The sequence below is a fragment of the Arenibacter sp. 6A1 genome (genome assembly GCF_012272855.1).
Taxonomy (GTDB): Bacteria; Bacteroidota; Bacteroidia; order Flavobacteriales; family Flavobacteriaceae; genus Arenibacter.
In genome coordinates, this window is sequence record NZ_JAAXCQ010000009.1 from 115,343 (window position 1) to 223,591 (window position 108,249).

A 108,249-nucleotide genomic window follows, 5' to 3' on the forward strand; every position below is an offset into this window, starting at 1 on the left:
TTTTATCATATGTTAGTTAATCAATGGTGTTCATTTTATAAAAATATTGTTTTCATCCCAATAGTAACCACGCAATATAAAAATAATTATTATTCTTTTCGGCAAAATTTTACAAACAAAAAGGTTAAATTCACAACTATCTCTTGAAATAATTAACGTTAAGATAATAAAAGGGCCTTTTGTTTTGTGCAGCGAATTTGTATGGCCAATCTTGGTTTTTAGAGGAGGAGGATAATATAAGGCTATATATGGTAGGAGGTGTTGTTTACCAAGTGATCTCTTTTGGTAAGCGGTAGAAGTCGAATTTAAAAAAGTACTGTCATGCTTAGCCGAACATGGGTTCTCATTTAGTCAAAGGAAGTTGTAGAAGTACTACAACTACCAAGGCCTTAGGGAGTGAAAGTATTCATTAATGGTCTGGTCTAATCGAGTCGATATTTTTATAAAATTTTCCGGACTTGGATTCAGATCCACATACTTCCCTATAATATTATTTCTTTTATAGATAAGAAAGGTGTTTTTTACCTCGGGATTAATATTGTTTAAAAAGATTTCCGAGGTTTTATCGGAAAAGGAGGGCACAAAGGTTAATGCCAACTGTTTCAGTGTTAGTTCATTGCCTAGTTTCTCCAAAAGTGCTATTCGTTGCTCATAGTTATAGTTGGTCTCGTTGCCATAAACGAAATATACTTTTAAATATTTCTTTCTTTTATGGCTTTCCATTTCCAAAAAGGTCAGCCATTTTTTTATCTCGGTCCAATTGGGATGGTTCCCCACAAAATAGAGAATGCCGTGGTACCAACCGTATTTACAGACTGGACAAGCTTTACTTCCTTTATCTGGGCCATAGGCATGAAAGGGGGTGAAGGACAATACTTCTTCCCCTATGTTTTTGCCCGAGTTTAGGCCAGAAAAAAGCGGTTTAGGGTAATTGGGGATGTTTAATCCTAAAATTATATTCCGTTCCCCGATTTGTAACCCTTTTTTTTCAATAAATCTGATCACGCCACTACCACCTCGGTTCTCCATTTTTTTTCTTCGATTGCCGGTTAGAAGCGGGTCCATGTCAAAGACAAAATTATCGATATAATAAGGCTGTTCTATTTTGGGGTCTTTTACATATATATGAATGTGGGCAGCTTCTGCTCGGCTGGGGTATGAACCTGGTTTTACCGTGTAAATGGCATATTTACCGTCCTGATCCGTTTTTATCCAGCCCCTTAAATAACCGTGAGTTTGGCCTGATTTATTAGGAGGCATATTGCGTGCTTCTGTAGTCTTGGTCGGGTATCGGCCTTCTGGATCGGTTTGGTAATAATACAAGATGGCATTTGATGCAGGCGTTTTACCGTCTAGTTGATAAATGGTGCCGGTAAGTAGTATTTTTTGACCTTTAAGGTTCCAACCAGGACAAGTGTCCCTAGAGGAAAGGTTTTGGGGCATTTTATAATAAATGGGGGGCGACTTGTCAAAATCAGCGCTGAGGTTTTCAATTTCTTCCCTTGTTTGTCCTTTGCAACTGCATACACAAAGCAGTAAAATTACTAAGAAACTGTTTTTAAGAAGTTGTATCATGTTGATGTCTTTTTAATAAAAGTACAGGCTGTGAATGATACTTAAAAGGCTTTGGGAAGCGGAATGGCTAAGTGGAGTTAAATTTTTGTTTACTGGAGTAGGTGTTCCCAATACTGTCTAAAATGCCTGCTAAACCGAATAGATTTTCCATCCTTGAGAATGGCATCGTAATCGCCGTTCTTTCTCGACTTTAATTCCGTGATATAGGTTTCGTTTACAATGGCAGAACGATGGACGCGCCGAAATATGGCAGGGTCTAGCTCTTTTTGAAACTCTTTTAGGGTTTTATCCACCAAATATTTTTGTTGTGTGGTATATACCTTAGAATATGGTCTATCTGTAGCAATCATCTGTATGGAAGAGGTTTCAACGGTTGTTATTTTAGAATGGTGCTTCACCATTATTTTTGAAGGGTATTTAGAGGTTTCAGTTTGGTTTAGTTGACTGGTAAATAAGGTAAAACGATGAAAATTGGGGACGATGATATAAAACAATAATACAATATAGAGCTGATTGGATAGTGCAGTTTTAAAAATAGTGATAAATCCATGAGGAGGCGTATAAATTAAATAGCTTATCAATACAAAGAAGGAAGTGAACAATAGTATGTGAAGGAGGCTTATAGCTGTCGCAATGCCCAAAGCCAAAAAGAACCTACTCCAATTTGTATGTAAGGGCAAGGGTTTTATGAGTCGATTTGCAAAAAAAGTAAAAGGTATAAAGAACATCCAAAAGGTATTGTACAATGCGGATTCGGAAATATAGAATCCGGTGTGCTGTAATTGGCTGTATATGTAATCTTGAAAAATAGCCAGAAAGAAAACAATTATAAAGATGATTGGGTATAAGGGCGTCTTACCTATAATGGGCAATTTAAATTGCTTTTTCGTAAAAATGAAATTCTCCAAAGTAACTGTCGTTATACGGCATGGCCAACGGTCATTTCGGGCCAATTAAGATTGTTTAACCCTTTTTTGCCTTGTGATTACTTAAAGATAAGAAAAAAACCGGCTAAGATATTTATAGGGTGAATAGGCACATGAGGATCTGGCCTTCCGTATTTCTTGCAGGTTTCTTAGGGAGTTAGCCCTTGAAGTAAGTAGTGTTTATGACTTTTGTATTGAGTCGTTTAAACTGTCGGAGGTAAAGTAATTTAGTGATGGTGCCGGGTAGGGGGCTAGAGGAATTCTAATTGTATTCTTATGTGTTTTTAAAAGTAGGGATCAGTGAACAGAGTCCCTAAGGTCTGTGGTTTTTGTTTTGCTAGTGGGGGAATTAGATTTAGTCAAAAAAAAAGGGGAGATGTTTGTTATCTCCCCTTTTTTACGGTTATAATTCGGTAGGCAATGAGCCCTTTTATGCGTAGGCCAGTTCTAAGACCAATTCTTTCTTATAGTCTTCTATAAAGACATCGATCTGACTTTTTTCAATACCGGGCACACAGATGATATGGGCAATTTTGTCCTGGGATGCCAATTGGTGTTTTTTACAAAGGGCTACCGAGGGCTTATCGAAAACTACGGTAATAGCCCCTTTGTTCCGCATTACATTAACCCCTATTTCCGTTAATTTTTCAGAGGTGTAGGCTGCTAATTCCTGGGCATTTTTAACTCTTTTGGCCAAGCCTTCCTTCCCATATTTTTGTATGAACGACCAAAGGAAAAGTGGTGTAAGCCCATTTCTAGAACCTGTTATAGTGGTGTCTAGGGTGCCCACATAGGAGACCGAGTTAACAATGCGGTTTCTGTGCTTTCTTTGGGTGAGTACTACCCCGCATGGAATTGGTCCGCCAATAAACTTATGTCCTGAAATAGAAATACTATCTACATTTTCCGAGAAATCGAATTTTGGTTTAGGATCGGTAAAGGGCGCTGTACAACCCAAAAAGGCAGCATCGCAGTGAATGTAATAATCCTTGATGGCATATTTTTGAATAATATCTTTAATCTTATCGAGGTCGTCTATAGCCTCGGTCATGGTAGTGCCTATATTTAGGAAAAAGATGGCAGGTTTGTTCCGGTTATAGGAAAGCAAGGTTTCTAAATCCGAATAGTCTATTTCACCATTGTCCTGGCTCCTTACCACAATATTGTCGATATTAAGCAAGTGTAGGTTTTTTTTAACGCTATAATGGGTGGCTTCGCTATAGTAGACAATACCATTTCTAAAACTTTCACGGGCCATGTACAATCCGTAAAGATTCCCTTCGGTACCACCGTTGGTTACATACCCCCATACATCTTCTATATTGGAAGATAGCATATCGGCAAAAAAGGAAACCACCTCCCTTTCGACATCCTTGGTGTCAATAGACAGGGTAGAGGCCGATTCTGGATCCCCGATATTGTTGATGCAAACATTAAGAAACGGGGCAAATTCGGAATAGTCAAAGTCTTTTGCCAAAGGGTACCCCAAAAAGGAAGTCGAATTTTTTTTGATGCGGTTGTATATTTCTTCAATACGCTGATTCATAATGCTTAATTGTTAAGTGAAAATTTCATAACAAAACTAGTATAAGCAGTAAAATAAATTGCAATAGAGGTAATATTTAAGAAATAATTCATTTTTTAGGGCGTTATAATAGTAAAAAGTGATGTTATTTGTTAGTTTTAATATTTAAAACAGAAAAATATACCATGCAGACTTTAGACCCTACCGATAAAATACTCATAGAAGAGCTACAGAAAGACAGCAAGCAGTCTATAAAACAGCTGGCGCAAAAGGTAAACCTATCGATTACCCCTACTCATGAACGGATAAAACGCTTGGAAGCCAACGGCATAATCGAAAAATATGTAGCCATCGTAAACCCCACTTTATTAGGGAAAACTTTGATGGTGTACTGCCATGTTACCTTGGTAAAGCACCAAGAAGCCTATTTTAAAGAGTTTGAAGCCTTTGTTGCCGGTATTGATGAAATTGTGGAGGTGATGTATTTGGCCGGACCCTATGATTATATTATAAAAGTAGTCTTAAAGGATATGGCCGATTTTGAGCATTTTATTGCCCGTAAAATTTCTAGACTCGAGATTATTTCGAATATCCAAAGTTCTTTCGTCATTACCCCGGTTAAGAGATTCACCAAAATAAGTACGGAGTAGTGTTCCAATACCCAAAGATTAGGATGGCCTGACAAAGGTATTCATGTTTTTATTTTTTTGAGCCATAATACCAAAGCTGAATTTTGTTTATCAATTTGCGTTAGGGACCGCAGCGGCATCCCCGCAGCAGAGCAAGGGATATAGCGTAGTGCCCGACCGACGTAGGAGGGAACGCCCAAATAACGTTGCTACTTCTCTAAACAAGAGGCTTGGTGTAAAAACCAAAGATCACTAATAAATAGAACCGGAATTGTTTTATAGTACACATTAATTATCCTCCTTGGCCGCATTGCGAGGTTGCCGGATAGAACCGCTTTTATGAACTATAAAAAGTAACAAATGGAGAAACCCTAAAACAACTAAGGGTGTATTCTCTAATATTTAGGATATTACACGCTTTCTTATAGGATAACACAATAAACACAAGTCGCCACTTACTTATAGAGAAGCAGTAGTGTTTGTTTTTGAATTATGGGCCATTGTAGCATTGGAGCTGCCAAATACCTCTTGTACGATCTGGTGCAGTTCCGGGATGACCGTTTGTGCAAGTCTAGAATGGCTGTTTAACAGTACACAGATCCCCAGATCGGCATCTGGATATAGGGCAATTTCATTTCTAAAGTTGTTGACACTGCCCCCGTGATGCCAGATGGTTTTCTCTTCTTTGGAATCCTCATCTAGATAGGTGTGTATCCTCCAGCCAAAGGCATAATACGACTTTAAATGACCAGGCCAACGGTGGTAATATTTGCTGCTGCCCTTAATTTCTATAAACGGATTAAAGGTTTCTTCCAAGGCGGTCTTGCTCATTATTTCGGGGTTATGTCCCAATAAAAACCGCATCCATTTGGCCATATCGCCAGCACTGGAATTAATACCACCGGCGGCAATAGCGTTGTAATAATTGTCGGTCAGTTTACTGGTCCTGTACCCATTACGGCTTTTTACATGGGGTTTGGCAACATTAGGGGCCTTGGCCAAGCTTTCATAATCTGTGAGGGTAGAGCACATGCCCAGGGGATTTAAAATCCTTTCGGCCAGGGCAGTTCCTATTTCTTGTCCGGTAACCTTGTACATCATTTCGCCACAAAGGGCAAACATGGCATTCTGGTAGCTATACATGGAACCCGGCAGCGCATTGGGCATCACATCGCTAAAGCGCTCCGCAATGGCAACCAATGGTAACCCGGCCTCTACAAGATTGGTATAACTGTGGTACGGGGTGCCAGAAGTGTGCGATAATATATTGGCAAGGGTAATTTTATGGGTATTGTTTTGGTCTCCCAACTGGAATTCCGGAATAAAATCGCTGACCTTGTCTTCCCAATTTAAAATGCCTTCGTCCTTTAAATTGGCCGCCAGTACTCCGGCAAACCCCTTGGAAAGAGATCCCAGCCTAAAGATGGTCTCGCCATTGACCCTGTCCATACGATTGATATTCTTTTTTCCGAAGCCACTCGAAATAAGGATCGAATCTCCTTGTACGATACTTACCCCGGCACCTACTATATCTCCAGAGGCAATGGCTTTATCAAAATAGGCTTTTATGGCTAGCTGTAAGGCTTGTTGCTGCATTTTATAGGCATGTACTTGCTGCTTGTCGACTACAGGTTTCTCTAGCTTAGCCGTAGTTAAGGTCGCTAGGGAGTCGGGGGCCGAATTTGGTGTAAAGATATTAGTGGTAAGACCAAGAAGAACAAGAAGTATTAGCGTAGCGCCAGCCAAAATTTTGAATCGCTGCATTGAGGGAATTTTGTTTAGTTTGGAATAAAAAAGGCTAAATATAGAATGATATACTGAAATAACGGATGAAATATGCGATTTCTTATAGGGATTTTTGCTTTTTACACTTAATTACGTAAAAGGAGTGTAGGTAAATCTTACGGGAAGGCTGGGATTAATGTGAAAATTAATATAATGTGAAGGTGAGGTAATGTACTAATTGTTTAATGTAGCAATGTACCAATTGGGTTTGTCTTAAATTAAGGGTCTTATGAGCTTTTAATGTAGCGATTTCATGATCTGGAAATTGGTTGAGGAGGAAATTTGAAGATTAGGTAATGTGCCAATTTGGTTTGTCTTTAATAAAGGGGCTTAGGAGCTTTTAATGTAGCGATTTCATAATCTGGAAATTGGTTGAGGTGGGAATTTGAAAATGAGGCAATGTACCAATTGGGTTTGTCTTTAATAAAGGGGCTTAAGAGCTTTTAATGTAGCGATTTCATAATCTTAAAATTGGTTGAGGAGGGAATTTGAAAATGAGGTAATGGGTCAATTTTTGAATGTAACAATGGATAGAGTGCCTTTTTTCGGGACGAGGATAGTCTGAGGAAGTTTGTGCTTTCTTTTAAGTACCATTCTACCATAGCTACAAAAACTTAGAAATTGTGCTTCCTCCGATTAAAGCTGCTTCACGAAACAGAAATCTGTATTTTTCAAATAAAAATGGGGATCCTGAAAAGAATCCCCATCCTATAAATTACTTTGTATCCTATTTATTTGACGGACACTTCATCTACGAATATCCAGGCACTTCCTTTTCTCAAATGCCATTCGGGTAGCTCGGCCCTGTTTTTGGCGAATATTTTAATAAAAGAAACCCCTTGTTTCTCAAAGCTTGTTTCTATTCGTTTTATAATAGGTTCTCTCTGTTCCATGGTGGCTATAGACTCGTCTAGCACTGTTACATAATTTTCGCCATCCTCAGATATGGCGATGGTCACCTGGGTAGGCAACATCACCGAAGTAGCTCCAATATCCTGGTAGAAATTTAACCCTACATAGGACAGCTCCGCGCTACTGCCCAAATCTATAAGTACCTCAAAATCTTTTTGAGGTATCCCTTGCCAATTGGGATCGTCGCCACGGGCCATTGCATATTTGTTATCAAAAAGGGCCTTATCCCCACCACCGCTATAGGCCTCGTCATAGGCATTGGTATAGGTAACCTTGCATTGGTCGCCAAAACCGGTCGAGAACATTCTTTTTAAAGGGTACCCAATAGGGGCTCCCTTTCTAAAACACTGAGCGTTTAATGTTATCGAACTAGTATAGACAATAGGATCCGTATATAAGGTAGACTCCATTGTTGGGGTAGACCCGTCTAGGGTATATCTAATTTCATAGCGGTCTAGTTCATTCTCCAGGGCAAGGCTAAATTCTTTTGTATCCTTATTATAGGTTACGGCATAGTCGGGCGATAAGGAACTGCCCGCAAAATTATAGCCCAATTCTTGGAAGCGGTCAAACTGAACATCCAATTTTTCTATAAAGTACTCTTTGTCCTTATTCTCGGCCTTTGTCCAAAGCGCTTCGGAAAGGGCACTAAGCCTTGGTAGCATCATATATTGTATATGGCTTAAAGATTTCACCTGTTCGGTCCACAGATTTGCTTGTCCACCCAAAATATGATGTCTTTTGTCCGTGGCTATCTCACTTGGGATAGGATCAAAGTCGTATACCTTCAACAAATTGTTATAACCGCCCCAAGATGGCGGTTCCAATTCGTTTTTACCCTGGCTGTGATCAAAATACAAAGGGTCTCCAGGAGACATCACCACATCGTGTCCTGCATTGGCCGCTTCAATGCCGCCTTCCACGCCTCTCCACGACATTACCGTGGCTCTTTCGGGCAATCCGCCCTCTAAAATTTCGTCCCAACCAATAAGTTTTCTGTTTTTGGAATGGATAAATTTTTCCATTCTTTTTACAAAATAACTCTGCAATTCTTCCCCGTTCTGCAAGTTTTCTTCTCGCATTCGTTTTTTACATTTATCACACTTTAGCCAGGAATCCTTGCCTACTTCATCGCCTCCTATGTGTAAATATTCATTTGGAAACAAGGCTACTACCTCGCTTATAATATTTTGTAGGAACTCAAAAGAACCGTCATTCCCGGCACAATACACACCGGTAATATCATTGCTGTCACAAGAGTATTCCGGATAGCATTGTAGGGCTGCTTCAGAATGCCCTGGCATTTCAATTTCGGGAATCACATCAATATAGCGCTCTTTGGCATAGGCAACAATTTCTCTAATATCGTCCTTGGTATAAAAGCCCCCGTACACTTCACCGTCGTCATCTTTATAGGTAGCCTCAAAATCTTCCCAAGGTTTTTTATTTTCCTTCACTTTTCTCCAAGCACCTTTTTTAGTAAGCTCTGGGTAGGCATCGATCTGGATTCTCCAACCAATCCCATCGACCAAATGCCAATGGAATTTGTTCATCTTATGCATGGCCAGGGCGTCTATCACCTTTTTTACGGAATCCTTAGGGACAAAATGGCGCGATACATCCAACATCATACCCCTCCATTTAAATTCGGGAGCATCCTTGATGGTTACAAAACTAAGCAACGGTGTCTGTACGGCCGACTGGGGCGAAAGCAGCTGTTTTAAAGATTGGATACCATAAAAAACACCTTGATCAGAATCACCCTTTATGAGCACACCTTTTTTTCCAATCGTTAAACTATAAGCACCTATGGCGTCACTTTCCTGAGAAGATATCAAACGAATGGCATTGTCGAGCTCGGAGGAGGTGGTAACCTTAAGTTTTAGGTTAAAATTATCCTTTAAAAACGCAGTTAATTCCTTGGTGTTCCATGCTTCCTCCACGGTATCATCTACTACAATAACTGTTTTTTCATCGATGGTGAACGTGCCCTGTTCCGTAGTAAATTCGTTAGGTTGCGGTATTATTCCCGTCATAGGCGGCACCGTCCTTTTACAAGCAGTAACAGCTATTAACATAAATAGAAGGGATAATTTAATAATCTTCATTTGTTTTTAATTTATACGATGTTAATTTTAAGTGCAAACCCCAATTTTCCTAAACTCAAATTCCATTTGCATTAAGCCTTGAAAACAAAGGCTCCTATCATTTTGTTATAGGTTATTTGGTCCCAAAAGCCAGTGACTTGCGGTATGTCTTCTATTCCTAAAAAAGGACCGCATAGTTATTAAAATATACCGCTAAATCCTAATATTAGTACAATTTCCTATAGGCAGGAAAACTACCATTATAATTCAATTCCTTCCTTGTCCAAGTATCCGGAGGAGCTCGTATTTCAGTACCACCATATGCTTGTGTTTTTGGGCGTTCCCTCCTTCGTCGGTCGGGCTCTCCGCTGTATCCCTTGCCTTGCTGCGGGGATGCCGCTGCGATCCCTAACGCGGAGTGCAGTGATCAGTCGGCCGTAATCTGTAATTTATATTACAACTGTAGGGGTAGGTGCATCAAACATAAAATAGTAGCCCACCATAAAAAACTATGCTGTTGGGCCAACTTCTATTAATTCTTTAAAGTGTAATCTACTTTCAATACCCCTTTATACCTTAACATACAATTTGCACCCAATATATGAGTTTCATTCATATAGTATTAACTTTAAGAAAAAAGAAAACAAGGAGTCAAATCATTAAAAAGAAAGAAAATATGCCATTTTATACCTCTTTACGGGAAAAACATCTTTGGATAGGCACTTTTTCAGTGGTTATGGCAATTTATGCCACCCTATTTGTTGGCCGGCCATTAGCCAATGTTTTGAGAGACCAAGACATTCAAGCCCTTATATTTCTCCTAGGGATGGTCTTGGTGGGAACAGCAATGGTATTACACGCCATAAAGACCGGCCCTAGCAAAACGGAGCTATCGTTATGGGTGGGTATAGTAGCAGTCTATGTCATGCTTTTTCTAAGGTTGGGAATCCCAGAGAGGAGCCATCTTATAGAGTACAGTGTATTGGCAATTTTAATACACAAGGCGCTTATCGAAAGAAAGAATAATGGTAAACATATTCCAGTTCCTTCCTTAGCTTCCTTTCTTATCGCCTTCCTTATTGGGGTATTGGACGAGTGCCTTCAACTATTTTTGCCCCATCGTGTGTTCGACCCCGTAGACATTGTATTCAACGGATTGGCGGTGGCCATGGCAATTGGTTCCAGTGTTATAGTTAGTTGGGCTCATAAAAAGATAAAAAAACCTTAAGTTTAAAATACATTGATGATACCATACCGTTTTAGGTGGTGGATCTATCCTAAAAATAAGATAACATAAACGAGATTTATATGGAAGCCTTATCTAAGGTCTGTAAAAAGATTGTTGCTGTCAATTGGCGCTGAGACTGTAGGCGGCTAGATTCTTTAAATTCTAGGGATTGATAAGGAAATTTCTATATAGGATTGTATAGTTTACTAGCGTTTTAACGTTTATATTTAAAAATAAATTTGAAATTTTGATGTATTGAAAATCTTTTTTTACATTTTTATATTCCTTTCTTTCGGAATCTGTGCTCAGGAATTACCACCTATTCAGAGTTTTAGCCCAATAGATTACAGTGCGGGCAATCAGAATTGGTCGCTATCCCAATCGGAAAACAATTATATATATGTTGCCAATAACGACGGGTTGTTAGAATATAATGGGGCCAATTGGCAATTATACCCTTCCCCCAATGGTACCCCATTAAGGTCGGTTAAGGTGGTGGAAGAACGTATATATACAGGATGTTATATGGAGTTCGGGTATTGGAAAAAGGACGAATTTGGACACCTTAAATACAAATCTATATCTAATGAACTGAAAGATTCCCTCATAGAGGATGAACAATTTTGGAATATTTCGGAGTTCAAGGACTGGGTAATTTTTCAATCCTTGGATCGCCTTTACATTTATAATACGAACAATGAATCTTTCGAAATATTGGATGCCAAAACCACTAGAGCTGCAATTCTGGAGGTTAACAATAACATTTACTTCCAAAGGATCAATGAGGGAATTTTCACCATTGAGAACGGAAAGTCGGTTTTGGTATCGGACGATGCCGTTCTAAAAAACGATATTGTAGTTGGTGCTTTTGAAATGGAGAATACTACCTTGATAGTTACCGAAAAAGGAGCATTTTACTTTTTGGACAAATACGGCCTCAATAGATGGGTTATCTCGGCAGACAAAGAGTTATCTGCTTCCCAGGTATATAGCAGTATGCGCTTAAAAGACGGATCCTTTATTTTGGGGACCATTTCCAAAGGAATTTTTCAATTGGACGAAAAGGGGAATATTATGCGCCATATAAATCAGGAAAATGGGCTGAACAATAATACCGTATTGTCTCTTTTTGAAGATGTAGACCACAACCTCTGGTTAGGTTTGGATAATGGGATAAGCGTATTGAACATCGACTCGCCCTTTAACGAATATATTGATGAGGTGGGAAGGGTAGGAGCTGTTTATACCGCTATATTGTTTAATGATATTAGGTATTTGGGAACAAATCAGGGACTGTTTTATAAAAGAGAAGAGGAGAAAGGAGACTATACCCTTATTGAGAATACCAAAGGACAGGTATGGAGGCTGAAACAAATTGATGGTACCCTATTTTGTGGGCACCATAGTGGGACTTTTGTAATAAATGGGGAAAATGCCCAGAAAATTTCGGACTTTCCAGGCACTTGGGATATACAAAAAATAGCTGCTAACAATAACCTCCTATTACAGGGAAATTATAAAGGGTTAAGTGTTCTTGAACGAATAGACGGTCAGTGGAAGTTTAGGAATAAAATTAGTGGTTTTGATAATTCCAGTAGATTCTTTGAATTTATAAATGAACGGCAAGTTCTCGTTAACCACGACTATAAGGGGGTCTTTGACTTGAAAATAGATCCAGGTTTTGATAAGGTGACTGAAACAAAAAAGGAGGAGTCCAAAGGAACCGGCTCTAGTTTGTTTAAATACAAGGACGACATTATTTATACGACCATCAATGGTGTTTTTAAATTTAGGACCGATCAGCACAATTTTATGTTGGATTCGGTCCTAACTAGTCATTTTTTTGGGGAGGACGATCATATTATAGGAATCCTTAACCCGGATAGCCAAGCCGAAAAATTGTGGGGGTTTTCAAAAAATAATATCATATATGTTACTCCAGGAAAGTTTAATAATGAACCACAGGCTACCAAAATTTCCATTCCCTCATCTTTAAGAAAAAACATGGGGGTGTTGGGTTTCGAATCTATAACACATCTAAAAGACCAGCTTTATTTAATAGGGATGTCACGTGGGTATATTACCCTAAATTTAGATAAATTGAAGCGCAAGGAATACCAGATATCCATAAACGCAATATTTCAGGAATATTATGATTCTCCCAATACAGAGGTGAACCTGAAAGGAGATAACATATTTAAATCTTCGGATAATAGTTTCCAATTCTTTTTTAGCGTGCCCAATTATGATAAATATACCGAGGTAAATTATCAGTACCAGCTCACTGGGATTTATGATGAATGGAGCAGTTGGACCAAAATACCGGATATTTCCTTTAAAAATTTATCCTTTGGGGACTATACCTTTAAAGTAAGGGCCAAGGTGGGCAATACGCTTACAAAAGATGTTGCTACTTATAGTTTTGTGATAGACAGGCCATGGTATCTTTCCAATACGGCAATCGCCCTTTATATTCTTGGGAGCATTTTAATAGTGGTGTTAATTCACAAATTGTACAAAGCATACTATAAGAAACAACAGGACTTACTTGTTTTGGAAAATAAAAAAAGGCTAAAGCGTAAAAAGCTGAAAGCGCAAAAGAAGATTATTCAGCTTAACAATGAAAAGTTACAAAGCGAAATAGAGAGTAAGAATAGGGAGCTTGCCGTGTCTACCATGAGCATTATAAAAAAGAACGAGTTCCTGAATACCATAAAGGAGGAATTGAAGAAAACCAAGATTGTAGATCCCCAGATTAAAGCTGTCATAAGGACCATAGATCGCAATATTGGCAATGAGGACGACTGGAAGTTTTTTGAGGAAGCTTTTAATAATGCCGATAAAGATTTTTTAAAGAAAGTAAAAACAATACATGAAGATTTTACCCCAAGCGATTTAAGGTTATGTGCCTATCTTAGATTGAATTTATCCTCTAAAGAAATTGCGCCTTTGCTAAATATTTCTGTCCGCAGTGTGGAGGTAAAAAGGTATCGTCTGCGTAAAAAAATGAACCTTTCCCACGAAATGAGCCTTACAGATTATATACTTAATCTATAGCGTACACTACATAGATGTTTTTCACCTATACATTACCTATACAACGGCTGTTTTCTTAATTAAAAGTTAATTTTTTTAACAATAAATAATCTCTCCTAGCCTATATAGTTAAAGGCCTGAAATGCGAATTCCGTATTTTTTCCGTGTTTTTTTAGTGTTGTATGTTTTTTGTAGTGGTAAGATTTGAGGATTCTTGATTTATGAAGGATACATTGAGACTTCAAAATATAAACAGATGAAGAACACTTTTTTATTTCTTACGCTTTTATGTTGCTTACCTAGTTTATGGGGTCAGGATCTGAAAATCTCTGGTACTGTAAAGGATGCAAGCTTTAACGAGCCGCTGCCCGGTGTAAACGTAATCATAAAGAATACGAGTAGGGGGACCACAACAGATTTTGACGGAAACTTTTCATTGGACAATGTTGCTGTTGGGGAAATTGTAGTTTTCTCCTATTTAGGCTTTGTTTCCAAACAGGTCACTATTCAAAATGCTACCCCCTTGACAATAATCTTAGAGGACGATGTAAGTGCACTGGAAGAGGTAGTGGTCGTAGGCTATGGTACCTCTACAAAGAAAGAACTTACCGGGGCTGTGGCTGTTATTGGTTCGGAGACCATAGCCGATCTTAACCCAACAAGGGTAGAACAAGCCCTACAGGGGCAGGTTGCCGGAGTACAGGTTACCTCAGAATCGGGCTCGCCGGGTAGTGGGTCTAGTATCCGTATTAGAGGTATCTCTACCAATGGGGATAACAGGCCCTTAATTTTGGTCGATGGCAACGTCATAGAAGATCTAAGTGTCATTAACCCAGGGGACATAGAGAGTATGAATATCCTGAAAGATGCCACCGCTGGTATTTATGGGGTGAGGGCAGCAAATGGGGTAATTTTGATTACTACCAAAACAGGGAAGAGAAATACCGATCTGAGTTTCAACTATGATGTCTATGGAGGAACTCAGGAAACTTCTAGAAAAATCCCAGTGCTGAATGCAACAGAATATGCATTATTGATCAACGAGGCTTTTGCAGCTGGTGGGAGTCCCTTGCCATACCCCAATATAGACAATTTAGGGAAGGGGACCAATTGGCAAAATGAGGTCTTTCAAAGAGCGCCTGTGGTTAACCATAACCTTTCTATTAATGGAGGTAGCGAAAAATCTACCTATTCCTTTGGTGCCTCATTATTGACTCAAGATGGTATTGTCGGCGGGGGGAAGGCCAATTTTAGAAGGTACACCACGCGAGCAAACTTTAATACCGATATTTTGGAAAATTTAAAGGTAACGGCCAACCTTTTATATACTGGAACCAATAGGAAAACATTATCCGAGAATGATTTGGGATCTGTTTTGTTCAACGCTTTGAACAACGCGCCTACTTTTCCTATTAGAGAGCCTAATGGCGATTATTCTTTGGCAGAGGGCCTGGGGAATGAGGTTATCAATCCACTTGCGCAGGTAGAAAATACCTTCAATAAAAATGATGTGAATAAAATAAGCGGTAAGCTGGGTGCCAACTATTCCTTTTGGAATGATTTTGTGGTAGAGACTAGTGTTCAATTCAATTATGCAGAGGTGGAAGGAAAAACTTTTACACCTACCGTATTTTATGGTTCTGGAAAGGTTTTTAATAATACGGGGCGGAATTCCGTTTCGGTGAACAAGGACATTTTTAAGGATTATACCTTTGATGCCTTTCTTAATTATGACAGAACATTTTGGGAAAACCACAATTTTAAAGGTACCCTTGGTATGTCCGTATTTGTAACTAAAGGTCAGTTTTCAGGAAGTTCTACAGGCTTCTTTGAAGACCCTACCAATATTTCGGATGCCAAAATAGAAAATGCCGTAGATGTTATCAATGGTTTAAAAGATAGTGGCTTAAGCGGAAAATTTGATGAACGGCTATTGTCTTACTTTACTCGACTTCAATATAATTATAAAGGCAGGTACTTGCTATCGGGACTTATTAGACGGGATGGTTCCACCCGTTTTGGTCCGGAAAATAGATTTGGATATTTCCCATCAGGATCAATAGGATGGATCGTGTCCGATGAAGCTTTCTTAGAGGAAAGTAAATGGATCAACTTTTTTAAGCTAAGGGGAAGCTATGGTATTGTAGGGAACGATCGAATAAAAACCAATGCTTTTAGATCTATTTTAGATGGGGAAGGTACTTATGTCTTTAATAATTCCCTTGTTTTTGGTAAAGCCGTAGGGATACTTTCTAACCCTGCAATACAATGGGAAGAACAAAAAACACTGGATGTTGGGTTAGACCTGAAGTTGTTTAACAACACGATTGACATCACAGCTGACTATTTTAAGAAAAGCACCGAAAGTCTATTATTGCAACCGCCGGTTTCCGGAATTTTGGGAGCCGCGGCACCTGGTTCCCAAGCGCCTGTAGTGAACGCTGGTACGGTAGACAACAAAGGATTTGAATTTGCCATAGGGTATAGTAGTGATCGCTCCAAGGAATTTAATTTTGGCGTTAATTACAATGTTACTTTTCTGAAAAATGAAGTAATATCGGTTAACAATGGGGTTGGCTTTGTGGCTGCCGGTTCCTTTGGTGTAGGTCAGGACCCCCCATCCCGTATGGAAAACGGAAAACCATTGGGTTATTTCTACGGGTTAAAGACCGATGGGATTTTTCAGAACCAAGAAGAAGTAAACACCCATGCCACACAGGTAAATGCAGCCCCTGGGGATTTGCGATTTGTAGATTTGAATGGCGACGGTAAGATAGATTCGGGAGATAGAACAGATATAGGTAGTCCCATCCCAGAAGCTACCATGGGGTTGAATTTTTCCTTCAATTATAGGAATTGGGATTTTAGCAGTTATGCCTTTGCCAATGTCGGCAATGATATTGTTAGAAATTACGAACGTAACCAACAATTGGTGAACAAATCGGTTTACGCATTAAACCGCTGGACGGGAGAGGGATCAACCAATACCTATCCTAGGGTAACTACGGGAGCTACCTCTAATACGTTATTTTCTGACTTCTATGTAGAAGATGGCTCTTTTATAAGATTGCAAAACGTACAATTGGGATATACGCTGCCAGAGCAGGCAATAGAACGTTTGGGCGTAAGGAAACTTAGAGTATATGCATCGGCCAGCAATGTTTTTTCCCTTACCGAATACCGGGGGTATGATCCGAGTGCATCTTCCGGTGATCCCATTGGGGCAGGGATAGACCCCGGCTTTTACCCAGTTCCCCGTACATATTTATTAGGGTTAAATCTTAAATTTTAAAAAGAGATGAAAATGAAACATAATATATTCAGCTATACAATAGCATACTTTGTCCTTTTCATGGGAATGCTCTCTTGTTCCGATAATTTTGTGGATGTAGATTCCTTTGATGAAAACTCGGAAGATTTCTTTAATTCCGAAGAAGACTACAAAAGCGCCCTAACAGCGGCTTATGATTTGCTTCAATCTACCTACCTTAATGTAATGTTGGGGGAGATTGCCTCGGACAATACCTTGGCGGGTGGGGAAAGTGCTACCGACGTTCCTGGTATTCAGGAAGTAGACGATATGCAGCACACCCCGGTAAATGCGCAATTACGCGATATATGGAGCTGGATGTTCGCTGGGGTAAATAGAGCCAACTACATCATGGAATTTAAGGATAAAACCGATTTTCCCGGAAAGGAAGGGGTGTTGGCAGAAGCCACTTTTCTTAGGGCCTACTACTATTTTGAGCTTGTAAAATGGTTTGGCGATGTTCCGCTGGCCGTTGATAAAAGATTGCAGTTTGGAGATCAGGATATTGTAGAAAGAACTCCCAAAGCGGAAGTCTATGCCCAAATTGAACAGGACCTAAAATTCGCAGCCGCCACTTTGCCGGTTACCCAAAGCGAAACAGGAAGGGTTACCAAGGGAGCCGCACAGGCCTTGTTGGGAAAGGTATACCTGTATCAGGATAAGTTTACGGAATCTGCAACTGTTTTGGAAGAACTTATTAAAAATGGTCCCTATGATTTAGTTACAGATTATACTACAATCTTCGAAAACGATCATGAAAACAACATCGAATCTGTTTTTGAGGTTCAGTATTCGGACGAAGAAGGGGCCGGTTTTGGGTGTTTGCAGTGTAGTGAAGGAAACGTGGCCGTTGGTTTTAATGGGATACGAAACTATTCCGGTCCGGTATTCGAGTCTGGATTTAGTTTTAACGTACCAACCCAAGAAGTCGTTGATGAATTTGAAGATGGGGATATCCGTAAGGATGTGGCTATTTTAGACATAGAAGCTTGGGCTGCCCAGAATAATGGGGTGTCCTATGTAGAAGGATATGAGCATACCGGCTATTACAACAGAAAATATATAGCAAGACAAGGAGATCTAAATACCGGCGATGCCAATTTAACCAATCCAAATAACTATAGGGCTATTCGCTTTGCCGACGTGCTTTTGATGGCGGCAGAGGCCTTGAACAGAGGAAATATAAGCGACCTCAGAGCTCAGGGATATCTCAATAGGGTGCGCTCTAGGGCTGAACTCTCCGATGTTACTTCTACAGGAGCTAATCTCACCACGGCCATCTACCACGAACGTAGGGTAGAACTTGTCGGAGAAGGACATCGGTTTTTTGACCTGGTGAGAACCGGAAAGGCGGCTCAGGAAATTGAAGGGTTCACTACTAATAAAAATGAATTGTTCCCCATCCCTTCCATAGAATTGGAATTGACAGGGAATCGATGGACACAAAATCCGGGATACTAAAAAACTAAAGATAAACAGATGAAAACATTAAAATATATATTTGGCATTAGCCTCATGGTATTGTTCTTTTTTAACTGTACCCGGGATGATAGTATCGATTTTTTGGATACTGTTGTTCCTCCCTCCAATATTTCGGCCCTATTTGCCATTTCACAAGATAACTCTGGAACGGTAACGATTACTCCGAACGGAGAAGGAGCAGTGTCTTTCGATATCTATTTTGGGGACGAGACTACAGAACCGGCAAATACTAAGCCAGGCGGGAATATCAGTCACACCTATGCAGAAGGTAGTTATTCGGTAAAAATAGTGGGTAAGGGCCTAACAGGCTTAAAAACGGAAGTCACGCAAGATTTGGTGGTTTCCTTTAAGGCTCCTGAAAATTTGGTAGCTACTATATCGAATGACGCAGCAGTATCCAAAAAAGTAAATGTAACGGCTACCGCAGAATATGCGACCTCCTTTGATGTTTATTTTGGAGAGGAAGGTGCCGATGAGCCGGTATCGGCGAATATTGGCGAAACAGCTTCCTTTATATATCGGGAACCTGGGACCTATACCGTGAAGGTGGTGGCCAAGGGTGGTGCAATTGCTACCACAGAATATACCGAAGAATTTTTAGTTACGGAAATTGTACAACCTATAGCTTCGGCACCCAAACCACCTAGACGAGCCTCGCAAGATGTTATTTCAATTTTCAGCAGTGTTTATTCCGATGAGACCGGGGCCGATTATTTCCCAGATTGGGGCCAAGGAGGCCAAGGTAGTAGTTGGGCAACTTTTGATTTGGAAGGAGATGCCATGCTACAGTATATCAACTTAAGTTATCAAGGCATTCAGTTTGGAGCCGCAGTAGATGTAAGTGCCATGGAATATATTCATATGGATGTGTGGACCTCCGATGTAACTAGAATAGAAACGTCACTGATCAGTGTGAGCAACGGTGAGAAACCGGTATGGACCGATCTTACCGCAGGTCAATGGACCAGTATTAATATCCCTATTTCCTCCTTTACTGATCAAGGTCTTACCGTTGCCGATATCCATCAATTGAAATTTGTTGGGGAGCCATGGGCTAGTGGAACAGTATTTATAGATAATATATACTTCTATAGGGCATCTACAGGAGGAGAAAGCAGTGTAACCCCGATTACTTTTGAGGTTCCGTATACATTGAGTTCTTTTGATGGGGGCGATATGGCTATTATCACCAATCCGGATACCAATGGCAATACGTCAGGTATGGTGGCACAATTGGTAAAAGGGGCAGGGCAGCCTTGGGCAGGATCTAAAATAACTGTTCCAACCCCGTTCTCCTTTATAAACGAAACAACAGTTACCCTAAAAGTATGGTCGCCTAGGGCCGGATTGAACCTTTTGATGAAATTTGAGGATGATACTCCCTGGCCAAATACCGTAGCTTCTGCAGAAGTAACGGCTACTACCACTGCTTCTGGACAGTGGGAGGAACTGAGCTTCGATTTTTCCGGCATTAGTACCGAAGTCGATTTTTATAACCTGGTGCTGATCATGGATAATGGAACAGTGGGAGATGGATCGGAGAACTTTACCGTTTTTGTAGATGATATATCAGTTGAATCTTTTCTGGACTTTGAGCCACAACAAGCGCTAAGTAGTTTTGATGGCGGCGATATTTCTATTATTGCCAATCCGGATACCAATGGAAACACTTCGGAAATGGTAGCGCAAATGGTGAAAGGGGCCGGACAGCCATGGACAGGGTCCAAAATAACGGTCCCCGAACCCTTTTCGTTCTCATCTTCTACCAGCGTAACGGTAAAAGTATGGTCACCTAGAGTAGGGTTGAACCTGCTTATGAAATTTGAGGATGCTACCCCATGGCCAAACACCATCGCTTCTGCTGAGGTAACGGCCACCACTACCGTTTCTGGACAGTGGGAGGAATTGACCTTCGATTTTTCGGGAATTAGCACATCCGTAGATTTTACCAATCTAGTGCTGATCATGGATAATGGAACTGTAGGGGATGGCTCCGCTAATTTTACCATTTATATCGATGACATTGAGCAAAAATAATAAGTCAAAATTTTAAAATGATATAATGAAATGAACATGGCCCAAAACTGGTCGCAAATACGAATATAGCCATGGGAATTACATAGGACCGTTAAAAATATAATAAATCGCTACACATGAAACATATAATCTATAGTTCGATATTTCTCTTACTCTCCCTTGGGTGTTATAGTTGCCAGGAAGAGGACATATCGGTAGGGGAGATAATAGCTCCGTCAAACATTTTAATAACAGCATCAATCGTGGGTACGGATGCAGATAACCCTTATGGGGATGGCAGTGGTACGGTACATTTTAGCGCCGAAGCAGATAATGCCTTAAGCTACCAATTTGTCTATAACGATGAAGTAGTGGCCTCTCCTTCAGGGGCAAAGACCTATAATTTCTCCAATACGGGACTACATACTTATACGGTTACCGTGGTGGCCATTGGTACCGGTGGCCTGTCTTCCAGTGCTTCCGTTGAGGTGGAAGTATTAGCCTTATACGAACCTCCTGCCGACCTGTTGACCATGCTAACGGCCAACAGTTCTAGGGAATGGAGAATTAAAGCTGAAGCGGCAGGACACTTTGGATTGGGACCTGTAGGAGGCTCTATAATTGCCGAGTGGTTCTCTGCACCCGCATTTGATAAGGCTGTTACCGGAATGTACGATGATCGTTTTATTTTTAACGCCGACGGTACTTTTACCCATAAAACCCAGGGAACTATATTTGGAAAGGCCGCAATTATAGATGTTGATTTAGGGCCTACTAACGAGGACACTCCCAACGATTGCTGTCAGGAATATGAGAACTACCCCCTTGATGATTACAGTGCTAATTGGTCACTTTCTGCACCTGGTGGTGTAGAGACCTTGAGCTTATCTGGGATAGGATTTATAGGCTTCTATATCGGAGGGTCGCACCAATACGAAATCTTTAGACGCTCCGCGAATGAAATGGTCCTAAGGACAACGGATTGGAATAATGAATTTGATTGGTGGTTTGTGCTAACTACCGAAGAGGAAGCCGCAGATAATGAGGTAGACGTAAACTATACCAATTTAATATGGTCCGATGAATTTGATGCCAATGGCGCACCAAATCCGGCTAAATGGACCTACGATGAAGGTGTAGGGGATAATGGATGGGGCAATGGCGAATCTCAATTTTATACTAAACGTGCTGATAATGTAGTGGTAGAAGATGGCTCGTTAAAAATTACGGCCAAGGCAGAAAGCTATGAAGGAAGTGATTATACTTCGGCCCGAATAAAAACCCAAGGCCTGTTTGGTTTTACCTATGGTAGGGTCGATGTAAGGGCAAAACTTCCCGAAGGGGGCGGTACTTGGCCTGCTATTTGGATGCTGGGCGCTAATTTTGATACCGTAGGATGGCCCGCAACAGGGGAAATAGATATTATGGAGCATGTTGGCAATAACCCAAATGTGGTTCAAGCAGCAATACATACGCCATCGAGTAGTGGGGCAACGGTAAATATCGGTAGTAAAACGCTGAATAACGTTGCTTCGGAATTCCACGTCTATTCCGTGAACTGGTCCGAAGATGAGATATCTTTTTTAGTAGATGATGAACTCTATTATACCTATAAACCCGAAACCAAAGATGCCAATACCTGGCCCTTCAACGCAGATCAGTTTATTATTCTGAATGTGGCCATGGGCGGAAACTTGGGAGGTGACATTGATGCTGCTTTTTCAGAATCGGTGATGGAAATAGATTATGTAAGGGTATACCAATAATCTCTTTATAGGTGAGTATTGGGTAAAGAAGAAAAGGCTAGTCGCGTACTAGCCTTTTTAGTATCCATTGTTAAAGGAATAACCCGGATAAATGGCCTTGTGGCTTATGTGGTGCTTTGATGTTTTTTTAAAACCAGGTTTTTATAATGATAGGGAGATGAAATATGGAATAAGGTTAGTGGGGTACATCGTTATAGTACTGATGCTGGGTGGTTGTTGGGAGACTCGTAAAGAAGTACCCGATAAAGCTGCGAAAGATATTTTGGGAAATCCGGAATATAGGGCGTTTTCTTACGGAGGTTACCGACATAAAACTCGCGATACAGTGCCAACTGTTGCCGAATTAAAAGACGATATGAGGCTCTTATCGGCAATGGGTACAAAGCTACTGCGAACCTATAATACCCAGCAATATGGTGAAGCCGCCAACCTTCTCAAAGCTATCAAAGAATTGCAGGAAGAAGATCCTAGCTTTGAAATGTATGTAATGTTAGGGGCTTGGATAGAATGCGAAGCGGCATGGACCCGATACCCGAATCACGCTGCCGAAAATATTGAAAACAATACCGCTGAGATTGAAGCCGCTATAGCATTGGCCAATTCCTATCCCGGAATTGTTAAAATGATCGCGGTGGGCAATGAGGCTATGGTGCAGTGGGCAGGGAATTATTTTGTGGTCCCCAAGATTATTTTAAATTGGGTAAATCATTTACAGGCCTTTAAAAAATCGGGCGGACTTCCGGCCGATATCTTGATTACCAGTTCTGATAATTACGAATCTTGGGGTGGAGGCGATAAAAGCTATCATTCAAAAGACCTGGAAAATCTACTCCTAGCCGTAGATTTTGTATCCCTTCATACCTCTCCTTTTCATGATACGTATTACGACCCACAATTTTGGGGGGTACCAGAGAAAGAAGAAAATTTATCCGATGTCCAGAAATTGGAAGCAGCTATGCTTCGGGCTGTAGAACACGCAAAGAGTCAGTACCAATCCTGCGCCGATTATATCACAAGTTTAGGTATCGACAAACCAATTCATATAGGGGAAACGGGCTGGGCCGGCAAAGCGAGTACCTTCTATGGTAACACGGGTTCCCGAGCTGCAGATGAATACAAAATGAAATTGTATTATGAGCATATACGGAGCTGGACCGATGCTGCAGGGATATCCTGTTTTTATTTTGAAGCCTTTGATGAACAATGGAAAGACCCAAGCAATGTTAAAGGGTCGGAAAATCATTTTGGGCTTATAAACCAAAATGGAGAAGCAAAATATGCCTTGTGGAAAGAAGTTGATCAAGGTGTGTTTAATGGGTTGACCAGAAATGGGTTGCCCATCACCAAAACCTATAATGGAGATGCCTCTGCCTTAATGACAGAGGTGTTGTTACCGCCTTTAGCTAGCGAAATGGGAGTGTTGGAGATTACAACAGTGAATGATTTTTACCAGACCGGGGATCGAATAAAGGAGGATAATTACGTAATTATACACGAATCCTGGTCACCGAATGATGCGCCTAACGCTACCTTCCCCAGTTCAAAAATTAAGTTGAATTCTTGGGAAGGTAGCTGCGAAATAAGAATGAACAAGGAAGGTATCATAGAGATAGATACCGGAATAGGGTATTGGTGGGGATGTGCCTTAGAATTAAAAACTGTCGGTAGGGGAGAAAATTTATCAAACTTTAAAGATGGCACTTTAAATTTTGAAATAATGGGCACTACTAAATCCTCTTTCAAGCTCGGCTTTCAGACAGGTGCTTTTTCCCAAGGAAATTTGGTGAATAACTATATCACTTTTGGACAGGATGATACATATAGGTTAGCGGAAGAATGGACGAAATTTGCTGTTCCAATTTCAAAATTGGTAGAGAAAGATGCGATGACCAATGTTACGGCATTGCTTTTTTTTAGGGGAGATCATGATTTTGATGGGAAGAAAATTTTTATCAAAAACATCTTTTATTCAAGATAGTAGTAAGCGGTGAGCTCATGCTTAAGCGGGGGCTTTCTTAGAAATAGCGAAACAACCATTATAATTCAATTCCTTCTTTGCCTAAGTATCCGGAGGAGCTCGCCTTTCGGTGCCGTCATTTGTTTGTGTTTTTGGGCGTTCCCTCCTTCGTCGGGCGGGCGCTACGCTGTATCCCTTGCTCCGCTGCGGGGATGCCGCTGCGATCCCTAACGCGGGGCATTGGAAAAATGAGGCCATTGGTATATGCGTTAAACGATTTAAGAATACCAACAACGTCCATAAATTAAAAGCTGCTGGTATATGTATATTTTTTCGGTATAGGAATAGGATAATGGCCCAATTTTTTAGATTTTTATTCAAGTAAAAAAGCAGCTACTAAATATTGCTTAGAGAAGGGCTAACCGAATATCACCAATAAAAGTAAGTGTCAAAATGAGTATCGAACGACTTGAAATAAGAAATGCTAGGCCCGAAGAATTTGACGATATCGGAAAATTATTAGTAAAGGTGTACTCTCAATTAGAAGGTTTTCCGAAAGAATCGGAACAGCCAGCGTATTATAAAAAACTCTTAAATGTTGGAAAACTCACCGAAAAGGAAAATACGGCACTAATAGTTGCTGTTTCAGATACCAATAAAGTGGTCGGGGCCGTGGTATATTTTAGTGACATGGAAAATTATGGTTCGGGAGGCACAGCAACAGCCATAAAAAATGCTTCCGGATTTAGATTATTGGCGGTCGACACGTCGACAAGAGGAAAAGGAATAGGGAAAATGCTCTGTAGGGAGTGCATTCAGCGAGCGAAAAAAATGAACCATGATCAGCTTTATATACACTCTACCGAATCCATGAAAATTGCAAGGAAGATGTACGAAGGATTGGGTTTTTTGAGATGTAAAGAGATCGATTTTATGCAAGGAGAGCTTCCTGTATATGGGTTTAGATTAGCTATATAACTTGTTTTAAAAACGGCAATTCACGATTGTATTCAGGCATGGCAGAAGCTTAGATGAGTAATGGGTAAATATCCTGCTGAACGTGGTGAATAGCGTGGTTTCTACAAGGGGAGAATTTTAAATCTGGCCATTATATGATATTTGATATGACGATTGTAAATCACTTTACTAAAAAAGGAAGTGCTGGTAAAAACAAAGCCGGTCGGCCATAGATTAAAGAAGGTCTTTGGCTTTTTTTTCTGAATTCAGGGGTAAATTGCTAGCAAACAAGGAGAATTAGACTGGTTAGAGATCATTCCAAACCCTGAGGGTTCGGACTTGGGGTTTGTAAAATTCATGGCGGGGATAGATGCAATTGTCATGGGAAGAAACACCTTTGAAACGGTTTGTAGTTTTGAAGGGGAATGGCCTTTTAGCAAGCCCGTCTTTGTCCTCAGTACAACGATGGTCTCCATTCCAGCCCCATATCATGAAAAAGCAATTCTTGTAAAAGGGACATTGCCGGCGATATTGAAATCGATCCATGAAAAGGGGTACAAAAACCTGTATATCGATGGGGGTCTAACCATTCAGAGTTTTTTAAAAGAAGATTTAATCGATGAATTAATAATAACCACCATCCCTATTGTATTGGGAGAAGGTATTCCCCTGTTTGGAGAAATCCCTAGATCTCTCGTATTTGAACATCTAAGTTCAGAAGTTTTTCTATATCAAATAGTACAAAGTTCTTATAAAGGAAAAAGGAAGTAGCATCCAATAGTAAACTCAAGTCCGTTTGGGAAGCTTATAAAAAAATAATAGGGCATTATGGATTTTATTATCTAGTGTGCTGATAGTTAGTGTATAATGGTTATATTTATAATAGGTGTTTAACCGCTACGGTATGTGCTTACCGTTTTTCCTGCATACCATTTTTATCCCCCACTTTATCTTAGGTTGTCACAATTGGAAAAATTTAATTTTTATTCATTATTAAAACGCTACTCCAATGATCAAAGTTTCAGAAATAGCCCCAGATTGCTATCGGATATCGGTATTTGTCAAAGATTTTAACTTACAATTCAACCATTTCTTACTCCTGGACGATGAGCCTATGTTATATCATGCCGGCATGCGGAATATGTTTCCGGTGGTACTCGAAGCTGTTCGAAAAATTATTGATCCCTCCAAGCTTATGTGGATCGGATTTAGTCATTTTGAAGTAGATGAGTGCGGGGCACTTAACGAATGGCTACAGGTTGCTCCCCATGCCAAAGCTGTTTGTTCTGAAGCGGGTGCTATCGTTAATATGGGCGATTTTGCGATAAGACCGGCCCATGCCATGTCCGGAAATGCAATTTTAAACACAGGGAAACATAAATATCGATTTATTAGAACACCTCATTTGCCACATGGTTGGGATGCTGGGGTGCTGTTCGAAGAAACTAACGGAACCTTGTTGTGTTCGGATTTATTTCATCAAAATGGCAATGTGGCCGATATTACGGATAAAGACATTTTGGAACCTCATAGAAAATCGATGCTCGAGTATGAACAAGGCCCTTTAATGGAATATACGCCCTATACCCATCAAACGTCAAAAATTCTTTATTCCTTGGCAGATCTAAAACCAAAAACACTGGCGACTATGCATGGTTCTTCATTTTATGGGGACTGTAGCCAGGCACTGAGAGATTTAAATGGAGTGATGAAAGACCTTTGGGGCGATAAAAGTAGGTAGGATAGCTCAAAAAGATAAGGATCGTTTATACAAATCACCAAGGAATGGGGGGCATCAAAATAAAAAATGATTGAATTGTCTTTTAGGTCAATAAAATGGTCGACAGTCGTTTTAAAAATCAGAAAAATGCTTCGATGAATTATGGCTAGATTAAAAAAAATAAATGTGCTTGCATTGGCAAAATTCCAGGCTGTTTTAATGGCGCCTTTGGGAATGATTACCGGAATCATATACTCATTCGGAGGAACTGTCTATGATATAATAAGCACTGGGTCTGTGAATTATGGTACCGCGCTCGCATATGTAGCATTAGTAGTGCAGCCAATTATGTTTGCGATTGTCGGTTTTCTAATAGGGATAGTCGAAGCATTACTTTATAATTTAATAGCAAAAAGATTTGGTGGTATGAACATCGAATTGGATCAAAATTAGGGAAGATAGACCTTAGGATTTGAGGTTGATTTGGACATAGCATTATAAAAAAAAAGGCTTTGCTACCAGCAAAGCCTTTTCTTGTGTTATATGATTACTAACAGTGGCATGTTTCTATTTCTCAGCAATAAATCGTTGGTAATGCTTCCGATAAAAAGAGAAGTGAAATTATTTCCTCCTCTTGCGGAAAGAACCACAATATCAAAGTCGTCCTTTTCGGCCTGTTGCTCTATTACATCTACTACAGAGAGCTCTTCTCTGTCTATATGTTGAAAACGCACATAATTTGGCAAACGGTGTTTTTTGCTAAATTGTTCAAACTTATGGTGTAAATGCTTTTTCGTTTTATCTATAGCTTTTTGAGTGTCGATATATGGAAAAAAGAAAGATGGGATGTTGTAGACGTGCAGTGCTACCACTTCCCCTTTGGTGCTTTCTACAATGCTTCTGGCAGCCAAGAATGATTTGGCAGAATCAGCACTGAAATCGGTAGGGATCAAAACTTTGTTTAAATGGTGTTTTGTTTCCTCGGGCACCAACAACAAATTAGACTCAAGCATTCGCACTAGTTTTTGTGTCAATGCTCCCGTTCCCTGCAGTTCGTCTTTATTGCCGGTTACTACAACATCGATATTGTATTCTTGTGCAAGTTCGGTCAGGACACTTTCGGTGTAATTATCCGAACTGATCAAAAGCGAATGGGGAGCAGTCCCGGTATAGTTTACCTCAATAGAGCGTTCTAATTCTCGCCCTACTATGTCTTCGATAGTAATACCGTCTTTTAGGAAATCTTCATAAAGGTTATAGAGTTGCGATTGCTTTATATTATGCGTAAAATATAAATGTTTTATTTTCCATACACGACATAGGAAGCTGACGTAACGCAGTAGGATAGGATCCATTTTCGTTAAATCTAAAGCAACCATTAGACTTAGTTCTTTGTCTAAGCTTAAAATCTTTGTCATACCTTATTTGTTATCGGTTAGGGTTTCTTCTGTGAAAGTTTCTTCTGCGTAGATTTCTGAAGATTTTGTTTTTCGCTCTTCTCGTTCTTTGTTTACCAGTAGCAGGATGTTTTTACGATAGGCTTCTTTTTCGATGAGCTTCTTCTCGCGTTCAGACTTTTGAAAGTCTTCTTTTATTCCTGAATAGAGGGAAAAGCACATCATCACGAGTAATATCGCAAAAGGGAGTCCAGAGATGGTCACTGCTGTTTGTAAGGCATTTAGTCCGCCTCCATACATCAGAACCGCAGCAATAACTCCGGTGGCAATAGCCCATATTACCCTTTGGAAGGGAGGTGTTTTTAATTTCCCTCCAGAGGTGATACTATCTACAACCAAGGCACCCGAATCTGCAGAAGTAATTATAAAACTACTAATGAGAATAAGCCCAAGTATCTTTAGTACTATAGCTAGTGGGAACTTATCAAAAAAGACATAAAGTGCGGTAGAGATATTGTCGTTGACTGCAGCAATTAAGGCAGTATCTCCTAGAAGAATGTCGCGCATGGTAGTACCTCCAAAGGCTGTAAACCAAAGAAAGGTAACCAAGGCCGGTAATATTAACACACAAAGGATAAACTCCTTGATGGTTCTACCTTTAGAAACTCTAGCAATAAAAGTACCTACAAATGGAGACCATGAAATCCACCATCCCCAATACATGATGGTTCTTGTTTTTTGCCAATCGGTTTCCCTAAGAGACTCTGTCCAAGTGGCCATGTCCACAAAGTGAATAAGATAACTACCGATATTTTGGATATAAGACTTTAGAATAAAGGTCGTTGGACCTAGGATAAGGACCAATAAAAAGATAATGGAGGCAACGCGCACATTGAGTTCACTCAATATTTTAACCCCTTTGTTTACACCGCTAAAAGCCGAAATGGTGGCTGCAATGGTTACGGCAACAATGATAATGACCTGGTAGGACAATGAGCTGGGAATACCAAATACATGGGTAAGGCCCGAGTTAATCTGTCCTACTCCGAACCCAATGGTAGTTGCTAGACCAAAAAGAGTAGTAATTACGGCCATGATATCGATAACATCGCCCATCCAACCATAAATTCTATTCCCTAAAATAGGGTAGAAGGCAGACCGTAAGGTGAGCGGCATTTTTCTGTTAAAGGTAAAATACGCTAAGGAGAGTCCCACTACCGAATATATTGCCCAACCATGAATTCCATGGTGTAAAAAGGAGAAATTAATGGCCTCTTGCGCAATAAGGGCAGGATCTTGCCCAGCGAGTCGGGGAGGGTTTAGAAAGTCTCTCACAGGGTCGGCAATACTGAAAAGTACCAAACCGTTACCAATACCGGCGCTGAACAACATGGCAAACCAAGCCCATAAACTAAATTCGGGTTTGGCCTTCTCGCCACCGATACGGATATTCCCGAAGCGGCCAAAGGCCATATAAAGGCAAAATATTATAAATAGGTTGACCGAGAAGGTATATATCCAACCGCCATGTGCGGAGACATTGCTCTGGGCTATAGCAAAATAATAATCTGCCTGCTCCTTAAAAATAAGGGTGAACACGACGCTAGCGATGAGGACCGCTGTTGCCGCAATAAAGACCGTTTTATTGACTACCAACCCTAAAAACGTAGAAGATTTTTCTTTTCTACTAACTTTTCTAGTAACTTTTATAGACATAAGTTTTTAATGATTTTAGTGAAATAAGTAAAGTCCTTATCTTCCGTTAAAGAAGAAAGGATTGTAAAATAACTCAGGAAAGTTGAGTTTAGGAGTCGCGGTGATAGAGGGGAGAATATGAAAGAGAACGCCTTTTTTGTTGCCTGGAACGAGATAGACAAGAGATGAAAAAAAGCGGAATGTTTTTGGCTTCAGTTAGCCTGAAGTTACTAATTTGCATAAGGTGTTTTTTTAATAAAATTACTTTGTAAATGTATGTTGGGCGATAACTTAATGAGAAAAATGCGCTAGCTAATCGTAATTTTAATCACTGAGAACATACATAAGGAAACAGTAAAAGTTTCCTAGGTGCCGCGTTATTTTTTATCACTAAGTGGACCCAACGGCAAAAATAACAAAAAACAATCGAACGGTAAAGGGTTAATTGATAAGACTTTAAAGAATGCTGTTCTAAATTCTCTAAAGAATATTTGGAAACCATCAACATTATAAGGGGTAATCACGCCTTGTTGTTAGGTGAACATCGTTGTAATAAATTGGCTTTAGTTCAGGAAAACAAACTATCTTTGGCCTCGTTATTTCTTATTGCTTAAAATAAGTTGTTAGTAAACTGAGGCATTGAAATTGTTTCTTAAGTGAGAATTGATTTTATAGGCAGTATACTTTATCCTCACGGGCAGTAATTAGGTTATTTCTCTCCTTTCTTCACCATAGATTTTAACTATAGTTGTGTGTTTTTATTTTTTAAATAAATTAATATCAACATGTTGAGTGTTGTTATTGCAAGTGTTGGTTTAATTAATTTCCTGAGTGTATTTCTATATATAGCTTGTATGTTTTTTGTTTTTTAAAGTCATATTTTACCTCATTTAGTTTGATTGCCTATGGAAATATTGAGCATTATAGTTTGTTTTTTGGTTGCTTTCAAATTATTCCCACCGAATAGATCGTCACTCTGGAATTGTTCTATAGCTAAGCTCTTTTAATTCATTTATGATCAGATGTTTTATAGAAATAAAGTGTTTTTTAAAAGAGCTTCTTTTTAAGTGTTTTTAATTCGTGTAATGATATGTAGTGCAGATAGATAAGTCTTGTTGTGTAATCTAAAGGTTTATGTTTTTACTGGGATTTTTGGCGGTGGTTAATAGTAATACTAGTTACATAAAAAGTGTAATGACGATATTGTATTTCCTGAATTTTGCAAGAAGAATTGCGTTTTTAGGGTTAAAGTTCTTATCTTAAATCAGAAGTACTTTCATGGTAATTGTGCTTGGCAATTTAAGGATTTGATTAAAATGGTGGGTCGATCTAAGTTGCTGTTATAATTAATAAACACTGCTACTATGAATGAATTGTTTGAAAAGGAGTGGTTGATCACCAATGGGCTTGGCGGGTATGCTTCCAGTACGGTAAGCAATGCCAATACCAGGCACTACCATGGGTTGTTAGTGGCATCATTAACGCCTCCTACCGGGCGAAAGATATTAGTGGGCAAAGTAGAGGAAACGATAGTGGTCAATGGCAAAAGTATACTGCTTTCCACTAATTTCTATCCAGAAGTTATCTATCCTCACGGGATTGATTATATGAGCGAATTTAAGGCGAAGCCGTTGCCTCATTGGCGATATGGGGACCAAAACTGGCAAATAGAGAAAAGCATCTCTATGGTGGCTGGCAGCAATACTACTTTGGTGCACTATAAAAACACTGGCAAGGAAACTTTTGTTCTAGAAGTTCACCCTTTGTATGTTTTTTCGGATTATCACGCCATTTTTCGGGAAAGCAGCGCCTTTGATTTTTACACGGAATTTTCTCCAGAACACTTAAAAACCCATGCCTCTAAAGGCAGTCCCGCTTTATTTACGAGTTGGACCTCTGGGGTCTTTGTTGAAGACCGCAGCTGGTACAAGAATATTCATTTGCCCAAATCCCAGCAACGCGGACTTAGTTGTCATAACGATTATTACCATATTGGTTATCTGAAAAAGGAACTAAAACCCAATGAAGAACTGCTGTTATGTTTTTCCCTAGATGAAAATCGCCCTCAAAGCACCCTCGACCATCTATGGGAGGAACAGAGGCGCACTGCATCCCGAAAACCCTCGAAATCGACCGCTACTTTTTATAACGACCTGTTACGGGCTGGAGACCAGTTTTTGGTACATCGAGCCTCTACCCAAAGCACATCTATCATTGCCGGCTACCATTGGTTTGCAGATTGGGGACGCGATTCCATGATCGCAATGCGTGGCCTTACCATTGCAACAGGGCGAAAAGGGATTTCAAAATCTATATTAACGACTTTTTTAAAAGAAATAGACCAAGGGATGATTCCCGATCGTTTTTCCGATAAAGCTGATGTTGATCCTCATTACAATGCTATGGATGCCACTTTTTGGCTATTTATAGCGGTTTACGAGTACTTTAAAAGATTTGGCGATATCGAATTCGTGAAAAAGCACTTCAAGGCCCTAGAAGAGATCTTAGAGCACCACATACAAGGAACCCGATACAATATTCATGTTACTGAAGAAGGTTTTTTGTACGGAGGGCAGGAGGGAGTGCAGCTGACATGGATGGATGCCCTGGTAGACGAAAAAGTGATAACGCCACGGATCGGTTGTCCGGTTGAGGTGAATGCCCTTTGGTATAATGCCCTGAAAATATATATATGTTTTTGCAAGGAACTTCAGATAACGGTCGCCCAAAAATACAAGGACCTTATTGAGAAGTTGGAAGTGAATTTCCCAAAGATGTTCACGACCGATGAAGGAACGTTATACGATGTGATCATCCCTGGAGAATCCTACGATACTAGTTTTCGTCCAAATCAGCTCTTCGCCATAAGTCTGCCTTTTCCTTTATTGGATCGCGATCAGCAAAAGACAGTCTTCGATGCCGTTCGAAAAAAATTGTATACCCCATATGGACTACGGACACTTGATGTTGAGGATCCTAATTTTATAGGACAGTATACAGGGGGGCAGTGGTCGCGCGACCATTCCTATCACCAGGGAACCGTTTGGCCATTTTTGCTCTATGAGTATTACCATTGTTTTTTTAGGATTTATGGTAATTCTAAAAAAAACCGAGCAAGGGTGTTGAAGGAACTTAATCATTTAAAAGATCACTTTTACCATCGCGACGGCTTACATGGTATTTCGGAGATTTTCGACGGTTTAAACCCTGGTAAGGGAAAAGGGTGTATACAACAGGCGTGGTCTGTCTCGGCTTTGGTCAAGCTCTATGCGGAGTATAAACTTTATGAAGACGGGGAGGGTGAAATGTGAGTAAGGCTAGGTACTAGCTAAGGAAGGCTGAAGAAAAATTACATTTTATAGGAAAGAAGTCAATAACACTAAGGTAGCATGAGTCTTTTAGGGGGAAAGGGATGCTTTTTTTATACAAAACGAGCTTGCGTTTTTAGGGCAAGCTCGTTTTCTTGTTTAAAGTTAGTTTCAATTACCAAATCTTAATGCGCTGTTCTGGCGCCAGATACATGGCATCGCCTTCCTTGATATTAAAGGCATCGTAAAACGCATCGATATTGACCAATGGTTGTGTAGCCCTATTTTTCCCTGGGGAGTGTGGATCGGTTTTTATTTGATTGGCCAATGCTTCGTCCCTGATTTTAGTTCTAAAAACGGTGGACCATGACATAAAGAACCGTTGTTCTGGGGTAAAGCCGTCAATCGGCCCTGGGTTCCCATGTTCTTGCAGGTACATTTGCAGGCCATCATACGCGGCATTTACCCCACCGAGATCGCCTATGTTTTCACCCAAGGTAAACTTGCCGTTAATAAAGGTGTTGGGCAATACTTCTATTTTGCTGTATTGGTCTGCCAGAGAATTGCCAAGGCTGTTAAATTGTTCCAAGTCTTTTTCTGTCCACCAATTTACCAAATTGCCATCGGCATCGTAATTGGCACCGCTATCATCAAAACCGTGCGATATCTCATGGCCTATTACAGCGCCAATTCCACCATAATTTACGGCAGCATCGGCAGTGAAATTAAAGAACGGCGGTTGCAATATGGCGGCAGGGAACACAATCTCGTTATACGACGGATTATAGTATGCATTTACAATCTGTGGCGCCATAAACCATTCGGATTTGTCAACGGGTTTTCCTAATTTTTCTAAATCCTTGTGAAAGTTCCATGTGTGGATATTTAAGCTGTTTTGAAGATAAGAACCACCTTCTTCTACATTTTTCACCTCTAGGGAGGAATAGTCTTTCCACTGGTCGGGATATCCTATCTTAATAGTAGTTTTTGTAAGTTTTTCTATTGCTTTTAGTTTAGTGGCCTCATCCATCCAGGGCAAGGCTTTAATCCTAATTTCATAGGCTTTGATAATGTTTTGGATCATTTCAGTGGCTTGTGCCTTGGCTTCGGCAGGGAATTTTTTGTCTACATAAAGTTTCCCCAATGCTTCGCCAACCATCCAATTGACGGTTTGCAAGGCTCTTTCGTCCCTTGGTTCTTGTTTTTTAGCACCTCGGAGGGTTTTGCTATAAAACTCCCAATTGGCTTTTTCAATCTCGGTCGTCAGTAAATTGGCAGCTCCGTTAAGGGCTGTCCAACGCAGGTATGCCTTCCAGTCGTTGACATTGTTTTCTTTAAATAATCCTTGAAGAGATTTTATATATGCCAGCTGAGAAATGATTACGGTGTCGACACCGGTTGCGCCTATACCTTCTAAATACCCTTTCCAATTGACAACAGGTACCATCTTTTGTAGGTCGGTTAACGCGGTAGGGTTATAGGTTAATTTAGGATCTCTTCTTTGTACCTTATCTAGTCTTGGTTGTGCTAATTTGGTCTCAAAGGCCACTATCTGGGCAGCTTCCTTTTCGGCCTTGGCATCGTCGTAGTCCAAGAATTTTAGCATACGGCTAATATGGGCGTGGTATTTTTGCTTTATATCCTTTGAATCTTGATCCTCGGCCACATAATAATCACGATCTGGCAATCCTAGAGCGCCTGGCCAGATACTGGCTACATTTTTGTTACTGTCCTTGGCATCGGCACCTACTCCAAAACCGAAGAAACCAGCACCTCCCTTAGACTCCATTTCTATGAGGAATGCCTGAAGCGTCTTTATATCCGAAATAGCTTCTATCTTGTCCAGATAAGGCTGTAAAGGGCGTACTCCTTGGGCATCTCTAGATACGGTATCCAAGATGGTCTGGTATAAGTGTACCGCCTTAGCTTGGTCAGAAGTAGGGGCTATATTAGGGTCCTTGGTGGCTTCTCTTAGGATATTGAGTACGTCCTGATCGGTTTTTTTGCGCAATTCGTAAAAGCTGCCCCAGGTGGTTTTGTCGGCAGGGATTTCGGTATTATCGAACCATTTTCCGTTTACGTATCTGAAAAAATCGTCTTTAGGGCTCACGGTAGTATCCATAAGACTCAGGTTTATACCTGGAATAGTGTCTACTGCTGCGGTTTCCTTTTTTTCGGATTTACACGAAACAACAGTCATAGCCAATGCCCCTAATAGGAGTGGCTTTGAAAAATTGACCTTCATATTGAATTAGTTTTAGTTAATATAGTCACACAAAATAGTGATTATTAAGCATCTAAAGTAAGGAATATCTTAGAGGTAAATGCAATTAAAATGCTAATGCTAGGATGAAATAAAGTGGTAACATCGGAGGAGTGGCTACATTAAAAAATGAACAGACCCTCAATGTAGAAAGTAACCCCAATGGTTAGATGATACGCGTTAGGGATGGCGGCGGCATCCCCGCAGCAACGTAAGGGATATAGCCAAGAGCCCGCCCGACAAAGGAGGGAACGCCCAAAACATTATAAAAAAAGTTGTGGAAATATGAAATACCCGGAGGTAAGGACGATATTTTACTGCTTTTGAGTTGATCCGAAATAGCAGCGGTGAATGGTAAACAATATCTATACCCTAGAGCGTTTTAGGGTTATTGCTCGGGGTTCCAAAGGGTTTGATTAATTTAATAAATATAAAGATTTGTACTTTTCAATGCCAAGAGGTGTTATGGCCAATCTTGGTGGGGATATAAAATTAAAGGTTCTGTTTTCTCCCTGAAATCTACGTTGCTTTAATTCGATAACCCCTTCTTCTTTCATTTCTTTGGCCACCAGGGTCGCTAGGTTTGGGTTCAAGCAAATATGGGTAATTCCCAAGAATCCTTTTTCACGGTTTTGGTAGAGAAATTCTAAAATGGAATGATATAATTTCATTTCTATGCAGATTTAAAAGTATATGTTGTTTGCGATATTAAAAGAACGCTTCTTTTGAATGAGGCGAATATAAAGAACAATATGTATATTTTCCTACTTTTTTGGTTTTATTTATGATAAAAAATGTTGGTTAATGAGACGGAAAACTAATTTTCTGTATTGATTAGGAACCATAAGGAGGAGGTTTTCACTAGAGACCGGTCTTCAACAGGCCTATTTAGTTATTTTTTGCAATTAGCGGGTCTCTTAACAAGGTGAGTTGTTCCCATCACAATTTTAATACCATTAACTATGGGAACATCTGTGTAAAACCTTGCTTAGGATTTCTGAAACACCTAAAAAAAGCCCATATTTGCTAGCTTTTTTAAACATTTGTAAATTATATATTAAAGTAATGAAAATTAGAAGTTTTACCTTAATGGCCTTGGCCATTTTTCTGTCTGCTTGCGGCCAGAAATCCCTTCAGCCAGCAGAAGTCCATTTAATACCACAACCGCTAGGGATGGAATTAAAGCAGGAATCCTTTCAAATTACGGCCGCTACACAGTTGGTTGTAACCAATAAAGAGCAGGAAAAAGCTGCTAACTACCTTCAGGGGCTATTAAAAAAGGCGGCAGGGTTTCAATTAGCTGAAGCGACAGAAGCTTCTAATAATGTCATCCGCTTTGAAGAGAAGGCCGAATTAGAAAAGGAGGCCTATGAACTTACTGTAAATATAAATAGCATTGTTATAACGGCTTCTAGTGGTGAAGGATGGTTCTATGGGGTGCAAACCTTGCGTCAGCTATTGCCTCCCCAGATCGAAAGCAAGACTGCGGTAGATTCCCCTTGGTTGGTACCGGCAGTGTCTATTGCCGATAAGCCACGATTTGGCTGGCGTGGTATGGAGATGGATTTTAGCCGTCATTTCTTTACTATTGATGAGGTGAAGGAGTTTATGGATTATATGGCTTTATACAAGCTGAATACTTACCATATGCACCTGACCGATGATCAGGGATGGCGTATTGAAATCAAGGAATATCCATTGCTGACCGAGAAAGGGGCATGGCGGATTGAAAGCAGCCATGATAGGGTATGTATTGAAAAAGCGAAAGAAAATGAGACCTTTAAGATAGCAGAAAAGAATTACCATCAAATAGATGGGCAGCGCATGTACGGCGGCTTTTTTACGCAAGAGCAAATTAAAGAAATTGTCGCCTATGCAGCCGATCGTTATATTACCGTAATTCCGGAAATAGACATGCCCGGGCACTTTAAAGCGGCCATTGACAATTATCCTTACTTAGCCTGTAAAGGAGAAGCTGGTTGGGGAGAAACCTTTTCTATCCCTGCCTGTCTTGGTCAGGATGAGACCTATGAATTCGTAGAAAACATTCTTTCGGAAGTAGCGGAGTTGTTTCCTAGCCCATATATCCATATTGGAGGAGACGAGGTGAATATTAGCGAATGGAAACAGTGTCCAAAATGTCAGAAAACTATCAGTACCCATAAATTAAAGGACGAGCACGAGTTGCAGGCGCATTTTAACCGTAACTTGGAAAGTTTCTTGCATACCAAAGGAAAACGATTGTTGGGATGGGACGAAATTGTAGAAGGTGGACTTACCGAAGATGCTACTATGATGTGGTGGCGTAACTGGGCGCCAGAAGCTCGATATAAGGCTGCCAATAACGGTAATGACATGATTATATGTCCAGATTTTGAATATTATTTCGATTTTACCAACGAGGCTACACCGCTGGAAAAGGTGTATAATTACGAGCCGGTACCAGAAGACTTTACGGCTGCTCAGGAGAAACATGTTCTTGGGGTGCAAGCCAACCTATGGTCAGAATTGATCCCAAACTTCCAAAGACTGCAATTGCAGACCTTTCCTCGTATGTTGGCACTTGCCGAAACCGCTTGGCAGCCTAAAGGGCAAAAGAATTTTGACGGTTTCCTAGAAAAGGTACAACAGCATTACAAGCGTATGGACGTCATGGGCATCCATTATTATATTCCACCGATCAACGGGATGAACAAGACCTATGCTTTTGTCGATAGCATACAGGTGGCACTGGATATTGATCTAAAGGACGCAAAAATTTACTACACCCTCGACGGGACCCAGCCTACCGAGAAATCTATTCCATATACAGGAGCTTTTTGGGCAAAAGAAAGTGCTAAAATGCTGGCAAGGGCTTATAATGGTAGAATTTGGGGCGACGTTTATGAAGCTAAAATAGACAGGCAACAGTGGCGATCGGCAGAGGAGGTAACACCAAATACGGCTGGATTTCAGCGTTGGGCGGCCAAAAATCAGTTTAAAGTGGTTGAAGAGGTAAAAGTACCTGCCGAGGCTACCTTTAAAACAGTGGCGACCGCAGATATGGGCGAATATAAGGGGCAAGAACATATATCCATGGTCTTTAATGGCTATTTTAAGGCAGAAACACAGGGGATTTATGAATTCTCTACGACTTCTGACGATGGTAGCTTACTATATATAGGCGATACCCTAGTAGTAGACAATGGTGGTAACCATGCCGCTCAGAAAAGGGCTGGCATGATAGCTCTTAAACCCGGATACCATAAACTAACTCTAGTATTCCATCAAGGTAGTGGTGGAGGGGAGCTCTCCGCAACTTTTGCCGCTCCTGAGCAAGGGCACCAGCCACTAGAATCGGCAGTTTTCTTTGAGTAAACACTTTTAAAAGCTTTTGAATTAGGCCCTGACCAAAACATCTTACTTAGGTGTTAGGGTCAGGGCCTTTTGCTTTTTATATGGGTACCTTATATCTCGGAGGCTCCTTATTTTGTATCTCTTAGGTGGGCGGTTTTAAGAGGAGAAAACGATTAGAGTTTACCTTATAAGGGTAAATTCTAAATAAAAGATTGGTCCTGAGCGTGGAAGTAGCATAATTAAAGGATCCAAGTTAGGGAGATTACAATACTAAGGCCGACCACTAGCATTGAATATTCAAAAACACAATTTCTTCTCTATTTTCCTTTACGATCTTTATAAAACATATAAATCCAAATAGATCTGGAAAGCCTGAAGTTTAAGGCACTGGTAAAAAAGGCCATCAGAACAACACACAAAAACATGTAGAGGACGGGAATTTCAAGAATTCCCCAAGTTATGACCAGGGAGGCGATCATTTGTGCACAGGCCAAGGCGTAACTTACGAACATGGCGCCAAAGAAAAAACCCGGTTCTACTTCAAACTTATAATCGCATTCCTTGCAGGTTTTGTCCATAACGGGCATTTTAAACAATAAGGCATTTCCCTTTGAATCAAAAATGTCTCCTTTCCCGCATTTGGGGCATTTTGCTTGTAGTATGTCAGTAACAACCATTATGTACTATATTTTTTGGCAAAGCTACCGCCAATGTGGAAATCCTCTATTATACATTTATCTCCTATTCTTGTATTAAAAGGACATTTTTGTATTCGTTTTTGGAAACTCCCTTGCACGTCCGGAATGGGGAAATACAAATGATATAACCACAAAGTGTAGCTGTTTAAATCGGCAATGGTTCGCTTTGTTCGGATAAGGTTATGCCTACCGATGAATGATGTAACCCTTGCTAAACCTACGCATTGATCTTGTTTTTATAGCACTCTAGACTACATTATGATGTTATTTTTTCCATGCATATTTTTGAAAGGGGGCATCTACGGGTGTTTCCGCAATATGGTTGAGGTAATTGCTCATAATTTTTTGGGAGACCCCTAGTATTATTTCCAATAGTTGACGCTTTTCATATCCTGCGGCATAAAAATCCATTAATTCTTCCTTGGTTATCTGACCGCGATTTTGAACGATGGACAAAGTCATAGTATGTAGGGCATGTAGTTTTGGTGTAGGCATAGAAGTTCCGTTCCTTAACGCTTCGGTGATAAGCGGATCTACTTTCATCATATGGGCAATGGCCGTATGTGCAGGAACACAGTAGTGGCACTCGTTTGCAACGCTTATCGTAAGCCAAACAACCGTTAGTTCTTCATTGTTTAAGGAGGAGTTTTCAAAAAGTTGGTGTAATGTTTGGTAGGCCTCGAGTGCACCCGGTGCTTCCGCTAAAACCCCATGTAAGTTTGGGATCATACCAAAATTCTGTAGAGATTTTTCTAAAAAAGGTTGACTGTTCTTAGGGGCCGAATCGATATCGTGAATTTTAAATGTGCTCATGGTTTTACTTGTTTAGGTTATGAATAGTAATTGGCAATTCCCTGGTCTAAGGGTGAAAAAAGCTAAAGCTTATCAACGGTCATTGCTATAAGGATTTCTAGAAGTAATAGGTCTAAACCCTTAAAAGGAAAAGAAAACACACTTATAGCCGCCTTTATAGTAGTGGTTGGTCCTTATGTTATTAATGTCTTTTTGGAGGGAACTTATTATAAACCATTCATTAGTAACGGATTAATGTGGTTGTATTTAGGTACTCATAACCACTTTAAAATTTGATCCCATTTCACTTTTCGTATTACTGATAGTACCTTCTTTGTTTTTTAATGCTTCGTACAATAAAGAGCATAAGTTTCCAAGTATGGCGTACAGGCAAGAAGGTGTGATTTTCTATTAGAACCATGGATACCTTTCCGGGAACCTCTTTGTTTACTTCTTCCTCGTCAAATATTTAGCCCTTACCACGCCATAATGTTCACTTAAAGCTAAGCAGATACTTTGGAACAAAAAAGTGTTTTATAAAAACATTAATTGAAGAAGGCTCGTGGGACAGGGAGGGGTACTGTTTTAAGGGAATTGAGGATCCTATTGTTTGGTTGGGTATCCGAATTGGAAATCTATATCTCTTTAACGCTGTTGGGGGCGAATAGGTTAAAGGGGGTGTGGTGCAACATACTGTCAGGTATATAGAATACCACAAGAGCTCTCTAGAACCATATTCTTTAAGTGTATAAATCATAAAACGACCGCTCCCTTAGGTGTTTATTTTGTATCCTTATTCAACAGTAGCCTTTATGGATTCGATAAGTATTCCTTCGTTATTGTCCTTTTTTGCAGGCAGTGAAAATTTTATATAACTGATACCGTTGATGGTGTTGTTTTGTAATGGTATCGATGATGCTAATTTTGTATCATCAATATAAACGGTACAGGAACCGGCTTTTTGGGTATCGGCAGTATCCCATTCCAACCTCAGATCGTGCCAAGTGTCTGGTGCTAGTTGGTCTTCTTCCAATTTAAAGTTAAACATGGCAAAATACTGGGAGGTAGTATCGGTCGGGTTAAACCATCGGTCGTGCAAACTCACGGTCATCCCTTTAAAGCCTTTGTTTATTTTAATGCGGGATACGACTTCCCCTTTTTGTCCTGCCGGAAAATTAAATAAGGCTCCCCTTTGTTGGGATAGTAGGCTAGTATCCTTTTTGGATTTCAAATACATGACCTGACCAGAATCTTTGTCGGGATGCGGTATTAAAATAGCACCTGGTTTTCGGTCGTAAGCGCAATGTCCTTTTATGCCTTTTATGTAGCTGTGGTGGGACCAGTGGGCTAGCCCATCAGAAAAGTCGTCGGAACGCTCTTTTTCCCTGAGCCAATTTAGGTCCAAGGTCAAGAGTTTTCTAAACTTGGGGTGTTGGCCCAAGGAGATAAGTATTTTGTTTTTACTTGATTCTACAAATTCGGTTTGATGCACACTGCGGTCATTGCTGCCCATTTCTCCAAAACGGGTGGCCATAAGGCTATCATTGCGCAAAGGGTTGAGGTAAATTTCCCTGAACCCGCTCCATGTTTGTCCATCATCATCAGAAATGGCGGCATGCAAGGCATCGCGGTTTGTAAAAACGTCTTCCCAATAGCCACCGTTATGTTCCACTTCTGGCAGGGGAGTAGTGTTGTTCCAAAGAAGCAGCAAGCTTCCGTTTTGTAGCCTTTGAACGGTAGCCATGGTTATGGTACTGTAGAACCTCGATGGTACTGCTGGCGACCAAGATTCGCCACTGTCCTCCGAAAAGGATTCGTAAAGGTTGTCTAGGGCGGTACGGATAAGCATCCAAAGGCGACCGTCTTTAAGTTCTACCACAGAAGGCTCTACGCCCCCATGGTTCCATCGTTGCCCTTTATGAAAACCCTCGGCCTTGTGGGGAGGGGAATTTACCTGGTTCGATTTTTTCCAACTAATGCCCCCATCGTCAGAATAATAAGTACCACTGCCATTGCGGTGCAAGGTGTGAAAAGCAGCGATGGCCCTTTGTCCGTTTTTTATGAATACCACTGGTTTGATCATGATGGCCCCATTGTTGTCAATTTGGGTTTTTGTCCATTCGCCATCAATTCCCCCTGTAGAGCGAACGGCAAAAACGGCATCGTCTTTTCCAGCAAAAACCCGGATAAATTCACCGCTAAGCGGGTCTTTTTTGCCATATAAATTTCCGTCTTCCACGGCAACGGGATCCCAATGCGCACCCTGGTCCTTTGAAAAGATGTACAGGTTGGGGCCATAGTGCCTTATTTCCCCATCATCGAGCATAACAAGACCGGTGTATGCATTCTGTGGCGGTATGCCCACCACCTTGGGCGACTCAATAGCCGATTTTTGTTCTGTACACGATACTAGGAATAGAAAAAAGAAGAGGCTAGTAGCCGTTATTTTAAAATAAGCCTTTGACATATTTAGAATTTTTAAAAGAATGAGGGCTCGGAGGAACCATCCGAATATAGTGAAAACCTATTAAAATATACTTGAAAACACGACTCCAAACCAAATTGTGAATATCTATTGTCTAGATTAAGGGCGATCTTTTTTTTAATAATTTATATTTGGCATACTAAAAAAAAGATATGAGCGTAACGTGGTACGAGTGCAAGGTAAAATATAGAAAAACACAGGAAACTGGAGAACAAAAAGTAGCGACAGATACGTATTTGTTAGATGCGATATCGTATACAGAGGCCGAAACAAGAATTAACGAAGAGATGGCGGCCTATACAAGCGAAGAATTTATGATCACCAATATAAAAGTCTCCAACTTATCGGAGGTGCATGCCGTTGAAAATTCCGATCGATGGTTTAAGTCAAAAATAGCTTTAATCGCCTATGATGAAAACAGCGGTAAGGAAAGAAAAACTAATATTTATATGTTGGTACAGGCCAATGATGTAAAGGAAGCTTATGACAACACCATAGACGCTATGAAAGGCACTACAGGCGACTATACAATTCCGGCTATCGCCGAATCGCCTATTCTGGATGTATTCCCGTATTTCACAGGAGAAGAAGAGCAGTTGGAGAAATTTAATGTCATCGAAAAAACAGAAGCTCCTAAGGAAGAAGTTTTATCAGAGGACGAAGTAGAATAGTCAGATACTGTTTTATAAAGAGTAAGAATACAAAAATAGCGGGGCTTGCCCCGCTATTTTTAGTCATAAAGCTTATCAAATGGTCGTTTATGGGGGCTATTTTTGTATAAACCCCTTCACATCATCACTCAGATCGTAAATAATAGGTCCGTTTAGCATTTGCTGTAGCACACTACTTCCGGCCGCGCTGCGGTAGCCACCGGCACAGTGCACCACAATAGGCCTGTCTGTAGGAATATCCTTGGCGGTAGTACGCAGTTCATTCAAAGGGTGGGAAATGGCACTCTTAAAAATTTTACCTTGCTCCACTTCGCTCTTGTTTCGGATATCTACAATGGTATACTTCTCCGGATGCTTACTAAAGTCGGACAGATCTAGGGTTGCGGAGTTTTCCATATCCTCATCGGCCAAGGTGATTACTTGTTTCAATTGTTTTTCATAGCCTATTTTTGCGACGCGGTGTAACAGTTTATACCGGTTTTCTGCCTCGTTTATCACTAGGGTAAACGCTTCTTTTGGCATAATGATGGCTCCTAGCCAGGTTTCAAATTTATCCTCCTCTGACACCGCCTGAATATTAATACTACCTTTTAAATGTCCTTTTTTAAAGGCTTCCTTAGCTCTTATATCAACGATTACTCCGTTGGCTTTGGATTGTTCTTTAAAAGGGACCTCTTCCAAGGCGGGAATCAAATTTGGGGCGCCAGATTTGTTAATATCCACATCATACCCAAAATAGGAAGGGATAAAAGGTTGGCTATCGAGGAGCGTATTTATAAAATCTTGTTTTGAATTTTCCTTAAAAGCCCAATTCCCCATACGTTCATTGCCCAAAGTGCTGCTATTTGCCTCGCTCAAGTTCTTGCCACATAAGGAGCCGGCACCGTGGGCAGGGTAAACAACGGCATCATCTGGCAGGGCAGTAAATTTAGTCTGCATGGTATCGAACATCATTTCGGCAAGCTCCAGGCGTTTTGCGGTGGTATTCCCTGCCTTCTCGCGCAAATCTGGACGGCCAACATCTCCTATAAACAGCGTGTCGCCGGTAAATAAAGCCGTTTCTGTTCCTTCTGTAGCAACCACCGTAATGCTGTCGGGAGAATGCCCAGGGGTATTAATGGCCGATAGCCTGATATTTCCGAGCATAATATGATCGCCATCATCAAAGGAGGTATGCGGATAATCGGCACCCAGCTTCTCACTATTATAAATGGTGGCGCCTGTTTCTTTGTGGATTTCCAAATGAGAACTCACAAAATCGGCATGCGGATGTGTTTCTATGATCGCTACTATGGTTGCATCCTTGGCCTTGGCGTAGTCGTAATACTGCTTTGGGTCGCGTTCCGGGTCTATCACCGCCATTTTTCCATCGCTCACTATGGCGTACGAATAATGCGCCAAAGGTTTATATTCAAATTGCTTTATATCCATCATATTCTTTCCTTTTGGTGTTTGATATAAAATTAATAAAAGTCACGCGAACCCCATGTAACCTTTATTACATAAGAAATAGGCTAAATGGCCGAACAGTGGTTTTGTTAGGACCTACGGGAAGAATACAATTGGGTTTTCGGGAGTATTAAATGTGGCTTTTTTGGGCGTTCCCCCTGCGGCGGTCGGGCTCTTCGCTGTATCCCTTGCTGCGCTACGGGGATGCCGCTGCGATCCCTAACGCGGGATTAATGTAACAATGTATTAATAAGAAAATGTACCAATTGGATCAATGTGAGGATTTGTGAAAATAAAAGGAATTGAACGCTAGTGCGAGCGTCACCCTCGTACCGGCAAGAGATATCTTACTAAGAACTTAACTTCAAAAACAGGATAACTCCATAACTATTTACCTATTACTGGCCATTAAAATGAATTGTTAATTTAAAAATGATCAAGCCAAGACCAACGCACCAGCTGGCCCCTTCCTACAAATGCAAGTTGATGCATTTACAAAGCGGTTCTCTCATCTCTCTTCTCTCTTTTCTCTCATTTCTTTTCTCTCATTTCAATTCTCTCTTTTCTTTTCTTTCATCCTATTTGCTAGCAGCTAATTGGTCAATGGCCATTGAAAACTGTGTTAGCTATTGCAGCGGCATCCTTTTTTAGTGCGCCAAGCGGGCTAAAAAAGATATAGCGGAAAGAGCGACCCGAAAGGGGAACACCCAACAAATGGGAATCCTTATTAGAAGCATCCCAAAAGTTAGGTGTTAGATAGTATTTAGTTACTATGGAGTTTTAATTGTGGAGGTCTACTTTTTTGCCATCCACTTTATTATCGCTTACCTCCGCATTCTGCACTCGTTCAAAAAGAATGGTTTGCTTATTCGAATGAAATGCAGGGTATTCGTTATTAGTGTTTATCTCATTGTTTTTAAAAATCAACCCATCTACCGATTTAGCGTACAGTATAGGATTATCGAAAGTCTCAAATTCATTATTCTCTATACGAATGCCTGAGTGAAAGTACTTTGTTTGCCCATTTAGGTCCGGAATCTCTGGATAAATGGAGATGACAGCAGAAGTAAACTGATACATACTCGTAAGGGCATTGACAAATTTATTATCGCGGATAGTGACATCTCTACAAGATCCGGTCTCGTACCAACCATTGGCATCGCCGCAAAGAAGGATGGCGCACCCAGAAGTGTGATCGAATAGGTTATTGGCTATAAGGGTAGGTTTTGGGGTACTAAACAAGGCTCCTCGTGCCCTGTTGTTACGAATGGTATTCCCGGTAAAAATTACCGAAGGTGTCCAAGTAAGGTTCTCAATCCCGATATCAAAATTTGCAGGATCAATTTCGTTCCCCAGTTTCTTCTTAAATTGGATTCTAAACTCTTTAATCGGCTCATTTTTATCTGAACGTACTGGTGTTATGGAAACGATGGTGTTCTGATGGTCCCAAAGTTCCATTGTTTTTGACTTTACAAATTGTACAGCATCTCCTTTATAGCCCCAATCAAACCCGTAAGCCTGCCCGTGCATGTATTTAGCGACGACTGTCTTTGAATCTATTTTCTTTATAATTTTAAGATAGGTGCCATGGATATTGATCGCATCATCCATCATTCCTTCATAGAGTCCGTTTTTGGATACTATTTCTCCTTTGCAACCAGAAAAATGTGTCGCATCTGCCTGGGTAGTAAAGTATCTAGGGTCGTCCTTGCCTCTTAGGGCCACCTCAAATCCGTCCAAATATATGTTTTCGGTCAACTGGGCTAACAATCCCATCCCTTCGGCGTAATGAACCTTTACATTTTCAAAACTTATATCTTTCCCTTTATGGACAAAAATACCCGGAGTAGGACGGTAATAACTTCTCATAGTAACCACTGTCCCCGGGATCAGTTTATTATTTTTCCAATGGTGTGCTTTGATTAGGCCAGGAGCCAATTCACTTACGTTTCTTGTTCCAACGGCAATATCACCGCTGTTGTAAACAATTCGTTTGGTAGCTTCCTCAAAGGCCATTCCCGCTATAGGATGCATTTCCCAACCCTCGCCGGTACTATAAAAGGTACTGTCCTTAATGGTATAAGAAACCCAAGGAGCGGTTTCGAAAACAATACTTCCTGCCACGGTATCGTTTTCCACAATTTTAACTTGAGTAATTTGTGGCTTTTCAAAGTCGATCCTTAGGTCTTTCAGGCTTACATTGTTGTTTCCGATCAGTGCTATGGGAAGCATGCGTCCGTGAAACATCAGTTCCGAACCATTACCATCAATGGTAACATTCTTCAGCGTTTCTAGTTCAATCCCTACGGTCTTAGGATTGTCTTGGTCATGATTGGAGATATAGTATTCTCTTTTTAGAGCTCCATCCGGATGAAAGTCGTACCGTCCTTTTTGAAACTTAATGACAACAGGCTCAGAATTGACAATTTCATTTTTAATTTTTTTCAATGCCTCCTGTAATAAGGGAGCGGTGTTTTGTCCGGTATTTGGCAATACACCATAGGTTTCCAAATTATAGACTTTTACCTGCTTCTGCGCTTTCAACGAAAATGAAAGACCAAAGACTAATAAAATAAATAAGGGTACTTTTTTTAACATGTTGAGTATAAATAATATTAATTTGATTGTATAGAAATGATAAAAAGCTAAGAATAACGTTTCTAGAGCAATAATACTACATTATTATTTTATAGCTGTGTCTGGTTACCGTTAAAAAGGGGGGATATCCAAAAAGGGGGCGTTCTTGTATTTTTATGGCAAAAAATGATATAAACACAATGAAACAAAGGGCTTCAGTGGTTTTTTATACAAACAGCTGTCTATAGGAAATGCCAATATACTTTTACCAAGGTTACCTTCGATATTTAATTAATCAAAAGGTCGTTCTGGCCTTGGTTCTGTATGGAATGATAGGGTATGCGGTCTTGTAAAGGTATTGTCGAACCAAGGCTAAAAATAAGGAGTTGCCTTTATGAATGAGGGAATGGAACTGAAGAAAAAGAAATGGAGAACCCTTTACTATGGATGATATATTCCTAACTAAAAACCATTATTTTTGTTTTAGAATTATATTCACCATAAAATTAAGGATATTCCACCATGAAAAAGCTAGTCAACTATTTTTTACAAGGGCTATTGTATATAGCTCCATTAGGTATTACAGCTTATATTATCTATTCGGTTTTTACCTTTATGGATGGATTACTGCAAGATTTTCTCATTGAGTTTTTTGATATTAAAATACAGGGACTGGGTGTTTTAACACTGATCGTCTTTTTGATTTTAGTAGGCCTTATTGGAAAAACAATCATAGCCAAGCCGTTAAAACAGGTTTTTTCCAAAATAATTGATGGGATACCCTTATTAAATTTTATTTACTCGGCCTTCAATGATCTATTTTCAGCCTTCGTCGGCAAGGAAAAAAAGTTCAGCAAACCTGTTTTGGTAAGGGTGAATTTAAATTCGGACTTGGAAAAATTGGGCTTTATTACAGAGGAAAACCTGGATTTTCTAGATGCAACAGATAAGGTAGCTGTTTATTTCCCACATTCTTATAATTTCTCGGGAGAACTGTTTATTGTGCCCAAGGCTAATATCAAAAGTTTGGATGCTAAATCTAGTGAGGTAATGAAATTCATTGTATCGGCAGGATTGATGGGGTGGTCAAAAACCGATCTTCAAGACTGATCCTATAGAAACCACAATCTGCTGCGCCCGTTGGAATTTTATTTGGGTCCAAAAACTGGGACTTGATTAGAATTTAAAATAGAATACATACTATTTCTTTGTCGAAAACCTAACTGCAACAGTTGATGGGGGAAATGGGATGCACAAAACGGCAGACTTCCCTGGGAATTTGGTCAAATTTGAAATATTTTTAATAAGCGTTGACACAACAAAACCTATGTATAATTATGGGTTATTATTCTATTTAATTATAAGAATTATTCCGCAATAGTGCTCCAATAATTTACTGGCCAAATTGAAAATAAATAAAACTGAATATGAAAAACTGTATGCTCATATTGGCTCTATTATCTTTTTTTTTGTGCATTTCATCGAATGGAAAATATAAAATCAGAAAAATATGTCAAAAAAAGACGATATTGAACTTAAATAATGAGACGCTAATTTAAAAATACCATGTGGGTAAATCTTTACGCTTCCAAATTTTAATTACTTTATTTAATGGGTTCGCTTTTTAATTTAGCATTCTTTTTGTTATTAAATGAACCCCACTTCATTTATTGAACAATAACCGTATTACTTAGTGCTCTGGTGTAGTTATAATTAAGCCTTAATAAACTATACTATGAGAACCACCCTCCGGAATTTCTTCAGAAAATCATTTCTTATTTCTTTTCTATCACTTTTTGTGACAACAACCACAAACGCAATTGAAGCATTACCTGTTAAAATTATTGCGACAGAAATAATTCCAAATTTCAATAGTATAACCAATAGTGAGACAGGTACGACACTAAAACACTCCTTCGCTGGCAGCAATCCAATTCCCATAGCTGATAATGAAAGAATACTGACGGGCTCTGAATTGGACATTGAAGAACTGGAAGAGTATGAAGCTTTAAAACTAGAATATACCATTGGCCATGTAGATTGTCATGGTGGGAATAATGGGTATGCAACGGCCAATGTACGGGGTGGTATGGCACCCTACACCTATCAATGGAGCAATGGTGCTACTACACAAACCATAACTAATTTGGTTGCGGGAACCTATACGTTAGTTGTGAAGGATGTGAATGGAAAGAGAAGAAGTTGTAGGCTAAAAATAAAAGAACCTGCCAAACTTGCTCATAAAATTTTAAAGTTAAGTGATGCGAGCGCAGCGGGAGCTTCAGACGGTTCGGCTAGGGTAACCGTTTCAGGAGGTGCCAAACCCTATAGTTATGCCTGGGACAACGGGGAGACAACCGCCACAGCCATAGAACTTAATGCAGGTAGGCACAGGGTAACAATAACCGATAATAATGGCTGTACAAAACAGTGTTCTATCCAAATTAATGAACCAAATCCACCTATAGAGGAAGTCTGCGATGGGGTTGATAACAATGGCGATGGTCAAGTCGATGAAGGCTTTGCCGATACCGACGGCGATGGCATCTCAGATTGTATTGATTCCTGTGATGATAGCATAGATACCGACAGAGATGGTATCTCAGATTGTGAGGATACTTGTGATGATAGCATAGACACGGACGGGGATGGCATTTCAGATTGTGAGGATACTTGTGATGATACGATAGATACCGACAGCGACGGCATTTCAGATTGTGTGGATACTTGTGATGACACCATAGACACGGACGGCGATGGCATTTCAGATTGCGTTGACACCTGTGATGATACGATAGATACTGATGGTGACGGCATTTCAGATTGTGTGGATCCTTGCGATGATACTATAGACACGGACCGCGACGGCATTTCAGATTGTGTGGATCCTTGCGATGATACCATAGACACGGACGGGGATGGCATCTCAGATTGTGAGGATACTTGTGATGATAGCATAGATACCGACAGAGATGGCATTTCAGATTGCGTTGATCCTTGTGATGATAGGATAGATACTGACGGTGACGGTATTTCAGATTGTGAAGATACTTGTGATGATAGCATAGATACCGACAGAGACGGCATCTCAGATTGTGAGGATCCTTGCGACGATACCATAGATACTGACAGCGACGGCATATCAGATTGCGTGGATACTTGCGACGATACCATAGACACGGACGGGGATGGCATTTCAGACTGTGTGGATCCCTGTGATGATACCATAGACACGGACGGTGATGGCATTTCAGATTGCGTTGACACCTGTGATGATACGATAGATACTGACGGTGACGGCATTTCAGATTGCATAGATACTTGTGATGACACCATAGACACGGACGGGGATGGCATTTCAGATTGCGTGGATCCTTGCGATGATACGATTGATACTGACGGTGATGGCATTTCAGACTGTGAGGATACTTGTGATGATACCATAGATACTGACGGCGACGGCATTTCAGACTGTATTGATCCCTGTGATAATACGATAGACACGGACGGTGACGGCATTTCAGATTGTGAGGATCCTTGTGATGATAGAATAGATACCGACAGAGATGGCATCTCAGATTGTGAGGATACTTGCGATGATAGCATAGATACCGACAGCGACGGCATATCAGATTGCGTTGACACCTGTGATGATAGGATAGATATCGACAGAGATGGTATCTCAGATTGTGAGGATACTTGCGACGACACCATAGACACGGACGGCGACGGCATATCAGATTGCGTTGACACCTGTGATGATAGGATAGATACCGACAGAGACGGCATTTCAGATTGCGTTGATCCTTGTGATGATACGATAGATACCGACGGCGACGGCATTTCAGACTGTGAGGATCCTTGTGATGACACTATAGATACTGACGGCGACGGTATTTCAGATTGTAAGGATACTGAAGAATGCGATGGGGTGGACAACGATGGGGACGGCGAAGTAGATGAAGGTTTTGATGTAAACAATAATGGCACAGCCGATTGTTTTGACACGGATCCCTGCGATTTCAGCACCCAACTGGGTACGGATATAGATGGGGAAGCCGCTAACGACCAATTAGGAAGGTCCGTTTCCATGAGCGCCGACGGCAGCCGTGTGGCCATAGGAGCTATTGGTAACGACGGCAATGGAAGCAATTCAGGGCATGTTCGGGTGTATTCTTGGAACGGCAGTACTTGGGGGCAACTGGGTATAGATATAAACGGGGAGGCCACTAACGATCAATCGGGCTACTCCGTTAGCTTGAGTGCTGACGGCAACCGTCTGGCTATAGGAGCATATGGTAACGACGCCAATGGAAGCAATTCAGGGCATGTTCGGGTGTATTCCTGGAACGGCAGTACTTGGGTGCAACTGGGTACGGATATAGATGGGGAAGCCGCTAACGACCGATCGGGATGGTCCGTTTCTATGAGTGCTGACGGCAGCCGTGTGGCTATTGGAGCTATTGGTAACGACGGTAATGGGAACGATTCAGGGCATGTTCGGGTGTATTCCTGGAACGGTAGTACTTGGATGCAACTAGGAACAGATATAGACGGGGAAGCCGCTAACGACGTATCGGGTTATTCCGTTTCCTTGAGTGCCAACGGCAGCCGTGTGGCCATAGGAGCTCTTTATAACAACGGTAATGGTATCGCTTCAGGGCATGTACGGGTGTATTCCTGGAACGGCAGTACTTGGGTGCAATTGGGGACAGATATAGATGGGGAAGCTGCTTTTGACCAATCGGGCTATTCCGTTTCCATGAGTGCCAACGGCAGCCGTGTGGCTATAGGAGCAAATGCTAACGACGGCAATGGGAACGCTTCAGGACATGTACGGGTGTATTCCTGGAACGGCAGTACTTGGGTGCAACTGGGAACAGATATAGATGGGGAAGCCGCTTTTGATCTATCGGGCTATTCCGTTTCCATGGGTGCTGACGGTAGCCGTGTGGCCATAGGAGCTCTTTATAACAAGGGCAATGGAAGGAATTCGGGGCATGTGCGGGTATATTCCTGGAACGGCAGCTCTTGGGTGCAACAGGGAACAGATATAAATGGGGAATCCGCTCACGACCAATCGGGCTATTCCGTTTCTATGAGTGCTGACGGTAGCCGTGTGGCCATAGGAGCAAATGCGAACGACGGTAATGGAAAAAATTCAGGGCATGTGCGGATCTATGGGTGCGGGCAGGCAATGGAAGAAAATGAACACTCCTTTGTACAGCGCCAAACTTCAGGGACCACAGTGACTGTCTTCCAAGAGCCTCAAAGCGAAGTCCTCAGCCTGGACATGGATATCCCCTATGATGCCACTATTAAAGTGAATTTCCTAGATACCTCCGGAAGAACGGTTCTGACCCCTAAAAGCAGAATGGTGAATGCTGGCACAAACCGTCTTGAGTATAATATGGGGGTAGTGCCCTCACAAGTGCTCATCATGAATATATATACAGGCAGGGAACTCATTGCCAAAAAAATATTGCTAGACAAATAGCAGTTCTCAAATGGGTTAAAAAAAAGGAAATAAATGTGTTTTAGGTAAAAATCTTAGGATCTGTGTGGTTGTATGTAAACCACAACCCGCTGCGCGCCTTGGTTTTTTGGATCAAGTTGGTACGTTGGAGGCTTGATTTAGATCTGCACAATGGGGATTACGATTTCTCGTACCTCCAAATCGTGATCCCAGAAGCTTATCCCTGGCAAGTATGTAAACCACAACCCGCTTGGCATGTTATTTGGGTCTTGATTTATAGGATTACGATTTCTCGTACCTCCAAATCGTGATCCCTCCATCACCGCACCTGACAATAAAGCCCAAAATTGCTAAGGCAATTTTAGTTTTTTTTATTTCAATTCATTTACGTGAACGTTGTTCACGACATATTTTGAAATAAAAAAAGCCCAATTTCTTTTCAGAAATCGGGCTTTGCTCTAAGCGGAGAAAGAGGGATTCGAACCCCCGGAGGTGTGACCCTCAACAGTTTTCAAGACTGCCGCATTCGACCACTCTGCCATTTCTCCTGAGTGTCTCATCAGCTATACGCTGATTGCGGGTGCAAATATAGAAACCTTTTTTGGATCCACCAAGCGTTTTTAGGATAAAAAGCAATAAAATCAAAAAAAGGGAAACCCCCGTAATCATTATGGTTGCCGTGTGTTTTGACTAGGAAAGGGGCGGGGAATTGGGTATGCTCTTGTAAAATAGTAAGTTATAGGCTGATTTAATAGTGAGAAAGCAAAGGTTTGTACCTAGTACAGACAAGATATTGGTTTGAAAAAGGTGCCAAAAAAAATAAATTTTTTCACTCAATATTCGAAAAATAGCCTTTCGAACAGTATTTTTTGATGATCGTTTGTGGTGTGTATTGGAGAAAATCACATCCTTCAAATTCCACTAAATCTCAGAAAAACATCTCCTGTTTAACTATCCTTATTAATGATCGTCTGCTTTTATGGTCTCTATTTGGATATATTCACTAGGGGGTACACCAAATTCTGCTTTAAAGCATCTGGTAAAATAGGATGGATTGTTAAAGCCCACCATATATACAATTTCATTTACGGCGTAGCGCTTATCTACAAGTAATTGTGCGGCTCGTTTTAAGCGTATTAATCGTATAAAATGAATGGCAGATAGTCCGGTTAATGCTCTGATTTTACGGTAGAGTTGATCTTGACTCATTTTTAATTTATCGGCGAGTTCCTGCACTGAAAATTCAGACTCAGATAAGTGCTTGTGAATGATTTCAATAACTTTTTCTATAAACTCTTCATCGACCGTTGATGGAGTAGTATCCTCTGTAACGGAGTTAGAAAGTAGGAATTTCTTTTTTAAAGTTTCCCTGTGTTCTATTAACTTCTTTGCCATGGTCAACAATAACTTACTGTTAAAAGGTTTTTCTAAATATGCATCGCTTCCTTTTTCAAAACCTTCAATTTTGGTATCCATGGAGTTTTTTGCTGTCAATAAAATAACGGGTATGTGCGAAGTATTCAGGTTGGTTTTTATCCGTTCACACACTTCAATACCATCTATGCCATCCATCATGATATCGCTGATTACAAGATCTGGCAATCTTTTATTGGTAATGGACAATCCCAATTTTCCATTGTCAGCTTCAAGAACGTTATAATCTTCCTGCAATATTTCTTTCAGGTACTCTCTTATGTCGTAACTGTCGTCAATTACTAATACGGTAGCCTTTTTAGTGGCACCGACAGTGTCCGGCGTTGTTTTTGGGGAGTCAGGGTCCCTTTCAGCAATTGAAATGTGTTTTGGGTAAGCATCCTGATCTGGGAGTACAGGGAGTTGAAGAATAAATTCTGAACCCACATTTTCTATACTTTTAACTTCAATATTCCCTTGGTGCAGTTCTATATATTTTTTCACCAAAGCAACACCGATTCCTGTTCCTTGTAGATGGTTATTGTTTTTAGAACGATAAAAGCGTGTGAAAATGTTTTCCAACTCATTCTCAGGAATGCCTATTCCAGTGTCTTTTATTATTATTGTAATGTAGTTTTCATCCATATTAAAATGGATCATTATCTGGCCATATTTTGGCGTGAATTTGATGGCGTTTGAAAGTAGGTTGAAGAAAATTGATTCCAATTTTTGTGGGTCTGCTATAATCAATATCTTTTCTTCAGGGGAAGAAATATCCAAATCAATTTCTTTGTTTTCAGCTAATTCACTAAACTGATAATGAATGTTTTGAACAAAGGAATTTAAGTCTATTTGCTTAAGGTCTAATTTTAAATTGTCGGATTCTGCTTTTCTGAAATCTAAAATTTGATTCACCAAGCTCAAAAGCATACGAGAATTTTTAAGCATCCTCTGAAGTTTCGATTCAACTACTTTTTCCAAAGTATGGTCGTTCAAAATTTCTTCTAAAGGACCAAGGATAAGGGTTAAGGGCGTTCTAATATCGTGGGAGATGTTGGTGAAAAAGGACATTTTTTGCTGGTACACCTCAAATTCCCTTTCCTGTTTAATTTTTTCGATCTTAAGCTCCTGTTTAATTTTAATCCTATCTCTTAATTCTCTGTAAATGAGATAGATGATAAGTATAATGACCGCTGCGTAGATAAAATAAGCAGGTAGCGTTTTCCACCATGGTTTTTCTTTGATAATTGTCAAGGTACGGATATTAGATCCCCATTCACTATTGACATCGGATGTCTGTACTTCAAATATATATTCTCCGGGAGGTACATTAGTGTAGGATGCGGTCGCCGAAAGGTTATCGGATAAATTCCATCCAGTTTCAAAATTATTCAGTCGATACCGCAACATTGCTTTCGAATCTCCAGAAAAGGAAATCGCATTTAAATCAATTGAAAAGGTTTGTGAAAAATAGGGGAGTACTAAAGAGTCGCTATAATTTAAGTTTTTTGGCAGAACTACTACATCTCTATATTGGTTTTGCGGCTTAATTTCTTGGTCTGAAATTTTTAAATTAGATAATGAGATAGTAGGATGGCTGAACCTTTCTTTGGGTTTTAGGGTGGTAGATTTAAGAAGTCCATTGTCCGAGGCAGCTAAAATGAGGTCTTTTTCTGGGATAAAAAAGATATCGGAAAAAGTGTGCTCTGTTAAAAGTGGTGTCGTTTTATGGGTTGCAGGTTCATAGATATATATACCATTATAGGTGCTTATCCATAGCTTATTTTGGGAGTCCTCTATCATCCCAGTAGTAATGCCTCCATTTAATAACGGTAATTTAATGGGTAAATTATCAAGACCGATTTTACCGATACCATTGCGGCATAATATCCACTTTGTCCCAGAGGAGTCCTGGAACAGGTTCTCGACGATAATTTTTTTACCGGGTTCTTGGAATTCAGGAAAATGGTCAATCTTTTCTGCCGTGCCTTTTGGAGTGAATTGTATAGAGAAAAGACCAGCTTTTATGGAGCCAACCCATAATTTATTTTCATTATTGTCAACTAATAAACAACGAATATCTGTGTTATTTAATTCCTTATCTTTGTTAAAGTCGAATTTTTCGAGGCGTTTTTTCTTGAATGAATAGGTGTAGAGCCCGTTGTTAAAACTACCTATCCATAAGTTGTTGTCAGGCCCCTTGGTAATCGCATATATTCTCTCCTTGTCCAGAATGCTAAAATCGAATTGACCAACTACCAATTTGTTTTTAAACGGATCAAAAACCTTTACGCCATGTTCCCATGTCCCGATAAACAACAGTTTTAAATCTTTGTCATAATAAAGAGAGGAAATAGATTTTAATTCTGGGCTCTTTAATACTGATACAAAGTTTTTTTCGTCCGGAGAATATTTACCTAATCCGTTTCCATGGGTTCCTAGATAAAATTCGCATTCAGTTGTTTGCGTTATGGTCCATACAATATTCGAAAAAAGATTTATTTCACTTTTACTGTCATATACGAAATCGAAATTCTTTTCATTCAAGTCCAATAGGTTAATTCCCCCAAACCAAGTACCTACCCATAAGTTTTCATTGCTGTCCACTAAGGTGTTAAGAGCATAATTAGAATTTATGGTATTCCTTTTATTTTCTACATAAGAGAAATGTTCTAATTCTTTACCGCTACTATCATATTTAAACAGCCCGTCTCCTTCGGTCCCTATCCAAAGATTGTTTTTATGTGTTGATATGCTCCTAATAATGGATCCCTTCAATTTCCATGGGGCGTCTATGAGTACGGGTCCCTTTTGGTTTATTTTATCAATTGCGTCCAACTGAAAAATTCCGTTATTAGTGCCGATGAATAAGGAGTTTTCCAACATAATCATATTTGAAATCTGAGCGATATTCCTTAATTCTATGGGGTAATCGATAAGGTAATTATTGTTATCCTTTTTTATTCTGATAATACGAGATTCCTTACCGGCCGCCAAAATATACTGGTCCGCTTCTATAATGGACTTGATGGGAAAGGTTGTTTTGGTCACCGTGGTAGTTTTTAAAGTGGTGTTGGCCGAAGTGTTTCTTGTAATCTCCGAACTACTAAAAGTAACGATCCGGCCATCCGTCAAACCGAGCCAAACATTTTTGTGTGTATCCAAATAGGCCTCGCTTATAGCTATAGGGGTATTGGCTTTATTAGAGGACAAACTTAGTGGTATTATTTCTTCGCGATACTTGTCGAATAAAAATAGCCCCTTGTCCAAGGTGGCTATTAGAACAAATCCTTTTTTTAAGGGTAGTACGCGGGATATTTCACTACTGAATCCATCTGTGTTATATTGGTTGTAAACTTTAAAATCGGTACCGTTAAAAACATTTAGGCCATAGAAACCGGCTATATAAATTAAGCCATCATCGTCTTCGCTTATGTATTCTATATTGTTAGAGGACAACCCGTCTTTTGTGGTGTAATTTATAAACTGGGCCTGCCCACTCTTTCCAATTATTAAAAGTGTTGGAATAAATATTAATAATAGTTTTTGAAAATTCATTGGAATTACACTGTACATGAGTAGTAAATATATGGTTTTGGTTAGAAAAACAGGGGGTAATTCCGAAAACGGACTACATATTTCCGATAATGTATTAGTGTGCCGATAATGTTATAGAATAAAACGGATGTGTTCTAACTAGTTGGTTTATTGTTTGCTAATATTGATTGTTAAACAATTGTTAATAATCAAACCAAACCAAATTATGAAAAAAATATGTTTGTTATTTCTAGGCTTGTGCTTGGGCTCATTTTACGGTTTAAATGCCCAGTCAATAACGGTGACGGGGACCGTCACCGATGAAAGCTCTGTCCCCATATTAGGGGTCAACATTATAGAGAAAAATACCACTAATGGTGTAGTGACCGATTTTGATGGCAACTATTCTATTAATGTTAAAGATACTAATGGGGTATTAGTATTTACCTTTTTAGGTTTGAAACAAACGGAGGTTAGACTTGACGGTAGAACCCAGATTTCTGTGGTGATGGAAGAGGACGCAGCGAATTTGGACGAAGTAGTTGTTATTGGCTATGGTACGTCGACGAGAAGGGATGTTACCGGTTCAATTTCCAGTATAAGTGTAGAGAATACTCCTATAGCATTACAACCTACTACCAACGTACTTCAAATGTTGCAGGGTACTACCCCTGGGGTTAATGTAGGGGCAATTTCCAGTGCTGGGGGAACTCCTGGTCTGTTGGTAAGGGGACAGAACTCTATCAATGCTAGTAATGCACCGCTTATCGTACTTGATGGGGTTATTTTTGATGGTAGCCTAAATACGATTCCCAACGATGATATTGCCTCCATAGACGTACTAAAAGATGCGAGTTCGTCGGCAATTTATGGCTCTCGAGCAGCAAATGGGGTTATCATTATAACCACAAAAAAAGGTCGTTCTGATAAACCTACTATTAGTTTTAACCACTATACAGGGGTTCAAGATTGGACTAGGGTGCCGGAAATGAAAAAGGGGGAAGAGTTTATACGCTGGCGAAGAGATAATTTGGAATTGCAGGGAACTGAAGATCTTACCCTTCCCCGAATATTAGACCCTAAAGAATTTAAGGCATACAATGAAGGGCATCAAATGAATTGGTTTGATGAGGTAACTCAATTTGCACCAATACAAAACTATCAAATAAGTGTTTCGGGAAGGACGGATAAGACCAATTATTATATTTCCGGGGGACTATTGGATCAGCATGGAGTTTTGGATAATGATAATTATGAAAAGTTTAACCTGACCGCCAAGCTAGAAAATGACATTACAGATTGGCTTTCCTTAGGGTTAAATATCTATTACGACTCTAGTGACTATTCGGGCTCTTCACCTCAGATGTATATGGCAACCTGGTATACTCCATACAGTTATAAATATGTTGATGGCTACGATGATGTTCTTGATCGCTTCCCTACCAACGGGTTTTTATATAATCCCTATTGGGGCCAACCACAATTTGGTGAAGCAGGCTATTATGATGATGATCTTGACAAGCGTTGGGGTGTAAGGGGTACCGGATACCTAAATATGGATTTACCATTTCTTAAGGGCTTAAGTTACCGCCTCGATTACACTCAGTCCAGACGGGTCAATGATCTTGGTTTTTTTCACCATGAATTCGGGGAGGTAAATACCGATAATCTTGAAGAAATTGAAAACCCCGACCGTTTTTTGAATAAAGCCTACGGTTACAAGAGTACGGAAACTGACAATAGTTGGGTAATGAACAACCTTCTTAACTATCAGAATAATTTTGGCAATCACAGGATTGATGTGCTTTTAGGATACACCCGAGATCAGACAGCTAGCGAAAGTGTACGGTTCAGTGGTAGTGATTTTTCGGGTGCGGGAACCTCCGTTCTGGGCTTTTACGGTTTGCATTTGGCCGATCCAACCAAGAAAAGTGGGAGAACTACAAAAAATGAGTTTTCCAATGTGGGTTATTTAAGTCGATTTAATTATTCTTTTAAAAGTAAATATCATGTAACTGCTACATATCGACGTGACGGCTATTCCGCTTTTGCCGAAGGTCAAAAATTTGGGGATTTTCCAGGGGTTTCAATTGCCTGGACGGTAAGTGAAGAAGATTTTGTTCAAAAGGCATTGCCAAAATTGGACTATTTAAAATTACGTGCCTCCCATGGTAGGAATGGAAACCAAGGTATTGGACCATACCAAACTTTGGCCAACGTTGGTAATGGTCAAACTGTTTTTGGAGACCAGACCTTTAATTATTCCTACCCCTCGAGTTTAGCCAATAAATCACTTTCCTGGGAGACGACAACTGCTCTCAATTTAGGAGCTAACTTTTCTCTTTATAGTGGTAGAATTTCTGGGGACATTGATTTATATAAGAGTGAAACAACTGATTTGCTTTTAAATCGTAACCTACCCATAATAACGGGGTATAATGCCGTCCGAACAAATATAGGACAGGTTGATAACAAGGGAATCGAGATCTCTCTTAATACGATCAATATAAAAACTTCGGACTTCCAATGGGGCACAGGATTATCCTTTTCCATGAACAGGAATAAAATTGCGAGTATTTCTGGCCTCGATGCCGACGGGGATGGGTTAGAGGACGATGATATCGGTAACCGTTGGTTTATTGGAAAATCTCTGGGAGCCGTTTATGACTATACAGTAGACGGGGTAGTACAAACAGAAGATACCGAATATATAAATACCTATGGATTTCAACCTGGGGATTTAAAACTTAAAGATTTGAATGGGGAAGATGCAGAAGGAAATCTCACAGGCCAACCAGATGGTCAGATTACTGCTGCTGATCGCTCTATTATTGGCTACACCGTACCTAATTTCAGGGCCAATATGTCACAGACGGTAACATATAAGAATTTCCAACTATATTTCGATTTGAACTTAGTGACCGGAGGGGGCAAGGATAATTATTATCTCGCCCAAAATCGAACGGCCTTTCAAGGGACAGTTCCAACGGTAGGGAATTGGTTAGCTGGACGTGAATATTGGATGCCTGACAGGCAAAGTAATATTGTACCAAGACCAAATTACGCCAACCCTTTTGGATATGGATATTGGCAATCAAGGAGCTTTTTAAGATTACAAAACTTATCCTTTGCTTATAATTTTGATCAGCAGACAAAAGACTTGTTAGGGGTGAATGAACTAAAACTTTATGTCTCGGGGAAAAACCTATTTACAAGTACCGATTGGATAGGGCTAGACCCTGAAAACGCTGGTACAATTGGTAGTTCCAATCCAGTACTGCGAACATTTACTTTAGGGATTAATGTAAGTTTTTAATATAAAAAATCATAAATATGCAATCATATAGAAAAATATTTTGGATGGTAACTGGACTCTTGATGGCAATGGTGTCCTGTTCCGATGAGGATTTCTTAGAGGAAAATCGTAAAGATGCCCTGACTACCGAAAATGCCTTTTTGACCAAATCACAATTCGAATCACTTTTAGGTTCAATGTATAGGAAGGTTCAGAATTTTTATAACGCTGGTGACGGCGATACCGATGCATGGCCATTGGGCTTAGGTACTGACGCAATGTTTTATCCAAGGGATGATTCTAAAATCTTTAATGATTGGACGCAATTAAACTCATTTGATGGGTATTCTAGTCGCTGGTATACATGGCAATATGAAATCATAAATTATGCCAATACGGTGATCGATGCTGCTCAAAAGGAAGGAGTAAAGTGGAACAGCGAAGAGGAACGAGATGCAATTATAGCCGAGGGCAAATTTTTCAGGGCCTTTGCTTATCGTAACTTGACCAATATTTTTGGAGGGGTCCCTATCTTGGATGCTCCGGTCGTAGCGCCTAAAGTTGATTATACTAGAAATACGCGCGAGGAATGTTGGCAATTTGCAAAAGACGATTTAGTATATGCCAGTAATCACCTACCTATTACAGCTTCTCTTCCAGGCAAAGTAACCAGAGCTGCTGCAGATCATTTGTTAGCCGAAATAAATATAGCTTTAAAGGATTGGGATGGTGCCATCGCAGCTTCGACAAGAGTGATTGACGGTTCTGATGGGGATTACCAATTAATGACTGGCCGGTTTGGTTCACGTGCCGATGAACCCGGTAAAAATATATATTGGGATCTTTTCCGCATGGGTAACCAAAATTACGACACCGGAAATAAAGAGGCTATTTGGGTAGCTCAGATGGAATTTAATGTGCCAGGAGGAACTGTGAATTTTGGTCGGCCTACAATTGAGCGAATGATGTGGTGCTTACATTGGAATTTTCAGAAAGCTGGATACTCAGGACAGGCCCAAGATTCAACCGGGAGAGGAGTAGCTTTTGTTAGGCCTACCACCCACACAAATTATACTGTTTGGCAAGGGGCGGAGAGCGATTTAAGAAATACAGAGGCCTCCATTAAGCGGAAGTACTACTTTGCAGATGATGTAGCTCCTTATAGTAAAGGCGATATCATTCCAAAATCATTTTTAACCACAAAAGAGGATTCTTTACTATTTATTTATCCCAATTGGTCCAAATTTGGTACCGATAAGCATTTAGACGGTAGACCGGATAATGGATATGTAAGAGACTATTATGTGATGCGCTTACCAGAGACCTATCTACTAAGAGCAGAGGCCCATTTAGGTAACAATAGACCAGATTTGGCTGCTGAAGATATAAATGTAATTCGCAATAGGGCCCAAGCCCCATTAGTAGATCCTGCCGATGTTGATATTGATTACATCTTGGATGAGCGTATCCGAGAGCTCTTTGGGGAGGAATTTCGATTGCTGACTTTGGGAAGACTAGGAAAGATTTACGATCGAACAAAACAGTTTGGTTACGAAACAGCGCAAAACTCCATAAAAGAACACAATAATCTATTTCCAATTCCACAGTCTGTTATTGACCGAAATGTTGGAGCAAAAATGGAACAAAATCCTGGATATTAATTGGAGGTTATAGCTATTAAATGTAAAACAACCATTAGTCCTATAATAACTAAAAATGGAAACCAATGAACAGAATTATATATAAAAAAATCGTTTACTTATTCTTGCCTTTAATAGGGTTTATAAGTTGTAATAACGATGACAGCTTTCAAGAAGATACGCGGCTTGCTGGAAAAGAGGGTGTTTATATATACCACCCTAATCCAGTTACTGGGGAAGAGTATACCACAGAAGAGTTGGGAGCGTTAACCTATGATCCCTATAAAATTGAAAAATATAGTGTGGGAGAAGATATTAGTCTTCAAGTAGTCGCTCAGGCAAGGCCACTAAAAATCATGGTAAGTTCAACGAGCAATCCTTCTATAGCAACAACCTTAACAGCTTTTAAGGCCTTTGGTGATGAATGGATATCGGAAAAATTCAAATCTGAAGTTACGGAACTTGGTTTAGAGGTAGGGGAGAGAATAACCCTCGATTTTGAGATAATTTATAACGACCAAAATAAATTTGGTTTTGATCGACCTTCTTTAGGAAGTACTTCTTTCGATATTGAAAGAGCAGAAGATAGGATTCCCGTTACTACAAGCTTTATAGTTTTTCTAAAAAAACAAATAGGGAATTTAATAGGATTGGAAACAGAGGATGAGGTAACTTCTATTGAAACAGATTTACTGACAGGTAGTGCTATAACATTTGATGGTACAAATGACCTTGTAACAATTGGAAATACACAGGAACTGGATTTCCGTTTCACAGAGAACCATTCCATAGGTTTTTGGGTAAAAACAACTTCTACCGTGAGTGATCCCGCCATGGTTAGTGATAAGGATTGGGGAAGTGGAGGTAATGATGGATTTGTTTTTGCTTATACCGGAGGCAGTTGGAAATTGAATTATGCTGGTGCCGGATCTCGTGTAGATTTAAACGGGGGGACAATTAATGACGGGAATTGGCATTTTTTAATGGCAACCTTTGACCGTAGTGGTGATCTAACTATATATCAAGATGGTGTAGCTCAGGGTAATGTGGATATATCTTCATTGGCAGGGGTCCCTATAAACAGTGGTTTGCCAATACGAATAGGTCAAGATGGAACAGGGAGTTATGGTATATGGTTTGAAGGCCAGATTGCTAATTTAGTGATTTATGATTACGTCCTAAATGCCGGGGAGGTAGAAAAAATATCAACGCCTTCAGGAGTTACTTTAAGAAGATCAATAGGTGCTGTTTCTAATATAGGAACAACCAATGAAGGAGATGCCACAGTAAGTATCGAAGAAAATCGCTACACCTATACCTTTAGTGGCTCCAATTATGTAACCTTAGATAATGATGGGGATTTGGATTTTAGATATGATGGTGATTATTCGATCTCTTTTTGGGTGAATACCACTTCAACAACTAGTGATCCTATTATGATCGGTGATCAAAATTGGGCCAGTTCAGGAAATAAAGGGTTGTCCATTGCTTTCCGCGGAGATAATTGGCGTGTTGCCGTTGGGGATGGTGCTGGTAATAAAGCTGATGCCGCAACGAGTGGCATACCTTTTAATGATGGTAATTGGCATATGCTCACGGTTACCCTGGATAGGGACGAAAACATGCTAATGTATCAGGATGGTGTCTTGGTGGCTAGTGCAGATATGTCCAACGTGACAAACACTGACAGTGGGAACCCGCTACGGATTGCCCAGGATGGAACAGGATCGTATGGAGTTCCTTTTCAAGGAAAAATAGCCAATAGTATGATTTTTGACTATGTCCTTTCTGCAGATGAAATAGCTGAATTATTCATAGAATAAAAGCACCTTTATTCTAAAAAAAAAGCTGAGTTTGTTAATTGGTTGATTCAGTAAAAGAAGTGCCATTGCATGATGTCAGTGGCATTTTCTTTACTCAAAATTGAAAAAGTTTATAAATTATGACAAAATCTTCTAGTATAGTTTTAATGCTTAATTTCTGCATTTTCAGTGCATCGCTGTTGCTATCGGAACCCTTTGTCGGGGAAACTGATTTTTTTGCAGAAATTGGCAATAAAACTCAACATGAACGCACGAGCTATTTGGAGGAAAAATCGCCTCCAAAATTCAAGGAAATTTCTTCGGACTCTCTTATTGGCGTCAGTCCAGACACTTTGGTCTATTACGTTTCAATAGACGGAAAGGATTCCAATAAGGGGACATTAAGTGAGCCTTTTGGTAGTATTGAAAAAGCATTGTCGGCCATAGAACTTAAGCGTGGTTCAAATACCAATATCAAGGCAACAGTAGTCTTTAAGCAAGGTAGTTATACTTATGATAAAACGGTATTTTTAAATAAGAATCATGCAAATATTACGATTAAAGGAACCCCTAAAGGAAAGGTGTCCTTTAATGGGGGGGTATCTATTTCCTTGTCACAGCTGGAACAGACTACTCTACCTGCTACTGCTTTTGTTAAGGAGCGTACAGTTTATGTAATCGATTTACAGAAACACGGAGTTCAAAATTTTGGTAAGGTGCGTAACGTAGGTTTTGCTAGACCCTATGGCCCTAGTTGGGGAGAACTGTTTGTGAACCATGAGCCCATGCACCTTTCACGTTGGCCAAACGAAAGCACAGTTCCAATCGGGGAAGTGCTCGATGAGGGATCTATTCCTAGATTTGACGATTTTTCTAATAGAGGGGGGATTATTCGCTACGATAATGCACGAATAGATCAATGGAGTAAAGAGAATAACGTATGGATTTCGGGCTACTTCCGCCATGGCTATGCAGATGATATGGTTCAGCTTTCCCAAATAAATGTGGATAAAAAAACCTTCAAGACTGCCTCACCAACCCTTTATGGTTTTGGACATGGTAAACCTTGGAATACTTGGTTTGGTGTCAATATTCTAGCAGAATTGGATGCGGATGGAGAATACTATGTGGATACGGACAATGGAAAACTATATTTTATCTATAGTAAAAATGAAATTGAAACCTTGGAGTTTTCAGTTTTGGAAACTCCTTTTATTCAAATTGAACACACAAATAACATTACTATTGAAGGAATAACTTTTGAGGTTTCTCGAGGTATTGGTCTTACCATGGACAATACGGAAAACATTACAATTCAAAATTGTGTCTTCCGAAATCTCGGTAGCTTAGGCATTGCGGTAGGTAAGGGAATTGAACCGTTTAGAGGGTATCCACACCAAGGTACCGGAGAACTCAAATCCGGAATCGTGGGAAGTTTGCAGCAACATCTTTATGCCAATACCATGACCCATCGGGAAGGTGGCAAGAATAACCGTATCATAAGCTGTGAGTTCTATCAACTTGGGGCAGGAGGGGTTTCCATGGGGGGAGGCAATAGGATTACTTTAGAAAAAGGTAACAATTCCGTAGAAAACAGTATACTGCACGACGTAAACCGTGTAGAAAAATCGTATCGAGCGCCCATACATCTTACTGGGGTGGGTAATAGTATTATGAATTGTGAAATCTACAATGCTCCAAGTATGGCCATTCTATTACATGGAAATGAACATCGAATTGAATATAATGACATCCATGATGTGTGTAGAGAGGTTGATGACCAAGGGGCAATTTATTATGGCCGGGATCCATCGGAAAGGGGACACAAGGTTTTTTACAATTATTTTCATCATATAGATGATACACACAGAACCACTGCGGTATACCATGATGATGGGGCTTGCGGTATGGAAGTTTTTGGAAATATCTTTTATAGGGCGGGAAGTCTTCCTGTCTTAATCGGTGGTGGTATGGACAATCCATATTCCAACAATATCTTTATTGGAGGCGATTTAGCCGTACATGTTGACAATAGGTTACAGAATTGGTCAAAGGCTACACTTGAAAATAATGGTGTTTTTGATAAGCGCTTGCAAGCTGTAAATTATAAATACCCTCCTTACAGTACCTCCTATCCACAATTGGTAAAGTATTGGGAAGATAATCCGGCAATACCAAAACGTAACACCTTTTCAAAAAATATTTTTTATAAGGTGAAAAACATCTATAATGGAAAGTCTGAATGGATGCCTTTCTTGGAAGATAATTGGATTACCACTGAAAATCCTGGGTTTGTAAATGAGGAAACATTGGATTTTAATCTGGAAAAAGGAGCCAAGATATATCAACAAGTTCCTGGTTTTAAACCCATCCCTTTTGACAAAATAGGGGTACAGAATCGTTCTGGTTCTAACTAAATAATAAGAAGCCATACATATATCATACGATTTTAAATGTCTTGTTATGGACTGTTTTAAGGAATTGGCAGCCTAGGAAAAAAAATGATTTTTCTTTTGTACCAATGAATGTTCACTTGCCTAGAGTTAAAAAAAAAATCTAGCATTTTTAAGTCTTGGCACAGTGTGGATATGAATAATATTAGAGTGAGTTAGTTTGTTAGTTGAGTTGTAGAGGTGCCATTGCTGGATGGCAATGGTATCTTTTTTATGTTTTTATATGAAATCTAAAATCTTTTTAAATAATGATTAGGCCCCAGAAAATAGTTAGAAAAACTTATTTATTCGTCCTCGGCAGCTTGTTTAGTATGGCAGGACTCTATGCCCAGGAAACTGATTTTTTTGCAGAGATTGGCAATAAAATTCAAAATGAACGCATGAGTCTTTTGGAGGAAAAACTTCCTCCAAAATTGCCTGAAATTGATATTCCTCTCAGCAAAGGAAAAAAACACTCCTTTAAAGAGGTGCGCGAAATCAGCACCAAAAAAGAGCTATATAAGGAGCTTGAAGTTTTAAAGAAAAAGTTCCTTCCCTTTATGGAGAACAAGGCTCCGGAAATCACAGAAACTAGAGAGCGGATTTATTTGACAGAATTTCAATGGAGACAGGAGACACCAGGGGACAGACAGAACTTTATGGCAACCCTAAAAGGGGAGGGGGAATGGAAGGATATTCAGGTACCCCATTTTGACGCCCCCTATGGGAGGGCTACCACCTACTATTACAAAAAGATGAATATTTCTGCTAATATGCTACAGGATCGAGCGCTCTTTGTTCATTTTAAGGCAGTAGATTATAAAGCCCATGTGTTTTTGAACGGGGCATATGTAGGTTCTCATGAAGGTTTTTTTGCGCCTTTTGAGTTTAATATTAGCAAGTATGCCAAAGAAGGCGAAAATGAGCTATTGGTTCAGGTAGAAAATGATTATACTACTACCGGTTTTGTAGCAGCCGGAAAAGAACGTTTTTTTGGCGATAAAATATATGGTGTTACCGGTCTTGGCTATGATAATTTTCACGATGGAGGTCATCAAGGGGCAGCCGGAATGGGAATTTATCAGGATTGTTACTTAGAATCTAGAGACCCTATTCATATCAACGATGTTTTTGTAAGACCACTTTATGATCAAGAAATGGCCGAAATTCGTATTGAAGTGAACAATTATCACGAAGATCGCAGGCCTATAAGCTTTGATTTATCCATATATGGCCAAAATTTTGAGGATATTGTTATCAAAGATTCCCTTATAATACCATCCGCACTACATGTACCCGGGATCGGAGATTTACAAAAACCAACCGATTGGCAGCATTCTAGAACCACATTAGGGTACGGTCCCAATTATTTCACCTACTATGTGAAAATTCCAGAATTTCGCTCTTGGAGTAATGATAGCCCTTGGTTGTATCAAGCACAGATAAAAGTCTTGGACGAAAATAATACTGTAGCCGATGTTCAAAAGCAAACCTTTGGGATGCGCTCCTTTACCATGGACACGGTCTCTATTCCCAAGGGACGTATGTATTTTAACAATAAAAAGATAAGGTTAAGAGGCGCCAATACCATGGGTTTTTTACAACAGGATGTATTTAAAAAAGATTGGGATCAGTTAATCGACGATATTCTATTGGCCAAGCTGACCAATATGAATTTTTTAAGGATGACCCAGCGTCCGGTACAGCCAGAAATCTATGAATATGCAGATATGTTGGGGCTGATGTTACAGACCGATTTTCCTACTTTTGGCGGTATTCGCTATAACCAATGGGAAGAAAGTGTTAGGCAGGTTTCCGAAATGGAGCGATTGATCCGGAATCATCCCAGTAATGTGATAATCACTTATATTAATGAGCGTTTTCCTAATGGGGAAGGGCATCCGCATAGAAACATGGCCACTCCAGAACAGTATTTCTCCCTGTTCCGAGCCATGGACGAGGCGGTTCTTAAGGAAAATCCAGACAGGGTAATTAAAAAATCGGACGGGGATTACGATCCGCCAACACCGGGATTGCCAGACAACCATTGTTACAACACTTGGTATAACGGACAAGGGCTGGGCATTGGAAAATTGTACAAAGGGTATTGGCAGTGGGTAAAACCAGACTGGTATTACGGTTGTGGTGAATTTGGTGCCGAGGCTTTGGATCCTGTTGAAGTGATGGAAAAATACTATCCTGAAGAATGGTTGCCTAAAGATAAAGAGGATGAGAAGAATTGGACTGCCAATCGTATCTATGCCGCACAGACCCATAAATTCCACTATATGTGGTACAATACGCAACATTCTTTACAAGATTGGGTAGATGCTAGTCACGACCATCAGGAGTGGGCATTAGAAACGGTTACAGAAGCCTTTAGGAGAGATTCGAGTATGGTGACCTTTGCCGCGCATTTGTTTATAGACGCTTGGCCGGCAGGATGGATGAAAACCATTATGGATGTAGATAGGAACCCAAAGAAGGGGTATTTTGCCTATAAAAATGCTCTAAAACCAACGATAGTAAGTATCCGTAGTGATAGAAAACATTTTTATGAAGAGGAGGCTATTGCAGTGGAATCGTGGATTGCCCATGATCCTAATAGCAGTCCTAAGGATTATTATATAAAGTATCAATTAGAGCAAGGAGGCAAAGTAATCTATACAGGAAGAAATGCCGCTGAAGTGCCTCATAACAGCTCAAAATTTCAGGGCTTTATAAAGTTTAATGCGCCAAAAGTAAAGCAGCGTACTTCTTTTGTTTTAAGGGCAGCAGTGTTTAATGGGGCTGGTAAAAGTGTGGATCAGACTACTATGGATATCGATATCTTCCCTAGGAAAGTGAATGCCAATTCGAGTACGGTTGCTTTTTTAGGGAAAGCAAACCAGACCACTACGTATTTGGAAAGCCATTTGGGAGAAACCGTAGTGCCCAATTGGAAGGATGCCGATGTTATTTGGGTAAGCAATTTTAAGGATTATGAAGCGAATAAGGAAAATTTAGAGCAGCTGGCCAAAGCAGGTAAGAAAGTTATTTTATACAATGTGCCGGTAGGCGATCATCTTATTGGAGATACGAAAGTGAAAGTTCAAAACACCTCTATGGGAAGCTATTATTTTACCTCGCCCCAAACAGGACATAGGTTTACTGAAAATGCCAAACCATTCGATTTCAAGATGTGGTACGATGAGGGCGCCGGGTATATTACTCCGTTCTTGGACAAGATTATCCTTGCAGAAAATTGGTTGCCGATATTGGCTACCGGGAATACGAATTGGACAGAGGACCATGGAGCTGCTATGGCTGCAGGGGAATTGAAAATAGGCAAGGGAGCCATTATTATGTGTCAGTTGGATATCAACAACCGATTAAAAACCAATCCTGTAGCTCATAATTTTGTTGAGCAAATCATTTTTAAATAAAAGCGTGTTATAAGATGTTAAATTCGATAAGAATCTTAAAACTAATAATTTGAAATTTAAAATGAGAAACATAGGTTTTCAGTTATCTATAGTTGTTTTGTTCTTTGTGCCAACCTTGTTTTTTGGTCAAGCATCCAAAAGTGGAATGCCTTTGCCCCAAACGGATAAATACAATGTCAATTGGAATAGCCCAAGTGAAAACTCTTTGGGCTCCATGCCAGCCGGCAATGGTGATGTAGGAATAAATGTATGGGCAGAAAAGAATGGAGATGTAATTTTTTATTTGGCAAAAACCGATGCTTGGAGTGAAAATGCCCGTTTGTTAAAAATAGGAAAAGTGAGGGTGTCGCTTACACCTAATCCGTTTAAGGAGGGGGGCTTTTTTCGCCAAGAACTAATTCTGAAAGATGGAAATATCCGTATTGAAGCTGGAGGAGGAAAAGACAAGGTTACTATAGATGTGTGGGTAGATGCAAATCACCCAGTAGTGGAGGTTAATGTAAGCAGTAAAAAGCCTCTTACAGCAAGTGCTAGTATGGAGTCCTGGAGGACAGAAACTCGTGAGTTGGATAATCCTGTCGAGTTGCATTCTGCATATGGTTTGCATGGAGAAGGCGCTCCCAAAGTTATTGTAGAAAGAGACACTCTTTTAAAAGGGTATGGTGACAAGATTGTGTGGGCACATCGTAATAATCGATCTATTTGGGAGGAGAATTTAAAACTTCAGGGCTTGGACGAATATATAGATGACAACACAGACCCTTTATTATATAGGACTTTTGGAGCATTTATGGAGTCAAAAGAGTTGGAGAGAACTGGACCAATGACCCTAACCTCCAAAGGAAAAGTAAAATCATTTTCTGTTTCCGTATTTGCGCATACAAGTGAAAATGCTACCCTAGATACTTGGGCTAATCAGCTGATTGCAATCTCAGATACTATCGGGAATAAATCACGGATCAAACGGTTTAAGGATCATCGGGAATGGTGGCAATCATTTTGGGATCGCAGTTATATTAATATTAGTAGTAGCAAGGAGAGTCAAAAAGAAGAGGTTTATAATATTAATCGCGGGTATGCTCTTCAACGATATATGTTAGCGTGCTCGGGTCGTGGAAATTCGCCCATAAAATTTAACGGTTCATTATTTACAGTAGATACCAAGGATTTAAAGGGGGAGTTTGAAGGATTTGATGCCGATTATCGTAGATGGGGAGGCCCTTATTGGTGGCAGAATACAAGATTGCCTTATTGGGCGATGCTTGCATCAGGCGATTTTGAGATGATGAAACCCCTTTTTAAAATGTATCGTGATGCATTGCCAATCCGTAAATCAGCTACTGAAAAATACTATGGTCACCAAGGGGCATTCTTTCCTGAAACTATGTATTTCTGGGGTACCTACGTGGATGGAAATTATGGAAGAGATCGAGAAAACTTGCCATTGGGAATGACCGAGAATTTATTTATCCGCCATTATTGGCAAAGTGGACTTGAGATTTCTTTGATGATGCTCGATTATTATTCCTTTACCAAGGACAAAGTGTTTCTTAAAGAAACCTTGTTGCCGGTAGTTTCTGAAATAATTCACTTTTACGATCAACATTGGGGTCGCGATGAGAACGGAAAAATTCGCTTTGATCCAGCCATGGCACTCGAAACATACAGTATGGCGGTGAATCCTTTACCGGAAATTGTGGGGATTAATAAGGTTTGTCATGAATTATTAAAACTGCCAGATACTGAAGTAAGTAGTTCCTATAAAGCACAATGGGCTAGACTTATCGGGGAAATGCCTCCAGTACCTATTCGAGAAGTGAATGGAGCGAGAATGTTGTCGCCGGCCCAGGAATTCAGTGGCAAACAAAATGCTGAAAATCCGGAATTATATGCTGTTTTCCCTTATCGTGCGTATGGCGTAGGAAAGCCTAATTTAGAACTAGCCCGAAATACATTTCACAATAGAGCTTTTAAACTTACTGGTGGCTGGCAACAAAATGCCATTAAGGCCGCTTATCTGGGACTCACCGATCAGGCTGCAAAATTAACATCCACTAATTTTAACACCAGTAACGGGGCTTATAGATTTCCAGCTATGTGGGGTCCTAATTATGATTGGACACCCGATCAGGATCACGGAGCAGTGGCAATGATAGCACTTCAAAGAATGTTACTTCAGTATGATGATGAGATTCATATATTGCCTGCCTGGCCCATAGATTGGGACGTAGATTTTAAATTGTTTGTACCAGGACGAGGTATTGTAAGGTGTAGGGTTGAAAAAGGAATAATAAAGCTATTGGAGCATACACCCAAAAAAGGAAACCTAAAGATAAATATTTCACCAGAATTTAATATGTAATATGATTTATATAAAAACATTTCTATTCCTTATCGGACTATGTGTCTTTCAGGGATGTAAGGAGAAAAATGAGCTCAGTACCCTTTCTTGGGGCATAGACCCCGGAGTTCCCGTGGCTCAATTAAAGAATAAAAAGGTGGTTGTTGAAAATAACGCTTTAAACGTTGTTTGGAGCCTCAAAAACGAGGCGGTATACCTAACCGAAATTACCAATAAATATGACGGCAGCAAGGTTAATCTGGAGGCGATTACGTTGTTTTCCATAGAAACTGCTGAGGGTACTAAATTAGACAATTCCCAATTTAAATTACAGGGAGACCTAGTCATAAAAGATATTGTGGCGACCGATAGCTTACCAACAAAGGCTTTACGGTTTACAGGAAAGTCAGTGGAGGGGGATTTTATCTCCAAAAATGGTGATTTGGCCATTAGATGGTCCGCTCAATTACGTGAAAGTTCCAACTATGTTAAACAGCATATTGAATTGCGTTCAATGGGTAAAAATATAGCCATACGGAAGGTTACTTTTTTCGATGGTAAATTACCCGGGGCTAGCTATTCCGGTTCGGTCTTGGGGTCGCCTATTACCTATAAGAACTTTTTCTTTGGAATGGAGCATCCCATCGCTCATAGCAAAGCTTTGGTGTCCCGAACAATAGGTTCGGTTACCGAAGAAAATATAGATGTTTCTGAAATTATTGACGGAGAAGGAGAATATATGGTTACCGTGGAACACGGAGGGGGGGCCGATGACTTTAATATCACTGCGATTTCCCTGTTAAAAGGGGATGAGGTGATCAGTGAAGACCAACAATTGCTTAATGGACATCACGGTAGTAGTATGTATAGTTTGAAGCTACAGGATTATGACGAGCAGGCTACTTATAGCGTAAAGGTAGCTTTGGTAAATAAGGACAAGGCCACTGGAGTTCTTCATATGTTTAAGAAGATTGATGGCGTATTAAATTTTTATGTCAATCGGGAAGATGTACTTGTACCGGGGAAATCTATTTCCGAATGGGCTGTGATCGGGGTGGCTCCAACTGGGCAACAACGTAGGTCCTTCCTTCATTATTTGGAAAGGGAAAGAGCAAGGCCTTATGAACAATTTTTACATTATAATTGTTGGTGGGATATTACGGACGATGGGGCCTCTAGCTTTACTTCGGAACAGCTTATTGAACGGATGACCGCATGGAATAGTAAGTTCATAGAACCCTTTGACATAAAACTGGACGCCTTCGTTTTTGACGACGGTTGGGACGATCTGGACAAGGTGTGGTATTTTGACCCCATAAAATTTCCCGTTGGGTTTGCCAAAGAGGCCGATTTATCTGCAAAATATAATTCCGGTATCGGGGTTTGGATGTCCCCGTTCGGTGGATATCTGGAAAATAAAAGAAGAAGAATGGAGTCGGGAAAACGCGAGGGATTGGAAACCAATGATAAAGGCTTAAGTCTGGCCGGGAAAAATTATTTCAACCGCTTCTATGAACGTTCTCTAGATATGATCAACAATTACAATGTCAAATATTTTAAGTACGATGGTTTTGGAGGATCCGAGCCAAAATTCCTTCCCGATATGGAGGCCGGTGCAGAACTGATTTCAAAACTAAGGGTGGCCGACCCAAATCTCTATGTCAATATTACAGTGGGCTCTTGGCCATCACCTTTTTGGCTTAAATATGCAGATTGTACCTGGCGTGGCTCTGGGGACCTTCATAATGCAGGACAAGGTAATGGTAGCCAGAAGTTTATAACCTATAGGGATGGTACCTTGCACAATAATATTGTCAATAGGGCCCCGTACTATCCTCTAAACTCCATAATGACGGTAGGTATCGCTTATGCGAACCTAGGACACCCTTCGCGCTTTATAACAGAAAACGAATCGGATTTCAAAGATATGGTAAGGTCCAGTTTTGCTTCAGGATCTAGTTTGCAAGAGCTCTATATTAGTCACGATAAGATGAAACCGGAGTTCTGGCCTATTTTGGCCGAAGCAGCCAAATGGGCCGATGACAACGAGGATGTTTTAATTGATACGCATTGGATAGGGGGAAGCCCAATTAATCTCGAGGTGTATGGGATGGCTTCCTGGAAACCAGGGAAGGGGATACTTTTCCTGCGAAATCCTGGTGAGAAAACCGTGGAGTACGGACTTAATCTTAACAAGGTTTTTGAACTTCCCGATAACTATAAAGGGACTTTCACCTTAAGAAGTCCATGGAAGGAAGATAGTAGCAAGAAAGAACTGACTATTGATTCGGAGGTTGTTCATAAGCTTAGTCTAAAACCATTCGAGGTTTTGGTATTGGAAACTTTCTAACGCGTGTTAATTGCTAAAAAAATGAGAAATTTATACCCTATTATAGTAGTACTTTTTATGATACAGATCGTACATCCACAAAAAGCTACCGTTCAGGAAGAAAATTTGAACATGAAAACCTATATGTTTGGAGATCCCGATCCAGTAGCCAATATTAACCGCATTTACCCCTATTTCCGCTTTGACGAATATACGGAGCAAGGGGCGTATAGGGATTGGAAAATGGTGGTGCTAGAGAACGAGTATATCAAGGTATATGTTTGTCCCGAGGTAGGGGGCAAGATATGGGGAGCGGTCGAAAAATCGACCGGAAAGGAATTCATGTACTTTAACGAGGTCGTAAAATTTAGGGATGTGGCCATGCGCGGAGCATGGACCTCTGGAGGTTTGGAATATAATTTTGGGGATATCGGACATATTCCCACCTGTGCCACCCCCGTTGACTATGCGTTAAAGGAATATCCCGATGGCAGTGTTTCCTGTGTGGTGGGGGCCCTGGACCTACCTTCTAGGACCAAATGGAACGTAGAAATAAAATTGGGCGCTGATAAGGCCTATTTCGAAACTACCGCCTCTTGGGCAAATACCAATGAAGTTCCGGTAACGTATTACCATTGGATGAATGCCGCGGCCAAAGCCGATGGTGACCTGGAGTTTATTTATCCCGGGAAGAAAAGAATCGGTCATGGAGGTGAGTTGGGAGAATGGCCCATAGATAATAATAGGGAAATTTCAAAATACGAAAACAACGATTTCGGGATTTATAAATCCTATCATATAATAGATAGTTACTCGGACTTTTTCGGTGGCTATTGGCACGAGGACGATTTTGGTTTTGGACATTATGCCAATTACGAGGATAAACCTGGTAAGAAAATATGGATATGGGGTTTATCCGACCAAGGTATGATATGGGAAGACCTGCTTACCGATTCCAATGGACAATATATAGAATACCAGGCCGGGAAACTCTTTAACCAAGCGGCCAATAGTAGTACGTTTACGCCCTTCAAGCATAGGGAATTTATGCCCTATGATGTAGATGTCGCCAAAGAGTTATGGTTTCCACTTAAAGGAACCAAAGGGATGGTCGCCGCCTCTGAATATGGGGTATTGAACGTGGAAAGAAAGGGCGATAAAGTAGAGCTCCGCTTGAGTGCCCTACAGCCGTTAGACACTTATATAGAGGTAAAGACAGGGGATGAAAAACATTTGAATAAGAAAATAGCCCTAAATACGCTTGAGCTATTTACAGAAACCCTGACCCTTGAAGAAGATCAATATTTTGAGGTGATCCTAGGAAATAAATTATTGACCTTTTGTTCGGATGAAACTTCGGCACTTCTAGAACGCCCTTATGAATCGGAAACGAATTTTGATTGGGAATCTTCCTATGGGTTATTTGTCAAAGGTTTTGAACTGGAAAAACAACGGAGATATACCGAAGCCCATGAAACCTATTTTCAAAGTTTTAAAAAAGAAGCGACCCATGTACCTAGCCTGAACAGGTTGGCTTTGAGTTTTTATCGTATGGAAGATTGGCCCATGGCATTGGAATTTTCCAAAAAGGCTCTTGCTGTAGACACCTATGATGGTTTGGGTAATTATTTATACGGATTGGCCAATAAAGCCTTGGGGAAAATCGCCGATGCCAAAAGCGGATTTTCAATTGCTGCACAATCCGTAGGAATGCGAACGGCGTCCTATACAGAATTGGCAAAACTTTTTATGAAAGAAGGGCAGGAGGCAAAAGCACTGGAATATACAAACAAGGCTTTGGCATACAATACCAATAATATTGCTGCTTTGGAACATCAGGCACTATTATATCGAAAAAGGGGGAATAAGGGAGAAGCTAAAAAAGTGCTTGCCAAAATTTATGAAAACGATGCTACCAATCTATTTAATGTTTTTGAAAATTACTTTTTGGGGGCATTATCACAGAAAGAAGCTCAGGTAAGGGTGACCAACGAGTTACCTTCCGAGTCTTATTTGGAATTGGCGTTACAATATTTGGCCTATGGGCAAGAAGAGGATGCTTTACAGATTCTAAAATTAGCGCCCCAACATCCTGTGGTTGCATTGTATATAGCTTATTTGAGCAAAGAAGATCAAAACAATCTTATGGGTATGGCCCTGTCCATGAATGCAGACATGGTATTTCCTCATAGAACGGAGACCGGCATGGTCTTGAAGGAATTTTTAAATAATAACGATCACTGGAAATTAAAATACTATCTGGCGCTACAACAATGGAGCAAGGGAAATTTGGAAGAGGCCAAGAAGTTGTTCTTGGAGTGTGGTAATGAACCGGATTTTGTCCCCTTTTATTTGGCAAAGATCAAATTGTTCCCAGAAAGTGAAGATACTAGACTTAGCGCCCTTGAAAGAGTGGGGCATTTGGATAAGGATAATTGGAGGGTGCAACTTGCCTGGATAGAACATTATATAGAAACCGATCAGTGGAAAGCCGCTAAAAACCTCACAAAAAAGGCCTTGTCCAAATTTCCAGAAAAGGCGGTATTGGGAATGCGTTATGCAAAAATATTGTTGGAATTAAAGGAGTATAAGGCAACACTGGATTTCCTTGAAACTTTTAATTTACTGCCTTTTGAAGGGGCAACCGAAGGGAGAAGGGTATACCATGAGACCTGCATCCGGTTATCTTTGGAAGCTTTCATGTCTAAAGAGTACGACCAGGCTATAAACTTCGCCAAAAAAGCCAAATTATGGCCCAAAAACTTGGGTGTAGGCAAACATTACGATGTAGATGAACGATTGGATAATTATCTTTTGGCATTAGCGTACGAGAGGAAAGGAGATTCAGAAACTGCCAAAAATTATTATGAGGCAATAATGGCACATAAAACCCCCGAATACCTTAACGAAAGTTCAAAACTGTATTTACAGCTACTGGTTTTGGAAAAGTTTAATAAAAATGGAGAGCTTCACGGTATATTAGAACAGCAAATGAAAGCAGTAGAAGACAATAAATATTTAGAATGGGCCATTGCCCGATATAAGGATGCCGATCATGAAGCTGTAAAAAAAGCTATACTTAGTTCAAACGAAGAGGTACATGCCTATGATACCAAATTTGTGGATGCCGAGTTTAAGCTGGTTACAAGCGTTGTTGAATTACTAAATATAAGAAAATAATATGCGTGTAAAAGTAAAGAAGGTTTGTAAAGCCCTTTTTTTGATGGGTTTTACCGTTGTGATTTCTGGTTGTAACCATAAAGAGGCATCAAAGGCCAACGAGATGATTTTCCCAAAAGGAATTACAGTAGCGGAAAATCGCTTTGTGGATGATTTAGGCAGGCAGGTCATACTTAGCGGCATCAACGTGGTAAGCAAAAATAAAAAGGAAAATTACCTATTTCGGGGCGGCCCCGAGTTTTACCGGGATTTAAAAAAATGGGGCTTTAACAGTATTCGGTTTATTATGATCTGGGACGGTCTTGAACCTGAACCGGGGGTGTACAATGAGGCATACTTACAAGAAATCGATAAACGTATTCAGTGGGCTGGGGATAATGGACTCTTTGTGATTTTGGATATGCATCAAGATCTCTTTAGTGTCAAATATGCAGATGGTGCCCCGGAATGGGCTACTTTGGATGAGGGTAAATCACATATTACCGGTGATGTCTGGAGCGATGCCTATATGATGAGTCCGGCAGTTCAGACGGCTTTTGATAATTTTTGGGCAAATAAAGAGGTGCCCAATGGCGTTGGACTTCAGGATCATTACGCAAATCTCTGGCAGCATATTGCCAAGCGCTATGCTGATAACCCTACGGTTATTGGTTATGATGTAATGAACGAGCCTTTTCCGGGTTCCGCTGCCCTAGAAGCAACGCCTATACTCTTAAAAGCCTATGGGGAATTACTGTATTCCATATCCGGTCAGCAGCGCACAGAAGAAGAACTGATGCTTATTTGGGGCGATGTGAACCAACGTACAGAAGCCTTAAAGCATATAGCTTCGCAAGAGAATTTTGCAAAAGTAATCGATGCCCTTTTTCCCTTGACCCAAACTTTTGAGTCCGAATTTTTACAACCCTTTTATCAAAAAGTCAGCAATGCGATTCGGGAGGTAGATTCCCGTAGTATTTTATTTTTGGAACATTCCTATTTTGGGAATATGGGGGTAAGAAGCAGTATTGAAAGGACGAAGCTTCCAAATGGAGAATATGATCCTTTGGTTGCTTATGCTCCTCATGGGTACGATTTAGTTACGGATACAGAAAAAGCTTCAGAGGCCTCTTCGGAAAGAGTGAACTTTATTTATAACCGTATCAAAGAAAAAGGAAATGCTTTAGGTATGCCGGTATGGATGGGCGAGTGGGGCGCTTTTTATGATCATGGAGAGGGAATTGTATCGGTAGCCCAACATGCTATGGATCAAATAGAAACACATAATTATGGAAATGCGTATTGGTCCTATGATCCAGGCATGGAACATCAATCTTATTTTAAACAAGTGATTATTAGACCTTATCCTGCCTATATTAACGGAGAACTAGTAGGGTATGGGAATAATTTTGAAAAAAATATACTGCAAGTGCGGTGGCGAGAGGACAAGAATAATAAAGCACCTACTATAATATATATTCCGAAACTTTCGTCTTTAGACCAAGAAAATATAGATGGTTCCTTTAATCATAAAATCAATCGCATTTCCAAGTCGGATGCATGTTGGTTGATCATCCCCGCGATAGGTCAGAATGAAGATAGAGAACTTACGGTATCTTTTAATAGGTCTTAGAATAAGTATTATCGGTACTATGTGAACGGTACCATGAAATAGCTCAGGTATAACATAATAAATTTAAATAAAATGATAAACAAAGGACACAATAGACAAATTTTGAGGATAATAATGCTAGGCCTTATTTTTTTTAGTGGGCACATTTCGTTAAAAGCCCAGAATAAGGTTTTGATCATAGGGATAGATGGTACGCGACCAGATGCCCTTTTAACGGCAAAAACCCCCAACCTTGACGGACTTTGGCAAAATGGGGCTTATTCTTTTAGAGCAAAGACAGACCCTTTGAGTTGGAGCGGGGTGTGTTGGACGAGTATGTTGACTGGTGTTTGGAAAGAAAAGCATAAGGTTTATTCCAATTCGTATAAGAATCCAAATGTCAAGGATTATCCGCACTTCTTTAGAAGGGCAAGGGAACAAAAGCCCAATTTAAAAACGTATTCCATTGCCAATTGGAAGCCCGTACATACTATATTACAAGAAAACGATGCAACGGTAACCATTCACAGAAAAACAGATGCGGCGGTAACCAAACAAGTAGTGAAGACCTTAAAAAACACGGATGTAGATGTTCTATTTCTGCATTTGGACAATGTAGACCACGCCGGTCATAAATATGGGTATGCATTGGAAAATAAAAAATATATAGGAGCTATTGAGAAAACAGATAAAAAAGTTGGGGAAATAATAAAGGCCTTAAAAAAGCGTAAGGATTATGAGAAGGAAAATTGGCTGGTTCTTGTATCTACGGACCATGGGGGCAGTGGAAAAGGACATGGCGAGGCTATTCCGGAACATACCACTATATTTTACATTGCTTCTGGAAAGGATGTAACTAAAGGGGAAATAAAAAAACAGGTAAATGTAATAGATGTGGCCGTTACTGCACTAAAGCATTTAGAAGTGGATATTAAAAAAGATTGGCAGCTCGATGGGGAAGTATCGGGCCTATAGCAAATGGTGAATTATACAGTTTAAAATTAGTGTTTGATGAATAAGTTTTTAAGTATTGCAATCTTTATTTTGTTCGGGAATATGGTCTTGGCCCAAGACATATATGTGTCGCCCTCAGGTATGGACTCGGGAAAAGGCTCCTTTAAATCGCCTTATAAAACCTTAGGAAAGGCCTTGGAAAAGGCTAAAAAAATAAAAGGAAAGAACTCAAAAAGAGCGGTGTCTATTAGCCTAAGGGAAGGGGTGTATGACATTCTAGAAACCATAGCGTTAGGAGCTGAGAATTCATTTGTAAAGATCGAAGCATATAAAGGAGAAAAAGTTGTTTTCTCGGGCGGACAGTCTATTCCTTTGTCGTTGGTAAAGGAAAGTAATCTTGGGGTAGGCTTCGATAAAAGCAATCATACTATCTATGAAGTAGATCTTCGAAAAGTGGGAATTACCAATTTCGGAACGCTCCGAAATGTAGGTTTTTCCCGTCCGTATGGGCCAGCATGGGGAGAATTGTTCGTGAATAAAAAAGCAATGCACCTGGCACGTTGGCCCAATGAAGGTATGGTGCCAATGGGAAAGGTATTAGAAAAAGGATCAATACCAAGGGAAGATGATTTCTCTGATAAAGGAGGGGTGATAGCCTACGATTCTCTACGTATCAATACCTGGGCCAAGGAAAAAAATGCTTGGATGGCCGGATATTTTATGCACGGTTATGCTGATGATATGGTTAAAATTAAAAGTATAGATACCTTAAAACAAACCCTTACCACCGCCTCGGCTACCTTGTACGGCTATGGTGATGGTAAGCCTTGGCAAAAATGGTACGGTGTAAATATATTAGCTGAATTGGATGCGCCAGGGGAATATTATGTAGATAAAGAAAAGGGGTTACTTTACTTTGCTTCGGACGAAAAGGAAATCGCTAGTTTGGAGTTTTCTGTTCTCGAACGACCATTTTTTCAGATCGAGGATGCAGAAGGGATTGTAATTAGAGGTATTTCCTTCCAAAATTCTCGCGGTATGGGAATTGCCATGACTAACACCAAAGGAGTGATCATAGAAGCTTGTAATTTTAAGAATTTAGGGAGTTTAGGTATTTCTGTCGGTAAGGGGATAGAAGCATTTGCCGAATACAGACACGAAGGCACGGGTACTGTAAAAACAGGAGAGATAGGGAGTTTACTACAACACCTATATAGCAATACTACTTTTAATAGAGAAGGTGGTTCTAATAATAAGATCGTCAACTGTACTTTTTCCCAATTAGGCGCTGGTGGCGTTTCATTGGGTGGCGGAAACCGCTTAACCTTAGAACCAGGGAACAACGTTGTAGAAGATTGTTTGTTTTTTGATATTAATAGAATAGAAAAATCATATAGACCTGCAGTGCACCTTACCGGAGTAGGCAACAAAGTATTACATAATGAAATGTACGATTTGCCAAGTGTGGCTATTTTAATGCACGGGAATAACCATACTATAGAATATAACTACATTCACGAAGTATGCTTGGAAGTAGAAGATATGGGGGCCATTTATTACGGGAGGGACCCTTCTGAAAGAGGAACAATAGTTAGGTATAACTATATAGCCAATATTCCGGACGAATATAATACCAGTGCAGTATACCATGACGATGCTGCCTGTGGGTTAACCGTTACGGATAATATTTTCTACAAAGCCGGAAAACTCAATGTTTTAATAGGAGGTGGTTCGGATAATATATATAAGAACAATTTTTTTATAGAAAGTAAAGTAGGTGTCCGAACAGGGAATAGACTGCAAACATGGGCAAAATGGGTTTTAGAAGAGGGTGGACTTTTTCAGAAACGTATGGCAGCTGTGAACTATGCAGAAGCACCCTATGTGGTCCAATATCCAACACTTAAAAACTATTTCGAAAATGCAGAAATTCCAACAGGAAACCTGGTTGCGGAGAATGTATTTATAAATGTGAAGGAAGTATTTGTTGGTAAAAAAGAATGGTTAGGGTATTCAGATTCTAATGTGACAGCAACAAAAGACCTGCCGAACATTAATTCTAAAAAGGAGTTTCAAGATTTGTTAGAAGATATAATCCCAGGGGTTAAAAATATTCCGATACAGAAAATTGGATTAAAAAGCAGTAAAGGAAGGCGATGAGGTGATGGATTAACCTTTTGGAAAGATAAATCACATTCATCAATAATCAAAACATTAAATCATTGTCCCAGAAGTCTATACTGACTAGGAGTAAGAGCATATCCTTACGGCGACACTAGGGAGGAAGTATGAAAAAGGGTCGGACCTTAAGAAAGTCCGACCCCTTTTATTTGAAACAGCTATATTAAAACAACCAAGCCTAACAAATCCTTACCTATATAAGGTATTGTCATGAGAGATAAGGTGGTCTTTTACGTTGTTCTGAAATTGCTGCGGGGTTTGCTCGGCATGGGTTTTAAAAAACCTGCTAAAATAAGAGTGATCTTTAAAACCTAGGTTATAGGCGATTTCCTTAATGGTGTTCTCGCTATGTATAATTTGGCGCTTGGCCTCTTGTATTAAGCGATCATGAATTATTTGTACCGCTGTTTTGTCCAGTTTTTCTTTTAGGATTTGGTTTAGGCGCTTGGCACTAATCCCTAGTTGGTCGGCATAAAAGTCGGCATTTCGTTTTTCCTGATAGTTGTCTTCAAGCAACAGCATAAACTCGTACACTCGTTTTTCATTAATATCCTGTAGGGTAAAATGTTGTTCCTTTAACTGTATCAATTTTAATAAAAACACTTTTAAGAGCGCTTTTAGCATGACTAAATTGATGGTTTCTTTTTGGTATTCTTCTTCCAATAACTGATATACATCAACCAATCCTTTAGCGGTCTCTTCATTTACCTGTAGGCAAGAAAACTCTCCTTGTACATTAAACATTCTAAAGACATCTAATAAAAACTCCTTTAAGTCACCTTCCAATAAGTCTTGTTTAAAGGAAATAAGGACACCGTTTTTACCGGCCTTATTTAACTGATGAACCCTATACGGGGGGATCAGATAAATCCAATCTCCTTTTAAGGTCTGAAAATCGTGTTGTGGCACATGAAGCGCATCTTCGTTACGCAGCCAAACAACCTCGTAAAAATCCCTTCTAGCAGGGTCGTTTAGATAGGCAGGTGGACAATTACCTAAATTTTTTATATATAAAACCTTATCACTTAGCATAAAAACCGTTTTTGACAGAAAAACAGGGGTCATTTTTTAGGCCTGAAATTGACCAAAAACAACGCTGTTTCCAAAATGTACCACAAAAATAGGAAATAATACTAGCACTTTTATGGATATGGGCAAATTGTACTACACAAGTGTCAAATAGTGTAACTGAGCTAGGGGATGGCTGCCATATCTTTGCATCGCAGATTGATAGTCATACAAATTTCAAGTAGAAAAGTTATGGAAAACACAATTACATTAGAGGCAACCCAGGAGACACATTTAGTGGCAACGGCAATGCAAACCATTATGGATGAGCATTGTACGTTAACTTCAAACATAAATCCTGAAGAAATTGCAGCTTTGATGCCAGCGATCAACAAGGCCAAAGGTATTTTCTTAATGGGTGCGGGGAGAACCGGACTTATGATGAAAGCATCGGCCATGCGTTTAATGCATTTAGGGTACAAAGTATATGTAGTAGGTGAAACTACCACTCCAGCGATCGGAGAAGGAGATCTATTAATCGCCGGATCTGGATCTGGAACAACAGCTGGCATTGTAAGATCGGCAGAAACTGCTAAAAACGAGGGAGCAAGTGTCATTTGTTTTACAACAAGTCCAGCTTCCCCATTGGCAACCTTGGCAGACTATACCGTTACCATCCCTGCAGCACAAAAACAGGCAAGAGACGAGGATGTTTCTAAACAATATGCCGGTAGCCTTTTTGAGCAATCGCTTTTATTGAGCTTTGATGCCCTGATACAAGCCCTTTGGGAAATAGACGGCAGTACAGCTTCAGAATTATGGAAGCGCCACGCAAACATGGAATAATAGAGAATACATTAGAATAATTTATAAACAAAAAACAATTTAAATAATAATATTATGGCAAAATTACAAGTAGCAATCGATTTATTGAAAATAGAAGACGCAATTGCATTAGCAACTAAAGTGGCTCCTTACGTAGACATTATTGAATTAGGAACTCCACTTATCAAGAGTGAAGGTTTATCCGGAATCAGAAAGATGAAAGATGCTTTTCCTGACAAAATAGTTTTAGCTGATTTTAAAACTGCTGATGCAGGTGAATTAGAAGCTGAAATGGCTTTTGGAGCTGGTGCAGATTTAATCACTGTTTTAGGAACTACAGGTGACTCAACCATCGCTGGAGCTGTAAAAGCTGCTAAAGCACATGGTAAAGGTGTTGTTGTAGATACTATCGGTGTTCAGGATAGAGTAAAACGTGCTCAAGAAGCGATCGCTTTAGGTGCTGAGTTCGTAGAATTACACGCTGGTTTAGATGAGCAAGGAGAAGCTGGATACTCTATCCAAGTTCTTATTGACGAAGCTGCAAGAGCTGGTGTTTCTGTATCAATCGCCGGTGGTGTAAACAAGAACAGCGTTGCTGCCGTTAAAGAATCTGGAGCTATCGTAGCAGTTGCTGGTGCAGCTATTTACGGAGCAGCAGATCCTGCACAAGCAGCAAAAGAATTGAAAGAACTTTTGAACGCATAAGGATTTCTTAGTTAGTAGGCTTACTTTCTAATAATCAGGCAAGTCCCCATAAATTAATTTTTATCGGGGATTTGTTGTTTTATAAACACAAGGATTCATTTCTGAATATCCTTCCATACCATTCTCCTAGATGTATATGATCGGTCAATGAAGAGGCTTTTTTTGTGGGCGTTCCCCTAAAGGGTCGCTCTTTCCGCTATATCTTTTTTCGGCGGAAAGACCGCCCAAAAAAGGATGCCGCTGCAATAGCTAACGCATGATTCAGTGAACAATAATCAATTAGCAATAAACAATATCTAAAACCGGTCAACACTCATCAGGGAAGTACCTAGGGCCGCGCGGAAATTGCAATGATTTAAATTTGTAGTTAGGTGCCAGCTGGCGCGTTGGCATTGGTTGCCGTCATTTTCAATAAACCATAACCATTTAGAGAAGAGAGTAGAGAGGACCGCTCTGTAAATGCACGACTTGCATTTGTAGGCAGGGGCCAGTTGGCGCCTTGGCCTTGGATGTAGTCAATTTCAATAAACAATAACCATTTAGAGAAGAGAGAAGAGAAAAAAGAATAGTCAGTAATTGGTAACCAGTAAACAGAAAAACTAAAGATTCAGGTTTTATGGAATTCTATGGTTTTTCATGAAACAGATTGCTAGTTGCATCATCCCTACAATCCCTAGCCCCCTTTACGCCTTAGGTGCACACGGTACAGAGGAATCCGCTTGATTTAACCTTGTTATCAAGTTCACGAAATACCGAATTAACGATTTAACAAATTCCCGAATTATCTTTTTATAAGTTTTATCTTTTTTGGCCTACCGAAAATTTATCGTAAAATTTGAGTGAGGATCGAACGATAAGAAATAGTCCTGTGGACTATTTTAGTGAAGAGGCCAGCCTGCCGCGCTGGAGATTTTAGGCTGTCTGAGCTATACGTATTATTCTCATTTACCGGTATTTTTAAAGCGAGTTCCTAAAATTTAGGTGCTAACAAAAAAAATAATCTGAATGAATCATTTCACAAGTTAGGCCAACGCCACGGCTGGCTCCTCCAACCAAAGGTACACAGTACCTTCGGTTCTCGGCCCTAGTTCGTTTTTTATTCATGGGCATACCTATTGTTTTTTAAAGGTATTCATGAATGCTCCGCATTTCATCAATGGAAAAAATGAACAGAAAACGTGAAGTTTCAGGCCTGAAGAACCGTCCTTAAAAAGAAGAAAGCCTCATTGGTATGGTATATTATAAAATACCATAATGGAATTTGGTTTTTTCGTGAAAAGGATCGGCTTGAATTTGAGAGGACAGGTGAAATTAATGAGATTCTTTAGTTGTTTTTCATTTAGGTCTACCGTTAACCGCGGTAAATCAGCCTCATAGTTTCGACTCTAAATAGCTACAAAACCTTGACTAAGACCGGTACATTTTCACATTGATTCATTGCTGCATTAAACAATTGGTACATTTCCACATTGATCCCATTGTTACATTATAAACCTTCAGATTCTCAATAAAGAAAATCACTCCAATTCTTGCATTTCACACATTGTTTATTGAAAAAGCGTTAGGGACCGCAGCGGCATCCCCGTAGCGGAGCAAGGGATACAGCGGAGTGCCCGACCGCCGCAGGGGGTAACGCCCAAATTAGAAGGCTACAAATTATGGAACTGTAGCGAGGCTAGAAATCTAACCACTGCTTAAAAGATTTGATCTCTGTTTTGCTAAGGATTATTTTGTCCATTTGGGGAATGGTCGGACTCAATACGACCTCTAGCTTAAGATTGCTGTGTTTGATGATTCTTTTTACCGAATCGATGTTCACGATATAGTTCCTGTTGATCCTAAAAAATAGGGTAGGGTCTAGTTTGGTGATGACCTCTTTGATAGTGCTGTTGTAAATGTAGTTTTCCCCATTCTGTGCGTATAGGAACAGGTGTTTTCCTTCTGCATAAAAAAAAGCGGTTTCTTGGGTGGTAATAGAAATCAATTGATGTCCTTGTTGCACCAAAAAACGTTGTTGGTAGGTGTTTTTAAGGTGATTTAACGCCTGACTGACTAAATTCTTGGTTTCTTCTTCTTGGTATTTCTCTTTGATGACCGTAAACTTTTCCAAAGCCTCTATTAAGGCGTCCTCATCAAAGGGTTTTAGGAGGTAATCTATGGTAAAATGTTTAAAGGCCTTAAGGGCGTATTCGTCATAGGCCGTAGTAAAAATAATAGGGGCCGTAATCGTAACCGCTTCGAGGATTTCTAGGCTAGTGCCGTCTTCTAGATGAATGTCCATAAAGACCAGATCGGGCATGGCGTCCTTAAAATAAGCGATGGCCTCTTTTACAGATCCCATACTAACCACCTCCCTGATCGGAATCAATTGCTGCCGCAGTAAAACTCCCTTTAGGTAATTTGCAGCTAATTCTTCGTCCTCTATGATGGCAACCTTCATTCCTGATCTTTTTATATCGTCAAAAGTATAAAATTCAAACCTGATGCATTAAAAAAGCCCAGTAAAATACCGGGCTTTAGTTCTTGGGGGAATCTCAATTTATAAATCGGGATTATTAAGTTTGGCGTCCTTAGGATATAATAGGGTATATCTAGGGTCGTTTTTGTCCAAGGTATAGATATCCCCATTAAAGGTATGTTTGATTTCCTTTTGGGTCGTCCTTCGTAAATCGAACCATTTATGTCCTTCTAAGGCTAATTCTTTAGCTCTTTCATCGAATAGTGTCGCCTCGTAGGCAGTAGAAGCCATATTGGTGATAGCACTTTCCATAGTAGGCATATGCTCTTTGGTATACCTGTTTTCCATTAAACTCAATAATACCTCTTTTGACTGTGCCGTGTTTCCCGACTTTAGAAGGGCTTCGGCTTTTATAAGGTATAATTCGGCTACTCTAAAGGAGCATTTGAATTTTTGATCCCCGCCCTTGTTCGATTTGTATCTAGACCCGTCTTGTACAAAATATAGGCCAAAACGAAGGTCGTTTTCTTGGTCATAGCTATTGATAAAGTCGTTGTCTATATAGGCGGCATTGTTTAAAGAGGCCTGATAAACGTCTTCTAAAGCCAATATAGATTCTGGAGAATCAAAGCTATTTGGCAGGCTAGGGGTTGTATTTAAATCTACCAAGCTGTTGTTGTAGGCCAATGCCTTATTTGCAGCTTCCAAGGCTTTTTCCCAATGGTTCATATATAAATGTACTCTGGCTTCCAGGGCAAAAATGGCCGCCTTAGAAAAACGATAGTTAAGGCCCAGTTCCTGGGTGTCGGTATGAAGTCGGTTTTTTGCCGCTTCAATATCTGTCAACACTTGTTGGTACACCTCTTGAACCGAGGCCGCTTTAAACACTTGTTCCAAATCTACTTCTAGGGCCAAAGGCACGGCTTTGTCAGTGGCGGCAGTAGTCTTATCGTAAGGCTTCCCATAAAGGTTTGCCAAATCAAAATAGGCATAGGCCCTTAGAGCATGGGCTTCCCCAATAAGTTGCTCTTTTTCAACAGAGGCAGTAATGGATATTTCCCCTTGGTTGATTATGTGATTGGTGTAAAAAATAGTGTTGTAGAACTGTATCCACGGGTATGCGCCCGTTTGCGGATCGGCATCGGTATCTTTCCAGATATAAATGTCCTTATAATAGGGGGCATCCGTACTGTACTCATTTAATTGCAGTTCATCTGCTCTGAAAGCCAGTCGAGATTTGTGTCGTGGAAAGGCCTGATAGGCAGTGGTGATCAACCCTCGGTTTTCTTCCAGGGTCTTTGGGATGACCTTTCCCTCGGGTTCTATATCGAGATATTTATCGCAAGCGGTAAAGCTAGTGGCCGAAAACAGGGCTATGGTTATGTAAAAAAACTTTTTCATTTTCTGGTTTTTAGAATGATACGTTAAGGCCTAATGAAATGGACTTTGAAATTGGTTGGGCATAGATGTTTCCAAAAGTTTCTGGGTCAAAATACCCCGAGTAGTCAGTGCTAAACACAAAAAGGTTTCTACCTTCAATATTAAACCTTAGTTGGTTTATATGCAGTTTAGAGGTAATAGCTTCAGGAAGGCTATAGCCTAATCTCATGCTAGAAACCCTTAGGTAGCTCATCTCATCTACAAAGGTGTCCAAATAAGACATGGTGTTAATTGGGTTTAGATCGGCAAACCACTTATAGGCCATCCAAGAATCTCCCGTTCCCGAAGTTTCCCCAACGATACCCGGTAAATTAGATTCGGTGTTGTTTGGCGACCAAGCGTTTAGAATGTCAGTGGTATAGTTCTGACCACGGTCTACCTGACTAGGGTTATAGGGTAAATTCTTAACGACGGTCTGTTTTAAATTAAAGTTTGTAGCTACCGTAAAATCAAGGTTTTTATAGGTAAAGGTATTGATGAACCCACCACTGAACTTAGGATCCCTATCGCCTACATAGGAGAACAGTCCTCTAAACTCTTCATTGCTCAGGTTAGATTGGGTCAGGTAGCCAGGAAAGAAATCGGCCCATGGATCTACAAGGTCAAAAAATTCTACCGCACTTACCTTTTCATCGCCTTTCCAAAACATAGGGTACCCATTTTCGTCTATCCCGGCCGTTTTAATGGCAAATACTGCATTTACGGGAAGTCCTTCTCTAGATGGCAAGAAACTGTTTTCGCGAATCTGGATCTTATCTACATGACTCTTGTTGTGAGAGATGTTGAAGTTGGTAGTCCACTTAAAGTTAGGCGCCGTAATATTTCTGGTAGCTATAGAAAGTTCATATCCTTTATTGGTAACCTGTGCCCAGTTAAGGTTGGTAAATTCAAACCCATTTTCCAAGGGGACAGATTTTAAGCCAATAAGGTCCGAGCTTTTCCTTTGGTAAAAATCAAAGGCCATATTAATCCGTTGGTCAAAGAAGCCTACATCGGCACCAAGGTTATAGTTTTCTGTTTTTTCCCATCGTAATTTATCGTTTGGAGGGGAGGTAACCACTATAGAAGACTCATTGTAACCAGGTAAAATAGTAGCGTTGTTATATTCTCCAACAACAAAAGGAGAGGTGTTTCTGTCTATATTTCCCTGTAAACCATAAGAAGCTCTTAGTCTTAGGTTAGAGATGATATTGTTATCTCTTAGGAATTCTTCTTCGGAAACCAACCAAGAACCGGCAGTAGACCAAAGTGGAAGGTACTTATACTTAGGATCTACCCCAAATAAGTTGGAACCGTCGTAGCGAACACTTCCAAACAAGGTGTATTTTCTATCGTAGGTATACGATCCGGTGGCGTAAAAAGAAGCATAGGCATTCTCTACGGTAGCGCGGTCATACGCCCTATAGGTACTTTCATTGGCCGTACTTTCGTTAGGGAAAATAATAGGCTTGGTGTTTAAGGTCTTCTTATCATACCCAAAACCTTGGGTAGCGATTATTTTGGAATCAGACCTTCGTAACTCAGATCCTACCATAGCTTCAATTTCGTGTTTGTCGCCAATAATAGTGCTATACTCTAAAAGGGATTTCCAATTGTATTGAAAGAAGTTGTCTTCCCAGTTTTGGATTACCCCGCCCTCAGGTAAGAAATAATAGTAACCGCCACGATCGGAACTATAGCGTCTTGTTTTTTCGCGTATTTTTCTGGTAAAATAAGAATCGGCCGCACCATATTTTTCGGTGCTGTTATGGTTTAATTGTAACCCTAGTTGTGTAGACAGTTTTAAGTCGTTACTAATGCTGTACGACGCATCGAAAATAGCTTTTAGAGCATTGTTGTTTAAGTCGTAGGACGTATTCTCTCTTTCTTCCAAGAAATTAAAAGGTACATAGCGACCTTCAAAACCTTCTATGTCCTGATCGTAATTATAGCTGCCATCTTCTTTATATGGAGCTAAATATGGGTTGGCATTTCTAGAATAGTTGGCAGGATTGGTAAAGGCATCGGTTCCGGTGACATAAGACTCTTTGTTGGACTGTGATGCAAATAAGGATACGCCGGCCTTGAAACGATCAGACAATTGATAATTGTTCTTCAATGTAATGTTATAGCGCTCATATCCGGTACCTATGGTAGTACCGTCTTCATTGTAGTACCCTAATGAGAAATAGTAATCAGATTTTTCAGCACCACCAGCGATGCTTAAGCTGTATTGTGTGTTTGCGGCAGATTGGTACAATAGATCGCCCCAATTGGTTTGGTTCTCTTTTAAAGAATTTAGCGCCATTTGGGTGGCATTGCTTAATCCACTAAAGCCGTTATTTCTGTAAGCATCCAATTCGTTGGCCGAATTAAGGATGCGCATTACTTCTCCCTTATTGACTCTAAAGTCTAAATCGTCGCGTTGGGCCAGTGCCAGTTCAAAAGCTACTTTTTCACTAGCGTTCATTAGATTCAGTTTATCCATATCCGGACGCATTGTATAAAAGGTATTGGCAGAGAAATTAATGTTCATTTTCCCTTTGGTTCCTTTTTTAGTAGTGACCACAATAACCCCATTGGCAGCTCTTGCTCCGTAAATAGCGGTTGCAGCGGCATCTTTAAGGATGGTAATATCTTTGATGTCATCGGGGTTGATTCCGGCGATGGCATAGTTTCTAAGTTGATCTATATTGTCTTTGTCTCCAAAATTAGGAACGTCGTTGCCTTCCAATGGCAAGCCATCTATTACCCAAAGCGGGTCTTGGGGCCCAGAAAGGGAGGCAGTACCTCTGATCCTGATTTTTGCAGGGGTTCCTGGGGCACCTGTTTCTGAAGTAACAACCACACCGGCAGCCTGCCCTTGTAGTAATTGATCTACACTCGCAACCCCGATTTGTTGGGCATCTTTCATGTTTACCTGTGCTACAGAAGCGGTTAGCTTTCTTTTTTCTACCTTTTGGTAACCGGTAACGACCACCTCGTTCAGCGTATTTAGCTCTTCTACAAGATACACCTCATAGGAGGTTTTGGCTCCAATATAGAGCATCTGGGTTTCATACCCCATATAGCTAACGGTAAGCTTAGTAATGCCGTTAGGGATCGTAAGGCTAAAATTTCCGTCAAAATCGGTAATGGCACCAATACTGGTGCTTTCGATAATGCCCTCGACACCGGTTTCGTTGGCGATGGATTTAGAATCTACAAAGACAGAGGCGCCTGGTAATGGCAACCCGTCGGTTTTGGAAAATACCTGTCCTGTGATGCTCCGGCTATTTTGGCTGAACCCAAGGACGGGGATTAGTAATAAAAGTAAAAATCGCACTTTTTTCATTGATCGTTGGTTTATGGGGTTTTAGTTGTTGATTGCTTGTTCTATTCTATTGATGAGGTCTAAATAATGCGCACGTGTTTCCTGATCGCCCTGTTTTTTCTTCTTTTTTAATAGCTGAAGAAGGGCGTGCAATTCTCCCTTTTTAATAGAGGTTACCTCCGAGACGCGTTTAATAGAAGTGTAATTGATATTTCTGGCCGAAATGTCTTCTTTTACCATATAGTTACATAGGGTAGGGGTTTGTAGTCGCTTAGAGACTTCCAAGGTTTTTTTCGAAGTCTTTTGGAATAGCTTGTTAATATCTACGATTAAAACATCGACGTAGTTTTTTTGTGCCATGCGCTCAAAAAGGGTCAGGGATTTGTTGTTATAGGTCTTCTTAAAAACATGCTTTCTTACCGTATGGAACAAGGCTTGGTTGCTATAGCGCTCTTCATTCTTGTTTTGGAACATAGTAGCTTCTGACAACCTTAAAAGTCGAGCATCGCTGAACAGGCTGTAGAAGGCCGAATATTGGAGTTCCCGTGCCAAGGTGTAGGGAGAATATTCGTAAGGCCCCAAGGGAGAGTCTTTTAACGGAAAGGTTTTTTCCGAGATATCATTGACAAACAGCCATTCTGGAACTGTAAAAACGTTTTCGTTTAAGTAGTCTACCGCCCTTTGCTGCATTTCTGCAGGTACATTTTCGTAGGCTTTTTTCTGGTCTCCGTGAACGGTATTATTAAGGTATACCCCTCCGATATTATTGATGACATGGTTGTTGTATAATTGCCATTGTCCAATAACCCCCATATATAATTTTCCTGTTTTATAGTAGGTGTCTCCTTCTACATAAGTCCACTCCAGGGCGTTGTCTATAACGCGCTTTAAGTTTTTTATACCGTATTGGCTAGCCAAAACAGCGTCGTTGCCTAAATCTTCGGATTGGGATCTAGGGTCAATAGTATTGTGGTAGTCCTGTGTTTCTCCGTAAAAGTACAACGGATCGTTATTGTGCTCGGTCACCAGGGCCGTTAAGAAGTCTTCTTCGGTTGTAGTATCGGGGAACCATTGGTACCCCCACTGGATAGCGTATTTGTCATACACCCCTATTTTTGGGGTAATGGCTTCGACTTCATCTTCGGGCTGTGCTACGTAGTTGTAACGGGCATAATCCATAATAGAAGGGGCAGTACCGCCCATTTTTTTGGTAAAGGTTTTGGAGCGTAACGAATCTACTTCAAAAGCAAAAGAAGACCCCATATTGTGTTTTAAGCCAAAGGTATGTCCCACCTCATGAGAGGATACAAATCGGATAGCTTCTCCCATATGTGCATCGGCAAAGGTGTTGCTTCGCGATTTTTCATCAATGGGGCCTGTTTGTATACGCATCCAACTTTGTAGGGAGGTCATTACATTATGCCACCAAATGATATCGGCTTCAATGATTTCACCACTTCTTGGATCTACGACCGATGGTCCCATCGCGTTCGATTTAGGAGAGGCAGCATAAGTGATCACGGAATAACGTACATCGTCTATATCAAAATCTGGATCGTTCTCGGGAGCGTCCAAAGCAACAACGGCATCTTTAAATCCGGCTTGTTCAAATGCTTTTTGCCAGTCGATGACCCCTTGTTTAATAAAAGAGCGCCATTTTGCTGGAGTCGCAGGATCTATATAAAATACAATTGGTTTTTTGGGCACTACCAGTTCTCCTTTTAAATAACGGGCTACATCCTGATCCTTAGGTTCTAGGCGCCAGCGGGTAATGAGTTCCTTTTCTAACATGGCATGCTGCTCATCGTTAAAATACCAGCGTTTTTTGGTAAAGAACCCAAGACGTTTATCTAAAAATCGTGGCGTCATAGGTTCCTTGGCAAGCAATACAATATTAGAGGTAATACCTATGGTCAATGGTACTGCAGCACCCCCTTCAGAGATGGAAGTGGTAAGGTCTGACTTCACTACTATGTTTCTAGGGAAGGTTTTTAATTCGGAAATAAAAGAGAGACTCGATTTTGCCGAACCCCCTAGGCCGGTATTGTTGAATACGTCATTAAAACTTTTCTCACTACCATCAAATACCTTATTGATCTTAATAACCGTCGAAGGAGTTTTTGTGTTGATCGAAACAATATCAAACCCTTCTATGATAGAAGCCGAAAAATTGTTTTTTACAGATAGGGTAATAGCATCGTTTTCTGGAGAGGATACCATTGGCACCGAGGTGCGTACCCAAACCTTGTTAAGCAGGGTGTCCTTGGAAAAAGTGATCACCTTGTTCTCAAACTCCATCCCTTTGTTAAGTCCAGCTTCGTTGAGCTGCAAAGGGACTTTAGATATTTTGTTTACGATCAGGAATTCTCTTCCCAAGAGGGTGTCGGGAATTTCAAAATAATAGTCTTTCTTGGCTTTTATGATATTGAAAATACCCGTTTCTAGCGTACCATCTTTTATAAGGGCTTGATACTCTTTTAAATCTGTTGTTTTCGTGGAGTCCTTATCTTTTTCTGGCTGCTTTTGTGCATGTATGGCGTTGATACCCATAAGTAGGAGAAAACCGATCCACCACACTCTGTAAACTTTGATCATAGATATGTTTGAGTTAAAAAATCCGGTAAAACTCTATGTCACGGCCGAAGAATCAAAGCAAAAGGGAGTAGACGGTACAAAAAGTGGAGTGAGTGTCATTAGTTTTATAGTAGGGGGAGTTCGCAAATAAAAAAAGAATCTTGTTTATAGGTTTTAACCCCGTCATTTTTATAAAACCCATAGATACTTTCTAAGTATTGCAGTCCAAATTGAAGCCCTTTTTCCGGATTTTCCTTTACTTGAAGGGTATTCTTTACGATAACCACCTTATTTAGGATGTGAATAGTAATCAACAATGGGTGTTCCTTGGTCGCTATATTGTGTTTTATGGCATTTTCTACCACCGTTTGTAGGGCCAGATATGGAATTTTTTTTCGTAAGGCTTGTTGGTCGTCGATGTCTATATGAAACTGAAGTTTGGTGTTAAACCTCGTTTTTTGAAGAAATAGGTACTCTTTTATAAAATCCATTTCGTCCGAAAGCGAAATGATGTTTTGCTGGGGAGGACTTATTAGGTACCGATAAATTTTTGAGAGTTTAAAGGTGAATTTCTTTGACAGGGGCACATCCTGATCTATAAGAGTATATAAAGAATTTAGGGAGTTAAAAAGAAAGTGCGGGTTGATCTGATTTTTTAACTGTTGTAATTGCAAAAAGGCACTCTCCTTCTGAAAGACCTCCTTCTCAATGGCCAATCGGCTTTTTTCTTCTTGTAACAGCACTATGGCCTTGTATTCTTTTTTGATGCTTTTATTAAAGTAAAAAAACACAAATAAAAGAAGTAGGGCAGAGGTGAAATAGACGGTGTAGCTGTATTTTTTTATAATTCCAATGTTTTCTTCGTTTAAGCTTTTTGGGTAATTAACAGCGATATACCACTCTTCTCCACCAATATGTAAAGGTTTGATAAAACTGATTACATCGAGCTGTAAGAATTCTGATTGTACCAGGCGTTCGGAAAAACCATCCTCGGCAATCGTGGTGTCCTGAGGGGATAAGGGGGTAAAGCTAAAAACATTTTTACCAATATTATCGGTATCTGGATGCAACAAACATATACCGTCTTTATTAAACACATAGGCATAACTCGAGGAATAGTTATCGATGTCCCAAAAAGCCTTTTGGATGGCCATAACATCTAGGTCGTACCCATAATGCAAGGTTTCGTTTTGTAGGGGAATGCTAATACTGTTCCGCCAAAGGTATTTTTCAGAACCTTCTTCTTGTATTACAGTGCTGGAGATGCCATTTTTCGGTAGGATAGTATCCTTTAGTAGCGCTGCTTTAATGTTGTTGCTGTCTCGATGATGTGACTTAAAAGAAAGGTGGTTGATGCCAGAAGGACTTGTGGTATAATACCAGGTAGCGCGGACGGTGCTGTCTAATAATTGCAATTCACTTAATAGCGCTAGGGAGTGGTTATGGGAGGTGAACCGACTTTCCTCGGGGACTAATTTCGCCACATCGAGCAATGGCTTTTGTAATTCTTGAAACTGAAGGCCAATCAGGTCGTATTTTTTTTGAAAACTTCGTTTGGCAATGTCCTTGCCTACGTGCTGCACTTCTGAGGAAATAAGGTAGCTCAATACAAAAGTGGCAATGATAGTGATAATGACTACCACGAAAATCACGGAGATATTTCTATTGCGAGAAAAGTTGTTTTTTAGAAATTCCTTCATGGAGGGCTTTTTTGTGACTGTAGAAAAAGTGGGCAAAGGTACGATAAATGAAAGAATTACATGGGGTTAGATAAGGGGTGGTGTGAGTTATATAAAAAACGGTTCCGGGAAATAAGCATTGATATAATAGTATTGTCTCGTCACGGTGGCTTGCAAAAGGAAACCTAAAAATGAAGTAGTTGGTTGTTTTAAAAGTTTACTGAAATGATAATTTCTATTATGTTTTGTCTTATTTGTGAAGATAGGATAGCTCTTTTCGCAGCAAAAATCTAAATTAAGCGTTCTTCACTAGAAAAGGAGGCATGAAATTCTTCTTTTTTACCTCCTTTTATGGCTTCAAAAACGCTAAAAAATGTTATAAAAATAGAATTTATAAAGTTTTATTGTTAAAATATTAGCAACATGATTTTTATCATATAAAAGTTAAAAATCAGCTAAAAGCCCCTATTTGCTTGCGTTTGTATATATAAAATGTAAGGATGAAAGCTACATTAATACAATTAAAACATTGATATATGAAGGTTAAGTATTACAAAGTTCAAAAACTAAATACTATATTCGCATTTAATTAAAGTAATTAATGACTAATTAATAATTAAATAGCCAATAAATATGAAAAAAATAAAATTAGTGTGTTTTTTAGCGGTAACACTTTCTGCTTTTAATATGAAAGCTCAGACGGCGCCGACTATTACAGAGACAGTAGATGGAGTATTTACTTCTGCACCGGTAGGCCATGCATTATCGATCGCAGTCCCGGATCTTGCTTTGTTGAATATTATGACCATAGATGGTACGATCGCTAATGGAGAGGGGGTTGACTATAATATCGCAAACCTTTTAAGTGCAAATAGCGGCTTAGTGGCTGGGGATTTTGATCTAGACCTAATTCCTAGCAAGACCTTTTGGCTTAATTATACCAGTGTAATTGGAACGGTTATAGAAGGAATTGTTGGTACAAGGACGATTAATGTTGAATTAGCTGGTGATTTGCCAACCGGTATGGATTTACAAATAACGCCAACTACAGCTGCAAATGGAAATGGGGCCTTAGGTACAGCAGTGTCAACTGCCGTTAAATTAGGAACTTCAATAGCGGAAAATGTCCCAACACCTTTGGTAACGGGTATTGGAAGTGGCTTTACTGGTACAGGTACAAATGGCGTAAAGTTAACATACTCTTTAGTTTTTGATGCCGAAGCGGACTTTACAGATTTTAAGGCAGGTACCTACTCGCCTACAATAACCTATACCTTATCGGACTGGGATGATCTAGTTCCAGTTCCATAGGGTTAATTAAATAAAATTAAAACCATAACATGGTTTCCAGTCATACTATTGGAAACCATTTTTTACATAGAGGTCTTATTATTGTGATCTTTTTTCTGTGAATTCGATCATAAGTTTACAACATTTCAATTCAGGAGATAAACTCAATTATTTTACCGCATTTAGGGTAAATGTTGTTATAAAATCAATTAATACGTAACTATCCGAATGAAAATCAGATTTATTAGTTTTATTATCTGCTTACTTTTTGTAATTCCATTGTTTTCCAATGTTTCGATTATTAACGGTTTAACCCATATAAATTCTGGAGCTTCTGGGGATGTTTTTTCTGGCGAGGTTATTTTACTTAATAGTTCGGATACAGCGCAAAGGGTCTCCTTTGAATTGAACGATGCTATATTGTCTTGTGGGGCAGCGGTATATTTTTCAAATGAGGAAACTCATGCCCATTCCTCAAAAACCTGGTTTAAAGGCGAGGTGATGGATAAACTATTAAGACCTCAGGAAAAATATGCATTCCGGTTTACCATAACAATTCCAAAGGATCAAAACTTAAAAGGTACTTTTTGGTCCAACTTAACAGTAAATGTAGAGCAACCCATTAGTGAAGATCGTTTGACAACCAATTTTGCGTTGGAGTCTAAAATTAGGTACTCGGTTCGGTTTTTGACCCATGTGAACAATTTTGATCAGATCAATGTAGACTTTAAGAGTATAGATAAGAAAGAAGACGACTCAAAGAAAAAGCTATCCATAACCTTGGTAAACCAAGGCTTGTTTTTAGAAAGTACTAGGGTAACCATGGAAGTTTACAACCAAGAGGGGACCAAAGTTTTAGAGGATATTTCTCCTAGAAATATGATTTTTCCGGGCAGCTGTACTGGTTTTGAAATAGACATTTCTACTCTCTCTAAGGGGGAATATAACTGTGTTTTGTTGGCAGACTCTCGGGAAGAATACGTTGGAACCAATTTTAGTTTAAAACTATAATAATTTTTAATTTCCGCTAAAGCCGAGTCTCTAATTTGCCTAATGAATAGGAATATCCGTACCCGCATCTTATTGGCGATTGTTTTTTATCTCTTAAGTACACAAGAATTTGGTCCCGAAAGATGGAGGTCCTATTTTGGTGGGTATTACCTCTCAGATCAAGATCTGGCAATTGTCTTGGGTGAGGAGCAGGAAGATTCCACAGTAGTTTTGTTTAATTCGGTAACTAAAGGAGAAAAGTCCAAACTTAATGGCGCGGGAAAAAATAAATCCGAAAACAATAAGGAAATACCTTGGGTGAATGAAGATGAAAACGCTCATATTTCTGTTAATGTATTGGAAGAAGACGACATCTTTCAGAAGCACAAAAATCGAGAAGAGCAACCTTTATTAGGCTCAGAATTAAGCGGATTAATAGAGTTTAAAATATTAAACAAGAACGAAAATTTTGCAACTAAAAAACAGTATACCCTGTTGTTGGAAATTATAAATAATGGGAATGATATTCAGAATGCCAATCTAGGGGTCCAACTACCAGAGGTTTGGCAATTGATTTCAGTTAATAAGATTGGTGCTCTTAAGAAGGGCGAGAAAAAGATAGCGACAATTAGTTTTTATATCCCTTCAAATGCTTCTTCTGGTGAGGTTACAGCTACTTTTGAGCTTTCTGATATAAAGGATTATGTATTGGCCTCACATTGCGCAAATCTTAAGGTAGCCATGAACTATGATTTAGAGCTGTTCAATGTACATTTTCCTCCATATGTTGAGGCAGGGGAAACCATCAATGCTTCCTATGCCGTAAAAAACATAGGAAATACAGTTCAGGAAATCCGACTAGATTCTAGGAACAGTATTCAAGGCAATGACCATTTCAGTATAGCACCCGATTCTATCATTATGGTACAGCTAGAGCAAAAAACAGATGCTAAAAGTTACGGTTTTACCAGTATTAGTACCAATCTGGAAATTACCAGCGAGGAATCTGGGGAAAAATATAGGGCGTTTAATTCGGTTAAGGTTTATCCGGTAACCATAGCGAAAAAAGACCCCTATTTAAGATTTCCTATGAAAGCAAGTGTTTATTACAATAGCTATACTGGTAAGGAAGATCATTATTCCTCTATGTCTTTTGAAGTCTCCGGAAACGGATATCTGGACAAGGCTAAGGAACATCATATAGATTTTTTGCTACGAGGGCCAGACCAAGATAGAAGAAGGTACTTCGGTATACGAGATCATTATAGTTTAAAGTATAAGTATAAAACAACGACCAATTTAACCTTGGGCGATCACAGCTTTTACTTAAATAGGCTGGGAATCATGGGGAAGTACGGGCAAGGATTTAAAATAGACCAGCAAGTTAAAAACTGGATCCTAACTGCTTTTTATACCAAACCAAGGCAGAATGATTATGATCCAGAGGCCTTTTACGGTCTAAAGACAGCATATAAGGTAAACAAAACATTAAGTAGCAGCCTTTCCTATTCCAAAACCAAGAGGTTAGACCCGTTTTTTTCTGGCGCTGTTAATGAGGATAGATTTGAGGAGGGGGAGTTGGTGACTTTAGGCATGGATTACAAAGGCAAGAAAACTTCCGTAACGTCAGAAACATCGGTTAGTAGTACCAATAAAGATACGGACTATGCTAATTATATCAACCTAAGTCAGCGTTTTGGGAAGCTTCATTATTCGGGGAGTTTTACGGTGGTCGGAGAAAATTACTTTGGTACAATGAATAACAGTTTGCAATATTCCAATTCCCTTAACTACAATCTAAAGGAATGGGATTTTCGTCTAGGACAAGGAATGTCTAGAGTTAATAAAAGATTAGATCCCTTATATTATGCGGCCGAACCTTATTACGAAAATTTATATGCTACGGTACGCTATCGTATCAATAAGAAAAATTCTTTGAATTTTAGGATCGATCAGAGAATGAGAGAAGATAGGTTAGAGCCTAAAAACTACCATTACAAAGAAAACGGTTTCGATTATGGGTACTCCTATAATTCCACTTTCTATACTGTTGGCTTTAACGGCAGAATGGCTAAATCGCAGGACTTATTGGCCGAGGATTTGGAGTATAATTTAGGGTATTCCCATAGTTTAAACCTTAGCTATTATTTAGCGAAAAATTTTAGCTTTTTTGGTAATATCAATCATATGTATAGCAAACGCTATAAATACAATAAATATAGTTCGGTAAATTATAGTCTAGGAATTAATCACAAGATCAATAATAAGCTGCAATGGAACGCCAATTTTAACAGCGGATTTAGTCCAGAAGAATCCTATCTAAGAAGGGATTATATAAGTTTAAATGTTTTATCCCAATTAACTAAAAATCATCACTTCGAGATACGTACAAATTATTACGAAAACCCAGGGGTAACGAATCAAAAAGAATTGTTTGCCTATGGTAAGTACACTTATAACTTTGGTGTTCCCCTAAAAAAGGTAATCGCAGATGGCGTCGTGAAAGGGCGTGTAACAGCTGGGGATAATTCCATTGATATTAAAGGAATCAAGATTAATGTTGCAGGAAAAACGGTGATGACTAGTAAAGATGGAGTGTTTGAAATTAATAATATTCCTATTGGGAAAAACTATGTCCTAATTGACCAGTCTAGTCTGCCCGCGAAAGCAATTGTTGCTTCCAATGTACCCTATGAGGTTGTCGTAGATAAAACTAGAACTCCCTTTTTACATATAGAATTAGTAAAAGCGGCTAGTCTACACGGTAAAATTAATTTAAAATCAACGGATCCTGCCCATCAAGACAAAAGCTTACGGGGGTACCTGAAGTTAGAAACAGAAGGCGCTGTATTGTATACAGAATCTAATGATGAAGGGGAGTTTACGTTTGATAACATTATTCCTGGAAAATATGTTGTGACCATTCTCAGATTGAAGAACAATGAGAATTTGTTTCAATATGGAAAAACTGCGCAAATAATAGTTGAAGATGGGGGGGAGTACTTCGTGAATATCGATTTGGAATTAAAACAACGGAATATAAAATTTAAGAACAAGAATTTTAATATAGATTGGAATGAATAATTTTTGCCGATTGGTTAGGTGTGTTATGATGTTTTTTTGTTTTCAGGGTACTTCTCAGGAAATATTGGATGTAAGTGATTTAGCTACTTATATTTTGGGGGGTGATCAAAAATCTGTGAGTGCTAATTTAGAACTATTGCCTATTTCATTACTTAATATCACCACTGATATATTAGGTGTGGCCAGTTTTAATAAAGATACAGATGTAAGGGTAGCCGGATATCCAGCTTTTGGGACTATCGCCAATGGTGGTGAGGCTACATTAGAATCGTTTTGGTTAAATTATACGGTACGTTCCCTAGATCTCTTGGATAAATTTAAAATCGTAGTTAGTACCAACCAACCCCTGCCGGAAGGAATGACTCTTGAGGCCCAGATTATCAATGTTTCGGGTTTGAATAATTTTAATAGCACACCAATAATGCACCCCATACTCCTGAGTGAGGTAGAGCAGGTGATTGTTGATGATATTCCAAACGGAAATACCGAGGTGGGAGTCGGAAAAGGATTTCAAGTAAAATATACTCTTAATGCAACAAACGCGGGTGAATTGCCTTCCGGATTTCAAGTTATCTATCAATTGGCCATTAAATAATTTCTTATGAGTTTTAGATTGTATTCGTTTATTTTTTTACTAAATATTTCTCTTGGTTTCGGGCAAATAAAACAAGGAACATTAAATGTTACTGGATACCCTAATTTTAAGCAAACATTGAATGAGGTGGTTACGGAACCAGGTGTAGACGATAACTTAGGGGTAGAAACCAATATGAATACCAGTATGCTGTCTTTTACCTTAGATGAGTCTTCAGGAACTATTTTAGGGGGAGGAATTGTCTCTTCATTAGTTAATTGTAGTAATCATATATTTAGATATAAGGTTTTTATGCACCGGTCTTCGCATCCAGAGTACGATAATATGGTGGTGATGGCAAGGGTTACTGGGGAAGGAGCGCGATTTCCTAGCAGCATTCCCTATGATAATTTGCCAGGCGGAATCTTAGGGCCAAGAAATTTAACGCCCGCAAATAATGGTCAATATATTGCTATTCCTGATAGTCCCTTTAGAGCAACTAAAATAATGGAATTTATAGGATGTTGGAGAGATATTCCTATCCAATATAAAATATTGCCAAGTGCCAAAAGTCCGGTTAACCCCCCTGATTTTGAAATCTTTTTCACCGTGGTTGGAAGTGTATTATAGCGGCTAAAGTTTGTTTTATGTTTTTGCCTAAAGATTATTTATATGTAAACCGTCCTTCAACCCGCCTTTTCTGTATCGTTTATAAAAAAAGATAAAATCATCCTTTTTTTTGAATTACTGTAAATAGTTGATAAATATCAAATTAGCTGTGTTTTTTATCGAAGAAATTTGTCGTTTATCTATGAAAGTAGGAAATTAGGGTGTTTTTTTATCCATTTTTTCTGCTAAAAAATGAAGGTAGAATTTGGACTGGGTATTGGGAAGAAGAATAACCAACAGTTATGGATCGTCACTTATTATATGTTAGAGACGCTCATTTTTAAAGCAATAAAATTAAAATTATACAAAACCATTAAATTATAGTCTGTATGAAAACAAATTACCCCTTATGTTTTATTTATGGTGTCCTATACATGTTATTCTTGTATTCACCTACAGTTTTCGGAAAGGAATTTGCAATTTCAGATCATATAGGGTCAATTACTACTATTAATCCAGAGAATGCTACATGCAATCAATTAGAACCTCTGGTCAATAATGCTAAATTCGATCACTTAACAGCTGAGACTATTCCTCTAGGTGGTCTCTGTATACCGATAATTGGTGATGTCGATAAACTGGTAGACACAAATTTAAATAGTCCTACCAATCTTTCTCTTACAGGATTGGGCTGTGAAGTAGAATTAGGAGTTAAAGATTCTGACCATAGTTATCCTTCAGGAACCTTTGCAGGCTTTAAGGTCAGTGGAGCAGGCTTATTACAGGCTTCAATAGGCGCTTCTGTGGAAATAAGCACTTATAGAAATGGAGCTTTTGTAGAAAAGAAAACAGTGGTTAGTGAGACTATAGGTTTAACAACTAGTCTTTTGGATGCCGATGGTAATATCGTTTTAGGGTTTGTTACGACAAAAGGTTTTGATGAAATTAGAATAAAATACGAATCCTTGCTAAACGTTTTGTTTTCAGCACAGGTATATCATCCTGTTATAAAAAAGTTTTGTGAGGGACCTGCGTTAAACTGTAATGAACCAAAAGCTCTTAAAGCTCCAGATTTTCCTGTCGTTATTAATAACACAAATACTGGCATAGAAGGGGTACTATGTGCTTCGTGTGTAGTAAGTGATGCGGAAAACGTAATTTCTTCCAATGATTTTGATTTTGCAACAATCGATTTAACTGTGGGAGTAGTAGCGGCAGGATCCATTGCTGTGAAAGATCAACTCGGTAGTTACCCTAGTGGTACTTTTGCCGGATTCGATATTGGAAATACAACATTATTAGGGGTAGAATTACTTAATGCCATTACTATTACAACTTATGAAGATGGAATATTAAAGGAGTCAAAAACAGGTGTCGACAACTTATTATCGGTAAATTCTTTTTTGTTAGAAGGAAACGGACGCCAAGTGGTAGGTTTTGTTTCATCGGATAGTTTTGATGAAGTAAAAATAACCATTGCCAACACCCTAGCAGTAAACGTAGGGGCTACCAAAGTATTTAAAGCAGTTGTCGAAAAATTCTGTGAATTAGGGATCGGTTGTAATGAAACTTATTTTTTAAACGATGGCGTAGATGGTTTTCCTGTGGTTGTCAGCAGTGAAAAAACCGGAACTGGAGGCATAGCTTGTGTTGGCTGTAGTATTGATAATACACGGTATGTGATCTCCCCTAATCCTCAAGATTATGCAAGTCTTAAAATGGCGGTAGGAGTTTCGGGTATTAATTCTATATCGGTAAAGAACGTTCTTAGTAACTATCCTATTGGAAGTGTTGCCGGGTATGCTATAGAAGATTTACAGGGTTTATTAGAAGTAGATTTATTGAACTCTTTGACTGTTTCCACCTATTTAGATGGTAATTACCAGGAGAGTGCAAGCGGATTAGACCTATTGCAATTAACGGTATTGGTAGATATTATTGGATCATCTGCAGGTCGATATAATATCGGTTTTGAAACAAGTAAGCCTTATAATGAAATTAAAATTTCTGTTAGTTCATTGGTAAGTGTTGAAAATGATCTACGTGTTTTTGGGGCATTTGTTGATACTAGTATTGCCAATGACCCTGCCAATGGTTTTGATTGTTTAGATACTACAGCTCCAAGTCTAGATATCACTTTGGCCGATACTACACTTAGCATAGGGGACACTACGGAAGTTACTTTTACTTTTAGTGAGGAAATAAAAGAGTTTGACACTACGGATATTACCGCAGATAACGGTACCATATCTAATTTGGTTATTACAGCGGACTCTACCGTTTGGAAGGCCACTTTTACACCAAATGAAGACGTAGAATCGGACACGAATACCATTTCTGTCGGTACAGATTATACAGATAAGATGGGCAACAAAGGAGCTTCGGCCGATTCGCCCAATTATATTATTGATACTAAAGCCCCGACAGTACCAACGGTTGAATCTCAAATAACCAATGATACCACTCCAGTTCTCAATGGAACTGCAGAGGTAGGTACCACGATTGACGTAACAGTAGGCGGGGCAACCTATATCACCACCGCTGATGGCTCTGGAAAATGGAGCATAAATACTGAAACGGCTACCCCTGATAGCGGAGTCTTCAATCCGGATGTCAACGGAGAAAATGAGGTAGATGTTACCAGTACAGATGCGGCCGGGAACAGTACTTCCGATACAACCACCTTAGAACTTACTATCGATACCACCGCACCGGTTGTACCAACGGTAGAATCTCAAATAACCAACGATACTACTCCTGTTCTCAATGGAACGGCAGAAGCAGGTACCACGATTGACGTAACAGTAGGCGGGGCAACCTATGTCACCACCGCTGATGGTTCCGGAAACTGGAGCATAAATACGGAAACGGCTACCCCTGATAGCGGAGCCTTCAATCCGGATGTCAACGGAGAAAATGAGGTAGAGGTTATCAGTACAGATGCGGCCGGGAACAGTACTTCCGATAATACCACCTTAGAACTTACGATCGATACCACCGCACCGGTTGTACCAACGGTAGAATCTCAAATAACCAATGATACTACTCCTGTTCTCAATGGAACAGCTGAGGCTGGCACCACGGTTGACGTAACAGTAGGCGGGGCAACCTATATCACCACCGCTGATGGCTCTGGAAAATGGAGCATAAATACTGAAACGGCTACCCCTGATAGCGGAGTTTTCAATCCAAATGTCAACGGAGAAAATGAGGTAGATGTTACCAGTACAGATGCGGCTGGGAACAGTACTTCCGATAATACCACCTTAGAGCTTACCATCGATACCACCTCACCGGTTGTACCAACGGTTGAATCTCAAATAACCAATGATACCACTCCTGTTCTCAATGGAACTGCAGAGGTAGGCACCACGGTTGACGTAACAGTAGGCGGGGCAACCTATATCACCACCGCTGATGGTTCCGGAAACTGGAGTATCGATACGGAAACAGCTACCCCTGATAGCGGAGCCTTCAATCCGGATGTCAACGGGGAAAACGAGATAGTAGTTACGAGCACGGATGCGGCCGGGAACAGTACTTCCGATACAACCACCTTAGAACTTACGATCGATACCACCGCACCGGTTGTACCAACGGTAGAATCTCAAATAACCAACGATACTACGCCTGTTTTGATAGGAACAGCAGAGGCTGGCAACACGATTGACGTAACAGTAGGCGGAGCGACCTATATCACGACCGCTGATGGTTCTGGAAACTGGATCATCGATACGGAAACGGCTACCCCTGATAGCGGAGTCTTCAATCCAAATGTCAACGGAGAAAATGAGGTAGAGGTAACGAGCACAGATGCGGCCGGGAACAGTACTTCTGACACCACCACCTTAGAACTTACTATCGATACCACCGCACCGGTTGTACCGACGGTAGAATCTCAAATAACCAAGAATACTACGCCTGTTTTGAAGGGAACAGCAGAGGCGGGTACCACGGTTAACGTAACAGTAGGCGGAGCGACCTATATCACGAACACTGATGGTTCCGGAAACTGGAACATCGATACGGAAACTGCTACCCCTGATAGCGGAGTCTTCAATCCGGATGTCAACGGAGAGAACGAGGTAGAGGTTACCAGTACAGATGCGGCCGGGAACAGTACTTCGGATAATACCACCTTAGAACTTACTATCGATACCACCGCACCGGTTGTGCCAACGGTAGAATCTCAAATAACCAATGATACCACTCCTGTTCTGAAGGGAACAGCAGAGGTAGGCACCACGGTTGACGTAGCAGTAGGCGGAACGACCTATATCACCACCGCTGATGGTTCCGGAAACTGGAGCATAAATACGGAAACGGCTACCCCTGATAGCGGAGTCTTCAATCCAAATGTCAACGGAGAAAATGAGGTAGAGGTTATCAGTACAGATGCGGCCGGGAACAGTACTTCCGATAATACCACCTTAGAACTTACTATCGATACCACCGCACCGGTTGTACCCACGGTTGAATCTCAAATAACCAACGATACTACTCCTGTTCTCAATGGAACAGCTGAGGCTGGCACCACGGTTGA

At 40.0% G+C, this 108,249-nt stretch carries 60 protein-coding genes and 1 tRNA gene (1 of these 61 running past the window's edge); 38 read left to right on the plus strand and 23 right to left on the minus strand.

Annotated features, from left to right (window positions below; all coding sequences use genetic code 11):
* From nhaA to HCG49_RS10295, 4 genes are all read right to left on the minus strand, one after another.
* A protein-coding gene (gene nhaA, locus HCG49_RS10280) for a Na+/H+ antiporter NhaA (RefSeq protein ID WP_168469445.1) crosses the window boundary here: on the minus strand, positions 1-9 show its beginning. It extends 1,302 nt beyond the left edge of the window; only the first 9 of its 1,311 coding nucleotides appear in the window; the start codon lies at positions 7-9; the stop codon falls past the left edge of the window.
* Between the two features lie 369 nt (positions 10-378).
* Complete coding sequence (locus tag HCG49_RS10285; protein WP_168469446.1) at positions 379-1,575, minus strand: intradiol ring-cleavage dioxygenase; 1,197 nt, start codon at positions 1,573-1,575, stop codon at positions 379-381.
* Positions 1,576-1,664: 89 nt separating this feature from the next.
* The gene (locus tag HCG49_RS10290; RefSeq protein ID WP_168469447.1) at positions 1,665-2,255 is read right to left on the minus strand and encodes a LytR/AlgR family response regulator transcription factor; all 591 of its coding nucleotides are present in this window, start codon (positions 2,253-2,255) and stop codon (positions 1,665-1,667) included.
* A gap of 676 nt (positions 2,256-2,931) precedes the next feature.
* On the minus strand, positions 2,932-4,047 hold the full coding sequence (locus HCG49_RS10295) for a histidine decarboxylase (RefSeq protein ID WP_168469448.1): 1,116 nt from the start codon (positions 4,045-4,047) through the stop codon (positions 2,932-2,934).
* A gap of 164 nt (positions 4,048-4,211) precedes the next feature.
* Here HCG49_RS10295 and HCG49_RS10300 point away from each other — a divergent pair, with 164 nt between their 5' ends.
* Positions 4,212-4,676 carry an Lrp/AsnC family transcriptional regulator gene (locus tag HCG49_RS10300; protein WP_168469449.1) on the plus strand — a complete coding sequence of 155 codons (465 nt, stop codon included), beginning with the start codon at positions 4,212-4,214 and terminating at the stop codon, positions 4,674-4,676.
* A 438-nt stretch (positions 4,677-5,114) separates the two neighbouring features.
* Here the strand turns inward: HCG49_RS10300 and HCG49_RS10305 are convergent, their stop codons facing one another.
* Positions 5,115-6,419 carry a serine hydrolase domain-containing protein gene (locus HCG49_RS10305; RefSeq protein ID WP_168469450.1) on the minus strand — a complete coding sequence of 435 codons (1,305 nt, stop codon included), beginning with the start codon at positions 6,417-6,419 and terminating at the stop codon, positions 5,115-5,117.
* Positions 6,420-7,171: 752 nt separating this feature from the next.
* The gene (locus HCG49_RS10310) at positions 7,172-9,388 is read right to left on the minus strand and encodes a glycoside hydrolase family 20 protein (protein ID WP_168469451.1); all 2,217 of its coding nucleotides are present in this window, start codon (positions 9,386-9,388) and stop codon (positions 7,172-7,174) included.
* Positions 9,389-10,115: 727 nt separating this feature from the next.
* On the opposite strand from HCG49_RS10310, the gene HCG49_RS10315 reads away from it, so the two are divergent.
* The 11 genes from HCG49_RS10315 to HCG49_RS10365 all read left to right on the plus strand — a co-directional run bounded on the left by HCG49_RS10315 (position 10,116) and on the right by HCG49_RS10365 (position 27,364).
* The gene (locus tag HCG49_RS10315; RefSeq protein ID WP_168469452.1) at positions 10,116-10,667 is read left to right on the plus strand and encodes a VanZ family protein; all 552 of its coding nucleotides are present in this window, start codon (positions 10,116-10,118) and stop codon (positions 10,665-10,667) included.
* A gap of 255 nt (positions 10,668-10,922) precedes the next feature.
* Entirely contained in the window at positions 10,923-13,724 is a 2,802-nt protein-coding gene (locus HCG49_RS10320) for a triple tyrosine motif-containing protein (protein ID WP_168469453.1), read from the plus strand.
* Positions 13,725-13,959: 235 nt separating this feature from the next.
* A complete protein-coding gene (locus tag HCG49_RS10325; protein ID WP_168469454.1) occupies positions 13,960-16,995 on the plus strand; it encodes a SusC/RagA family TonB-linked outer membrane protein in 3,036 nt (1,011 codons plus the stop codon).
* Positions 16,996-17,001: 6 nt separating this feature from the next.
* Positions 17,002-18,474, plus strand: coding sequence for a RagB/SusD family nutrient uptake outer membrane protein (locus tag HCG49_RS10330; protein ID WP_168469455.1), 1,473 nt, complete (start codon positions 17,002-17,004; stop codon positions 18,472-18,474).
* 18 nt (positions 18,475-18,492) lie between these two features.
* Entirely contained in the window at positions 18,493-20,532 is a 2,040-nt protein-coding gene (locus HCG49_RS10335; RefSeq protein ID WP_205764378.1) for a hypothetical protein, read from the plus strand.
* 116 nt (positions 20,533-20,648) lie between these two features.
* Positions 20,649-22,277, plus strand: coding sequence for a family 16 glycosylhydrolase (locus tag HCG49_RS10340; RefSeq protein WP_168469456.1), 1,629 nt, complete (start codon positions 20,649-20,651; stop codon positions 22,275-22,277).
* A 157-nt stretch (positions 22,278-22,434) separates the two neighbouring features.
* Positions 22,435-24,255: a glycosyl hydrolase family 17 protein gene (locus tag HCG49_RS10345; RefSeq protein ID WP_168469457.1), complete on the plus strand. Its 1,821-nt coding sequence runs from the start codon at positions 22,435-22,437 to the stop codon at positions 24,253-24,255.
* A gap of 432 nt (positions 24,256-24,687) precedes the next feature.
* Positions 24,688-25,212 carry a GNAT family N-acetyltransferase gene (locus HCG49_RS10350; RefSeq protein WP_168469458.1) on the plus strand — a complete coding sequence of 175 codons (525 nt, stop codon included), beginning with the start codon at positions 24,688-24,690 and terminating at the stop codon, positions 25,210-25,212.
* A gap of 336 nt (positions 25,213-25,548) precedes the next feature.
* Positions 25,549-25,962 (plus strand): dihydrofolate reductase family protein, encoded by a 414-nt coding sequence (locus HCG49_RS10355; protein WP_168469459.1) that lies wholly within the window; start codon positions 25,549-25,551, stop codon positions 25,960-25,962.
* Positions 25,963-26,200: 238 nt separating this feature from the next.
* A complete protein-coding gene (locus tag HCG49_RS10360; protein WP_168469460.1) occupies positions 26,201-26,932 on the plus strand; it encodes an MBL fold metallo-hydrolase in 732 nt (243 codons plus the stop codon).
* 141 nt (positions 26,933-27,073) lie between these two features.
* Positions 27,074-27,364 carry a hypothetical protein gene (locus tag HCG49_RS10365; RefSeq protein ID WP_168469461.1) on the plus strand — a complete coding sequence of 97 codons (291 nt, stop codon included), beginning with the start codon at positions 27,074-27,076 and terminating at the stop codon, positions 27,362-27,364.
* 86 nt (positions 27,365-27,450) lie between these two features.
* Here the strand turns inward: HCG49_RS10365 and HCG49_RS10370 are convergent, their stop codons facing one another.
* Complete coding sequence (locus HCG49_RS10370; protein ID WP_168469462.1) at positions 27,451-28,329, minus strand: universal stress protein; 879 nt, start codon at positions 28,327-28,329, stop codon at positions 27,451-27,453.
* A 3-nt stretch (positions 28,330-28,332) separates the two neighbouring features.
* On the minus strand, positions 28,333-30,024 hold the full coding sequence (locus HCG49_RS10375) for a BCCT family transporter (RefSeq protein ID WP_168469463.1): 1,692 nt from the start codon (positions 30,022-30,024) through the stop codon (positions 28,333-28,335).
* Between the two features lie 1,343 nt (positions 30,025-31,367).
* Here HCG49_RS10375 and HCG49_RS10380 point away from each other — a divergent pair.
* Positions 31,368-33,314, plus strand: a complete 1,947-nt coding sequence (locus HCG49_RS10380) for an amylo-alpha-1,6-glucosidase (RefSeq protein ID WP_168469464.1) — start codon at positions 31,368-31,370, stop codon at positions 33,312-33,314.
* A gap of 172 nt (positions 33,315-33,486) precedes the next feature.
* On the opposite strand, the gene HCG49_RS10385 is transcribed toward HCG49_RS10380, so the two are convergent.
* A complete protein-coding gene (locus HCG49_RS10385; RefSeq protein ID WP_168469465.1) occupies positions 33,487-35,556 on the minus strand; it encodes a M13 family metallopeptidase in 2,070 nt (689 codons plus the stop codon).
* Positions 35,557-35,990: 434 nt separating this feature from the next.
* Entirely contained in the window at positions 35,991-36,245 is a 255-nt protein-coding gene (locus tag HCG49_RS10390) for a hypothetical protein (RefSeq protein WP_168469466.1), read from the minus strand.
* Between the two features lie 394 nt (positions 36,246-36,639).
* Between HCG49_RS10390 and HCG49_RS10395 the strand changes: the two genes are divergently transcribed.
* Positions 36,640-38,931, plus strand: coding sequence for a family 20 glycosylhydrolase (locus tag HCG49_RS10395; RefSeq protein ID WP_168469467.1), 2,292 nt, complete (start codon positions 36,640-36,642; stop codon positions 38,929-38,931).
* Between the two features lie 296 nt (positions 38,932-39,227).
* Here the strand turns inward: HCG49_RS10395 and HCG49_RS10400 are convergent, their stop codons facing one another.
* The 3 genes from HCG49_RS10400 to HCG49_RS10410 form a co-directional block, all read right to left on the minus strand.
* A complete protein-coding gene (locus HCG49_RS10400; protein ID WP_240938675.1) occupies positions 39,228-39,488 on the minus strand; it encodes a DUF983 domain-containing protein in 261 nt (86 codons plus the stop codon).
* 384 nt (positions 39,489-39,872) lie between these two features.
* The gene (locus HCG49_RS10405; protein WP_168469468.1) at positions 39,873-40,421 is read right to left on the minus strand and encodes a carboxymuconolactone decarboxylase family protein; all 549 of its coding nucleotides are present in this window, start codon (positions 40,419-40,421) and stop codon (positions 39,873-39,875) included.
* A gap of 772 nt (positions 40,422-41,193) precedes the next feature.
* A complete protein-coding gene (locus HCG49_RS10410; protein WP_168469469.1) occupies positions 41,194-42,867 on the minus strand; it encodes a sialidase family protein in 1,674 nt (557 codons plus the stop codon).
* A gap of 170 nt (positions 42,868-43,037) precedes the next feature.
* Here HCG49_RS10410 and HCG49_RS10415 point away from each other — a divergent pair, with 170 nt between their 5' ends.
* Positions 43,038-43,556 (plus strand): DUF4494 domain-containing protein, encoded by a 519-nt coding sequence (locus tag HCG49_RS10415; protein ID WP_168469470.1) that lies wholly within the window; start codon positions 43,038-43,040, stop codon positions 43,554-43,556.
* A gap of 96 nt (positions 43,557-43,652) precedes the next feature.
* Here the strand turns inward: HCG49_RS10415 and HCG49_RS10420 are convergent, their stop codons facing one another.
* Positions 43,653-44,987: an MBL fold metallo-hydrolase gene (locus tag HCG49_RS10420; protein WP_168469503.1), complete on the minus strand. Its 1,335-nt coding sequence runs from the start codon at positions 44,985-44,987 to the stop codon at positions 43,653-43,655.
* A 798-nt stretch (positions 44,988-45,785) separates the two neighbouring features.
* Positions 45,786-47,603 carry an alpha-1,3-galactosidase B gene (locus HCG49_RS10425; RefSeq protein ID WP_168469471.1) on the minus strand — a complete coding sequence of 606 codons (1,818 nt, stop codon included), beginning with the start codon at positions 47,601-47,603 and terminating at the stop codon, positions 45,786-45,788.
* A 501-nt stretch (positions 47,604-48,104) separates the two neighbouring features.
* On the opposite strand from HCG49_RS10425, the gene HCG49_RS10430 reads away from it, so the two are divergent.
* Together HCG49_RS10430 and HCG49_RS10435 are read left to right on the plus strand one after the other, a co-directional pair.
* A complete protein-coding gene (locus tag HCG49_RS10430) occupies positions 48,105-48,692 on the plus strand; it encodes a DUF502 domain-containing protein (protein WP_168469472.1) in 588 nt (195 codons plus the stop codon).
* A gap of 625 nt (positions 48,693-49,317) precedes the next feature.
* Positions 49,318-53,079, plus strand: coding sequence for a hypothetical protein (locus tag HCG49_RS10435; protein WP_168469473.1), 3,762 nt, complete (start codon positions 49,318-49,320; stop codon positions 53,077-53,079).
* Positions 53,080-53,521: 442 nt separating this feature from the next.
* Here the strand turns inward: HCG49_RS10435 and HCG49_RS10440 are convergent.
* Together HCG49_RS10440 and HCG49_RS10445 are read right to left on the minus strand one after the other, a co-directional pair.
* Positions 53,522-53,606: transfer RNA gene (locus tag HCG49_RS10440), tRNA-Ser, on the minus strand.
* A gap of 412 nt (positions 53,607-54,018) precedes the next feature.
* On the minus strand, positions 54,019-58,047 hold the full coding sequence (locus HCG49_RS10445; RefSeq protein WP_168469474.1) for an ATP-binding protein: 4,029 nt from the start codon (positions 58,045-58,047) through the stop codon (positions 54,019-54,021).
* Between the two features lie 187 nt (positions 58,048-58,234).
* On the opposite strand from HCG49_RS10445, the gene HCG49_RS10450 reads away from it, so the two are divergent.
* The 11 genes from HCG49_RS10450 (at position 58,235) to HCG49_RS10500 (ending at position 83,157) form a co-directional block, all read left to right on the plus strand.
* Positions 58,235-61,324, plus strand: coding sequence for a SusC/RagA family TonB-linked outer membrane protein (locus HCG49_RS10450; RefSeq protein WP_168469475.1), 3,090 nt, complete (start codon positions 58,235-58,237; stop codon positions 61,322-61,324).
* 17 nt (positions 61,325-61,341) lie between these two features.
* On the plus strand, positions 61,342-62,964 hold the full coding sequence (locus tag HCG49_RS10455; RefSeq protein ID WP_168469476.1) for a RagB/SusD family nutrient uptake outer membrane protein: 1,623 nt from the start codon (positions 61,342-61,344) through the stop codon (positions 62,962-62,964).
* A 65-nt stretch (positions 62,965-63,029) separates the two neighbouring features.
* Positions 63,030-64,766 carry a LamG domain-containing protein gene (locus tag HCG49_RS10460; protein WP_168469477.1) on the plus strand — a complete coding sequence of 579 codons (1,737 nt, stop codon included), beginning with the start codon at positions 63,030-63,032 and terminating at the stop codon, positions 64,764-64,766.
* A gap of 119 nt (positions 64,767-64,885) precedes the next feature.
* Entirely contained in the window at positions 64,886-67,162 is a 2,277-nt protein-coding gene (locus tag HCG49_RS18450; protein WP_205764380.1) for a right-handed parallel beta-helix repeat-containing protein, read from the plus strand.
* A gap of 284 nt (positions 67,163-67,446) precedes the next feature.
* The gene (locus HCG49_RS10470; protein WP_168469478.1) at positions 67,447-70,602 is read left to right on the plus strand and encodes a glycoside hydrolase family 2 protein; all 3,156 of its coding nucleotides are present in this window, start codon (positions 67,447-67,449) and stop codon (positions 70,600-70,602) included.
* Positions 70,603-70,663: 61 nt separating this feature from the next.
* Positions 70,664-72,964: a DUF5703 domain-containing protein gene (locus tag HCG49_RS10475; protein ID WP_168469479.1), complete on the plus strand. Its 2,301-nt coding sequence runs from the start codon at positions 70,664-70,666 to the stop codon at positions 72,962-72,964.
* Position 72,965: 1 nt separating this feature from the next.
* Complete coding sequence (locus HCG49_RS10480; RefSeq protein ID WP_168469480.1) at positions 72,966-75,293, plus strand: hypothetical protein; 2,328 nt, start codon at positions 72,966-72,968, stop codon at positions 75,291-75,293.
* A gap of 21 nt (positions 75,294-75,314) precedes the next feature.
* On the plus strand, positions 75,315-78,452 hold the full coding sequence (locus HCG49_RS10485) for a DUF5107 domain-containing protein (protein WP_168469481.1): 3,138 nt from the start codon (positions 75,315-75,317) through the stop codon (positions 78,450-78,452).
* A 1-nt stretch (position 78,453) separates the two neighbouring features.
* A complete protein-coding gene (locus tag HCG49_RS10490) occupies positions 78,454-80,064 on the plus strand; it encodes a cellulase family glycosylhydrolase (RefSeq protein WP_168469482.1) in 1,611 nt (536 codons plus the stop codon).
* Between the two features lie 72 nt (positions 80,065-80,136).
* On the plus strand, positions 80,137-81,018 hold the full coding sequence (locus tag HCG49_RS10495; protein ID WP_168469483.1) for an alkaline phosphatase family protein: 882 nt from the start codon (positions 80,137-80,139) through the stop codon (positions 81,016-81,018).
* 36 nt (positions 81,019-81,054) lie between these two features.
* Positions 81,055-83,157, plus strand: coding sequence for a right-handed parallel beta-helix repeat-containing protein (locus HCG49_RS10500; RefSeq protein WP_168469484.1), 2,103 nt, complete (start codon positions 81,055-81,057; stop codon positions 83,155-83,157).
* A 210-nt stretch (positions 83,158-83,367) separates the two neighbouring features.
* On the opposite strand, the gene HCG49_RS10505 is transcribed toward HCG49_RS10500, so the two are convergent.
* A complete protein-coding gene (locus HCG49_RS10505) occupies positions 83,368-84,210 on the minus strand; it encodes a helix-turn-helix domain-containing protein (protein WP_168469485.1) in 843 nt (280 codons plus the stop codon).
* Between the two features lie 228 nt (positions 84,211-84,438).
* Here HCG49_RS10505 and hxlB point away from each other — a divergent pair, with 228 nt between their 5' ends.
* Together hxlB and hxlA are read left to right on the plus strand one after the other, a co-directional pair.
* The gene (gene hxlB / locus HCG49_RS10510; RefSeq protein ID WP_168469486.1) at positions 84,439-85,032 is read left to right on the plus strand and encodes a 6-phospho-3-hexuloisomerase; all 594 of its coding nucleotides are present in this window, start codon (positions 84,439-84,441) and stop codon (positions 85,030-85,032) included.
* 54 nt (positions 85,033-85,086) lie between these two features.
* On the plus strand, positions 85,087-85,716 hold the full coding sequence (gene hxlA / locus HCG49_RS10515) for a 3-hexulose-6-phosphate synthase (protein ID WP_168469487.1): 630 nt from the start codon (positions 85,087-85,089) through the stop codon (positions 85,714-85,716).
* Positions 85,717-87,391: 1,675 nt separating this feature from the next.
* Here the strand turns inward: hxlA and HCG49_RS10520 are convergent.
* The 4 genes from HCG49_RS10520 to HCG49_RS10535 form a co-directional block, all read right to left on the minus strand.
* The gene (locus HCG49_RS10520) at positions 87,392-88,156 is read right to left on the minus strand and encodes a LytR/AlgR family response regulator transcription factor (protein ID WP_168469488.1); all 765 of its coding nucleotides are present in this window, start codon (positions 88,154-88,156) and stop codon (positions 87,392-87,394) included.
* A 99-nt stretch (positions 88,157-88,255) separates the two neighbouring features.
* On the minus strand, positions 88,256-89,575 hold the full coding sequence (locus tag HCG49_RS10525; protein WP_168469489.1) for a RagB/SusD family nutrient uptake outer membrane protein: 1,320 nt from the start codon (positions 89,573-89,575) through the stop codon (positions 88,256-88,258).
* Between the two features lie 10 nt (positions 89,576-89,585).
* The gene (locus HCG49_RS10530; RefSeq protein ID WP_168469490.1) at positions 89,586-92,927 is read right to left on the minus strand and encodes a SusC/RagA family TonB-linked outer membrane protein; all 3,342 of its coding nucleotides are present in this window, start codon (positions 92,925-92,927) and stop codon (positions 89,586-89,588) included.
* A gap of 21 nt (positions 92,928-92,948) precedes the next feature.
* Positions 92,949-95,501, minus strand: coding sequence for a zinc-dependent metalloprotease (locus HCG49_RS10535; protein ID WP_168469491.1), 2,553 nt, complete (start codon positions 95,499-95,501; stop codon positions 92,949-92,951).
* Positions 95,502-95,505: 4 nt separating this feature from the next.
* Between HCG49_RS10535 and HCG49_RS18680 the strand changes: the two genes are divergently transcribed.
* The gene (locus HCG49_RS18680) at positions 95,506-95,631 is read left to right on the plus strand and encodes a hypothetical protein (protein ID WP_262888038.1); all 126 of its coding nucleotides are present in this window, start codon (positions 95,506-95,508) and stop codon (positions 95,629-95,631) included.
* On the opposite strand, the gene HCG49_RS10540 is transcribed toward HCG49_RS18680, so the two are convergent.
* Positions 95,606-97,180, minus strand: coding sequence for a histidine kinase (locus HCG49_RS10540; protein ID WP_168469492.1), 1,575 nt, complete (start codon positions 97,178-97,180; stop codon positions 95,606-95,608). The genes HCG49_RS18680 and HCG49_RS10540 overlap by 26 nt on opposite strands.
* A 612-nt stretch (positions 97,181-97,792) precedes the next feature.
* Here HCG49_RS10540 and HCG49_RS10545 point away from each other — a divergent pair.
* The 7 genes from HCG49_RS10545 to HCG49_RS10570 all read left to right on the plus strand — a co-directional run.
* Positions 97,793-98,470: a hypothetical protein gene (locus HCG49_RS10545; RefSeq protein ID WP_168469493.1), complete on the plus strand. Its 678-nt coding sequence runs from the start codon at positions 97,793-97,795 to the stop codon at positions 98,468-98,470.
* Positions 98,471-98,677: 207 nt separating this feature from the next.
* Entirely contained in the window at positions 98,678-99,460 is a 783-nt protein-coding gene (locus HCG49_RS10550) for a hypothetical protein (RefSeq protein ID WP_168469494.1), read from the plus strand.
* Positions 99,461-99,502: 42 nt separating this feature from the next.
* Positions 99,503-102,523 (plus strand): hypothetical protein, encoded by a 3,021-nt coding sequence (locus HCG49_RS10555; protein ID WP_168469495.1) that lies wholly within the window; start codon positions 99,503-99,505, stop codon positions 102,521-102,523.
* Positions 102,516-103,118 carry a hypothetical protein gene (locus tag HCG49_RS10560; protein WP_168469496.1) on the plus strand — a complete coding sequence of 201 codons (603 nt, stop codon included), beginning with the start codon at positions 102,516-102,518 and terminating at the stop codon, positions 103,116-103,118. Before HCG49_RS10555 ends, HCG49_RS10560 begins: the two co-directional genes overlap by 8 nt.
* Before the next feature lie 6 nt (positions 103,119-103,124).
* Entirely contained in the window at positions 103,125-103,727 is a 603-nt protein-coding gene (locus HCG49_RS10565; RefSeq protein ID WP_168469497.1) for a hypothetical protein, read from the plus strand.
* Positions 103,728-103,958: 231 nt separating this feature from the next.
* Entirely contained in the window at positions 103,959-104,090 is a 132-nt protein-coding gene (locus HCG49_RS18685) for a hypothetical protein (protein ID WP_262888039.1), read from the plus strand.
* Between the two features lie 5 nt (positions 104,091-104,095).
* Positions 104,096-108,249, plus strand: a 4,154-nt coding sequence (locus HCG49_RS10570) for an Ig-like domain-containing protein (RefSeq protein WP_240938676.1), incomplete at its 3' end; no start/stop codon positions are given.

Excerpts from the sequence above, each read along its gene's own strand:
- HCG49_RS10470 (WP_168469478.1), top strand. The coding sequence starts at position 67,447 with ATGATTAGGCCCCAGAAAATAGTTAGAAAAACTTATTTATTCGTCCTC.
- HCG49_RS10555 (WP_168469495.1), top strand. The coding sequence starts at position 99,503 with ATGAATAGGAATATCCGTACCCGCATCTTATTGGCGATTGTTTTTTAT.
- HCG49_RS10525 (WP_168469489.1), bottom strand. The coding sequence starts at position 89,575 with ATGAAAAAGTTTTTTTACATAACCATAGCCCTGTTTTCGGCCACTAGC.
- HCG49_RS10345 (WP_168469457.1), top strand. The coding sequence starts at position 22,435 with ATGAAATATGGAATAAGGTTAGTGGGGTACATCGTTATAGTACTGATG.
- HCG49_RS10550 (WP_168469494.1), top strand. The coding sequence starts at position 98,678 with ATGAAAATCAGATTTATTAGTTTTATTATCTGCTTACTTTTTGTAATT.
- HCG49_RS10300 (WP_168469449.1), top strand. The coding sequence starts at position 4,212 with ATGCAGACTTTAGACCCTACCGATAAAATACTCATAGAAGAGCTACAG.
- hxlB (WP_168469486.1), top strand. The coding sequence starts at position 84,439 with ATGGAAAACACAATTACATTAGAGGCAACCCAGGAGACACATTTAGTG.
- HCG49_RS10450 (WP_168469475.1), top strand. The coding sequence starts at position 58,235 with ATGAAAAAAATATGTTTGTTATTTCTAGGCTTGTGCTTGGGCTCATTT.
- HCG49_RS10545 (WP_168469493.1), top strand. The coding sequence starts at position 97,793 with ATGAAAAAAATAAAATTAGTGTGTTTTTTAGCGGTAACACTTTCTGCT.
- HCG49_RS10350 (WP_168469458.1), top strand. The coding sequence starts at position 24,688 with ATGAGTATCGAACGACTTGAAATAAGAAATGCTAGGCCCGAAGAATTT.
- HCG49_RS10480 (WP_168469480.1), top strand. The coding sequence starts at position 72,966 with ATGATTTATATAAAAACATTTCTATTCCTTATCGGACTATGTGTCTTT.
- HCG49_RS10340 (WP_168469456.1), top strand. The coding sequence starts at position 20,649 with ATGAAACATATAATCTATAGTTCGATATTTCTCTTACTCTCCCTTGGG.
- HCG49_RS10380 (WP_168469464.1), top strand. The coding sequence starts at position 31,368 with ATGAATGAATTGTTTGAAAAGGAGTGGTTGATCACCAATGGGCTTGGC.
- HCG49_RS10455 (WP_168469476.1), top strand. The coding sequence starts at position 61,342 with ATGCAATCATATAGAAAAATATTTTGGATGGTAACTGGACTCTTGATG.
- HCG49_RS10530 (WP_168469490.1), bottom strand. The coding sequence starts at position 92,927 with ATGAAAAAAGTGCGATTTTTACTTTTATTACTAATCCCCGTCCTTGGG.
- HCG49_RS10415 (WP_168469470.1), top strand. The coding sequence starts at position 43,038 with ATGAGCGTAACGTGGTACGAGTGCAAGGTAAAATATAGAAAAACACAG.
- HCG49_RS10460 (WP_168469477.1), top strand. The coding sequence starts at position 63,030 with ATGAACAGAATTATATATAAAAAAATCGTTTACTTATTCTTGCCTTTA.
- HCG49_RS10315 (WP_168469452.1), top strand. The coding sequence starts at position 10,116 with ATGCCATTTTATACCTCTTTACGGGAAAAACATCTTTGGATAGGCACT.
- HCG49_RS10540 (WP_168469492.1), bottom strand. The coding sequence starts at position 97,180 with ATGAAGGAATTTCTAAAAAACAACTTTTCTCGCAATAGAAATATCTCC.
- HCG49_RS10500 (WP_168469484.1), top strand. The coding sequence starts at position 81,055 with ATGAATAAGTTTTTAAGTATTGCAATCTTTATTTTGTTCGGGAATATG.
- HCG49_RS10495 (WP_168469483.1), top strand. The coding sequence starts at position 80,137 with ATGATAAACAAAGGACACAATAGACAAATTTTGAGGATAATAATGCTA.
- HCG49_RS10385 (WP_168469465.1), bottom strand. The coding sequence starts at position 35,556 with ATGAAGGTCAATTTTTCAAAGCCACTCCTATTAGGGGCATTGGCTATG.
- HCG49_RS10410 (WP_168469469.1), bottom strand. The coding sequence starts at position 42,867 with ATGTCAAAGGCTTATTTTAAAATAACGGCTACTAGCCTCTTCTTTTTT.
- HCG49_RS10355 (WP_168469459.1), top strand. The coding sequence starts at position 25,549 with ATGGCGGGGATAGATGCAATTGTCATGGGAAGAAACACCTTTGAAACG.
- HCG49_RS10445 (WP_168469474.1), bottom strand. The coding sequence starts at position 58,047 with ATGTACAGTGTAATTCCAATGAATTTTCAAAAACTATTATTAATATTT.
- HCG49_RS10365 (WP_168469461.1), top strand. The coding sequence starts at position 27,074 with ATGGCTAGATTAAAAAAAATAAATGTGCTTGCATTGGCAAAATTCCAG.
- HCG49_RS10335 (WP_205764378.1), top strand. The coding sequence starts at position 18,493 with ATGAAAACATTAAAATATATATTTGGCATTAGCCTCATGGTATTGTTC.
- HCG49_RS10330 (WP_168469455.1), top strand. The coding sequence starts at position 17,002 with ATGAAAATGAAACATAATATATTCAGCTATACAATAGCATACTTTGTC.
- HCG49_RS18450 (WP_205764380.1), top strand. The coding sequence starts at position 64,886 with ATGACAAAATCTTCTAGTATAGTTTTAATGCTTAATTTCTGCATTTTC.
- HCG49_RS10420 (WP_168469503.1), bottom strand. The coding sequence starts at position 44,987 with ATGGATATAAAGCAATTTGAATATAAACCTTTGGCGCATTATTCGTAC.
- HCG49_RS10430 (WP_168469472.1), top strand. The coding sequence starts at position 48,105 with ATGAAAAAGCTAGTCAACTATTTTTTACAAGGGCTATTGTATATAGCT.
- HCG49_RS10490 (WP_168469482.1), top strand. The coding sequence starts at position 78,454 with ATGCGTGTAAAAGTAAAGAAGGTTTGTAAAGCCCTTTTTTTGATGGGT.
- HCG49_RS18685 (WP_262888039.1), top strand. The coding sequence starts at position 103,959 with ATGAAGGTAGAATTTGGACTGGGTATTGGGAAGAAGAATAACCAACAG.
- HCG49_RS10360 (WP_168469460.1), top strand. The coding sequence starts at position 26,201 with ATGATCAAAGTTTCAGAAATAGCCCCAGATTGCTATCGGATATCGGTA.
- HCG49_RS10325 (WP_168469454.1), top strand. The coding sequence starts at position 13,960 with ATGAAGAACACTTTTTTATTTCTTACGCTTTTATGTTGCTTACCTAGT.
- HCG49_RS10475 (WP_168469479.1), top strand. The coding sequence starts at position 70,664 with ATGAGAAACATAGGTTTTCAGTTATCTATAGTTGTTTTGTTCTTTGTG.
- hxlA (WP_168469487.1), top strand. The coding sequence starts at position 85,087 with ATGGCAAAATTACAAGTAGCAATCGATTTATTGAAAATAGAAGACGCA.
- HCG49_RS10370 (WP_168469462.1), bottom strand. The coding sequence starts at position 28,329 with ATGACAAAGATTTTAAGCTTAGACAAAGAACTAAGTCTAATGGTTGCT.
- HCG49_RS10560 (WP_168469496.1), top strand. The coding sequence starts at position 102,516 with ATGAATAATTTTTGCCGATTGGTTAGGTGTGTTATGATGTTTTTTTGT.
- HCG49_RS10485 (WP_168469481.1), top strand. The coding sequence starts at position 75,315 with ATGAGAAATTTATACCCTATTATAGTAGTACTTTTTATGATACAGATC.
- HCG49_RS10295 (WP_168469448.1), bottom strand. The coding sequence starts at position 4,047 with ATGAATCAGCGTATTGAAGAAATATACAACCGCATCAAAAAAAATTCG.
- HCG49_RS10375 (WP_168469463.1), bottom strand. The coding sequence starts at position 30,024 with ATGTCTATAAAAGTTACTAGAAAAGTTAGTAGAAAAGAAAAATCTTCT.
- HCG49_RS10390 (WP_168469466.1), bottom strand. The coding sequence starts at position 36,245 with ATGAAATTATATCATTCCATTTTAGAATTTCTCTACCAAAACCGTGAA.
- HCG49_RS10520 (WP_168469488.1), bottom strand. The coding sequence starts at position 88,156 with ATGAAGGTTGCCATCATAGAGGACGAAGAATTAGCTGCAAATTACCTA.
- HCG49_RS18680 (WP_262888038.1), top strand. The coding sequence starts at position 95,506 with ATGTTTGAGTTAAAAAATCCGGTAAAACTCTATGTCACGGCCGAAGAA.
- HCG49_RS10285 (WP_168469446.1), bottom strand. The coding sequence starts at position 1,575 with ATGATACAACTTCTTAAAAACAGTTTCTTAGTAATTTTACTGCTTTGT.
- HCG49_RS10400 (WP_240938675.1), bottom strand. The coding sequence starts at position 39,488 with ATGGACAAAACCTGCAAGGAATGCGATTATAAGTTTGAAGTAGAACCG.
- HCG49_RS10505 (WP_168469485.1), bottom strand. The coding sequence starts at position 84,210 with ATGCTAAGTGATAAGGTTTTATATATAAAAAATTTAGGTAATTGTCCA.
- HCG49_RS10435 (WP_168469473.1), top strand. The coding sequence starts at position 49,318 with ATGAGAACCACCCTCCGGAATTTCTTCAGAAAATCATTTCTTATTTCT.
- HCG49_RS10565 (WP_168469497.1), top strand. The coding sequence starts at position 103,125 with ATGAGTTTTAGATTGTATTCGTTTATTTTTTTACTAAATATTTCTCTT.
- HCG49_RS10310 (WP_168469451.1), bottom strand. The coding sequence starts at position 9,388 with ATGACGGGAATAATACCGCAACCTAACGAATTTACTACGGAACAGGGC.
- HCG49_RS10535 (WP_168469491.1), bottom strand. The coding sequence starts at position 95,501 with ATGATCAAAGTTTACAGAGTGTGGTGGATCGGTTTTCTCCTACTTATG.
- HCG49_RS10395 (WP_168469467.1), top strand. The coding sequence starts at position 36,640 with ATGAAAATTAGAAGTTTTACCTTAATGGCCTTGGCCATTTTTCTGTCT.
- HCG49_RS10305 (WP_168469450.1), bottom strand. The coding sequence starts at position 6,419 with ATGCAGCGATTCAAAATTTTGGCTGGCGCTACGCTAATACTTCTTGTT.
- HCG49_RS10425 (WP_168469471.1), bottom strand. The coding sequence starts at position 47,603 with ATGTTAAAAAAAGTACCCTTATTTATTTTATTAGTCTTTGGTCTTTCA.
- HCG49_RS10405 (WP_168469468.1), bottom strand. The coding sequence starts at position 40,421 with ATGAGCACATTTAAAATTCACGATATCGATTCGGCCCCTAAGAACAGT.